Below are 115343 nucleotides of genomic sequence, written 5' to 3'. Positions count from 1 at the left end.
CGCCTACGCGGTCTGCGCCTCCCAACTCGCTGCCCAGGTCATCGCGGGGGAGCCGGTGACCGAAGCCGAGTGCCCTGCAGGCAGGTTGAAACCCTCGGACGTCATCACCGCGGCCGGTCTGTATCTGCCTCGGCTGATTTTCATACCGCGGCACCAGGACGAGCAACAACAGGTCGCCGACCTCAACGCCGACGTCCGGCGTTCCTACGCCGGATTGAACAACGCCATCACGCATCAGCTGCGCGGAATCGATGTCGCCATCTACGACGACCTGACCGCTGCTGCCGCGCTAGCCCCGACTGTCGATGTCCCTGAGGTCTTCCCGGGGGCGATCTACGACTACGCGGCCACGGTGTCGTGGACGGTCGGCATGCTTACCGGGGTGGCGGAGGACGTCTGACTGGGCCCGGTCCCTACTGCGTGGAGTCGCTATTGTCGCCTACGCGACGACTCGCAGGTCGCGTCGGAGATACCGAACGGCTCTTACGCCACACGAAGTCGGGATCCACCGGCACGCCGAGAGCGGCAACGGTCGTCTCCAGCGTCTCTGCCAGCAAGTGGGCGTTCTCCTGCGAGACGCCCTTCTTGCCGCGTTCCCACTTGCTGAGCATGCCTTTGAGAGCTTCGACGGTCGCTGATCCGCCGTAGTCGGCTGCAACGACGAACATCCGCTGCGCCAGGGCCAGCTGTGACCACCCTCGCGCCATACGGGCTCGGCGCAGGCGACGGGAGAAAGGCAATCCATCGGATGGTGTTGCAGGCTCCGAGCTCGGCCGCTTAGTCATCGTCGATCGGTCATCCCCCGTCTGCGACGTCCCAGGGCGGACGTCGAATATTGTCGAATCAATGGCGTGATGGACTCTCTTAGCAGCTCACGACCGCAAGACCCGTTGTGCCCACACATGGCTCGAGCGCCGTGTCATCCCGGCGGGACACGCCGCGGCTCGCAGTGCACACCTGCCGATCAATGGCCCATCCCAGCTCCGCCATCGACCGGCAGAACCGCGCCGGTCACATAACCGGCAGCCTCGTTGCCGAGAAAGCGAATCGCAGCCGCCACCTCAGCGGGATCGGCCGCTCGAGCCAGCGGGATGTGTTCCAGCATCCGAGCCCTTTGCTCGGTGCTCAGCACGGCAGTCATGTCAGTCTCGGTGAAGCCCGGCGCGACGACGTTCGCCGTGATCCCCCGACTGCCATACTCGCGGGCCAGCGAGCGGGCCAGCCCGATCAGGCCGGCCTTGGACGCCGCATAGTTCGCCTGACCGGCCTCACCGCGTAGCCCCACGACCGACGAAACAAAGATCAACCTGCCCCACCGCGCCCGCATCATCCTTGGCACAGCCCGCTTCGCTGCCCGGTACGCGCCAGCGAGGTTCACATCCAACACCGCCGCGAAGTCATCCTCGGTCATCCGCAACAGCAGCCCATCCCGGGTGATGCCGGCGCTGACCACGAGGATCTCCACCGAACCAAATGCCTGCTCGACGCCCGTGAACGCACGATCGATCGCATCTTGATCCCGAACGTCGCAGGCGACGGTCATCCAGGGCTCCGCCGACGAGTCGTCGCGCCCCGATGCCGCCACCCGGTAGCCGTCCGCGGCGAATGCCGCGGCAGCGGCACGCCCGATACCCCGGCTGCCCCCCAAAACCAGAACCGTGCGCGTCATCGGCTCGACCCCCTCCCCAAACTCAGGAGAGCGCAGCATGGCCTACGGAAAGGCCTACGCACCAAGGCCATGACTCCCCCGATCACGACGAAGCCAACAGCTTGCACCCCGTGACCGCCGGTGACCACAGTGTGTTAAATCCCCAAGTGGCACTTAGGGCAGCAGCACTGTAGAGACGCATGTCACTTCGTAAGATCATGCCGAGCTGTTGATCTACAAGCGTGTCTGAGAGTTACCTCGGAAACCTGAAAGGGGTACACGTTCATAGATCATCGCTGTTACGTTGAACGCTTCGTTTCGGCCGACCCGACTCATCCTGCTGGGACTTGAGGCAGAGGACGACATGGACGCCAGCCCCCCACACGCCCCAGCCCACATGCCGGATCCCGACCCGAGTCGCGAACTTGCCAGGCATGTGCGCGCTTGGCGCACCCGCCTGAATCCCGATGAGATTCCTGGCTTTCAGCAAGCGTGGCCAGGTAGCCGCCGGCGCCACCATGTCAGTCAGGAGCAGGCCGCAGCGCTCATCGGCTGCAGCACGCACTGGTACTCCCGCCTGGAGGTCGGTGACCAGCAGAACTACAGCGAGGACTTCCTCCAGCGGGTAGCCCACGTCCTACGGCTCGACCACGACGAAACACGCCTGCTGTTCCTGCTCGTCGGCAAGGAACCACCCATTCCCGTTCACCGCACCACCCCGGACGGCCTTGAACCCGTGCTGGAGGCCCAGCCCTGGCCCGCATACCTCAGCGACGAAGCATGGGACCTCGTCGGCCACAACGAGCAGATGCGCTCGTGGTTTCCCTGGGTAGTGCAGGACGAAGCCAACGTCATGCGCTGGGTCTTCACCTACCCCGAAGCACGCCAGCAGCTCTACAACTGGGAAACCGAATGGGCGCCGCAGATGCTCGCCCAGACGCGCGCCGCGCAGCTGCGCTACCCCGACAACCAGCGGTTGCACGACATCATCAGCGAGATCCTCAACGTCAACGCTGTCGCCCGGCGACTGTGGGAGAAGCCGATTGCCTACTTCCATCCCGACGGCGATCGTCGCTCGCTCTACCTGCCCCGACACGAGAAACCGCACCCGATACAGGTAGTAGCACTCGAACCACTTCGATCTCCCGGGCACCGTTTGATCATGCTGGTGCCCACCGACGCGAAGGCCTGACCGCTCCGCACCCATGCCCACCCGCCGCGGCGGATCTGGACCGGTCACCCCCACTCCTGGCTAGCAGCAGAGATCGGCGCCCCCATCGACCGGCCAGCAACAGGCGGCCGGCACGTTCAGCCAAATGTTCCGCGTCAAGCTATGCCTCCTGTACCGGCGTGAAGGCCTCCGCGTGGCGGTGTAGAACTAGCCGTCCGGGTGTAAGCCTCGGGCCTAGGGTCCTCGTATCGTCACGGGGAGGTGATGGCATGGGCCAACAGCTCGACCAACTGTCCATCGACGTCCACCGACGAGCGGGAAGCTATCGCATACAGGCACGTGGCGACATCGATCAGGCAAGCGTGACCGAACTGCGTGAGGCTCTGGCGGAAGGCGTCGCCCGAACACGGGGCGCTATCGAGCTGGACCTCAGCGGTGCAACATTCTTCTGCTGCGGCGCCGTGGCAGCCCTGATGAGTGCCCGGGAGACATCCGCGGGTCGGCTTACGCTTGTCGGCGCCGCACCGGTGGTGAACGAGGTCCTTCGTCTGGTCGGCCTCGCCGAGACCTTCGGCATCACGGGCAACGACGCCCACACCCCGACTACGACCACCGTTGTCTCGCTGTGACAAATACCGGGGACGGTCGCAGGACCAAGCTTTCACGAACCGTGACGGCGCCCGTCGCGCTGGCGTGGCCTCACACAACGGCGACTACAGTCAGCGGCCGTCTCGCTGTTCCTGAGCAGCAGCATGCGCCAGGACGTCCAGTACCTCGGCCCGGGGCATCCCCAGATAGGTGTAGATCGCTGCCATCGAAATGACCAGGCGTTCGCGGCGGCCCCACACGCCGAACCGCTCGGGTAGTTCCGTGCGGGCCGCGGCTTCCCAGTAGGAGCGTCCGGCGGCGTGGTGTGTGGCGCCGGCCAAGGCGATCAACTCAAGGTAGTCGCGAAACTGGCGGACCCCGGAGGGGCTGGCGACCGGTCCGTGACCGGGAACGATGGTCTCGGCGCCGGTGTCCAGAATGAGGTCGCAGGCCGTGACCCAGTTCTCCACCGGGCCGGTCCAGACGATCGGGTGGTCGCCGATGAACAGGATGTCGCCGGCATACACGACCCCGGCGTCCGGCACGTGGGCGATGACGTCGCCGCTGGTGTGTGCCGGCCCAACTTCGATCAGCTCCACAGTGCGATGGCCCAGCGTGACGTCCAGACGGCCGGAGAACGTGCGCGTTGCAGGCGTGACGTCGACACCGGCGAAGTCGAAGTGCCCGAAGTGCCGCCGCATATAGTCACCCAACACGGTGTCCGGCGACTGCGGCCCACTCAACGCCGCCAACGCCGTGGGCGGCACTTCTTCGCTCAGGCCGTGCGCGCACGCGGCCGAGCTGATGATCTCCACGTTCTCGAAGAGCTGATTGCCCCAGCAGTGATCACCGTTGGCATGGGTGTTGACCACCGTTCGCACGGTGACGCCCGGCGCCGTAGCGCTGATCGCGGTCTTGAGCTCTGCGGTCATGGGCAGGTCGAACTGGGTGTCCACCAGCAGCGCGGTCTCACCGGCGGTGACCAGGCCGCAGTTGCTGTAACCCCACGTGCCCGGTGGCCGTAGATAGGCGTACGTGCCAGGCCGGAGCTCGTGTAAACCCGCGGTGTACGAGACGGTCATGCCGGACATCTTCATCGTTGCCATGCCAGAGGCACAATGCACCACGCCGGTCCATGGTGGATGAACCGGACCGCGCAGCCACAGGTCGCGGGTGACAGGTGACGGATGCCTGCCCATTCCCGGTTCTATCAGCCCCGTGCGCACACCACGTACACGCGCGCCCGCGCGTGTAGAGCCGTCAAGCGGGAAGTCCCGTCACATCTGTCACCCGTCACCCCGGGCATGTCCGTGGTCGACCAACGCCGGCTGCTCGATCTCGCTGTCGCTGAGCACGATCCCGGTATAGAAGCGGCGGCCCTTGCCGCCCCGGGCCTCCCCAACGCCGAGCCGCCGCAGGTCCTGCGTCAGCCGTTTCGCCGACACCGGTCGTTCGCCCTCCTGCTCACACCATTGCTCGTAGGCGTCACGCAGTACCGTCGTCGCGACCCGTCCGGCATCGCCAGGGATCCGGCGGCATACGTCCTCGGCGAAGCGCCCTACGGTGTCCGACTCCCGCGCATACGCCTCGGTCGCCGACGTGACAGCATCCGGCTGCAGCAGGCCAGACTCCGCGTAGTCGGCGGCGCCGGCGATCAACCACGCCAGGATCGCCGGCGCGTCGGCCGCGAGGTGCTCACCCAGGCGACGATCCTGTCGGCTGTCGGGAACCACCCGCGTGAACGGCAGCACCCTCATCCGCCGCCAGAACGCCGGCCCGCCCGCCCGAGCAGCGGGCAGATGATTACCCAGCAGCCACAACGTGTGACTGGGTAGATAGGTGAACGGGTTGCCGCGCATGAACCGGGCATTGATCGAATCCCGGCCGGTCAGCTGCTTCACGCGGGCTTCGGCGAACTTCTGTCCCTCGTCGAGCTCCGCGCACACCACCAGCCGCACACCGGCGAGCTGGGCCAGTTCCGCCGGATGCTCCGCGTGCTGGCGGACCATCAGCATCTCCGACGACGCTGCGATCGCGTAGCCGCCGTCGTCGCGGCCCAGCGCATGCATGGCAGCCTCCAGCAGCGTGCTCTTGCCGTTCGCGCCCGGCCCCACGGCGAATGGCAAGACTTGCTCCAGCACAGCACCGATCGCCGACACCCCCAACAGCTGCTGCACATAGGCCACTAGGGCGAGATCGTCGCCGAACGTGTCCGCCAGGAACCGCTCGAACGCCTCCGACCGACGCTCGAAGTCCGGCGCCGCCCCCGCACAACGGGTATGCAACAGCACCGGATCCGAACGATGAACCGCCCCCGTGCGCAAGTCGACTACGCCGCCGGGGGTGTTCAGCTGATACGGCTGAGCGTCCAGCGCGGTCACCGCCACGGTGACCGCCGGATCCGACCGGGCCAACCGCACCACCCCGGATACCCCGCCCGCCGACAGCGCCATCCCGCGGAACCTGCGCCACACGCCGGTCTGCGGGAGAACCCGGGCCAACGCTCGGACAAACTCACGATGCCGCTCGGCGTCGTCCCACGCCCACCGGCAACCGTCCCAGACCAGCCACTTGCCGCGCTGCGGGCAATAGCGCAACTCGTGACCGTGATACGCAACCAGCGCCCGGGCCAGGCCGTCTTCGGTCGGCCCCCAGGCAGCCACCGGAGGCAACGCCTCCTGCACGATCGGCGCCATTCGGCCCGAGTCGGCACCCCCCGTCACATCGGACTCATCACCGCGCACATCGTCGGCCTGCTTTCCCGCAGGAACAGAAATGGATCCCCCGACTCGCTGGCCGAACCCCGTTCGCCCCAGCGCTCGCGCGGCGGTCACATGATCGCCGCCATGATGCAAGACCGCAAAGGCGTGGAACTTCGTGATCGGCGATTCCGGCGCGAACACTGTGCTTGAGCTGAACACGAACAGACGGTCGCGCTCCGCCGCTCGGCCCGTGGTCGCCGACACCCCGACAGCCTTTCCTGGACGTCGCCAATAGCGTGTCCGTCCCACTTGGTGCACCAGCACCCAGCCGGCTGGCTCCAAAAGATCCGCCCAGTCGGTACGGCGCTCGAAATCATCACCAGGCGACAAGCCCGGGCCAGTCGGCCGTGATGACGGTCCCGGCTGCTGCAGCGACGGAGGCATGGCGTCCAACGACTGAACGAGGGAGAACAAAGCCGCCCGCTCGGACGCCGTGATCGCCGGGATGCCCGCGGGCACCGAGCTGCCGAGGGCCTCCCACGGCCGGCGGGACTCATGCACCGTGCCATGCGACGGCGCCACGATCGTGTAGCCTCCCTCGCCCCGCGTCTCCGCCAGAACCTTGACCTTGTCCTGCGGATCGGCCACGAGTTCAGCCTCGTTCGCAGAACGACGCGCCAGCTTCTGATTGCGTCCCACCGGGGCATCCAACACCCGATAGAGCAGATGCACCCCGCCCGACGGTGTGCGCTCGGCGTACCCATCAGCGGCGACCCGCTGCCACAGCTCATGCAATCCAGCCGCAGTGGCGAGGTCCACCAGCTGGCGGGCAAGCCCTTCCTTTACCGCGCGTCCCTCCAGCTCCAGCATCTCCAGCCCACCGGAGACGGCGCCGCACAGCACCGCCAAACCCGGCGGGCTGCCGGTGAACCAATTCCGCACCTGCTCACGACTGGGCCGCTCGGTCTGGTACCGGCGCCACGGCACTCGCGGCGCCTTGCTCCCATCAGCGCGGATGGGTACGACACTGCAACCGGCGTCATACCAGGCGAGAGCAGCATCCTGCATATCGATGTGCGGATTCAATTGGTCCCCACCATGGCCAGCAAAAGGAACCCGGCTCTCAGTCTTTTCACCTAACGCCAAGCCGGATTCTGCAGTGCGTGCAGTCCAAGCCTGATGGAGGCGTCCTATGGCGACCAGAACGTAATGCCAGCTCCTATCGAACGACAACGACCCTTCACGCACTCGTGCCGCGCCGCTAGTGGTCCCCGGTGGTCCCTTGTAGTTCCTTGGAAGGCGCCCGTGCGAGGCCGACGCTGAATCTTCGCGGAAGTTACTGACCGGAAGTTCCCTCGCGACGGCCTGGGCGCAGGACTACCGAAGACTACCGGGGACTACCAGAGACCACTTATCGTTGTCGCTTCCTCATGGCACGGTTAAGGCAGTGCCTTCATCGCCGGATTCCGTAAGGCATCTGTTCCTCGGCGGTATACCGCTCAGACCGAACGAGATTGTGGCCAGCAATGCGATCCGAGAGACTGAGCAAGGCCGACGACGAACTCCTCACGATCGAGGAAGTCGCCGCCATCTTCAAGGTGCCGGTGGCGACAGTCCGGAAATGGCGCAATAACCGCGAGGGCCCAGATGGGTTCCGCGTGGGGAAATACGTGCGCTATCGACGTTCGGTGGTAGATGAATTCATCGCCAAACGAGAGCGTCTACAGCACGAGTCGGACGGCTTCATCTAGGCATTTCGCCGCTCACGCAACTTGATCCCTCGGGCTTCTTCGCGCACACCGACACCTGACCTACCCGCAAAGACCGGGAAGGCCGCCGTCGCGGAGAGGCCCGACCCGTGTGTGAAACCGGCGCGCCTGGCCTCAACATGATCCAAGAATCTGGCCGGCCGCGGCGGCCTGCCTTTCTCGCGCTCGGTGTAGCTGCAGCGAGTCACCCGCTGCTTGTGGTGGCCCAGGCGCGATTCGAACGCGCGACACCCGCTTTAGGAGAGCGGTGCTCTATCCCCTGAGCTACTAGGCCGTTAGAGGCAGGCTACCAGTGCGCGAGTCAAGGCTGCGAAGCCGAGGCAGGGACCGCTGCGCCGTGCCACGACCGTGCCACACACGTGCCATTCGCGACTAGCGACAGTGATCCACGACGAGTAACGATGGCAATCGACGATAGGCTATATCTCCAGCTCAACGCCCCGATGGTGCGTCTGGCCAGCATCAACGTGACTAACGACACAGGGTTTAGGAAACCGATGCTCTATCCCCTGAGCTACGAGGGCCTACGGCCCACATCGTACCGACCTGGGGATATCCACGAGTGCCGGGGCGTCCCACCGGGGTGCCAATCGGTGCCGTCGGGTACGTCGGCGGCCGTTCCGTCGCTGGTCGGAGGACACGCGGAGCAAATTCGCGCAGACGCGACCGGCCTTCACTTTCTAGGCGCGTCCGAGCGCCGGGACCGGGATGTGCCGCCGAACGGGCGTAGCGGCGCCCAAGCGCATGCCGTAGTTGTCGCCCCAGCACCAGAGGCTGTGGTCGCGCTGGATGCCGCACGTGTTTGAACTGCCGGCGCTCACACTGAGCCACCCGGCAGTCGAACGGACCCGGATCGGGGTGTGCTGGTCGCGGGTCACGGAGTTACCGAGCAGGCCTGTCCCGCCCTTGCCCCAGCACCACAGGCTCGTGTCGGTGCGGATGCCGCAGAGGTGGTCGCGACCGACGGAGACGTCCGCCCAGTCGTGGGCGGTGCCGACGCGTACGGGTACAGCGCTGGCCTGCGTGGTTCCGTTGCCGAGCTGGCCGTGATCGTTGGGGCCCCAGCACCAGAGACTGTGGTCAGTGGTGACAGCGCACACAGTGCCCCACCCGGCGTCGAACCTGGTGGCGGCGGGCAGGTCAACCGGCCCTTTCGACTGTTCGTCCGCCCAGCACCACACCTTGCCCTCGGTGTCCAGCGCGCAACTCGCCGCGACGCTCGCCCAGGTGCGGCCGAACTCGGCGAGCACGGGCCGGGGTGTGAAGTCGTACACCGGGGTCATCTGGGTTCGCCCTGGCGGGACGCCCCAGCACCAAAGGGTCGCGTTCGCCTTCAGACCACACGCGTTGTCGCCGCCGACGGTGACGCCGGACCAGGTGGAAGGGGCCCCGACCTTCTGGGCGGGAATGGTGTACATGCGGCCGGTGTAGCTGGAGCACCACAGCGAGACATCCGCCAGGACACCGCAGATGGAGTAGCCGCCGACCGCGACCGACTTCCACCTCCCCGGCGCCTTGAACTTCGCCCCATCGCCGGGGATCCTCGTTACTCCGTCGCCGAGCCGCTCCTCCGCATCCGATCCCCAACACCAGAGAGATTTGTCGGTACGAACGGCGCACGTGTACTCGTCCGTGTCGACCTGCGCCCAGCCCGTGTCGGTGCCGACGCGCAGGGGTTCCGCCCTGATCAGCGTGCCGATGTCGGATCCCCAGCACCACAGTGCGCCGGAGTCGGTCAGCCCGCACGTCCGTTCTCCGGCGGCGGCGACCGCCTTCCATTTCAGGTCGGCGTTGACCGCCACCGGAACTTTCCGTTCTTCCGTGGTGTTGTCGCCGAGCTGCCCGTATCCGTTAAATCCCCAGCACCACATGTCACCGCCGGTGGTGAGCGCACAGGTGTGCGAAGCGCCGACCGCGGCGGTCGCCCAGGACCTCGTCGATGCCGGCCTGGCGAGAACATGGTCGTCCGTGGTGCTGCCGTTGCCGAGTTGGCCATGGTCGTTAGCTCCCCAGCACCACAACGCGTGGTCATTGTTCACGGCGCAGGTGTGGCCGCCCATCTCGATGCCGCCCCAGGAGGCCCGGGTGAAGTCGGAGTTCTCGCCGAGCAGGCCGCTCGGAAAGCCGGACCCCCAGCAACGGATGGCACCCGTGGTGGGGATACCGCAGACCTGGTCCTTACCGACCGACACCGACGACCATTGGGTGCCGGCTTGCACCCGTACCGGCGCGTTGCGGTCCTCGGTGGTGCCGTCGTCGAACTGTTCGCCGAGGTTGTCCCCCCAGCACCACAGGCTGCCATCCGTGCGAGTAGCGCAGGTGGTCTGATCGTCGGAGCTCACCGTCGCCCAGTTAGTGGCCGTGCCGACGCGCACCGCAGTGGTGCGATGAGGATCGTCCGAGCCGACCCCGAGCTGCCCCTGCCCGTTGTCGCCCCAGCACCACAGCGTGCTGTCGGTACGCAGCCCGCAGGCGTGCCGGAGCCCTGGAGCCACCGCCGACCAGAACCCACCGCCGCTGACGAGCACCGGATGGGCCCGGTCCGCGGTGGTGCCGTCCCCGAGCTCGCCGTAACTGTTATTCCCCCAGCACCACAATGAGCGGTCACTGCGGATGGCACAGATGAACTCGTCGGCCCCGATTGCGACGGCCGACCAACGCGCGGCGGGCGCCGACGAGCCCTGCGCCGGCGCACCGGAAAGACACACCAGAATCGCCAGTACGGCGCCCAGCCGCACCCCCGTCCACGAAGCACACACGCCTCGACCTCCCGGTTTCCGCATTCAAGCATGCGACGCGGCAAACCTTCCGGGTGGACGAACTCCGTAATTCCCGCCGCCAGCAGGCACCGTTCGCGTTACGACCCGGGCCCAGACACAGGCGCGGGTAAGCCCTGCATCAGCGTCTACTTCCACCTGGTCACCGACGAGCCACGCGACGAGTGGAAGCACGTCATGGTCGGCGACGACGACGCGTGGGACACCGGCCTGGTCGTCAGCTGCCGGTTCGTCTCGTTCACCGAGGCCGACAATCTTCTATCCAGCAGCGGGTACCGGCAGGGGGAGTTTCCCCACTTCCTCGGGGAGGAGCCAACCTGACCGCGCGGTGAGGCCGAGAGCATGGTTGTCCAGCCACGCTGCCGACGTGCCCACGATCGCCCGTCCTGCCTGGGTGACCGGCCTCGGCCACTACCTGCTCGACCCTGCTGACCGCTATCCGACCGGAATTGGGTTCTGAGGTTCCGAATCGGTGGGGCAATCTAAGGGGCAAGACCGACTACGCGTACTCGACCGCGGGCGAACTGGCGGCGGCGATGGACGGCGGCGAGGTGTCGGCGGTCGAGCTCACCACGGCCGCGATCGCCCGGATCGAGCGGCTCGACGGCGACATCAACGCGATCTGCGTGCGCGACTTCGACCGGGCCCTCGCTGCGGCGGGTGCGGCCGACGCGGCGCGGGCCAGCGGCGAGGCCGGGCCGGTGCTCGGCGTCCCGGTGACCATCAAGGACTCGATCGACGTCGCCGGGCTGCCCACGACTTGGGGGTTTCCGCAGTTCAAAGACTCCGTGGCGGTCGCCGACGCGGTCGCGGTCGCCCGGCTCAAGGCGGCCGGGGCGGTGATTCTCGGCAAGACGAATGTGTCGGTTGCGCTTGGCGACTTCCAGTCCTACAACGCGATCTACGGCGTCACGAACAATCCGTGGGACCTCGGGCGTACGCCTGGTGGTTCGTCCGGTGGCTCGGCTGCCGCCGTCGCTGCCGGCTTCGGCGCGGTGTCGATGGGTTCGGACATCGGCGGCTCGCTGCGCGTGCCGGCCCACTTCTCCGGGGTGTACGCGCACAAGCCCTCCGTCGGCCTGCTTCCGTTGCGCGGGCACACGTTTCCGGGCACCCGGCCGCTACCCGAGTTCGGCGGCGACCTGGGCGTCATCGGGCCGATAGCCCGCAGCGCGGCCGACCTCGCGATGATGGTCCGCCTGCTCTCCGACCCCGACGAGGCCGGCCTCGGCGTCGGCTACCGGACCGCCTTGCGGCCGGCCCGCCACGACGACCTGGGCGCGTTCCGGGTCCTGATCCTTCAGGCGCACCCGCTCGTCCCGGTCTCGTCCGAGGTGCGCGCCGCGATCGATGACCTGGCCACGCGGCTGGAGGCGGCCGGGGCGACTGTCCGGCGGCACAGCCCGAACCTGCCCGATCTGGCCGAGGGCGCCCGCTCCTACATGCGCCTGCTCCAGTCGAGCATCGCGGCCGGCTTCCCGCCCGAGGTCTACGCGGCCGTTCGCACGGCCGCGGACGCCCTGCAACCATCCGATACCTCGCTGTCCGCCGAGCGGGCCCGGGGTGTCGTCCTGAGCCACCGCGACTGGGTCGCGGCCGACACCGTGCGCGCCGTCCAGCGGGCTCAGTGGGCCGAGCTGTTCACCGATGTCGACATCGTGGTCGCGCCGGTGTCCTCGACCCCGGCCTTCCCGCACGACCACAGCGAGCCGATGTGGATGCGCACGATCCTGATCGACGGTGAGGAGCACGACTACTTCGACCAACTGGCGTGGGCCGGCATCGCGACGGCGCCCGGCCTCCCGTCGACCGCCGTGCCGGTCACCCGTTCGGCGCAGGGGCTGCCCATCGGCGTACAGCTGATCGGTCCGCTCTTCGAGGACCACACCCCGCTCCGCTTCGCCGAACTGCTCGACCGCGAATTCGGCGGCTTCACCCGGCCACGCTCGCTGTGACCAGGGATGCGCGGCGCGCAGCCGGGCTCGGATCGTCGGCTGTCTGGCCCGCTCAACGACGTACTTAAAAGCCTCGAATTTTCGATTACCATGTGGCCGCTGATCGTGATCGATCGGTCGCGCGCCCCGCCCTGGGCGCGAGTCACGGGGGAAGGGGCTGCTTGATGCTGTCCGGAGAACGTTGGAGAGCGCGCTGGCGCCGAGTGGCGGTGGCCGCCGTGGTCGTCGTCGCCGCGCCGGCACTGACCAGCATGGTCGTGGGCGAGCCCGCTGCCGCTGCGCCGAAGGTGCCCGAGCCGGCCAAGATCGAACGGGTCGAGCTGGGCAAGAAGAAGGTCTCCACCAAGCCGAAGGCCCGTGGGAAGACCGCGCAGTTCGATGTCACCGCGCGTAAGACGCTGCCCGGTGCGTCGAGCACGTCGGTCGCGCTGCCGGCGGGAGCGAAAGGGCGGGCCGGAGCAATCTCCGTCGCTCGGGCGTCGAAGGGTGCCACTCCTGACCGCGTACAGGTAAAAACCGCTGACCAGAAGGTGGCGCAGGCGGCCGGCATTCGCGGGGTTCTGTTCTCGGTCGCCGGAGGCGCTGGGAATGTCCGCGTGGATGTCGATCCGTCGACCTTCGCCAATGCCTACGGCGGCGGGTTCGGCTCCCGGCTGCACCTGGTCAAGCTGCCTGCCTGTGCGCTGACCACTCCTGAGCTGGCGCAGTGCCGGACGCAGACGCCGGTGGCCGCGGCTTTGTCGGCGGACGTGTCGGTGAACTCGGTGCTGGCCGCGACGTCCGGTACCAGCGGCGGTGGCGGCGACTACGCCGCGACCAGCCTGTCGCCGGGTGGTAGTTGGTCGGCCGGTGGGAACACCGGCGCTTTCACCTACAGCTACCCGATCTCGGTGCCCCCGGGCATCGGCGCGGTCAAGCCCAACATCGACCTGTCCTACAGCTCGGCCACTCAGGACGCGCGGACGGCCGGCACGAACAGCCAGTCGACGTGGGTCGGTGACGGCTGGTCGATGGGGGACAACTTCGTCGAGCGCACCTACCGCTCGTGCGACGACATCGACGCCGAGGGCGCGCCCGATCACTCCGGTGACCTGTGCTGGGCGGGCCAGATCCTGACGCTGTCGCTGAACGGCGAGTCGACCTCGATCGTCTACGACGACAAGACGAAGACGTTCCGATCGTCGAACGACAACGCGACCACCCAGATCGACAACCTGTCCGACGCCACCAACGGCACCAAGAACGGCGAGTACTTCCGGGTCACCCAGAACGGGACGCAGTACTACTTCGGCCTCAGCCGGCTGCCTGGTTGGAGTGCCGGCGCGGAGGAGACCAAGTCGGTGCAGACCGTCCCGGTCTACCAGAGCCACGAGGGCGTCGGAGAATGCCCGAGCGGATCGTTCAAAGACACCGCCTGCACGCTCGGCTACCGGTTCAACCTCGACTACGTGGTCGACCGCAACAGCAACGCGATGGCCTACTACTACAACGATCCCGAGATCGGTTACTACGGCGCCAACCTCAAGGACACCGCGGTGTCCTATATGCGGGCCAGCACGATCAAGCGGATCGACTACGGCATGACCGCGTCCACGATCTACTCGGCGACCGCCCCCGAGCAGGTCATCTTCGGCACCGCCGAGCGCTGCGTCGGCGACTGCACGTTCAGCGAGTCGACCCCGGAGCTGTACCCGGACGTGCCGGTCGACCTGAACTGCTCCAGCGGCAAGGACTGCACGAACCACTCGCCGAGTTTCTGGACCCGCCGGATGCTGACGTCGATCGTCACGCAGGTGCAGGTTGCCGGCGCGACCAAGCTGGTCGACCGGTTCGATTTGGCGCACTCGTTCCCGGACAACGCCGACCACTCACCGACCCTGTGGCTTGCCTCGATCAAGCGGACCGGCCTCGACCGGCTCGGCGGCGCGTCCGCCGACGCCGACGGCGGCACCGTGTCGTTCGAGGGCGAGCAGCTGGCGAACCGGGTCGGTGTGCTGCCCGGCCTGCCGAAGATGTACTACAACCGCATCCACACGATCTGGTCGGAGACCGGCGCGGAGACGGTCGTCGAGTACGCCACGCCGACCTGCGCCGGCCTGCCGCCGGCGAACCCGTCCGGTGACGACGACGTGGACAAGGCTGCGCAGGCGTTCGCGTCCACCAACACGACCGGTTGTTTCCCGGTCTACTGGGCGCCGGACTACCAGCCCGAGCCGTTGATGGACTGGTTCTACACCCACCCGGTCACGTCGGTCACGACGTACGACAGCGCCGGCAACCATTACCAGGACGGCTCGCAGCCGAAACTGGTGACGCGGTACAGCTACCAGGGCGACCCCGGCTGGCACTACGACGACAACGAGGTGGTCAAGGAGGAGAACCGCACCTGGGGCCAGTTCCGCGGTTACCCCGAGGTCGACACCACCACCGGCGATCCGTCGGTCTTCCACTACACCAACGGCACCCGGGTGTACGACCAGAAGACGCTCTCCAAGAGCTACTACTTCCTCGGCATGGACGGCGACACCCTGCCCGGCGACAAGACGCGCTCGGTGCCGGCCCTGAAGAGTAGCGACGGCACGGTCACCGTCGCCGACAAGGCGCAGTACTCCGGCCAGCTCTTCGAGTTGGTCAATTACAGCGGCGACACCATCTTCAACGCGCAGGTCACCGTCCCGACCCTGATCGGGCCGACTGCGTCGCGGGCTCGAACGGGCCTGACCGCGCTGACCGCGTACATGTCGGGGACGGCCAAGACCGTGACCCGGCAGAAGGTCTCCTACGGCTGGCGCAAGGTCGAGACCAACACCTTCTACGACGCCACCACCGGCCGCCCGGTCCAGATCGCCGACCGGGGTGAGATCGGCGCGACCGGCAACAGCCCCAAGTGCTCGTTCAACAAGTACCTGAGCACGACGGTGTCCCTGCCCGGGGGGAAGACCGCGCCGGTCATCCTCCCGTCCGAGGTCATCATCACCGAGCAGGACTGCGCGACCGCAGGCGCGAGTCAGTCGGGAACGCTGATCTCCGACGTGAAGACGGCCTACGACACCAGGGGCAACCCGACCCTGCTGCAGACCGCGTCCGAGCCGGGCGTGTTCCTCGATTCCTCGAAGACGGCCTACGACAGCTACGGCCGGGTCACGTCCACGATCCGTACTCCGAACTCGAAGGCCGCCGACGGAACGACCAGCCTCGCGCAGACCGTCTACACCAAGATCACGCCCGCGTCCGGTGCGTTGCCGACCGCGATCACCACGATCGCCCAGGTCACGTCGGGCGCGAGCTGCTCGGCGGTGACGAAGTCGAGCAAGGACTGCCAGCTCACCACGGCCACGTTCGACGCGGCCCGTCAGCTGAAGATCGCCACCACGAACATCGCGGGCGGGCTGAGCTCGATCACCTACGACGCGCTCGGCCGCACCACCGCGGTCTGGATGCCGAACAAGAGCAAGGCCGCGAACGCCCCCGCCAACATGGTGTACGGCTACCAGCTGTCCAGCTCCGGTCCGAGCATGGTCTCCATCCGGAACCTGCTCGACAACGACACCGCGAGCACGACACCCAACTACGGCATCAGTCTCACGCTGTACGACGCCACGCTGCGCCCGCTCGAGACACAGGCGACCGGGGCCAACGGCAGCACGATCGTCTCCGACACGCAGTACGACTCCAACGGCTGGGTGGTCATCACCAACAACTCGTACGCCGTCGCCGGCGACCCGCGAGCCTCGCTGATCTCCGATCATCTGTCCCAGGTCACCATCCCGTCGACCACGGTCACCGACCACGACTCGATGGGCCGGATCACCCAGACGACCACGGAGCACAACGCCGTGGAGATCTGGCACGCCCGGACCGTGTACACCGGTGACAAGGTCATCGCGATCCCGCCGGCCGGGGACATCGCCACGTCGACCACCACCGACGCCCGCGGCCAGTTGACCGAGCTGCTGCAGTACACCACCCCGCCAACGCTGACCGGCAGCCTCACCGGCGGCTTCACCGCCACCGGCGGCACCGGCAACGCCGTCACCTACACGTACGCCCCGGCCGGTCAGCAAGCCACCGTAACCGGCCCCGACCAGGCGGTCTGGAAGAACACGTACGACCTGCTCGGTCGCCCGACCACGCACGTCGACCCGGATACCGGCACCAGTTACAGCAGCTACGACGACGCCGGGAACGTGGCGTCCACGAAGGACGCCCGCGGCAACCAGATCACGTACACGTACGACCTGCTCGGCCGGAAGCTGACCGCGTTCGACAAGGCTGCCAACCTCAAGTTCGGATCATGGGTCTACGACACGCTCCAGGTCGGCAAGCCGACGTCGTCGACCCGGTACGTCTCCGGCGTCACCGGCGGTTACACCGTCGCCTTCACCGGTTACTCGGGGATGGGCAACCCGCTCGGACAGACGATCACGCTGCCCGGCGTCGAACGGCCGCTGCCGACGTCGTACACCACGAAGTACACCTACACGCCCAACACCGAGAAGCTGTCCACCCAGGAGGACCCCGACGTTGCCGGCCTGCCCGGCGAGAGGATCACCTACGGGCACAACCTGCTCGGCTCGCCGACCCGGACGTCCGGCATCGACCTGTATGTCTCCGACACCATCTACACCGACTTCGGTCAGCCGTCGAAGATGGCCATGGGCGACTCCACCAACGAGGTGCAGAGCCTCTACACGTACGACGAGTACACGCTGCGCCTCGCGTCCCGTTCCGTCTACCGCAACCACGGCATCGGCCCGCTGATCGACCAGGCCAGCTTCACCTACGACGATGCCGGCAACCCGCTGTCCACGGTGAACAAGCAGTCGGAGTCCGGGAACACCGTCACCGATACCCAGTGCTTCCGGTACGACAGCCTGGCGCGCCTGGTCAACGCCTGGACCGCGGCCACCGAGTGCCCGGGGGCGGCCACCACCGCGCCTACGGCCGCCGACGTCTCGAGCGGTTCCGGCGCCTACTGGCAGACGTTCGCCTACAACGCGATCGGCAACCGCACCCAGGGGGTGGACCACGCGGGTTCGTCCGGCGTCACCACCAACTACGTCAACGGCTGCAGCACCGCCTGCAACCCCACCGGCGCCCAGCCGCACACCCTGACCGAGACGAAAGACGGCAACGACCCCACCAAGTTCGTCTACGACGCCGCCGGCCACCTGCTCATCCGCACCGCCAACAGCGGCAACAACCAGACACTGAAGTGGGACAGCGAGGGCCGGCTGGCCCAGGTCACCACGACCGGCACCAACGCCGGCACCACCAAATATCTGTACGACGCCGACGGCAACCAGCTGATCCGCCGCGATCCCGGCCGGACCAGCCTGTTCGTTGGTGACGCCGAGATCGTGGCCGACACCGCGGCGACGCCGGCCGCTCTGCTCGGCGCGGTCCGGACGTACAACCACGGTGGTTCCGGGGCGGTCGCCATCCGTTCGAGCCTGCCGGGCGGTGGTGCCCACTACCTGTTCGGCGACCGGCACGGGACGGGGACCCTGGCGATCGACACCACCAGCCTGGAGGTGTCACGCCAGCAGAACAAGCCGTACGGCGAGGACCGGGCCACCGCGAACACCACGGCGTGGCCGAACCTGACGCGTGGCTATCTGAACGCGCCGAGGGATCTCAAGACCGGCTACACCGACGTCGGCGCCCGCAAGTACGACGCCGCGCTCGGCCGGTTCATCAGCGCCGACCCGCTGCTGCAGACCGCCGACCCGGCACAGCTCGGCGGCTACACCTACGCCGGCGACAACCCGATCACCGGTTCGGACCCGTCCGGGCTCGGCCGGATCGACGGCGACCGTCCCGGCTGTGCTCGCGGCAACGGCGGTACCTGCGGCGGATACGTCCTGCCCGACGACGACGATGACGACAACGGCGGTGACGACGGAGGCAACACGGACCCCGCCGAGGTCGAAACCGACGGCTACGGCAACGGCAGCGTCGGCGGGGCGACCGTCACCACCGACCAGGTCGACGACATCTATGCGTACGGCAACCAGGTCAACTATGCCTACTTCATGTTCCGCGACAGCTGGGGCAAGAAGTGGGACGCCCTCGACGACAACGCCAAGCTCCTCTACATGATGGACTGGGCGTGTCAGCAGATGAACACGCACTGCACGACCGTCTACGCCAACGCGGTGCACGACGCCAACTCGGCCCGGGCCGCCGCCGCCCGGGGCGAGGACCCCGAGTTCGGGGCCATGATGAAGATGGCGGTCACCGAGGAGGGCGGCGCCAGCGCGTCGATGGTGGGCCGGGTGGTCGCCTCGTCCCGCATCTCGATGCGCAGCTTCGACGTCCTCGACGACCTGTCCAAGGGCAAGACCAAGGGCATCTGCCTCAGCAAGAACAGTTTCGCGGCCGGGACTCGTGTCCTGATGGCCGACCGGACGACCAAGCCGATCGACGAGGTGAAGGTCGGCGACGAAGTGGTCGCCACCGATCCGCGGACCGGCGAGACCAGCGCCCAGAAGGTCACCGACCGGCTGGTCAACACCGACACCGAACTCGTCGACCTCACCGTGGACGTCGGCGGTCGCTCCACCACGGTGCACACCACCAAGGATCACCCGTTCTGGGACCCGGAGCGGATGAAGTGGACCGGTGCCGGCAACCTCGAGGCCGGTGTCGCGCTCGCCGGGTCGGCGGCCACGGTCGATGGTTCGCGGGGGTTCGCCGGGCGGCAGACGATGTACAACCTCACGGTCGAGAACGTCCACACGTATTACGTGCTGGCGGTCGACTCGCCGATCCTCGTGCACAACGCGTGCGGTGACCCCACTCACGCCGACGAGTGCTACTGCAACTGGGACGACAACGTCATCCTGCGCCCCACGGTCGAGGCGGCCGAGGACGAGGCCGAGGACTTCACCAAGCACGCCATGCAGCGACTGGAAGACCGTGGCGTGTCGAAGGAGGACGCCGAGGCCGTTCTCTCGAAAGAGCCGTTCTCGTACGAACACGAGGGTCAGATCAAGTCCGGCTATTACGATCCCAAGACCAAAATCTTCGTCGCCAAGACGATCGACGGGAACGTGAACACTGTGATGACAGATGTCGACAAGAAGTACGTCAACCGCCTGCGAGCGACGAAGTGACCATCCGGGTCACATACGACGCGAAGGCCAACGCGGCGTACCTCTACCTCACCGATCCGCAGGCGGCACGGACGGTGGCGCGCATGTACCCGTGTGACCCGATCGACGTCGACGGCATGATCAATCTCGACTTCGACGCCGACGGCCGGCTGATCGGCCTCGAGGTGCTGGGGGCCAGCACGAAGCTGCCCCAGTACGTGCTCGATCAGGCGGAGAGGATCGACTGATCGGTGACCGCCCCGGCCTCGGCCGGGGCGGTCTTTCCCGCCGGGAGCGGGCGATGTCCCGCCTCCGGCTGGCGGCTCAGGGCAGGATCTGGTCGCCGATTGCGGTGGCGACGGCTTCGACCTGGGCCAGGCTGAGCGGGGTCTCGGGCTGCGCGACCGAGTTCTCGGGGTCGGTGCCGGGCACGATGAACTCGTTGTCGACGAAGACCAGCAACGTGCGCTTGTCGGCCAGTTCGACGGTTGCCTCGTGGCCCACGAACCCGGCCTGGCTCGTCGTGGTTCGCACCCGCTGCCGCCGCCCGTCCGTGCCCTTGCTCTCGGTGCACTTCTCCGGTGACGGGTAGCACTTGAAGTAGGTGTCCGGATCGAGGATCTTCGGGTCCGTCCCGCACTTGCTGAGGGTGCCGCCGTTGCACGGGTTGGCCGCGATGATGCTGAGCCTGATCGTGCCGCGCCGGCCGTCGAGGCCGATGCCCGTGCCGCCGAAGAACATCTGGTCCTGCGTGCGCTGCACCCCGTCTCCGGTGATCAGCGGCGGCTGGCCGTCCGGGGTCGAGTACGCGGGGTCGCCCTGCGCCAGCCAGTTCGCGTCCGGCGCCGTCTTGTGGACCGCGCCGTCGAATGCTTTCCGCAGCGACGCGGCGGTGGCTGTCTTCGCCTCCCGGTTGCTCGCGACGAGCCGGAAGCCCGGAGCCGGAGCCGGAGCCGGGGTCGTGGCCGTGGCCGGAGCCGTCGGCTCGGCGACCACCGGTGGTGCGGGCGCCGACGGGCTGATCACCGCGAACGCGGTAGCCGCGACGGCGACCGCGGCCAGCGGCGTACCGACGCGCACGAGAGTTCGCCGGCGCTTCTCACGCCGTACGATGCCCGGAATGTCGATTGTGCTGGGCGGAGCGTCCTCGGTCAGGTCCTCGAAGAGCTGCTGGGTCATGATGTTGTCCTTTCCGCGCGGCCTCAGCCGCGCAGTGCCTGTTCGTTGACGCGCAGGGTCTGTAGCCCGCGCGCCGTCTGGCTCTTCACGGTGCCGACCGTGACCTGCAGGATCTCGGCGGTCTGCTCCGCGGAGTAGTCGAAGTAGAACCGCAGGATCAGTACCGCCCGCTGGCGTGGACCGAGCTCCCGCAGGAGACCGGCCAGCGAGTCGCGGTCGGTGATCCGGTGGCCCGGGTCGACCGGCTGGTCCGGCAGGTGCTGCGCCGAGCGTTCGCGGCGCCACGGGCGGCGGCGTTCGCTGAGCCAGACGCGGGTGAGGATCCGCTGGGCGTACGCCTCGGGGTTGTCGGCCCCGCGCACGTCGCGCCAGTGGCGGTAGATCTTGGCGATCGCGATGGAGACGAGATCGTCGGCGGTGTGCCAGTCCTGGCACATGAGGTACGCCGAGCGACGCCATCGCTCCATCCGCTGCGCCACGAAGTCGTGGAACTCCTGGTCATCCACCCGGTTCGAACCCGCCTTCCGGGAGTCGGCTGCGTGCTGACAGGCGTACGACGCAGCAGCTCGACCGGAGGGTTGCACGACACGGCAAAGGCGGCGGCTGGTTAACCGAGTGTGATCATGGCCATGATGAGGAAGCTTCGTGGGGGTCCGGGTGCTGCCGCCTTCATGACCAGTTCTGCTCTCAAACCGGACAGCCCGCTGCTGCAGCCCGTCACCGCCGGTGCTCTGCAAGCGCCCAACCGGATCTGGATGGCCCCGCTGACTCGCAATCGGGCCGACGCGGACGGCACCCCCAATGCCCTGCAGGCCGAGTACTACGGCCAGCGGGCCGGTGCTGGTGTGATCATCACGGAGGGCAGTCAACCGTCCGCCGTGGGTCAGGGCTATCCGCGAACCCCGGGTGTGCACACCGACGCGCAGCAGCAGGGATGGCAGCGGATCGCCGAGGCCGTGCACGCCGGCGGCGGCCGGGTCGTGCTGCAGCTGATGCACGTGGGCCGGATCTCGCACACCAGCACCATCGGTGGCGAGACGCCGGTGGCGCCCTCGGCCGTGCGCGCCGCCGGTGAGGTCTACACCCCGGCCGGCCCGCAGGCCTTCTCCGAGCCGCGCGAGCTGGCCACCGACGAGCTGCCCGGCGTGGTCGCCGAATATGTCGACGCCGCCCAGCGGGCGGTGGCGGCGGGCCTTGACGGGGTGGAGCTGCATGCCGCGAACGGCTATCTGCTGCACCAGTTCCTCGCCGACGGGGTGAACCGGCGCACCGACCAGTACGGCGGTTCGGCGGAGAACCGCGCCCGCTTCGTCGTCGACGTCGCGACCGCGGTCAGTGCCGCGATCGGCGCCGACCGGGTCGGGATCCGGATCTCCCCGGCGCACCCGTTCAACGACATCTCCGAGATTGACGTTTCCGTGTACGAGGCGCTCACCACCCAGCTCGCCGAGCTGAACCTGGCGTACCTGCACGTACTGGCCGCCCCGGGCGACCCGATCATCGCCAAGCTGCGGGCGATCTGGCCGGGGACGTTCGTGCTCAACACCGGCTTCGGGGTGGAATCGGACCGCGACCAGCTCGAGCGCCTGGTCGCCGACGGCGTGGCCGACGCGGTGACCGTGGGCCGTCCGTTCCTCGCCAACCCGGACCTGGTGCGCCGGTGGACGGAGGGCACCGAGCTGAACGAGCCCGACCAGGACACGTTCTATGCCGGTGACGCCAAGGGCTACACGGACTACCCCGCGTTGCCCTGAGGGCGGGGCCGAGAGGGCCGCAGCCCTCTCGGCCCGAACTCAGACGATTCCGTACGCGCGGTAGATGGTTACCTCGGTGTAGGCACCGGTTGTGGTCGTTGCGCGGGCTCGCAGGGACACAGCCCCGGCGGCCGGGTTGGGGACCACGGCTGTCCAGGCTCCGTTGATCTTCTTGACCGGTACGGACTTCCAGGTCTTGCCGTCCGTCGACATCGTTGCGGTCACCGACTTGACCGTGGGGTTCTTGCCGGCCTTGATGTCCGACCACGACTTGCGGGTCAGCTTCAGCGTCACCTTTGTGGTGCTGCTCGGCTTTGCCTTGTTGTAGTAGTTCAGGTCGGCCGGGATCATCTGGAGCGCGTAGACCGGGGCGATCACGGTGGCCTTGGGCTTGACGTTGAAGCGGTACGTGGCGGTCGACGCGGTCGACAGCATGCCGGCCGGGTATTTGATCTCCGGGTAATACCTGGTCGACGCGTTGGTGAGGGTGTACCAGCCGGCCTTCTTCACCTTGTACGACAGGTAGGTCATCTCCGGCATCCAGCCGGTGTCCTTCTTCGTCTTGACCGTCTTGCCGCCGAACTTCAGCGTCGCGGTGGCCTTGTCGCCGCCCTCCACGCTCGAGCCGCGGCCGGGATAGTCCGGGTCCTCGAAACCATCATTCAGGTTGTACGAGAGGTAACCGTTCGACATGCTCGGCAGCAGCGAACCCGGGCCCCAGGCCGCGCCGTAGAACCGGAGGGCGTACGACTTGCCGGCGGCAACCGTACGGGTGGTCATGTAGCCGCCGATGTCCCAGCTCTCGCCGGTTTTCGTCACGGTCGCGAACTCGTCGGAGCGGATGTCCCAGCTGGTCGGCGAGAGGTGAATCTTCGAGGTGGTCGGCACCTCGCTGCTGACCAGTTCGGCGAAGAGATCCTGGCCGCAGCCCTTGGCGACCGGCTGGACGGCCACGTCGCTGAAGTTGGAGCCGCTCGGTCCGCGCCGGGATGCGACCGTGACGTGCGCCAACCCGGATCGGGCGAACGTGCGGGTGGGGCTGGCCGGCACGCCGGTGGTCTGGTTGAGCACGGCGTAGGCATCCGTCGTGCCGGAGAGGTCGGTCCACGAGCCGAGCGCGGCGAAACCGACCTTCTTCGAGGTGGTCGGTACGACGTACACCTGGTCGCCGCCGGCGTCGATGTTGTAGCTGGCGCCGGTCAGTGAGCAGATCCGGACGGAGATCTGTGAGAAGAGGCCGGTGGTGGCGGCCGGGCTCAACGCCAGGCTGACCCGCTTGCCCTTGCGGGCGTCGACGGTCAGTTTCGTCGAGCCGGAAACCTTCACGGCCGTGCCCGCGAGCGTGGTGGTGCCGCCGGTCGCGATCTGGCTCAGGACGGCGTACGTACCCTTGGGCAGCTTTTTGGCTTTGCCGGTTTTGGCGGTGTATTGGGCGCTGGTGTCGACGTTGACCACCGTCGCCGAGATGGTGGCCTTGGCGCCGGAGCGGTTCAGCGCGGTCAGCGTGAGGGTGTTGGTGGCGGCCAGCGCGACGCCGCCGGTGCTCAGCAGCAGGGCCGGCACCATGGCGGACAGGGCAAGCACCCGCCCGGTACGAGAAGGCATGAGGTTCCCCGTGAAAGTTCGAAAGATGTGCGTCGATCATTCACTGGCGACGGGTCGGCTCCGTATCGTCCTTTCGGACAGAAGCGGTGTGCCGGGATCTAAGACGGCCGATGTGCCTCGGCGATCTCCCGCAGTTCCCGGCCCTCTCGGATCCCGGCTTGCTGAACGCCGGTGACAACCTCGGCGGCGCGCCACCAGTTGGACGGAACGATGCGGCCCGAGGTGATTGCCAGCCGGGCCTCCGCGGCGGCCTCGTCGGGCTTGGCCGCGGCCAGCAGTGCCAGGCCAAGATCCAGTTGGGCCGAGGCGATTCGCCGTGGCCGGGCGGCCTCGGCCTGCAACTCGGTGATCACATCGCGCGCCACTGACTCGGCTGCCGGGTCGCCTGCCCAGGCCAGCGTCGTCGCCGCGTACGAATGGGCCTTGGCCGGGTCGTACTGATAGTGGTGCTCCGGATGATCTGGTGGGGTTCGCCCCTGGGCCAGGCGCTCCACGCGGGCGAGCATGCGGGCCGTCTCACGGCGATCGCCCAGGCGTGCCCACGCGCGCCCTTCCTGCGCGCAGGCCTGGATCAGGACCGACCCACCGGCAGGGGCGACAGCCTGAGCATGCTGGGAGAGCTGCAATGCCTGGCGGAAATCGCCGGAGGTCAGCACGTCCCACGCCTTTGTCTCCAGGCACCAAGCGGCGATCTCCCGCTGCCCGGTTTGCTCGGCCAGTTGCGCCGCGGTCTGGAGATAGGCGTCGGCGGCCGCGGTCTGCTGCAGGTCGATGTGCAAAGTGGCGCGCAGCAGCGCGAACCAACCGCCGATGACCAGCAGTCGCTGGTGCTGGGCGAGTGTTTTGCGGGCATCGATCAGTGTCGTGACGTAGACGAGGTGCCGGCGCACTCGCGGCAACAACAGGTCGGGCGGAACTCGCGCGTACGCCATGGCCATCGCGTCGGCAGCCCGCTCCAGTCGATCGAGCGTCTCGCTGCTCACGTCCGTCGCGCTCACCCGGCGGGCAAGTTCGAGTGCTTCCAGTTCGCCGTCATCGTCGATCGGCGCGTGGAGGGTTGCGGCCAGTCTGCCGCCGGCGCCGAGGAGTCTGTCCAGGTTGGCGGCGACGGCCGCGTTCGGTGGCTTGCGCCCCTTCTCCAGCTCCTCGATGTAGCTCTTGCCCTGGTTGGCGAGCTCGGCGAGGCCTCGGTAGGACAGGCCGCGCTCGGTGCGCAGGCGGCGGAGTTCGGCGGCAAATTGCTCGGTCATCGGCAGGTTTCCCGCTAGCGGTCATGGGCGGCAGGCGCGCTGGCATCGCCACCCACGACGCTACCCGCGCTGTCGTCGGCGAAGAAGACGAGCAGATGTTGCCCGATCTACTTAAGTTTCTTTACAGATATTGACGAAGGTTGTTCGCATTTGGTTTGGTCTATGCGTCGCGCGCGGTCCGAACGTTCCCTCGGCGCACGGAAGGTCCGCCATGAAGAAGAAACCCCTGCTCGCCCTGCTTGCCACCGTCACGCTGGGGCTGCTTGGCGTGGTGCTGCCGGTGACCATGTCCGAAGCCGCCGTCTCCTGCGTGACCGGCTACAGCAGCAGCCAGGTGTACACCGGAGGTATGACCGCCTCCTACAACAGCCACAACTGGACCGCCAAGTGGTGGACCCAGGGGGAAGCGCCCAGCACCGGCGGCTCCGGTGTCTGGCAGGACAACGGCGGCTGCGACGGCGGCAGCACCGGCGGCGGTGGAGGAGGGACCGCCTGCAGCTACCCGAACTGGGTCGCCGGGCAGTACTACGCGGTCGGCGCCATCGTGAAATACACGAACGGGCAGTTCTACCAGGCCACCCACGAGAACCCGGGCTACGACCCGACGATCAGCACCTGGTTCTGGTCCCCATATTCATGCACCGGTGGGGGAAATTCAGGGGGCACCAGCGGGTTCGTCGTCAGTGAAGCCCAGTTCAACCAGATGTTCCCGGGGCGGAACGGCTTCTACACGTACGCCGGCCTGACCGACGCCATGAAGAAGTACCCGGCGTTCGCCACCACCGGCAGTGACACCGTCAGGAAGCAGGAGGCGGCCGCCTTCCTCGCCAATGTCAGCCACGAGACCGGCGGGCTCGTCTACATCGACGAGATCAACACGGCCAACTGGCCGCATTACTGCGACACCTCCCAGCCGTACGGGTGTCCGGCCGGCCAGTCCGCCTATCACGGGCGTGGGCCGATCCAGCTGAGCTGGAACTTCAACTACTACGCCGCCGGCAACGCGCTCGGCGTCGACCTGCTCAACAACCCGGGCCTGGTCGGCACGAACTCGTCGATCTCCTGGCAGACCGGCCTCTGGTACTGGATGACCGGCACCGGCGCGGCCGGCACCACTTCGCACAACGCGATGGTCAACGGCCAGGGCTTCGGCACCACGATCCGGGCGATCAACAGCATCGAGTGCAACGGTGGCAACCCGGCGCAGGTGCAGAGCCGGATCAACCTCTACACGCAGTACGCCGGCGTCCTCGGCGTCTCCACCGGCGGCAACCTGAGCTGCTGACCGATCGGGCGGTGTTGCCGGTCGGCGACACCGCCCGCATCCGCCGAACCGATGATGGCGCCGTCCCGCATGATCAACCAGGTTGCTCAGGGTGGGACTGCTCGAAACGGATTTGGCGGCGGCGGATCGGCTGGCCGCCCATTTCATCGCCTCGCTCGGCAGCGATCTGCGGCTGCGCGAGGCGTCGTACGCCATCTCCCAGGCCGGTGGCGCCCCGCGGGATTTCGATGCGGCGCTGAAGAACACCCTGCGCGGCGGGGAAACCGGCCTCGACCGGCCGTGGTTCTGGCTGGCGGAGATCCTTGACCACCCGGCGGCGGCCGAGCGTCCCGAGCTCGTCGCCCGGATCGCTGTGGTGGTGCTGGTCTGGCACAACGACATGCGCGGCCGGGTCGGCATGGCTGACGTCAGCGACATGATGCTCGAGCCGCCGCCGATCGGGCTGGTCACCCGGATGCTGTCGGTCGCGGTCCGGCTTCTGCGCCACGCCGACGCGAGCCTGGTCCTCCAGGACGACATCACGGTGGGCTCGACGCTGTCGAGCTGCTGCCGCTACATCGCCGGGGCGACAACGGCATCCGACGACGTACGGCAGATAGCTCGTCATTTTCTGTCGTAGCCTCAGCGGCATGACCGAAAAGCAGACGCACACGCTCGCCCTTCCCGGGGTTGACCTGGTCTACGACGTCCGCGAGGCGGACGCGAACGACGGCCGCCCGGCGCTGCTCATGATCGGGCAGCCGATGACGGCGGACGGGTTCGGCGCGCTCGCTGAGCATTTCCCGGACCGGACGGTCGTCACCTACGACCCGCGCGGGCTGGGTCGCAGCGTTCGCAAGGACGGGCGCGACGACCTCAACCCGCAGGACCAGGCCGAGGACCTGCACGCGCTGATCGCGGTGCTCGGGCCGGTCGATCTGTTCGGCAGCAGCGGCGGCGCGGTGACCGCCCTCGAACTGGTCGCGAAATATCCGGACGACGTGCGCACGCTGGTGGCGCACGAGCCGCCGATCAACGCGGTGCTGCCCGACGCCGCGGCGGCCGAGCGGGCCCGGGCCGGCTTCCACGAGGCCTATCAGGCCAAGGGCAACGGCGCGGGGATGGCCACGTTCATCGCGATGACCGCGTGGCAGGGCGAGTTCACCGACGCGTTCTTCGCGCAGCCGGCGCCCGATCCGGCGATGTTCGGCATGCCGGCCGAGGACGACGGCGGCCGCGACGATCCGCTGCTGTCGAAGCGGTCGTGGGCGGTCACCGATTATCAGCCCGACGCGGCGGCGCTCACGGCCGCGCCGACCCGGGTCGTGATCGCGGTGGGCGAGGAATCGGCGGGCACCTACACCGCGCGTACCGCTGAAGGCCTGGCCAAACTTCTCGGCCAGGAGCCGACCGTCTTTCCGAGTCACCACGGCGGTTTTCTGGGCGGCGAGTTCGGCTACGCCGGCAAACCGGCGGAGTTCGCGGCCAAGCTGCGCGAGGTGCTTGCGGTCACCGCGTGAGGCGGCCGGATTGCAGGTGTACGACGTGGTCAGCGGCCTCGATGACGCGTTGGTCGTGGGTCGCCACGATGACCAGCGTGCCCGATTGAACGGCGGCGCGGAGGGCATCGAGCACCAGGCCGACGTTCTCGTCGTCCTGATGGGCGGTGGGCTCGTCGAGCACGGCCACGCGGGGCTCGAGAACGAGGGCTCGGCCCAGCGCCGTCCGCTGCTGCTCGCCGAGCGACGTGTCCTGGGCCGGCCGCCCGGCAATGCCGGCCAGGCCGAGCCGTTCGAGCAGTTCGTCCGGCCGGTGGGCGGAGCGCGGCGCGTTCTTCGCCCCGGCGGACCGCAGCGCGGCCGGAAGCAGCACGTTCTCGGCCACCGTCAGCGACGGCTCGAGCGCAAGCCGCTGCGGCAGGAGGGACACGGTGGCCCAATCCTGCGAAGGGACCAGCACCTCTCCGCTGGTGGGCTGCATAACCCCGGCGATCAGGTGGCAGAGGGTCGACTTGCCGGAGCCGGAGCGTCCGGCCAGGACGGTCAGCGTCGCCGGCTCCAGTGACAGGTCGATGTCCCGTAGGACGGATTCTCCGCCACGGACGTGGCTGACGTTGCGGACCTCGACGAGCGCCATGATCACTCCGGCCGGTGCAGTTCGACGTGGCCGTCGACGACCGTGACGACGACGTGGCCGTCGGGGAACAGCGGCAGCGCCTCCTCGGGCAGTTGCAGCCGGCCCTGCCCGTCGATCGTCGTGGTGTGTTCGCGGCCGTCCGACGCCATGCCGGTCAGCACCCCGTGGCGCAGGCGCAGCACGGTGTCGGAGGCCGCGGTGGCCCGCGCGTCGTGGGTGGCGAGCACGACGGCGCTGCCCTGTTCGGCGCGGGCCCGCAGCAGCCGCAGCACGAGCGCCGCCGAGTCGTCGTCGAGCTCTGCGGTCGGCTCGTCCGCCACCAGCAGCGCGGGAGCGCCGACGGCGGCCGCCGCCACCGCGAGCCGCTGCTGCTCGCCGCCGGACATGACGGCCGGGCGGGCGGTGGCGCGACGGCCCAGCTCGACCTCCTCCAGCGCGGCGAGGGCGTCGCAGCGCACCCCGCGCAGCCGGGCCATCTGCTCGATCTGGCCGCGCGCGTCCAGTTGCGGGAACAGGCTGTGCGTCGGTCGTTGCGCCACCCAGCCGATCTCCCGGCGGCGCAGCCGTTGCAGCCGCCGGCGGGACAGGCCGGCGACCAGCGTGCCCCGGTGTCGCAGCTCGCCGCCGGCCGGCCGTTCGCGCAGCGCCAGCAGGGCGAGCAGGGTGGACTTGCCGCTGCCGGACGGGCCGGTGATCGCGCTGATCCGGCCGCCGATCACGGTGACGTCGACGCCGCGCAGCGCCTGGGTCGGCCCGGTCGGGGCGGCGTAGAGCTGCAGGAGCTCGCGTCCGTGCAGGAGGGGCTCAGTCGTCACGGTAGGCGTCCTCCTCCGCGCTCCGCGAGCGCACCGTGGTCAGCGCCACGGCCAGGGCGGCGGCCACTCCCGCAGCGCCAAAGGTGATCACGAGGCCGAGTGCGGAGAGCTGGAAGGCGTAACGGGGGAGGAGGCCGGGCTGGTCGTCGAGCAGCCGCCCGCCGAGCGGGGCCAGCGCGGCCACCCCGGCGACCGCGGCGGCGAACCCGACCACCGCCAGCAGCACGAACTCCAGCGCCCGCGCCCGCTGGACCCGGTTGCGGCCGAGACCGACACGGGCCAGCATCAGGTCGGTGGGCCGGCGCAGCACCGCGGTGCGCTGGGCGTAGACGCAGAGGGTCAGGATCGCTAGCAGCGCCAGGTAACCGGCGATCGCGAGCTGGTAGCCACGGGTCCGCTCGGTCGCGATGTAGGTGGCGTCCTGGCGCAGCAGCGTCGCGCTGCTTGCCGACTCGGGCACCACCCCCTTCGCCGCCAGCACCGGTCCCACCGCCGTGCCGCTCCACAGGAAGGTGCGGAAGAGTTGCACGCCGACCGGCAGCCTGGTGCGGGGCCGCAGCCGGGGATCGTCCGGGCCGAGCTTGGCGAACATCGGCGTGGCGGCGACCACGTACATCGGGCGGCCCTGCATGCCGGGGAAGGCGTTGACCCGGGCGGCCACCTCCAGGTCCTTGGTGGCGTCGCCGACCGTCACCCGGATCGTGTCGACGTAGTTGGACGAGGAATCGCCGACCACGATCGCGCGGGCCGAGCCGCTGCCGTCCGTCTCGTCCGCGGTGCCCGGGTCGGCGGCCAGCGCGGCCACCGCCGCGCGGGCCGCGGCCAGGTCGGGGCCGTGCCCCCACATCGCCACGTCGAGGAATCGGGCCGGGTCGATGACCAGCAGATCCTTGCGGAATTCGTCGAGCGGGGTCAGCACGTCGCCGCGCCAGACCACAGTGTTGCCGGCCGGTAGCGGGGGAGTGCGCGCCCCGGGAACCGGCTCGTCCGGCGGCGCCCCGCGCAGCGGGTCGTCGGGCGGCACCGTCACCGCCGCGTCGTCGAGCTCCGGCGAACCGCCGCCCAGGACCGCGACGCTCTCGGCACCGGCGGCCACCGCGATCCGGTCGTCGGCGGAAATCGCGGTGGAGTCCATCGCGGACAGACCGAACAGCAGCATGCCGAGACCCGCGGTCACCACCGTGACGGCGAGCCGGCGTTCGGCGCCCCCCGCGCCCAGCCGGCGGCGAGCCAGCCAGACCACCGCCCGGCCCGGCGCGGACGGCAGCCGGGAACCGCCGGCGAGGCGCCCCGGCAGCCATCCGGCGAGCACCCCGACGGCCGCCAGGACCAGCAGCGGAACCAGCAGATCGACGCCCTTGGCACTGCGCCCGGCGCTGATCAGGCTGCCCGCGGCGACCAGGGCGACGACCACGACCATCGGGGCCCAGGGCAGCGGCCGCCGTGCGGTTGCCGGGGGCGACGGCCGTACCCGCCGAAGTGCCGCCAGCGCACCCACGCACCCAACCGTGAGCAGACCCGCCAGCGCAACCATGGCGCCGGTGGTCGCCGCAGGCCCGAGCGATTCGGCCAGAGCGCCCGGCGGACCCAGCCGGAGCACCAGTTGCCAGGCGGCCAGCCAGCCCAGAGCGGCGCCGAGGGCGGCCGGCAGCAGATGCTCGAGCAGCCAGAGCCCGCCGACCCGCAGCGGCGACATCCCGGCGGCGATCTCGTGCCGGATCTCCCGATCGCGGCGGCGGGCCGACAGCAACGCCACGGCCAGCACCGATGCGAGGCCGACCCCGTTCGCCGCCCACTCCACCGGCCGGGTCCGCTGCCGCACCGTCTCGGTGGTGGCCTGGGCGGTCGCGACGATCCGGCCGATGCCGCTGGCGAACCGCAACGCGAGCAGATCGTCACCGTTGGCCGGCGGCCGAGTCGCGTACTTGCGGCGGACCTCCTCCAGGCCGTCGGCGGTGCGTTTCGCCTCGGCGAGGGTCGCGCCGGGCGCGAGCGCCGCCTCGACCGACCAGAAGATCTGGTCATGCGTCGCCTGCGCCAGGCGTTCTACCGTCGGCACATCACCGACCAGGAGGTACGCCGGAAGCGTGCGGTACTCGGTGTCGTCGGGCAGGTCGCTGCGCCGGAGCCCCCACTTGGGGCCGGTCGGCAGTCGCCCGGCGCCGTCGACCGCGTAGACCCCGCCGACCGGCACCGACACCTGCACCGGCTTGGCCCGGTTGCCGACCTGCAGGGCGAGCACGATCTGGTCGCCGGGACGCACGCCCAGCTCGGTGGCCATCGGCTGGGGGAGCCAGAGCCCATCCTGCCCGGCCGGGGTGCCGACCAACTCCTCGGCAGGCGTTCCGACCGCGAACAACCGGCCGCGCTCGTGCTTGCCGCCGGCGTTGACCGTGAAGCTCCAGAACTTGGGCGCGGCCAGCTCCGCGCCGATCGACCCGCCGGTCATGTCCGGCTCGGTCAGGCCCGGCACCCGGCGCAGGTCGGCGACGACCGACTGCTGGTCGAAGCTCTTCGGACCGACGTCGGCCGACATGCGCACGACCGCCGCATCGCTCTGCCGGGCCGCCGCGACCTCGCCGAGGCGCACCCGGAAGGCGGCGTTGTCGGAGGCCTCGGCGAACATCTGGCCCGCCGCACCGGCCGCGGCCAGCACTCCGAAGGCGGCGACGATCAGCAGGGACCAGGCCCGCTGACGTAGTCCGCCCAGAACCGCGGCCGAGGTGAGGCGGTCGACGAGCATGATCCCCCGAAGCTAATACATCGTCGCTCGCCGTGCTGGCCCGGTCGCTTATGGGCACTTAGTCCGCAAAGCCTTCTGCGCTATCGTTACCGCCGCTCTGTCAGCCTGTCGCGAGGAGAGCTGCGGTGTTGCGGATCGAGGGCCTCGGATCGTTCCGCGCCTACGTCGACGGCGACGAGATCGACCTCGGGCCGCCCAAGCAGCGGGCCGTCTTCGCGGTGCTCGCGCTGTGCGCCGGGTCGACCGTTTCCCGGAGTCAGCTCGTCGACGCGATCTGGGGCGAGGCGCCGCCGGCCACGGCGGCGGGCAGCCTGCACACCTATCTCTCCGGGCTGCGCCGCGCGCTCGGGCCGGCCCAGGACCGGTTGGTCAGCAGCCGGGCCGGTTACTGCCTGCGGCTGGAGCGGGACGAGTTCGACGTCACCGCCGCCACCGAGAGCGAGACCTGGCCCGCGGGCACGCCCTTCGTCGGAGTTCCCGGGCCGTACGTGGCGCAGGCCCGCGACCGGCTGATCGGGTTGCGGCTGCAGGCGTTGATCGGGCACGCCGAGGGAGCCACTTCGGGCACTCTTCCGGGCGTGATCGACCGGCTGCTCGCCGAAATCCCGGCGCACCCGTTCGACGAGCGGCTCCGCGGCGTGCTGATGACCGCGCTGCACCGGGGCGGCCGCACCGCCGACGCCCTGGCCCAGTTCGAGGAGCTGCGCCGCACGCTCGCCGCCGAGCTGGGCATCGGCCCGTCCCCGGCCACCCAGGCGATCCACGCCGAGATCCTGGCCGACGACCGCCTGGCTTCGCCGCCACTGCCCGCGCAGCTCCCGCACGACAACGACGCCTTCGTCGGGCGGACCGAGGAGTTGCTGACCCTGCTGGCGCCCCGCCGGCGGATCGTCATGATCGTCGGGGTCGGCGGGATCGGGAAGACCACCCTCGCCGTCCGGGCCGGGCACCTGCTGCGGGACAGCTATCCCGGCGGTCAGGTCTACATCAACCTGCGCGGATTCGACCCGTCGCACGCCGCGCTCACCCCCGAGGCCGCCCTGCACCAGTTGCTGACCTCGATCGGCGCGAAGAACGTGCCGAGCGGCCGCGAGCAGCGGGCCGCGCTGTGGCGCAGCATGCTCGCCGACCAGCGGATGCTGCTGGTCCTCGATAACGCCGCCTCCACCGAGCAGGTCGAGGACCTGCTGCCCGGCAGCGGCGACTGCTTCGTCGTGGTGACCAGCCGCAACCGGCTCTCCGGGCTGGCCGTGCGGCACTCGGCGCATCGGATCCTGCTCGGCCGGCTCAGCGACGACGAGTCGGTGAGCCTGCTCAGCACCCTGATCGGGGCCGACCGGGTGCGCGCCGAGCCGGACTCCGCCCGTCGTCTTTCGCAATTGTGTGATCGTTCACCGTTCGCCCTGCAGATCGCGGCCGAGCAGGTCGTGTCGACCGCGGGAGTGGCCATCACCGACGTGGCCCAGCAGTTGGCCGACGTGCAGCACCGGCTGGACGCGCTGCAGTTGGCCGACGACGCGCTCTACTCCGTACGCGGCGTCCTGTCCTGGTCGTTCGCGGCGCTCGGCGCTGATGAAGCCCGTGCGTTCCGCCTCCTCGGCGTCTTTCCCGGGCCGAGCGTGACCGGCCCGAGCGCGGCGGCGCTGTTCGGCTCGGACGTCGAACGGGCCGAGACCCTGCTCGACAAGCTGTGCGCGCTCTGCCTGCTGGAACAGGACGACGATCGGTACACCATGCACGACCTGGTCCGGGCGTACGCCGCGGAACTCGCCGGCGAGCTCACGCCGGACGACCGTGGGGCCGCGCTGGCCCGGGCCCTCTCCTGGTACCGCGCCAGCCTGTCCAAGATCGGCGATCGCGAGGTGGGCCGCGGCGCGCCGACCGAGCCGCCGCAGACCGACGTCCCGCCGGTTCTCTTCGCCGGGCAGAGCGAATCCCTGCGCTGGTGCGGCATCGAATGGCAGAACATCGCCGCGCTGGTCCGGCGGGCCGGCCGCAACGGGCAGTACGGCGCGGCCTGGCACCTGACGCTCCTGCTGTTCGACTACTTCTACGCGGCCGGTCGCCCCCTCGAATGGCTGGAGCTGCTGCGGGTCGGCATGCGCGCCGCCGAGAACGACGACAACCAGGTGGCCCGCGCGATGATGTTCAACCACCGCAGCGTCGCCTATTCGCGGCTCGGGCAGAACGACACCGCGGTCGAGCAGTTGCGCCTCGGTCTCGAACTGCTCGACCGGCCGGCCGACTGGCAGCACCGGATCAGCCTGCTCGGCAATCTCGCGTCGACGCTGCGCGAGGCCAAGGAGTACGACGCGGCCCGGCAACCGGCCCAGGAGGCCCTCGAACTCGCCCGCCGGGAGGGCATCGACTACTACCTGGCCGCCACCCACGACGTGCTCTGCGAGCTCAACGCGGAGACCGGGCGGTGGGCCGAGGCGATCGAGGAGGGCCTGCCCGGCCTCGACTACGCCCGCAAGTCACGCAGCCAGCTCGTCGAGGCGAACCTGCTGATCAACATCGCGCTGGCCCAGCACGGTCTCGGCCGGCAGGAGCTGGCCGAGGAGACATTCGCCCAGGCGCTGCGGATCAGCGAGGAGGCCGGCGACCGCTACCACGAGGGGCTGGCCCTGTTCGGCCTGGCCCGGCTGGGTGCGGGCGCCGGCCTGGCCCGCCGCGCGCTGGCCCGCTTCGAGGAGCTGGACGCCGAGGAGGCGGGCGAGGTCCGCGCCTATCTGGCGGCTTTAACTTAAGCCGTACGCTGCCAGATCAGCACCGCCTCGACGCGGTTGCGGGCGCCCAGCTTCGTGAAGATCCGGTTGACGTGGTTCTTCACCGTCTTCGGCTGCACCCGGAGCAGGCCGGCGATGTCGGTATTGGACCGGCCGCGGCTGATCCAGTCCATCACCTCGGCCTCCCGCGGCGACAGCGGGCGACGTTTCCTCTCCACCGTCTTGCGACCACTCGGCACCAGCGCGAGCCGATATCGAGCGGTGGCCGGGTCCCGGCGCCGCGTGTGCGGACCGGCCAGCCCGTTGAGGGCCTCGGCGAGGGCGCCGCTGGCGGGCGCGACACCGCTGCCGGGGGTGACGACGACGTCGACCGAGGGCAGGCCCTCGATCTCGACGTCCAGGCCTTTGCTGGCGAACTCGTGGCGGATGTGCGCGAGGATCTCCGGACTGGAGATCGCGATGCGCACCTTGCCACCCGGTTTGGGGGGAACCGTGATCACGACGCAAGTTTGAAGCGCCGTTCTTCACGAATCCTTCATGCGTCCAATTCGGGCAAACTGAGCAGGCCCGTTTCGAGCGTGCTGTCGGCGTTCACGGTGAAACGCCACGTCGCGTCCTCGACACCGACAGCGACCACCGCCCACCGTCGCAACGGCTCGCTGAGCAGCCGTTCGACGTGATAGGTGTCGCGCCCCAGCGGCCGGTCGGCGAACAGCAGGATTCCGGTCGCCTGGTCCAGCACCGCCGAGACCTCGACGAGGCGGGACACGTCCCAGCCACCGAAGTCGGTGTCCGGCGGAAAGCCCACCCGGATCACCTGCGCGCCGGCCGACCACGGACTGGTGGTGAGCCGCCGCGACCACGAGCGGACCAGGTTGCGGGCCCGATCGGGATCGCCCTCGACGCTGATCAGGCCGTCCGCCTGGGCGAGGTTGAGCAAAAGCCGGCCAGTGCCGGTGTCGCCGGCCGAGACCAGCAAGGGATAGGGCTCCGGGATCCGGTCGTCCACCACCGCCGTCTCCAGCCACGGCAGCGCCGCCAGCCAGGTGCGGCCGAAGTCGGCGACCTCCCAGCCCGGCGGTGGCATCTCGTCCGGTGTGGTCAGCCGCAGCGTCACCGACTCCGGGCCCAGAATCACCGCGCCGACCGGTGGGACCGGGCGGAACTCCGCGCATCCGGCCGCCAGGACGCGCAGCGCATGGTCGACGATCCAGGCTCCACTTCTCACGCCGGAATCGTCAGCGGCGTGGTCCCGGCTGTCAACGCGGGACCTGGGCCCATGGGCCCACATTCGCGCACTTCGATCTGGACCGCGCCCGGGAAGGGTTCCTACGTTGGGCAGCGTTGATCGAACTTCTCGAAGGGACCACCCGATGGCGAACCTCAACATCACCTACACGGAGATGTCGGACAGCGCGACCCGGATGCGCAACAACAAGAACGAGATCGACTCCCGGCTCACCGAGTGCAAGGGGATCGTGGACAACCTGACCGGCTCCGGGTTCGTCACCGACCAGGCGTCCGGCAAGTTCGACGAGGTCCACACCGAGTTCGTGAACGCCGCGAACGAGCTGATGGAGAACCTCGACCTGCTCTCCGAGTGGCTGGACAAGGCGGTCGAGGCGCTGCGCGACATGGACACGCAGCTGGCCGGCTCGCTGAACAAGTAAGACTGCCGTGCGCATGCTGATCACGCTCGCGGCGCCGGCAACGTCGCCCGAGACGTGGTCGGCCGACGTGGTCGTGGACGCCGACCCCGCCACCCCGGTGCGGGACATCGTCAAGAACCTGCTCGACAGCCTCGACGTGTCCCATGCGCAGGGCCGGATCCACCTCGACGACCGGCCGCTCGACCTCGACCTGCCGTTGTCCGCCAGTGGCGTGCACGACGGTTCGGTGCTGTGGGTCGGCGGGCCGGGCCCGGCGCCGTACGCGACCGGCGGTCTGGTCACCATCCGGGCCGTGACCGGCGCCGGCGCCGGGCGGATCTGGTCGCTCGGCCCGGGCGAACACCGGGTCGGCTCGGCCGCGAACTGCACCGTCCGGCTGGATGATCTGCCGCCGGTGGCGGTGGTCGTCCGGGTCACCTTCGACGCCGACGTGCACGTCCGCGGCGTCGCCGGCGGCTTGCTGCTGGACCGCGAAGAGTTGGCCGCGGACGAGGCCGACTGGCGGCAGACCGCGCAGCTGATCGCGGGCGCCACCGCTCTGGAAGCGCACCCGGTGCTGGTCCCGGACGCGATGATCGAGCCGTCGCCGGACAGCGAGTACCTCGACTACAACCGCCCGCCGCGGCTGCTGCCGCCGGTCCGCCCGGACCGGTTCAAGATCCCGCAGGAGCCGAAGGCGCCGAACCCGAACGCCCTGCCGTGGCTGGCCGCCGCGCTGCCGGCCGCGTTCGGCATCGTCATGTCCACCGTGCTGCGCAACCCGATGTACCTGATGTTCGCGGCGATGTCGCCGGTCATGGTGCTCGGCAACTGGTGGCAGTCGCGCCGTCAGGGCGGTCGCACTTATCGCACCCAGGTCGCCGAGCACAAGGCGCGGGTGGCCGCGATCGAGGCCGACATCGCCGAGACGATCGTGCTGGAACGCCACGACCGCCGGGTGGCCAGCCCCGACCCGGCCGAGCTGCTGATCGTGGCCACCGGCCCGCGGTCCCGGCTGTGGGAGCGGCGCCGCACCGACCCCGACCACCTGATGGTCCGGATCGGCGTGGCCGACCTGCCCAGCATGATCAAAGTGGACGAGGCCGGCCAGGACCGGCGGCAGGACCGGCAGCTGTACGACGTACCCGTCGCGTTCTCGATCGTGCAGGCCGGCGTCGTCGGCGTAGCCGGCCGCGCCGAGTGGCCGCGCCGCCTCGCCCGCTGGCTGGTCGGCCAGCTCGCGGTCGCGCAGAGCCCCCGTGACCTGCAGCTCTACGTGCTCACCGACCCGTCCGGCGGCGAGGTGTGGGAGTGGGCCGCCTGGCTGCCGCACACCCGCCCGCTGCTCGGCCAGCAGACCCTGACCCTGCTCGGCACCGACGCCGAGACGATCGCCCGCCGCATCGCCGAGCTGAGCGAGCTGATCGAGGCCCGCCGCCAGGCCCGCCTGACCGCCGGCTCGCAGGTCGCGTTCGGCGACCCGGACGTGGTCGTGGTGCTGGACGGCGCCCGCCGGCTGCGCTCGCTGCCCGGCGTGGTCTCGATCCTGCTCGGCGGCCCGGCCGTCGGTGTCTACTTCATCTGCGTCGACAGCGACGAGCGCACCCTGCCGGAGGAGTGCACGACCGTGGTGGTCGGCGGCGACGGCCTGCCCACCACCCTGCGCCAGCAGCGGGCCGCGATGATCGAGGGCATCCGGGTCGACGAGGTGGTCGACGACTGGTTCCCGACCACCGGCCGGCGGCTCGCCCCGGTCCGCGACGTCAGCGACACCCACGCCGACGCGGCGCTGCCACCGGCCGCGCGCCTGCTCGAGGTGATCGGCCTGGAGGATCCGTCGCCCGCCGTGATCAGCGGCCGGTGGACCGCCGCGCCGCGCAGCACCCGGGCGGTGGTCGGCTACAGCCTGGACGGCCCGTTCGCGCTCGACCTGGTGCAGCACGGCCCGCACGGCCTGGTCGCCGGCACCACCGGCTCCGGCAAGTCGGAGTTCCTGCAGACCGTGGTCGCGTCGCTGGCCGTGGCGAACCGCCCGGACTCGATGAACTTCGTGCTCGTCGACTACAAGGGCGGCGCCGCGTTCAAGGACTGCGTCGACCTGCCGCATACCGTCGGCATGGTCACCGACCTCGACACCCACCTGGTCGAGCGGGCGCTGACCTCGCTCGGCGCCGAGCTGACCCACCGGGAGCACCTGCTCGCCGCGGTCGGCGCCAAGGACCTCGAGGACTACCTCGACTACTCGACCCGGCGGGCGGTTCCCGAGGCCATCCCGCGGCTGCTGATCGTCATCGACGAGTTCGCGTCGATGGCCCGCGAGCTGCCCGACTTCGTCACCGGCCTGGTCAACATCGCGCAGCGGGGCCGGTCGCTCGGCATCCACCTGATCCTGGCCACCCAGCGCCCCAACGGCGTGGTGAACGCGGAGATCCGCGCCAACACCAACCTGCGGATCGCGCTGCGGGTGACCGACGCGGGGGAGAGCGCCGACGTGATCGACGCCCGCGAGGCGGCCAGCATCTCGGCGGCGACGCCGGGCCGCGCGTACGCCCGGCTCGGGCACAGCTCGCTGATCCCGTTCCAGACCGGCCGGGTCGGCGGCCGCCGGCCACAACAGAACGCGGCCGAGGTCGTGGTCGCGCCGTTCCTGCACCAGGTGGGCTGGCAGGACCTGGGCCGTCCGGTGCCGCAGCGGCCCCGGGTCGCCGGCGAGGCCGACGAGGCCACCGACCTGTCGGTGCTGGTCGGGGTGATCCGCCAGACCAGCGACATGCTCGGCCTGCGCCCGCAGCGCCGCCCGTGGCTGCCGGCGCTGCCGCTGGTGACGGTGGCCGACCTGGAGTCCTTCACCTGGGGCGTGCAGGACCTGCCGCGCACGCAGCAGCAGGTGCCGCTGACGATCGACCTGGACACCTTCGACCACCTGCACATCGTCGGCGCGCCCCGGACCGGCCGGTCGCAGGCGCTGCGCACCATCGCCACCGCCGCGGCCTCCGTCTTCAGCGTCGCCGACCTGCACCTGTATGGCCTGGACTGCGGCAACGGCGCGCTGCTGCCGATGACGAGGTTCCCGCACACCGGCGCGGTCGCCCAGCGCACCGACGTGGAGCGGTCCAGCCGCCTGCTGCGCCGCCTGCACGAGGAGGTGCAGCGCCGGCAGCGGCTGCTCGGCGAGGGCGGTTTCGCCGACGTGACCGAGCAGCGCGCGGCCAGCCCGGCTGCCGAGCGGCTGCCGCACATCCTGCTGCTGCTCGACCGCTGGGAGGGGTTCATGGGAACCCTCAGCGAGCACGACAGCGGCAGCCTGCTCGACCTCGTCTACATCCTGATGCGCGAGGGCGCCAGCGCCGGCGTGCACCTGATCGTGGCGGGTGACCACAGCCTGCTCAGCGGCCGGATGAGCTCGCTCTGCGAGGAGAAGCTGGTGCTGCGGCTCTCCGACCGCAGCGACGCCACGATGGCCGGGCTCAACCCGCGCAAGATCCCGGAGAACCTGCCGCCCGGCCGCGGCTACCGCGCGAACAGCGCGACCGAGGTGCAGGTGTCGCTGATCGCCGCGGACCCGAGCGGCCCGGCGCAGGTCGCCGCGATGCACGCGATCGCGCTCCGGCTCGCCGAGCGCGAGGAGGCCGTGCCGCGCGAGCTGCGGCCGAACAAGATCGCCGTGATGCCCACCGGGCTCACCTTCGAGCAGGCCTGGACCCAGGTGCGGCCGCGGCCCGGCTTCGCGCTGATCGGCGTCGGTGGCGACGAGCTCGCGCCGGTCGGCATGGACCTGCTCACCGACCAGCCGACGTTCCTGATCGCCGGCCCGTCCCGCTCCGGCCGCAGCACCGCGCTGCGCGTCATGGCCGAGTCGCTGCTGCGCTCCGGCAGCGAGTTGGTCATCGGCGCGCCGATGCGGACCCCATTGACCGAGCTGGCCGGTCGCCCCGGCGTGCGCGGCGTCATCAGCGGGGACAGCCCCACCGAGGACGAGTTCGCCGCGCTGCTCGATCCCGGCGAAGGGACCGGCGAAGGGCCGGGCGACGGCCACGTCGTGCTTCTCATCGACGACGCCGAGGCGTGGCGCGACGTGCCCTGCCGGGACTGGCTGCGCACCTTCGTCCGCAGCGCCTCCGGCCGGCAGCGGGCGATAGTCATCGCCGGTGAGATCAACTCGGTGGCGATGGGCTTCTCCGGCTGGCAGGTGGAGGTCAAGAAGAACCGGCGCGGCGCGTTGCTCTCCCCGCCGACCCTCAGCGCCGGCGACCTGGTCGGCGTCCGCCTGTCCCGGGCTCACCTGGCCGAGCGGGTGGTGCCCGGAAGCGCCCGCGTGCACCTGGGCGACGGCAGCCTGCAGACCATTCAGATTCCGAGCGTAGAAGCGGTGATGTGATGGCCGACATCGTGGTCAAGGACCTGGCCGACCTGGCCCGGGACCTCAGCGAGCTGATCGGGCAGTTCGAGGGCGCGCTGGACTTCCAGGACGAGTTCAAGGGGCACTGGGGCCAGCTCAACGCGAACCTGTCGATGGGCGACTTCGCCGACAACTGGACCGGCAGCCGCGACAAGATGGTCGAGGCGATGAAGAAGTTCCGCGACTCGGTCGAGGGCGCCGACCAGGCCTGGGCCGAGGCCGAGGCGAAGATGTCGGCCAGCCTCGACGAGGGCCAGAAGTGAGCCGGCTCAGCACGCTCAAGTCGGCCGACCCCGCCGAGATCGACGCGGCGCAGAAGCGCTACGAGCACATCTCGATGACCATCGACGACGCGGTGGCGAAGCTGCAGAAGATCGTCGACGCCGGCGACGAGGGCCTGCGCGGTCAGTGGGTGGAGCCGCTCAAGGAAGACGCGCAGTCCCTCAAGGACAGCCTCAGCAAGGCCGCGGTGCGCTACCGCGACGTGGCGAACGAGGCCAAGAAGTACGAGCCGGACCTGCAGCACGCGATCGACGAGGTGGGCGCGGCCGAACGGGACGAGTCGACCGGCACGGATTCGCTCTCCAAGGCCAACATGCTGCCCGATCCGCAGAAGGACGAGCACGGCAACATCCCGCCCGAGGAGCAGCAGAAGGGCGCCGACAAGACCCGCGCGCAGGACGAGGCGAACGCCGACATCACCGCGGCGAAGAACCGGCTGAACTCCGCGCTGGACGCTCTCGACGTGGCCGGCAAGCGCTTCGGCGATGCGGTGAACGAGAAGCGGTACAACGACGGCCTGACCGACAAGATCAACTGGCGGGTGATGGCCATCTTCAAGAAGATCAGCGAGATCTTCGGGATCATCGCGATGGTCCTGACCGCGCTGGCCTTCCTGATACCCGGGCTCAACGTGCTCGCGATAGCCGGGTTCGCGGCCGGCGCCGTACTCCTGGTGGCCGACAGCATTCTGCTGGCCGGCGGCGACGGCAGCGTGCTCAGCGTCGTTCTCGACGCGGTCGGGCTCGGCTTCGCCGGCCTCGGCGCGGCGTTCGGCGCGTTCGGCAAGTCGATCGAGGGCTTCACCAAGTTCCTCAAGGGCCTGCCCTACCTGAAGTTCAAGCCGGTCCTCGGCCCGAACGGCCAGATCATCGAGCTGTTCGACTTCACCAAGCCGCTCATGATCGGGGCCGGCAAGCCCGGCTTCTTCGACATCGCGAAGAGCTGGCTGAACGGCCTGTTCGACCTGAGCTCGCTGAAGAACCTCGGCTTCCTCAGCAGTCTCGGCAGCTTCGGCAGCCTGTTCAGCGGGCTGGCCGGCGGTCTCAAGTGGATCTTCGCCTCGTGGGGCGGCTTCAACCAGATCTTCAACCTCGCGGCCGGCCTGATCATCGCGGGCCTGCAGGCCACCTCCAACCCCGCCTTCGAGAACGCCTGATGACCGCGCCACGGATCGACCTCGACATCTCCTGGTACTGGGATTACGTGCCGCCCGCCGCCGACGAGGTGTGGACCGCCACGGTGCACGACCTGCTCTCCGAATGGGTGGGCGCCAAGGTGGCCGCCGCCCGGGCGGCCTGGCCGGCCGACGCCGACGAGGAATTCCCGTTCACCGCCGAGGACATGGGTGCGGCGGTGGCCCGCGACCTGGTGGAGCGGGCCGGCTCGCTGGAGACGAACTGCCGGCTGATCTGGGGCGCCGGGTTCGTCGGCGACGACCCGCGCTGGCTGCCGCTGCTCGTCCTGGCGGAGTTCCGCGAGGCCCGGCCGGAAGACCCGGCCTATCTCATGGCCACGGTGGGTGCGGACGGTTTTCCCGATGACGTACGGGCGCCGCAGGTCGACTACGTGACGACCGAAAAAGGCGATGGCGTACGGGTTTTCGCGCTCGCCCGATCCGAGGGCGAGGGCCTGCACGGCCGGGTCAACGCCGCCCTGCGCCTTCAGATCGCGGCCGGCGAGGTCGACGTCCTGCTGAGCACCCGGGTCAGCGGCCTGGACAAGCTCGCGGTGATCGGTCCCGGAGTGGAATCGATCATGCACATGATCGCCGCCGACCCGCCACAGTTCCGTTCGCCGGAGGTCTCATGATCGACTTCGAGCTCATCGTGCCCGAGGGCTGGGTGCACGTGCCCACCACGCCGGGACTGAGCAAGGTCCGGGAACGCACCATCGAGGCGATCGTCCGGCACGCCCTGCCCGACACGCTGCCCCGCGACAAGGCCGGCCCGTGGCGGCGCATGCTCCGCCAGGAGCTCACCGTCGCCACCGACGAGGCGGAGCGCCAGGGTGCCCGCGCGGTCGTGCTGCCGGTGACCGAGATGCACGGCATGCGGATGCCCGGCACGCTCCTGCTGTCGGTCATCGAGGACACCGACACCCCGGCCGGCCCGCGGTCGGTGCTGGACGCGATGCTCGCCGACGCCGGCCCGGACGGGATGGCGCTGGAGATCGACGGCAACCCGGCGGTCCGGATCCGCCAGGTCGTCGACAGCGGTCCGATCAAACGCAAGGCCCCAGCCGTACGCGTCAATTATTTCGTTGCCGCTCCCGGCGCACCCGGCGTCTGGGGAGTCCTGACCTTCACCGTCCTGAGCGACGGTGACGTCGACGCCGAGCCGGTGCGGGCGATCGTCCTGCTCTTCGACGCGGTCGTCGGCACCCTGCGCTGGGCCGACGACGTGGCCGTCCCGACCGAGGAGGAGTTGCTCGCACATGGTCCGGTTGCCTAGGCCGAGCCGTCCGGTGGTGCTGGGCGTCGTTCTGGGACTGGTCGTCCTGACCGCGGCCGGCGGTTTCGCCGCCCGGCAGGCGGCCAACGCCGCCGCGCCGCTCGCCGGCAACCAGCTCTCCGCCCCGGACGTGCGGATTCTGGTCAGCGCCGCGTCCTCGTGCAGCGCGCTGACCCCGGCCCGGCTGGCCGGTCAGGTCATGGTCGCCTCGCACTTCGGCAGCCGGCCGGTCGACGAGATGAGCGACGGCGGCGCGACCGGCGTGGCCGCGCTGACCCCGGCGCAGTGGCAGGAGAACGTGCCGTGGTCCGGCGCCGACCCGGCCGACCGCTCGGCCGCCATCACCGCCCTCGCCCACCTCACGTGCCGGCTCGTCGGGCAGGCCCGCACGGTCAAGCTGACCGAGGACCCGTGGCGAGTCGCGCTGGCCGCGCACAAGGTCGGCATGGAGAAGGTGGTGGCCGCCGGCGGCATCCCTGACGACGCCAAGGACTACGTGGACAAGGTGGAGCGGTACGCCGCCTGGTACACCCTGCAGCCCGCCCTCGCGGTGGCGCCGACCGCCGGCTCCTCGACCGGGGCGGTGCCCGACGCGTACGTGAAGGTCGTCGCCGACGCCGGGAAGATCTGCACCGACATGCCGCCCGCCCGGATCGCCGCCCAGATCATGCTGACCTCCGGCTTCAACCCGGCCAAGGTCGGCGCGACCGGCGAGCAGGGCATCGCGCAGTTCCTGCCGCACGTCTGGTCGTACACCGTCCAGGACGCCGCCACCAAGTCGCCGTGGGACCCGTCGGTGGCCATCCCGGAGCTCGCCCGCACCATGTGCAAGCTGCTCGAACGCGCCGGCGGTCAATACCCGGCCGCGCTGACCGCGTTCAACCCCGGTGCCACCACGTCGGCCGAGGCGATGACCAAGGCGCAGACCGAGTACGCCAAGGACACCCGCCTGCAGCTGCCGAAAGCGGGGCCCACCACCACGGCGCCGTCCTCCGCCGCCGCCCCCTCGTCCGCAAAACCCAAGCCGAGCAAGACCTCGCCGACCCCGTCCCGGGACCAGCCGGCGATCAAGGCCGCCGACGTCGGCGGGCACAACAGCTACGGCCCGTACTTCATCCTGAACTTCGCCACCAAGATGTGCATCGACCTGCCCGGCTACGGCGCGGGCACCCGGGACGGCCCGGTCGCCCAGTTCACCTGCGCCAAGACCGGCGACGACAACCAGGAGTGGACGTTCGAGCCGCGCGGGGTCGACGGCGACGGCTTCGAGCTCTACTGGATCCGCAACCCCGAAGACGGCTTCTGCATCGATCCGCCCACCGCCGAGGCGGTCGCCTCGGGCACCGAGCTGAACGAGTCGGGCTGTTTCGACCAGGACAACCAGTACTTCCGCCTGGAGCCGAAGCGCTCCGCGAACGGCTTCACCTACTACTGGCTGCGCAACACCGTCGCCGGCATGTGCATCGACGTGCCCGGCTCCGGCGACGGCGGTGCCAACGCCCGGCTCGCGCTGGTGCCCTGCCTGGCCAACGACGACCACGACTGGGCCCTCGTGCAGAAGTCGGAGTGGTGACGATGAAGCTTCCTTTCTTTCTTCTGGCCGTCATGCCGATCTTCCTGGCGACCCCGGCTCAGGCCGCACCGTCCGCGAACCAGATCTATTACACGGTGGCCGCTTCCCGGCAGGGTTCGCCGGAAGACCTGTGGGAGATCGCCACCCGCTTCCTGGGCAGCCCGTCGCGGGCGAGCGAGATCCTTGAGCTGAACTCGGGCCGGCTGCAGCCCGACGGCGACCGCCTCGCCGACGCCAGCCGCCTGCACGAGGGCTGGCAGTTGATCCTGCCGTGGGACGCGGTCGGCAACGAACTGCACCACGGCCCGCTGCCCGCGACCGCCGGCTCGTCCTCGGGCTGCAACTCGGGCGACCAGACCGCGTCCTCCTGGGCACAGGCTCTGCTCACGCCGAAGAAGGCGTGGACGGTGGCGAACGGCGCCGGCGTCCAGGTCGCGATCATCGGCTCCGGTGTGGACGGCGCCGTCCCCGCCCTGGCCGGCCGGGTGACCGCGGGCGCCGACGTGGCCACCGGAACCGCCCGCGGCGACACCGCCTGCGACGGCACCGGCACCCCTCTGGCCGGCCTGGTCGCCGGCGACGACGACCTGGGCGTGGCCCCCGGCGCACAGATCTTCCCGGTGAAGGTCGGCACCGACCCGAGCCAGGCGGCCACCGGCATCCGGGTCGCCGCCGCCGCGGGCGCCCGGGTCATCCTGGTCAGCGCCGACGTTGCTGCCGCCGACCCGCAGGTCCGCGGCGCCATCAGCGACGCGATCTCACAGGACGCGGTGGTGGTCGTGCCCGCCTCGGCCGGCGCCACCAAGGCCGACGGCATGCTGCGAACCGGCGCGATCGGCCAGGACCGCAAGCCGGCCACGGACTACCCGGCGGACGCGGTGGACCTGCTGGCCCCCGGCCTCGACGTGGCAAGCATCGGCGGCACGGTGAGCGGCCCCGAGTACGCCGCCGCCTTCGTAGCCGGCACCACGGCCCTGGTCCGCGCGGCTCACCCGGAACTCCACGCCGCCGAAGCAGCCGCCCGGGTGCTGGCGACGGTCGCCGACGGCGTGGTCAGCCCGGTAGCCGCGGTGACGACCCCGCTGCCGACCGGCGTCGGCGCGAACGCCGCCGCGAAGGCCCCGTCCAGCGGCCTGGGCACGCTGAGCCAGGTGCTGCTGTGGACCGCGGTGGCCCTGGCCGTACTCCTGCTGGTGCCGTTCCTGCTCCAGCGCCCGGCCCGCCAGGCGGCCCGCTTCTGGTCCGCCCGCCAGGCCCGCCGAAACCGCCCCCGCCCGACCGACGACAACGAAGACCCCTTCTGGGACCCACCCACGAGCGTAGGCGCCGGCGATCCACCCACCCAGGTGAACGCAAGATAGCCTCCGGGTCTTCAACCAAGCCGGAGGACCCGATGGCGGCCCTCCGGCTTGGTTCAGATCTGTCCGTCGAGGGTCCGGGACAGCTACCTGTTCCTCCGGCGTTCCCGGCGGGTGGCAGCAAGGTTGATCACGGCGGCGGCGAGGCCGGCCAGGGCGCCGAGTGCGGTGGCAATGCTGGTCAGGGTGTGCATCTGTCGGTGTCCCATCACTGGTGGTGGTCCCGGGGCGGCCGCTCCGTGCTGACTCCACTAAGCCTTGTGGCCCGCACGCTGACGGGACTGTGCGCCGCCGTACGCAGCTTCGCTGCCGAGCGGCGATACGGTGGGTGCGCAGGCTGGTCGTTGGTGGCAGCGGACACGCTGAACGCACACCGATCGCACAGCAAGGACTTCGTGACAGAAGGGCTGTCAGGACCGGATGGCGGCAGGGCGGAGCGGGCGGGGAAGGCCGATCGACCAGCAGGCGTGGCCGGTCTCCGGATCAAAGCGTGACTGGCTCGCCTGCTGCGACAAGGTCCACCAGACCAACGGCTTACCCAGCCTCCGCACGATTGCCACGAGTATGGGCCTGACTTCCCCTACCCGAGTCAATGACATGTTGCGGGGTCTGGCGTTCCCGGCCGACGTCGCCCAGGCCCGCGCACTGCTGGAAGCGCTGGGAGCGCTGAGCGCGGAGGCCGACCGGGGTATTCGCCTGTACAAGGCCGCCCGCGCCGAGCACGACCAGGCCACGCGTCGGCAGGATGCGCGAGAAGCTGACCGGCCGGACTGGTGGCTACAGTCCGGATATGTCGAGCAGGTCGCCGATATCGCTCCCCTGCGGCTGCTGGATCGCGAGGCCGAACTGGCCGAGCTGGCCGACTGGTGCACCGGAGGGGACGAGGCGTACGTGTGGTGGCAGGCGGAGCCGCGGGCCGGCAAGTCCGCGCTGATGGCCTGGTTCGTTCTTCATCCCCCGCCCGGGGTTTGGGTGATCTCGTTCTTCGTCACCGCCCGCTACGCGGGTCAGGCCGACAGCACCGCGTTCACCGACGGCCTGCTCGACCAGCTGTCCGCGATCACCGGCGCCAAGGTCCCGCCGTCCAGCTCCGGCCCGGAGCGGGACCGGATGAGACGCCGGCTGCTCGGCGAGGCCGCCGCCCGGGCTGTGAAAGCGGGCCGGCGTCTGGTGCTGCTCGTCGACGGCCTGGACGAGGACTGCGGTTCTGGGCCCGGTTCCGGGCTGCCCAGTATCGCGGCGAGTCTGCCGAAGCGTCCGCCGGACGGGCTGCGGCTCATCGTGGCCGGCCGACCGGACCCGCCACTGCCCGCTGATGTCCACACCGCTGCCGATCATCCCCTGCACGGCTGCCAAGTCCGATGGCTGAACGTCTCCCCGCATGCCCAACGGGTCACCGAGCTGGCCAAGCAGGAACTCGACGAGGTTCTGGCCACCGACCAGGACCGCCACGAGGGCCTGGGCTATCAGGTTCTCGGCCTGGTCACGGCCTGCGGCGGCGGCCTCGACCGCCGAGACCTGCAGCAACTGATCGGACGGCCCGCCTTCGAAATCGACCGGCTCATGTGCGGCGTGTTCGGGCGTACCGTTGCCGGCCGCGCTGATCCACACACCACCAAACGGGTGTTCCTGTTCACCCACGAAACCCTGCGCCAAGAAGCCCACGATCGGCTCGGCCCGGACACCCTCGCCGGCTTCGCCGCCCGCCTGCACACCTGGGCAGACAGCTACCAGCAATTGGCGTGGCCCGACGACACCCCGACGTACCTGCTGCGTGGCTACCCCCGCATGCTCGCCGATGCTCACGACCTTGACCGGCTGATAGCCCTGGCCACCGACCCCGCCCGCCACGACCGAATGCTTGACGCTTCCGGCGGCGACGCCGCTGCCCTGGCTGAGATCACCATGGCCTGCACCCTCACCCGGTCCCAATCATCCCCTGACCTGTCCGCCGCTCTACGTCTGGCCTGGTACCGAGACCAACTCACCGACCGCAACACCAACATCCCCACCCAACTCCCCGCGGTCTGGGCCGCCCTCGGACAAGCCATCCGCGGCGAAGCCCTCGCCCGGTCGATCACCAACCCGGACCGCCAGGGGCTGGCGTTGGCCGCTCTGGTCGCGCCGCTGGTCGTCGCCGGTGAGCATGATCGCGCGGAGCAGATCGCCCGGTCGATCACCGACACGCAGGTGCAGGAGCAGGCGTTGGCCGCTCTCGTCGCGCCCCGTGCGGTCGCCGGTGAGCATGATCGCGCGGAGCAGATTGCCCGGTCGATCACCGACCCGCAGGTGCAGGGGCTGGCGTTGGCCGCTCTGGTCGCGCCGCTGGTCGTCGCCGGTGAGCATGATCGCGCGGAAGAGATCGCTCGGTCGATCACCCGCCCGGACCGGCAGGGGCAGGCGTTGGTCGGCCTGGTCGAGCAGCTGGCCGTTGCGGGTGAGCATGATCGCGCGGAAGAGATCGCTCGGTCGATCACCCGCCCGGACCGGCAGGGGCAGGCGTTGGTCGGCCTGGTCGAGCAGCTGGTTGTCGCCGGCGAGCACGACCGCGCGGAGCAGATCGTCCGGTCCATCACCGACTCGCAGGTGCAGGGGCTGGCGTTGGTCGGCCAGGTCGAGCAACTGGCCGTTGCCGGCGAGCATTACCGCGCGGAGCAGATTGCCCGGTCCATCACCCGCCCGGATCTGCGAGGGGAAGCGTTGGCCGCCCTGGCCACGCAGTTGGCCGTTGTCGGCAAGCATTACCGCGCGGAGCAGATCGTCCGGTCCATCACCGACCCGCAGGTACAGGGGCAAGCGCTGGTCGGTCTGGTTGAGCGGCTGGCCGCTGCCGGCGAGCATGACCGCGCGGAGCAGATCGCCCGGTCCATCACCCGCCCGGACCCGCGCGGGGAGGCGTGGGCCGTCCTGGCCAAGCAGCTGGTCGTCGCCGATGATGATGATGACCGCGCGGAGCAGATCGTCCGGTCCATCACCGACCCGCAGGTGCAGGGGCAAGCGTTGGCGGACCTCGTCGAGCGGCTGGCCGCCGGTGGCGAGCATGTCCGCGCCGAGCAGATCACCCGGTCGATCACCGATCCGCAGGTGCAGGCGCAGGCGTTGGTCGGCCTGGCCAAGCAGCTCGCCGTCAGCGGCGAGCATGACCGCGCCGCCGCGGTGGCCGCGGCCGCCGAGCAGATTGCCCGGTCGATCACCAACCCGAAGGTGCGGGAGTGGGCGTTGGTCGGCCTAGCCGAGCAGCTCGCCGCCGCCGGCGAGCATGACCGTGCTGAACGGATCGCCCGGTCCGTTACCCACCCGTACCGGCAGGGGCAGGCGTCGGCCGCCCTGGTCGCGTCGCTGGCCGTCGCCGGCGAGCGTGACCGCGCGGAGCAGATTGCCCGGTCGATCACCGACCCGCAAGCGCAGGGGCAGGCGTTGGCCGCTCTGATCGCGCCGCTGGCCGTCGCCGGCGAGCACGACCGTGCCGAGCAGATCGTCCGATCCTTCAACTACCGCCCGGACCCGCGGGAGGAGGCTTGGGCTGGCCTGGTCGCATCGCTGGCCGTCGCCGGCGAGTATGACCGTGCGGAGCAGATTGCCCGGTCGATCACGGACCCGCAGGCACAGGGACAGGCGTTGGCCGCCCTGGTCACGCCGCTGGCCGTCGCCGGCGAGCATGACCGCGCGGAACAGATCGCCTGGTCCATCACCCGCCCGGACCGGCAGGGGCAGGCGTTGGCCGCCCTGGCCAGGCAGCTGGCCGTCGCTGGTGAACATGACCATGCCGAGCAGATCGCCCGGTCCATCACCGACCCGCAGATGCAGGGGCAGGCCTTGGTCGCTCTGGTCGCGCCTCTGGCCGTTGCCGGCGAACCTGACCGCGCTGAGCAGGTCGCCCGGTCCATCACCTGGCCGGACCCGCAGGGGCAGGCGTTGGCCGGTTTGGCCAAGCAGTTGGCTGCCGGCGGCGAGTATGACCGCGCCGAGCAGGTCGCCCGGTCCATCACCCGGCCGGACCGACAGGGGCAGGCGTTAGCCGGGCTGGTCGAGCAGCTGGTCATCGCCGGCCAACCTGACCGCGCGGCGGCGGTGGCCGCCACGGCAGAGCAGATCACCCGGTCCATCACCCACCCGCGCTGGCAGGCAGAGGCGTTGGCCGACCTGGCCAAGCAGTTGGCCGCCGGCGGCGAGTATGACCGCGCCGAGCGGATCGCCCGGTCCATCAGCCGCCCGGACCGGCAGGGTCGGGCGTTGGCCGGCCTGGCCAAGCAGCTGGCTGCCGGCGGCGAGCATGATCGCGCCGAGCGGATCGCCCGGTCCATCATCGTCCCGGATTGGCAGGGGCAGGCGTTGGCCGACCTGGCCGGCGTGGCTAGACCGGATCGGGCCCGATCGTTGATCGCGGACGCGCTGACTATCGGACGATGGACGATTCCGTTGCAGGCGCTGGCCCGCATCGACGCGACGGCCCTAGCGGCCTTCACAGACGAATGCGCGCCACACCGCATGCACCACCCGGACGCCGCTGGGGCGTAGGTCAGGACCCGGATTCGGCGAACCAGGGCACTCGCCGAACCAGCGCCGCTCCGAGTCGTAGAGGTGGGTCCAGTTCGTTCGGACCAGGTCGATCACGCGTTCGCGTCGTCCCGGCGCTGCGAGGTGTCTGCCCAGCTAGCACGCCATCGGTCTTCGCCAGCTCGTAGACGGCGGCGCATCTGGTTGCCACCGGCAGGCGGACATTGCGCACCTGGTCCCGGAGCCGGCGGATCTCCGGGAAGTCCGTCACTTGGCGAATGTGAAGTATCGGTAGGTGCCGTACGTCGTGTAGTTGACGTTGTCGCCGGAGCTGGTGTCGAGGTAGGCCGCGCGGACCCGGAAGTGGGTGCCGACCGGGTGGGAGCCGGTCAGTTCGGCATATGACTTGCCGGCCGAGCTCAGCGTCAGGTAGGCCGAGGTCCACGTGCGCCACTTGCCGCCCGCGTAGTACTCGACCTGCAGTTGCTGCTTGCGCTTCGGGTAGGCGGTCATCGAGGTCGTGAAGTACGGGTTGGTCTTCTTGTGGAAGTAGTAATAGCTGGTCCCACCAATTTTGGCGGTCTTGTAGTACTTCGTGACCGCGGTGCTGACCGACACCTTCGTGTAGACCGTCGAGGCGGTCGAGCGCGGCGCGTAGTGGCTGTCGCCGGCGTACTTCGCGGTCAGCGTCGTGTCCCGGGTCAGCTTGAGGCTCGCGGTCACGTTGCCGCCCGAGTTGACGACCGCCTTGGTGAGCAGGCGGGACGGGTCGGCGCCGTACGGGTCGGCCCAGATCTCGATCGTCTTGTTCTGGTACCAGTTGCCGAGGTGGGCGGTGAACGTGACGGTCGTGCCGTACGCGTAGACCGACTTGCTGGGGGTCAAGGTCAGCGGCGGGGTGACCCGGCTGACGGCCACGTTCGCAGTGGCAGAGGTGGCACCGAAGGTCTCGTCACCGGCGTACCCGACGCTGTAGGTGACCGTGCCGCCGGCCGGCGGCGTGTCGGTGACGGAGAAGCGGCCCTGCGCGTCGACCGTCGTGGCGGCGAGTGCCGTGCCGCTCGGTGAGTCGAGGTCGGTGCGGGTGACGCTGAGCTTGGTGCCGCTCGGCAGCGCCTGCGCAGCGGTGATCGTGCCGGAGACGGTGAGCGGCACGGCCCGGCCGGCGGAGGCCGGCGCGCTCAGCTTGATCGCCGGGATGACGGCCTCGGGCTCGTCGAGCACCCAGAGCCGGTATTCCAGCTTGCCGTTGTAGGTGATCCCGAACAGTCGCGAGCCGTCCGGCGCCCAGAAGACGTTGTTGTTGCCGTCCGTGATCGGCGCGTCGTAGGTGGACGGCACGGCGTAGGTCGCGCTCGCCGTCTGCGAGCCGGCCGGGTAGACGTAGTAGTCGGGTTGGTCGTCGAAGTTCCGGTAACCGACCGCCACCCGCCCGTCCCGGGCCGCAGCGACCGTCACCGCGTTGCATTCCTGGTTGTAGACCGCGGCGTGCTGGCTGATGTCGGTGACCGACGAGCGGTAGACGCTGCAGATGCCGTTGGCCAGGATCTGCTTGCCGTCCGGCGTGAGGTCGACGGCGAGTGTCCAGTCCGGCACCACCTTGCCGCTGCTGAGCCCCTCTTCGGTCCCACCCGACACGTCATAGGTGTACGCGTATCCCCGCGAGGTGGAGTTGGCGTCGCCGTCGGCGACCAGCAGAACGCCGGGAGCGCCGGGCGCGGACACCACATAGGGGGCCTGAAAGAAGGAGGTGTTGTCGGTGGTGGAGTCGTGCAGGTGCACCACCGGCTGGTCGCCGGAGATGTCGAGCGAGCCGAAGTTGCCCGCGTAATCGTAGTGCTCGTAATCACCCTCGTAGCCGAACCACAGCTTGCCGGCGGTCAGCGTGAGGTGCTCCGGATTGATGGCCGCATCGAGCTGATAGCGGGCCGTTTCGGTGAGGGTGGCAGCGTCGAGAGCGACGATCGCGTGCGCGCTGAACAGCGTCGCGTAGAGCGTTTTCGAGTCGGCCGAGAGCGCGAGACCGGAAACCCCGGGCAGCCCCTCGCGCACGGTGGCGACCGTGCCGGCGTACGTCGTCGCGACCAGCTTGCCCTTCTCCTGATCGCTGACCAGCACGTGCCGGTGCACCGGGTCGACCAGCACGCTGGAGACGTAGCCGATCGGCAGCAGGTGACCGGCGCTCACCGGGAGTGTCTCGGCGGCGAGGGCGGGGGCGATGGAGCCGCCGATGATCGCCACGGCCGGAACAGTGAGAACCGCAGCCGTGATCGCGGCGCGAAGCTTGCGCATGCCTGGACTCCCCGTGAACCAACGCCCCGACCACCGGTGCGGGCACAGATTACGCGTACGGAAAATGGAAGTGGATCATCCGGTTGGCTGGGCTTCTTAGCCGGGCCTTAACGGTCGCACAGCGTGCGCATAGCCCTCTTCCAGAGATCGTTTGCTGGTCCGAACGACTGGGAGGTCGAAGTTATGAACAAGAAGCGTATGGCGGCGATGGTGGCCGGCGGAACTCTGGCCGCGCTGGGGATCGCGGGGACGGCGCTCGCGGCCGGGTCCGACGATTCGGCGCCGCGGAAGCAGTCGACGCCGGCGGTTTCCGCGTCCGCGACCACCGGGCTGTCGGTGAGCGTGGCGGCGGCCAAGGAGATCGCGGTGCGGGCGACCGGCGGCGGGCTGGTGGAGTCGGTCGAGCGCGAGGTCGAGCACGGCCGCGCCGTCTGGGATGTCGACGTCCTCGTCAACGGCGTCGAGCACGACATCGACGTGGACGCGGCCACCGGCGTGGTGCTGCGGCACCGGGTCCAGGGCGCCTCGGCTACCCGGCACAGCGGCACCGACGACCGCACCCGCACGGCCGAGCCGGGCGACGACCACGGCGGCCGCGCCACGACAAAGGCCGCCGAAAAGGGCGACGACCACGGCGGCCGAGTAACCGCAAAGGCCACCGAGAAAGGCGACGACCACGGCGGCTCCGGGAAGAGCGGAAAAGGCGGGTCGGAGAAGGGCGACGACCACGGCAGCGGTGGCCACGGTTCCGACGACTGAGTGATGACGACTGAGTGATAGCGGATGCGCCGGACCTCCAGGGCTCGGCGCATCGCTGTGGGTGGACTCAGGAGATCTCGAGCCGGACCATCGCTCCGCCGGAGACGGAAGTGCCCACCTCGAAGCTGCTGGCCACCTGCCGGGCGATGTCCAGGCCCAGCCCGGTGGATCCGCCTCCGGAAGCGCCACGAACGGCGGCCTCCCCGGCGAACCCGGGCCCATCATCGGAGACCTCGAGCACCGCCCCACCCCCGGGCCGCGCACGTAGCGCCACCGCGAGCCCCGTCTCGTCGGGCGTATGGGCGAAAACGTTGCCGAGCAGCGCATCCAGCGCCGCCGCCAGATCATCGGCCGCAACGGCAACCGGCAACGGACCGACCGGCAGATCCTGAGCGAGGACCCGCCCGGTGTCCTCGGCCAGCACCGCCCAGAAGGCAACCCGGTCCGTGACCACAGCGGCCGCGTCGCAACTGGCCGCAACCGGTGCAACGTCACGGCGGCGGGCCTGCTGGATCACCGCGGTCACCGCCCGTGCCACCCCGTCGGCCGCGGCGGCCACCCGGGCGGCCTCGTCCGGGTCGCGCAACGACTCGGCCTCCAGGCGCAGCGCCGTCAGCGGTGTGCGCACCCGGTGCGACAGGTCGGCGAGCCGCTCCCGCTCGGCGGCGAGAAGATCCTGAATACGGCCGGCGAGCTGGTTCAGCGCCCCGGCGACCTCGCGCAGCTCGGGCGGCCCGGCCGGATCGGCGCGGGCGGTCAGCTCGGCGTTGGCGAGGCGATGGGAGACCGAGGAGAGCTCGGTGATGGGCGCGATGATGGTGCGCGCGAGCCGGTCGGCCACCAGCAGGCCCAGCAGCACCAGCGTGAGGCCGAGCGCGGCCAGCACGAGCCAGGCCCGGCCGACGCCCCTGGTCAGCTCGGCTTTCGTGACCATCGCGCGGACGACCGTGACGCCGGCGCTGCCGACCACCGGCACCACGAGTTCCTGGCCGGCGGCCGTGACGACGGTCAGTGCCTGGTTGCGGGCCGCGGCCAGCCGGACCGCCGGGGTGGTTGCGGCCGGCGCGCCGAGCACGGTTCCGTCGGGGAGAAAAACGGTTACCGGTACGGGCTGGACCGGCACCGCCAAGCGCAGCGCCTCCGGGTCACCGACCAGCGGAACGATCGTCTGCACCACGTCGTCGGCGCGGCTCAGCGCGCGGTCGGCGGCCACCTGCCGCACCAGCAGAGCCATCGGTACGAGGAATGCGAGCAGCACCAGCACCGTGGTCGCGGCGACCAGCAGGGTCAGCCGGGCCCTCACGCCGACGGCTCGCTGAGCTTGATCCCGACGCCGCGCACGGTGTGCAGCTAACGCGGCTCCAATGCGGTCTCGCCGAGCTTGCGGCGCAGCCAGGACAGGTGCACGTCGACCGTCTTGTCGGTGCTGCCGTACGGCACCTGCCACACCTCGCTCAGCAGCTCCCGCTTCGTGACCACCTGGCCGGCCCGCAGGGCGAGATGGTGCAGCAGGTCGAACTCGCGCGGGGTCAACTCCACCGCGACACCGCGCAGGAAGACGGAGCGTGCCCGCGGATCGATCTGCAACTCACCGACGGTGATGACCGAGGACTGCGTGTTGCCGGGGCCGCGGCGCAGCACGGCGCGGATGCGAGCGTCCAGCTGGGCGGCCGTGAACGGCTTGACCACGTAGTCGTCGGCGCCGGTGTCGAGCAGCCGCACCATCTCGGTCTCCTCGTCGCGCGCGGTGGCGATGATCACCGGCACCCGGGAGACGGCGCGGAGCATGCGCAACAGCTCGCGCCCGTCGAGGTCGGGCAGGCCCAGATCCAGCACGATCAGGTCGGGCTTCTCGGCCAGGGCGGTCTGCAGGCCCTCCATCGCCCCGGACGACGCGGCCACCGCATGACCTCGCTCGCGCAGGGCGCGCAGCAGGGTGGCCCGGATCGCCGGGTCGTCCTCGATCAGAAGCAGTCTCGCCACGGCTGCACGCTAACCGCTGCGACCTGCCGACCGGTGTCTTCTTAACCTTCCTTTATCCGTGCCGCGTGCCCGCCTTAGCACCGCACGGAGCAGAGTGGCGTTATGCGTTTGCTGGATCGGCTGGGCCGCCGCCCGATGGTCATCGTCGCCGGATGGATCGTGGCCGCGGTGCTGGCCGTGTTGGTCGGTGTCGTCGGCATCGGCGTGGTCGGCGCGGGCCTGACGTCTCGACAGGGCGTGGCGATCAGCGAGCACGACGTCGAGATCGCGCTGGGTTCGTCGGATTCCCCGTCGCCGGAGCCGTCCGCCCCGCCCTCCGTCGAAGTGAGCGAGGGAGCGGGCAGCCCCGCCTCGGCCGTGCAGTCCTTCGTCACGGACGGCGGGACGGTGACCGCCTCCTGCACGGAGATCAAGACCATGTCGCCCGCCCAGGGCTACTCGGTGCACGAGCAGGACGACCACGAAGGCGAATTCCGCGGAATTCGCGACAACCACGACCGGGTCAAGGTCGAGCTTTCCTGCGCCGGCGGGGTGCCGAATTTGCGGGTACGGGCGGAGAACGACTGACCCGGCCCCCACGCATCGATGGCCGTGCCGCACCATGGTCCTGCTCGAGGATCAGCCACGGGGGCCCATCATGAAGTTCACTCGAGGCCGGATCGCCGTCGTCGGCGCCGGCCTGCTCACGCTCGCCGGTGCGGCGGTGTTCGCGGTGACGTCCGCCGCCGCCGATCCGGCCGGCTGGACCAGCACGATCAGCGCCCTTCCGGCCGCGCCGCTGAGCGCCCGCCGTGACGTCGCCGCGGTCTGGACCGGCGCCGAGATGCTCGTCTGGGGCGGCTTCGCCGGAAACCAGGCGGCGGAGCGCTATTTCGCGGACGGCGCCGCCTACGACCCGGGCAAGAGCCGATGGCGTACGCTCCCGGCCGCCCCGTTGGCCGCCCGCTCCGAGGCGCAGGCCGTCTGGACCGGCACCGAAATGATCGTCTGGGGCGGCGCGGATGCCCGGCACAGCCCGAAGGGCGTCACCGACGGGGCCGCCTACAACCCGAAGACCAACCGGTGGCGGCGCATCGCCGCGGCGCCGGGCACCGGCCGCACCGGCGGGCAGACACTGATGACCGCCGGCCGGATGGTGGTCTTCGGCGGATCGGGGGTGACCGGCGCCGACGCCGCGAAGACGATCCTGACCTACGACCCGCGAGCCGACCGATGGACGTCGTTCGCGCGGCCGCAGCGGGTCGTGGCCGCGGCCGCCACCGGGTCGACGCTGTTCCTCGCCGAGTTCGACGACCACAGCCGCGTCTCGGTCGCGCAGGTCGGGCTGGACGGGTCGGAGCTCGTGCGCGGGCCGGCCATCGAACAGGTCGCCGACCGGGTCGGGCTGACCGTCGACTCGGGCACGGCCTACCTCATCGTCACCGACTCCGAGCAGAAGACCCGGGTGCACGCCGGGGCGATCACCGACGGAATGGCGCCGGCCGCCTGGACGGAGAAGAAGACGTCGGCGGAGGCGGAGGCGCCGTATCAGATCTACACCGGCTACTCCGGACTGATCACCGCGCTGTCGCCCGAGCTGCTGCTGATGTCGGCCCGGCCGGAGATCACCGTGCTGAACTCGCGAACCGGCCGCGTGCTGCTCACCGAGTCGACGTGGGAGGCGGCCAAGTTCTGCGGGGAGAGCGGTGCCCTCATCTGGACCGGTTCGCAGCTGCTGAACTGGGGTGGCCAGACCTGCCGTCCCAACGGGCCGGCGCTGACTGCTGAGGGCATTGCTGTCGCCGTACACCCGTGACCGGTTTTGAATATGGCGAAGCCGAGAGGCACGGTGGATGCCTCTCGGCTTCGCTCGGGGGACGGAGAATTTAGATCTTGCCGGTGCCCGCGCTGGCCGTGACGATCGACTTGACGCTGCTGTTCGCGTCGACCGTGTAGGAATACGGGATCGCGGCGACGCTCGCGCCGTTGAGAACCTGTTCCGCGCCGGAGTTCACCAGATAGTTGTTGAGCACCTTGACGTTGCCGGAGGGCGAGTCGCCGGTCTGCGTGACCACGCTGTGGGGCGTGTTCTCGAAGTAGTTGCGCTCGACGTAGACGCCCGCGTTGCAGGTGCTGGCGATGCCGTACGTGCCGCTGTTGTAGTAATAGTTGTTGTAGACGTGCACCGGGTTGCCGAAGCGCACGCGCGGTCCGCGCTGGTCACAGTTGCGGAAGTAGTTGTGATGGTAGGTGACCCGCAGGTGACCGGTGTCCTCGGACGCGTTGCTGTCGCTGTGGCCGAGCAGGTTGCACTTGATGTGGTCGTGCTCGTAGTTCCAGGACACCGTGATGTAGTCGGCGGCGTGCGTGATGTCGACCAGGCCGTCGTAGTAGTCGGTGCCGCTGGTGGTGTCGCTGGACAGATCGAGGTGGTCGATCCAGACGTGCGTGGCGCCGTCGATGTGGATTGCGTCGCCGTTGCCGGTGCCGGCCTTGACCTTGGCGATCTTCAGGTTCCGGATGATGACATTGTTGACATCATTGATCTTGAACCCGCAGCCGGTGAGCCCCGAGCTGGACCCGACCCCGACGATGGTCTTGTTGGCGGCCACCGTCACGTCGGCCGAGCAGCTGAAGTTGCCGTTGACGGTGATCGTCTGCGAGGTGCTCGACTTCGCCGCGGTGGTCAGCGCCGACAGGCTGGTCACGGTGACGGTGGTGCTGGTGGAGCCGCCGCTGGTGCCACCGCCCTGGGTGGACCACCCCTCCTGGTTGAAGGTGGCGGCCGAGGCCTGCGGAACGTACGCGAGAAACGCGACGGCGGCAGCCGCGACGGTGACTGTCGCGGCGAGGGGGGCACGCCAGGAGCGCAGGGAAGCGTGGGTGGACATCAGAGCCTCCGATGTGTGGTTTTCACCCAGACCGAGGGAGCGGCCCGCTGAGGACGAGGAGCAGGTAAGCGCTTTCCTGAACCGGGACCGTATCCACTTGTTACGAATGAGTCAAGGATCGGTGTCCATCTATGTCCCCCGATGCAAGACTTGCCCCACTCCCGCCCTCCCGGCCACCAGGTTGACCGAAACCGGTCAGGCTCCCGAAGTCCGCTGGCTTCCGGCTGATGCGGGAATGGGGTGTCATGCGACTAGACCTGCGGGGTGACCCCAGATCCGGCGCGCCGTCGCCGCAAGGGAATCAATCCAGGCGTCCTCCGCGTGTTCCACCTTGCCGCCGGGAGGGTCCAGTGCGTTTCGTCCGTCGCCGAGGAGGCGAAGCGGGTCAGCAGCACCCGTTCGTCCGCGATGCACACGGCGTAGGCCGCCAGCCGAAAGCTCACCCGGCGGAATCTATCGGGCCGGGCAAGAAGGCACGGCCGCACCCCAGGGGGAGGGTGCGGCCGTGGCCTTGGAGGGGGGTCAGGTCAGTTGGGGTTGCCCACCCCGGTGAGGATGCGGCTCCGCAGGTAACGGCCCGCCTCGGTCAGGACTCCGGCGCCGGCGAAGCTCGTGCCGGCGCAGGTGCCCTGCTTGAAGGCGGAGTTGGTCTCGCGGCCGTCGGAGAGGCTCCACATGCCGTACGAGATCTTGTTGGCCTTCAGCAGGTCGAGCCAGGCCGTGGTGCTGGTGAAGTCGTTGGTGCCATCGCCGGTGAAGGTCTGGGTGCCGAACTCGCTCACGAACAGCGGGAGTTCCTTCGCCGCCCGGGCCACCACGGCTCGGCGGTCGGCGCCGTGTGACGCGGCGTAGAAGTGGAACGTGTACATCACGTTCTTGAAGTCGACCGGGTCGGCCAGGATCTCCTTCTCGTCGCTGCCGTCGGTGAGGCCCAGCGAGGAGAAGCCGCGGGTGCCGACGAGCACCACGCTGTCCGGCGCGTTCTTGCGGATCACCGGGATGACCTGATCGGCGTACGTCTTGATCGCGTCCCAGCTGACGCCGTTCGGCTCGTTGGCGATCTCGTACAGCACGTTGTTGTTGTTCGCGTGCTTGGCCGTCACGTTCTGGAAGAAGGTCTTGGCCAGGCCCAGGTTGAAGTTGGGGTCACCCGGCGTGAGGATGTGGAAGTCGACGACCACGTAGAGACCCAGCTCCGTCGCGTTGTCGACCAGGCCGTTGACCTTGTTGGTGAAGCCGGTCGGGTCGGTCTCCAGGCCGCCCTCCTGCACGTACATGGACAGCCGGATGAAGTCGGCCTTCCAGTCGTTGCGCAGCGCGTCGAGCGAGTTGGCGTTCACGCAGTTCGGGAAGAACTGCAGGCCGTGGCTGCTCATGCCGCGCAGCTGGATGGCCTTGCCGGCCGCGTTGCACAGGTTCACGCCGCAGACGCTGAGCTGGCCGTTGACCGCCACCGGCGAGCCGGTGGGACTGTCCTCATCGGGGGCGGCCGTCGCTGAGGGCGCGACGGTGGCCTCCTCGGTCGGGGTTGCCGAAGCCGAATCCGAGGGGGCAGGCGCGGCCGCCGAGGCGAGGGTGCATGCCGACAGACCCTCGGCGTTCAGGTCGGGCTTGGCCGCGTTGCGTCCGATCGCGGTTTCGATCCGGTTGATGGTGGCGAACCGCTTGTCCTTCAGCGGGCCGAGGATGGCGTTCTGGATGAAGTTGGCGCCACCCTGGCCGACCGTGGTGCGCAGCCGCTCGTTGGCCTCGGCGATCTGCGTCTTGAGCAGTGCCAGGTTCCGGTCCACATCGGCCTGCTGCTGCGCCGGGATCGCGACGCCGATCTTCACGTCGGGGCAGCTGACGGTCGGCACGGCGGCGGCCGCGGCCGAGGCGTCCGCCGACGGCAGCGCGGTGTTCTGCTGCTGCGACGTCCCGCCACCCTGGTTGAGGGTGCACGCCGACAGGCCTTCGGCGTTCAGGTCGGGCTTGGCCGCGTTGCGTCCGATCGCGGTTTCGATCCGGTTGATGGTGGCGAACCGTTTGTCCTTCAGCGGGCCGAGGATGGCGTTCTGGATGAAGTTGGCGCCACCCTGGCCGACGGTGGTGCGCAGCCGCTGGTTCGCCTCGTTGATCTGCGTGTTGAGCAGTTCGAGGTTGCGCTGCACGTCAGCTTGCTGTTGCGCGGGCACCGCGTTGACGGCGACCGGCGGGCAGTTGACCGTGGGCACTGCCGCGTCCGCGGAGGCGACGCCCAACCCGACGCCGACGACGACAACGGCGACACCGGCGACCGCGCCGATCTGCCACCGGCGCATCTTCAGCCGGCCGAAGGTAGAGCCGGAACCGGACCTGGATCTGTACATTGGAACCGCGCCTCCCGAGAGATGCCTACGGCCGGCAATACGGGAGCGCTCCCATGAGCGGATCAAGCCTTAAGGTTTATTTCATACGCGCACGTCAATCTGCGGCTCGCTCCACGCTCGAGCGATAGTTCTCACAACTCTCAATGGATGAGACCGCGGGGGCGCGCAAGTCCGCCTGATCACGGCATCCACCAGCGCAGATGGCTGTGGCACGCGACGATCAATGATTGATAAACGCCGTTTTCGCGGTGCCGGGATCCAGGCGAACGGCCGGTACGGTGCCGTCGTGTCCGAGGTGATCGCCGAACGTTACCGCCTGGTAGAGGCGCTGGGCGAGGGCGGCATGGGCCGGGTCTGGCAGGCGCGCGATGAGCTGCTCGGCCGGGACGTCGCGCTCAAGGAGCTGGTGCTGCCCCGCAGCCTCTCCGCCGCCGAGGTCCGTGACCTGCGGGAACGGGCCATCCGGGAGGCGCGGGCGATCGCCCGCATCGACCACCCCAATGTGGTACGCATCTACGACGTGCTCCACGACGGCGGTTCGCCCTGGATCGTGATGGAACTCGTGGTCGGCCGCTCGCTGTTCGAGGTGGTCCGCGAGGACGGGCCGATGACCCCGGAGCGCGCCGCCCGCGTCGGTCTCGATGTGCTGGCCGGACTGCGGGCCGCGCACCGCTCCGGCGTGCTGCACCGGGACGTGAAGCCGGCCAACGTGCTGATCGGCGACGACGGCCGGGTGGTGCTCACCGACTTCGGGCTCGCGGCGGCCAGCGGCGACTCCGGCATGACGAGTACGGGCATCGTGCTCGGCTCCCCGTCGTACCTGGCGCCGGAGCGGGCCCTCGACGACGAGATCACCGCGGCCAGCGATCTCTGGTCGCTCGGCGCGACGCTGTACGCGGCGGTCGAGGGGCGCCCGCCGTACGACAAGTCGACGCCGGTGGCGACGCTGGCGGCGCTGGCCACCCAGCCGCCCCGCCCGGCCGAGCAGGCCGGCGTGCTGCTGCCGCTGTTGCAGGGCCTGCTTCGCAAGGACCCGGTGGAGCGGATCGGCGCCGACGAGGCCGAGCAACTGCTGCGAGCGGCCGCCGACGGCGAATTCAAGGCAGTGAGCGTCCCGGACAAGGAGGAGGACGGGGAGACCGTCGAGCTTCCCGTCAAGGCCGGGCGGAAGAAGACCGCCCTCTGGTGGGCGGGCATCGCCGCGGTGCTGCTCCTGGCCGCCGTGACGGCCGGCCGCCCGATTCTCGACGCCAGCGCCAGTGCCGAGGAACGCCCGGCGGCCGTTCCGGGGACGGTGGAGTCGCCTTCGGCGGCGCCGCGATCGGCGGGGACGGTCCCGCCCGTACCCGCCAAATCCGCGCCGCGAGTGTCGCGCAGCGCAACAAAGGCGCCGACCGCGCCCGCCACCAAGCCCGCGCCCAGCAGTGCCACCACGGCGCACACCACCGCTGTGGTGGGCAGCCCGATGCAGAACATGCAGACCGGCACCTGCCTGCAGCTCGACACCGGCAGCGGCGCGATCGTGCTGTGGACCTGCAACGGCGGCGACAAGCAGAAGTTCGACCTCCCCGGCGACGGCAGCCTGCGGGTTCTCGGCCGCTGCGTGCGGATCCTCGGCAACGGCGACGGCGGACGCATCGGCACCGGCGCCTGCGACGGCTCGGCGGCGGCGCAGTGGGACCTGAACAGCTCCTTCGACCTGGTGAACCAGGAAGCCGTCAAATGCGCCGACGTGCCGGACAGCAGCAGCGCCGACGGGATGGCCGCGCAGATCTGGGAGTGCACCGGCTCCGGTAACCAGAAGTGGCGGCACTGACCGCCGCTCAGTTGAGGCGGATATCGGCCGATCAGTGCGAGCATGCAGCACGCACGAATCCTGGACGCCGAGAGGCTGAGTGTTCTGCAGGCCACGAGCCTGCTCGACTCCGCCGTCCCGGTCCCGTCCCTGGACCGGTTGACCGGGCTCGCCGCCCGGCTGGTCGGTGCGCGTGTGGCCATGGTGACGCTGATCGATTCCGACCGGCAGAAGTTCGTCAGCGCCTGCGGCCTGCCCCCGGCCCTGGACGAGAAGCGGGAATCCCCGCTGACCTACTCGATCTGCCGGTACGTGGTCGAGGACGACGCCCCGCTGATCGTGCCGGACACCAGCCGAAGCGACCGGTTGCGCGACAATCCCGCCGTCACCGTGCTCGGCGCGGCCGCCTACGCGGGATTTCCGCTGCGCGCCCCGAACGGCCGGGTGCTGGGCTCGTTCTGTGTGGTCGACTCGAAGGTCCGCGACTGGAGCGCCGACGACCTCGCCACCATCGGTGACCTCGCCCATGCGGCGGAATCGGAGATCGCGCTGCGTCTCACGCACGGCGATCAGGTGCTGGCCGCGGCCCGGATGCAGGCGGTGCTGGAGAGCGCCCACGACGCGTACGTCTCGATCGACCACGACAGCAGAGTGGTCGCCTGGAACGGCGCCGCCGAGCGTCTGTTCGGCTGGAGCATCAGCGAGGCGGTCGGCCGGTCGATCACCGAGCTGATCATCCCGGAGCGGTTCCACGAGGCGCATCTGGCCGGCATGGCCCGGGTGCGGGCCACCCTGCAGTCCCAGCTCTCCGGCACCCGCCTGCAGCTCTCCGCGGTCGACCGGCACGGCCGCGAGTTTCCGGCCGAGATGAGCCTGCAGGTGTGTTTCGAGCGGGACGTCCCGTTTTTTCACGCGTTCCTGCATGACATCAGCGACCGGATCGACGCGCTGATCGAGCTGGAGCGGCAGCGTCAGGAAGTGGACGACGACCACACGTTCCTGCACTCGCTGCTGGACAGCCTCGACACCGGCGTCGCCGCCTGCGACCGCGACGGCAACCTGACCTTCTTCAACCGCGCGCTGCGTGAGGTGCACGGCCGCGACGCGGCCTCGGGTGAGCCCGGGGAGACCTGGGCCGAGCAGTACGACCTGTACGCCCCGGACGGCGTCACTCCGCTGGGCGCCGACGAGGTTCCGCTGGCCCGCGCGCACGCCGGTGAGACCGTGCGCGGCCAGCACCTGATGGTGCGGTCCGATGCCGGTGAACAGCGCCGGTTCGTCTGCAACGCCCGGCCGATCGACAGCCAGGACGGCCGCCGGCTCGGGGCCGTCGTCGCCATGCACGACATCACCGACGCCTACCGTGCCGAGGAACTGCGCCGCGCCCGCAACAAGGTGATCCAGGTGCTGTCCGAGGCCACCAACGCCGAGCAGGCGGCCATCGACGCGGTCCGGGTGATCACCGACCGGCTGAGCCTGGCCTGCGGTGAGTACTGGCAGGTGAGCGAGGACCGGGAGCGGATCGAGCGGCTCAGCTCGCACGTCACCGGCGGCCTCGACCTGTCCGCGTTCACCGGCGACCAGCCGGTCGCCTTCGACCGCGGCGAGGGCGTGCCCGGCCTGGTCTGGAAGCGCGGCGCCGAGGTGTGGGGCAGCGAGGCGCCGCCCGACATTGTGCACAGCCGGTCCGACAGCGCGAGCAGATCCGGGCTGCGCACCGCGATCGGAGTCCCGGTCCGCTCCGGCCGGCGGGTGCTCGGCGTGCTCGCGTTCTATACGTCCGAGGAGCTGCCGCACGACCCGGACATCGCGGCGATGCTGGACGCGGTCGCGGCGCACCTCGGCCGGTTCGTGGAGCGCCGCCGCAACGAGGACCTGACCCTTGCGCTGGCCGAGTCCCGCCGCGAGCAGGTCGAGCAGTTGCGCGAGCTGGACCGGTTGAAGGAGGAGCTGTCCGCGGTGGTCATCCACGAGCTGCGCAATCCGCTCGGGGTCATCCGCGGTTACACCGAGATGCTGCTGGACAACCCGCGGCTGGACGACCTCGGCCGCCGGCACGCGTCGGTGGTCGAGCGCACCACCACGCACGTGCAGCGGCTGGTCGACGACCTGCTCGACCTGGCCCGCATCGACGCGGGCCACCTCGAGATCGATCCGCTGCCGCTGCCGATCGGCCGCCTTGTCCACGACGTCGTGGACAATCACCGGCCCACCGCGTACGGCAGGAAGCTGACCATCAGCGAGCGGCTGGACACCCAGCTTCCGGTGCTCGGTGACCCGCAGCGGCTCCGGCAGGCGCTCGACAACCTGATGTCCAACGCGATCAAGTACACCCCCGAGGGCGGAACCGTCACGGTGCTCGCCCAGGAGACCGGCGGGCGGGTGGTCATCGAGATCAGCGACACCGGCATCGGCATCCCGGCTGAGCAGTACCCGCACCTGTTCAGCCGCTTCTTCCGGGCGAGCAACGCGACCGCGAAGGGGATCAAGGGCACCGGCCTCGGCCTGGCCGTGACCAAGGCCATTGTGGAGGCCCACCACGGAACGCTGGTGGCCTGCCCGGCGCCGACCGGCGGCACCACCTTCGCGGTGAGCTTGCCGCCGGCCGGCCATGACTTTCAGACGAGCGCGGGCTCGGCCTCGGCCGGCGGGGCCTCGACGACCGGCTGACGCACCGCGCGCAGCGACCAGAGCGCCACCGGGATGCCGAGCGCGACCAGGATCGCCGCCACCACCAGCGAGAACTGGTAGCCGGCCAGGTAGCGGTGCAGCTCGGTGCCGGTCGCGGCGTTCGAGCGGTTGGTCAGGATCGCGCCGAGGATGGTGATGCCGAGCAGGCCGAACACCTCGCGGGAGACGTTGAGCATGCCCGAGGCGATCCCGGCCCGGCCGGCCGGCATGGCGCCGATGATCACGTTGTTCAGCGGGACGAGCGCGCCGCCGCCGACGCCGTAGAGCGCGAACCAGGGGAGCAACTGGAGGTAGCTGGTGCCCTCGCCGTAGCTGGCGATGCCGCCGATCGCCACGGCCATCAGCAGCAGCCCGGCCGCGACCGTGCCGGCCGCGCCGAACCGGGCCTCGATCCGCGGTGCGAGGACCGCCATCACCGCCATGATCAGCGCCATCGGGATGAACGCGGAACCCGCCTCGATCGGCGAGAAGCCGAGCACGTTCTGCAGGTAGATCGCCATGTAGAAGTAGATGCCGAAGACACCGAACGCCCACAGGCCCATCACCAGCAGGCCGCCGGTGAACACCCGCTCGCGCAGGAAGCTCAGATCCATCATCGGGTTGGCGGACCGTAGCTCGATGACCACGAACGCGATCGCCGCCGCCGCGGCGACACCGAAGGAGGCCAGGATGGTGCCGGAGGTCCAGCCGTGCGACTCGCCCTCGATGAGGGCGTAGGTAAGGGCGAACAGCGCCAGTGACGAGGTGGCGACGCCGGGGAGGTCGAATCCTTTGGCCGAGCCGCGGCGACTGGCCGGAAAGGTCGCCAGGGCGAGCGCGGCGGTGGCCACCCCGATCGGCGCGTTGATCAGGAAGATCCAGCCCCACGAGGCGTTCTCGCTGAGCACGCCGCCGGTGAACGGGCCGAACGCGAGGGCGAGCGCGCCGACGCCACCCCAGATGCCGATCGCGGTGGCGCGCTCCCGGGCGTCCGGGAAGAGCTGGGTGATCAGGGCCAGCGCGGCCGGCGTCAGCATCGCGGCGCCGACGCCCTGGACCGCGCGGGCGGCGATCAGGAGCTCCTGGTTCTGCGCGAGGCCGGCCCCGATCGAGGCGAGCGTGAAGACCGCCAGGCCGCCGAAGAACACGTTGCGGGTGCCGATCACGTCGGCGATCCGGCCGCCGGCCAGCAGCAGGCCGGCGAAGACCAGGACGTACGCGCTGGTGATCCACTCCAGGCCGGAGATGCTCAGCCCCAGGTCGCGCTGGATCGACGGCAGGGCCACGTTGACCACGTTGTTGTCGAGGTAGGTCATGAAGGTGCCGAGCGCCACCGCGACGAGCGCCCACCACCGCCTGTTGTTCTCCATCGGAGGCTCCTCCTGTACGGCGTCCCTGTACGACGTCAATGTACAACGTACATGTACCTCGTACATGACACCTATACGTTGTATGGTTGTCAAGTGGCAGCGGAGAAATTGACTCGAGCGGCGGTCGCGGAGCGCGCGTTGAGCCTCGGCGACCAGGAGGGCGTGGAGGCCGTCACGATCCGCCGGCTCGCGCAGGAGCTGGGCGTGACGCCCATGGCGCTGTACTGGCATTTCAAGAACAAGGACGAGCTGCTGGCCGGCATCGTCGACCACGCGCTGGCGACTGTCCGGGCCGACCGTTCCGCCGCCGATCCGTGGCAGAAGCAGCTGCGGGCCATGGTTGAGGCGCTCGTCACGGTCATGCGCGAACACCCGTCGCTGCCCGAGCTCATGCACGCCGTCGCCAAGGACGAGGGGGAGAGCTTCCAGCGCGCCTCCGACGATGCGCTCGCCCTGCTGACCGCGGGTGGTTACGGCATCCAGGAAGCGTGGTGGGTCGCGACCTACATCCTGCACGCGTCGATCGGGATGGTGCAGGCGCAGCCCGACTGCCCGGCCAGCGTGCCGGTCACCGAGGCCCCGGAGTGGCGGCGCAAGAAACGCCTGATGCTGGAGAGCCTGCCGGCGGACAAGTTTCCGATGATGGTGGCGTTCGGCGCCACCTACTCACGGGCGCCGGACACCGAGCGTTACTACGCGTTCTGCATCGATCTGGTGATGGCCGCCGTGGAAGCGACGGCGCCGGGCGCGGCGTAACGTCGGGGGTGTGACACGAGTCGACTTCTATTTCGACCCCGCCTGCCCCTTCGCCTGGATCACCTCCCGCTGGATTCTCGAAGTGGAGAAACAGCGCGAGATCGATCTCCGTTTCCATGTGATGAGCCTCTATGTGCTCAATGAGGGCCGCGATCTGCCCGAGAGCTATCGCGAGATCATCAATCGATCGCTCGGCACCGTGCGGGTGGTGACCGCGGCCTCCGTCAAGCACGGCGAGAAGGTTCTCGGCGACCTCTACACGGCCCTCGGCACCCGCATCCACAACCAGGGCAACAAAGATCGCGACGTGTTCCTCCCGGAGGCGCTGGCCGAGGTCGGCCTGCCCGCCGAGTTGCTGTCCGCGGTCGACAGCACCGAGTTCGACGAGGAGTTGCGGCGCAGTCACCACGAGGGCATGGACCCGGTCGGTGACGATGTCGGAACTCCTACCATGCACATCGATGGAGTCGCGTTCTTCGGTCCGGTGCTGTCCAGCATCCCGCGCGGCGAGGCGGCCGTGAAGGTCTTCGACGGCGCGGTGGCGCTCGCGTCGTACCCGGACTTCTTCGAGCTGAAGCGCACCCGTACCGGTGGCCTCAACTTCGACTAATCGGGACAAATAGTCCAGCGGGCTGCCCGTTTTCGGCCCGCTGGACTCCCTTTTATGATCATTTGCGGCACTCGATACCGACGGCGGATGTCGCGGGACACGTGGCCGAGCGGGTGGTTCAAACGGCTGGTCAGCAAGGGGAAAACCGGTCGAAGGCCGCTCCGCAGGTACCGGCGAGTGGAACGGTCAGGCCTTTCTGGGGCACGAGTCGGCACAGCTGCCGTTCCCATTCATGAATGATTATCGCGAGGTCGTATCGTGACTCGCGGTCGTTCGTGTTTGGACGTGCGGAGAGGACCCGGACAGCAGATGGATCGCACTATCAGCGTCGTGATCTGTAGTTACGCGGATTGGCGCTGGGATGACTTCCGGCGTGCGTGTCTTTCCGTGCAGGAACAGATTGCGGACAGTGATGAGCTGGTGGTCGTGATCGACCACAACGACGCTCTCCTCGAGCGCGCGCGGTCGGAATTCCCCAGCGCCCGGGTGGTTCCCAACGCGGGCCGCAAGGGCCTCTCCGACGCCCGCAACACCGGCGTCGAGACGAGCCGCGGTGACGTGGTCGCCTTCCTCGACGACGACGCGGTTGCCCGCCCCGGGTGGGTGGCCGGTCTGCGCACGGCGTTCGCGCCCGACGACGTGGCCGTGGCCGGCACGACCGTCCGGCCCAACTGGGAGGGCGGCAGCGCCCCCCGCTGGTTCCCCGACGAGTTCGGCTGGGTCGTCGGCTGCAGCTACCGCGGCCTGCCCGAGATCAAGACGACCGTCCGCAACCCGATCGGCGCGTCCATGGCGGTGCGGCGCACCATCTTCGGGAAGGTGGGCGGTTTCTCCGACGCGATCGGCCGGGTCGGCACGAAGCCGGTCGGCTGCGAGGAGACCGAGTTCTGCATCCGGGTCTCCGCGCAGGATCCGGACAACAAGGTGGTGTTCGACCCGTTCTCGGCGGTCGACCACTACGTGCCCGCTGCTCGCCAGACGATGAAGTATTTCGTCAGCCGCTGCTACCACGAGGGCCGCTCGAAGCGCATCGTCTCGATCCTGCAGGGGACGCAGGCCGGCCTGTCGTCGGAGCGCCACTACGTCCGTGTGACTCTTCCGTCCGCGGTCGTCAAAGGCGTCACCGGATCGCTCCGGCGTCCAGCAGGCCTTCTCCGCGCCGGCGTCGTGGTGATAGGCCTGAGCAGCACCGTCCTGGGCTACGTGGTCGAGTCCCTCCAGCGAGGGCAGGTCACCGTTTCCACCGCAACCTGAGTCGTGCCCGCTGATGAGAGCTCGAACACGAGGCATTTCTCCGGCCGTCCGCCGTCGCGTCCGCGACGGGCGGCCGGGGGCACCGGAGAAATGCCACGGGGCCTCTCATCCAACTAGCCGAAGCTGGAGCAAGGTAACCGTGGACGCAACACCCTTCCGGTTCAGCATCATCATTCCCACCTATAACCGACGAGAAATTCTGCTGGACACCGTGAACTCGATCGCGGGCACGCAGCGGCCATGGCCGTGCGAGCTGATCGTGGTGATCGACGGATCCCAGGACGGGAGCGCGGAGGCGCTGCGGGAGCTCGACCTCCCGCTGCCGCTCACGGTGGTGGAGCAGACGAACCAGGGCGCCGCGGCGGCGCGCAACACGGGTGCGGCGGCAGCTCGCGGGGAGCTTCTTCTCTTCCTCGACGACGACATGGCGGTCGAGAAAGACCTGATCATCGAGCACGAGAAGACCCTGATGGCGGGGGCCGACGCGTCCGTCGGTCACATGCACGTCGACCAGCGCTCGCCGCACAACCTGATGACCCGCGGCGTCGAGCGGTGGGCCGCGCAGCGCCACGACCGGCTGGAGAAGTCCGGCGGCAAGCTCGGCATGACCGACTTCCTCACCGGCCAGCTGTCGGTGCGCGCCGACTACTTCCGCAAGGTGGCCGGCTTCGACGGCGGGATTACCGCCGACGGCGCCTTCGGCGGCGAGGACACCGACCTGGTCTACCGCCTGCTGCAGAACGGCGCCCAGCTGCGCTTCAGCGCCAAGGCGATCTCCCACCAGCGATACGTCGTCTCGGCCGGCAAGAGCATCCGGCAGTGGGAGCAGGCCGCGCACGCCGATGTCGCGCTCTCCCGCAAGCACCCCGGCATGGGCGCGATGCTGAACGCCGGATACGGCGGCGACTCGATCGTCGGCCGGCTCACCCGCGCGGTCGCGGCACTGCCGGCCGCCGTCCTGCGGCCGTTCGAGCAGCAGGTGTCGCGCCGGGTCGACAACGGCAGGATGGACACCGCCACCGACGGCATGTTCACCATGCTGCGCCGCATCGCCTACTGGCGCGGCGTCCGGTCCCGCGGGGGTTACGACCTCAGCACCGACCCGGGCGTGCGGATCCTCGCCTACCACCAGATCGAGGACGTCGACGACCCGAACCTCGCGGCGTACAGCGTCCGGCCCGAGCTGTTCGAGCAGCAGCTGGAGGCGCTGATCGCCGCCGGGTGGTCGTTCATCACCGGTGACGACCTGCTCGAGCACCTCGCCGGCCGGCCGCTCAAGCCGCGCAGCGTCCTGCTCACCTTCGACGACGCCTACGAGAGCCTGCTCATCAACGCCACGCCGATCATGACCCGGCTCGGCGTGCGCGGCATGACCCTGGTGGTCAGCGACGAGCTCGGCGGCTACAACTCGTGGGACGCGGCCGAGGGCCACACCAAGCTGCCGCTGCTCGACGCCGACCAGCTCGACCACATGCGGCCGAGCGGCTGGGAGATCGACTCGCACACCCGCCGGCACGCGCACCTCACCCAGCTGCGCAGCACCGAGCTGGCCGCCGACCTGGCCGGGTCGCGAGAGGCCATCGCCCGGGCCGGCCTGGGCACGCCGCGCTTCCTGGCCTACCCCTTCGGCGAGCACGATCGCCGAGTGCGCGCCCACGCGCGCAAGGCCGGCTACTCCGCCGCCTTCGCGCTCCGGACCGAGAACACCCACCCCGGGAACGGGAACCGCTATGCGCTTCCCCGCATCGAGGTCGGTAACCAAAGCACGCCGGACAAGCTGCTGCGGCAGCTGGCCAACCCGGCGGTGATCGCCCGCGGCGACGTCCTCCGACGTGAGCTTCGCGGTCTGGCCAGCGGGGTGCTCTCCCGCGTACGGCACACCTCCGAGCAGCACAACTGGAACCACGACGGAGCCGCGTTGACTCTCCCCTCTGTTCGCACCGGCGTCTGGTGCTGTGACTTCGAACTTGCCGGCGAGGGCCGGTTCACGTCGATGGTCCCGCCCCGCGACGAAACCGCGATGCGCGTGCTGGTGCGCCTGCACGGCGAGCCGCTCGGCTACCTGACGGTCAACCGCACCGGCACCGAGCAGGACAACGCCGAGGTCCGCCGGGCCACCTGGGCCGAGTTCAGCGACCTGCTGGTCGAGCACCTGAAGGCGGAGGGAACGCCGGTCCCGGCGCTGGCCGAGCGGGCCGCCTGGCGCGCGCCGGAGCGGCCGGCGAGCTGCCCCAACCGGGTCGAGGCCGACGACCTCGTCTCGGTCGTGGTCTGCACCCGCAACCGCAGCGAGTCGCTGCCCGACTGCCTCGACCGGCTGGCCGCGGTGACCTACGCGAACGTCGAGTTCATCATCGTCGACAACGCGCCCAGCGACGACTCCACCGAGCGGGTGGTCCAGCGGTACGCGTCCGCCGACGAGCGGTTCCGCTACGTGCGCGAGTCGCGGCCGGGCCTGTCCCGCGCCCGCAACGCCGGTCTCGCCGCCGCTCGCGGCCGCTACCTGGCCTACACCGACGACGACGTGGCGGTGGACAGCGGCTGGATCCACGGCTTGGTCCGCGGATTCCAGCGCCGGTCGGACGTGGCCTGCGTGACCGGCCTGGTCTGCACGGCCGCGATCAGCAACGGCTCGGAGGCGTACTTCGACGCCCGGCTGGCATCCTGGTCGACCCGGTGCCGGCCGCAGTTCTTCGACATGTCGATGCGCAGCGAGCACGGAGTGCTCTACCCGTTCTCGCCCGGCATCTTCGGCACCGGCGCCAGCTTCGCCTTCGACCGCGAGCGGCTGGTCCGGCTCGGCGGCTTCGACGAGGCCCTCGGCGCCGGCACGCTGACCCGCGGCGGGGAAGACCTCGACATCTTCGTCCGGGTGATGCTCGACCACGGCGCGATCGCGTACGAGCCGTCGGCGGTCGTGTGGCACCACCACCGCGCCGACGAAGAGGCTCTGCTGCGCCAGATGTACGGCTACGGCACGGGTTTCACGGCGTACGTCACCAAGCTTCTGATGTCCCGTTCCACCCGAGGCGAGGTTCTTCGCCGCGTTCCGGCCGGTCTTGCCAAGATCGTCCGGATCAAGCGGCAGACCGATCAGCGCCTCACCGAGACGGTGCCGACGCCGGCCGGCGCCATGCGCCGCGAGTTCACCGGATACCTCACCGGACCGGTCCTCTATGTGCGGGCTCGTCGGGCGGTTCGCCGCGAACTGATCGCTTCGTGACGACGATCGCTAACCGGTTCTACCGAAACAAATCCCAAGTAAGGTCAGCCCGAAAGCCGGTGGTCGAGAAGTCCGGCGCAGTGCGCGGAAAGGGCGCGTGATGACGGACGCGGCGGTCGAAAAAGAGGCGAAGAGTCATGTCGCCCAGCTTTTCGGCCGGGACTCGATCTACCTCGTGGTGTGGGCGGTGCAGCTGCTGTGCTCCGCCCTGTTCACCCCGGTTCTGACCCGCATCCTCTCGGCCGGTGACTACGGCACGGTTCAGTCCGGCATCGCGATCATGCAGGTGCTGTTCATTTTCGCGGCGCTCGGCCTGCAGGCGGCGGTGCAGCGGGAGGACGCCGGCAACGACAACCTGCTCGGTGCGCGGCGGCTGATCGGTTTCGGTGTGCTCGCGGCCGGGGCCATCACGTTCACCGCGTGGTCGACGGTCGACCTGTGGAGTGGTCCGCTCGGCCTGACCGGCAGCCAGTACGAACTGAAGATGTCGGTGATCTGGGCCGGCGCGTCCGCGGTCACCAACACCTCGCTCGGCCTGCTGCGCAGCCGGGACAAGCTGGCCGCGTTCGTCGCGGTCGGCCTGACCCAGTCGGTGGGCGGTCAGCTGGTCGCCCTCGGGCTGTGCAAGTTCGTCGCGCCGACCTCCGAGAACTATCTGCTGGGGCAGACGCTCTGCCAGGTCTTCGCGATGGTGATCGCGCTCGGCATCTTCCCGCCGGCCTTCTTCTGGGTCCGGCATTTCGACTTCCTCGGCCGGGCGCTGCTGTTCGCGCTCCCGCTGGTTCCGTCGACGCTCTCCACCTTCGTGATCGAGAGCTCCGACCGGCTGGTGATCGGCGCCCATCTGGGCAGCGAGGAGGTCGCGCGATATCAGATCGCCTACAACATCGCGAGCATGCCGATGCTGCTCCTGGCCGTGCTCAGTTCGGCCTGGATGCCACGGTTCTTCAGCCTCAACGAGCCGGGGGAGCGGGCCCAGGTTCTGCGCGACAGCCGCGACGCGCTCAACCGGCTGATGGTCCCGGTGATCCTCGGCTTCGCGTTCGGGTCGCCACTGATCCTGAAGTTGTGGGTGCCACCTTCGTACCGGCCGGATGATCTTCAATTTGTCGTTGCCGTCGTTCTGATCACCGTGGTGCCCTACTCGGCGCAGTTGTCGGTGACTCGCACGCTGCTGACCTATGGCCGGACCGGGTCGATCGCGCTCGTCAACTTCGTCGGCGCGGCGGTCAACCTGGGCGTCAACCTGGTGCTGGTCCGGCATTTCGGGCTGATCGGGCCGGCCGCCGCCACGCTGATCGCATTCCTGTTGCTGTGGTTGATCTTCGCCTGGGTCGGCCGGGACATATCGCCCGGCCGGGCGCCGATAAGTCTGATGATGCAGCTCCTGGCCGCCTGCGGGCTCGCGCTGGTCGCCGCCGCCGTGCCGGAGAGCGTTCCGGTGATGATCGGCCGGGTCCTGCTCAGCGTCGGCGCGGTGGTCTGGTTCGTGCGGGTGTTCCTGCAGATCCGGGCGTCCGAGGTGCCGGAGTCGGAGCTGGACGGCTTCGACGAGCACGTGACGACCCTGATGCCGGCGGTCGCCGAGATCACCACGTTCTCGGCGCAGGTGCCGGTGCGGATGCCGGCGATCGGGCGGGCAACGGTCCGTCGGCCGTCGAACATCGAGCAGACCGCCAAGATCTACTACGGCGGCCGGTACGTGACTCGGCTCTAAGGCGGCGGGCTGCGCGCGTACAGGTAGGCGGAGCACACTGACCCCCATGACTTTCGTGGTTGTGGGTGGCGGTCTGGCCGGTGCCAAAGCGGTGGAAACCCTGCGGGCCGAGGGCTATGCGGGGGCGATCACGCTGATCGGCGCCGAGAGCGATTTGCCGTACGAGCGGCCACCGCTCTCCAAGGGCCTGCTGCTCGGCAAGGACGCCCCGGACAGCGTCTTCGTGCACACCGCGGAGTGGTACGCGGAGCACACCGTCACGCTGCGCACCGGCACCACGGTCACCGGCCTCGACCCGGCCGCCAAGGTCGTGCGGCTGGCCGACGGCGAGGAGATCGGCTACGAGAAGCTGCTGCTCGCCACCGGTTCCAGCGCGCGGCCGCTGCCGGGCGCGCTGACCCTGCGCACCCTCGCAGACTCCCACCGTCTCGCCGACGTGGTGGTTGCCGATGCCCGGGTCGTGATCATCGGGGCCGGCTGGATCGGGCTCGAGGTCGCGGCATTCGCGCGCAGCCGCGGCGCATCGGTCACGGTGGTCGGCTCGCCGCTGGCCTTCCTGGGCGACGAGATCGCCGGAGTGTTCGCCGACCTGCACCGGGCCAACGGCGTCACCCTGCACCCGGGCGCGCATGCCGTCGCGGTCGAGGGCGACACGGTCCGTCTCGCCGACGGCACCTCGCTCCCGGCCGACTTGGTGATCGCCGGCATCGGCGTGACGCCCAACGTGTCGCTCGCGGCCGAGGCCGGCCTGGCCGTCGACGACGGCGTGCTGGTCGACCACCGGCTGGCCACCAGCGATCCGGACATCTTCGCGGCCGGCGACATCGCCAACGTCGACCACCCGCTGCTGAAGCACCGCATCCGGGTCGAGCACTGGGCGACCGCGCTCAACTCGGGCCCGGCCGCCGCCAAGGCGATGCTCGGTCAGGACGTCTCCTACGACAAACTGCCGTACTTCTTCACCGACCAGTACGACCTCGGCATGGAGTACATCGGCTGGGTCCGGCCCGGCACGACGCCGTCGATCGTCGTGCGCGGCGATCTCACCGCTCGGGAGTTCATCGCGTTCTGGCTGGTCGACGGCAGGGTCGTGGCCGGCATGAATGTCAACATCTGGGACGTGCAAGAGCCGATCGAGGCGCTGATCAGGTCGGGAGCCGTCGTCGATCCGGCCCGCCTGGCCGACCCCGCGGTCGAGCTTTCCGACCTTACGGGCTGATCGCACTCCCGGTGCGACCGCGCACTGGCAGATCGACGACCCTGGGCTCATGGACGGCTGGCACGCCCAGGTGCTAACGCACGAACGACGTGGTCCCGACGTCGCCGTGTTCACGTGTCGCGCGGGCGTGCCGCTGCCCTACCACCCCGGGCAGTACGTGACGATCGAATGCCCGTATAGGCCGTGGCAGAGCCGGGCGTATGCGATCGCGAACGCGCCGCGCCGCGATCAGGTGCTCGAGTTCCACGTGCGCGCCGGCGGCCCGGCCGGGGTCTCGTCCGCGCTGGTCCACCGGCTCAAGATCGGCGACATGCTGCGGCTGAGCGAGGCGCACGGCACCCTGGCCCTCGACCCGTTCTCCCGCCGCGACGTCGTCTTCGTCACCGGCGGCACCGGCCTCGCGCCGGCCAAGGCGCTCATCGAGGAGCTGGCCCGGGTCAACCGCACCCGCTGGATCCACCTGTTCCGCGGCGAGCGCCGGCGCGCCGACTTCTACGACCGGGTGAGCGTGGACCAGCTGTCCCAGCGGCACCCGTGGCTCACCGTGATCAGGGCGACCAGCGAGGAGCCCGACGAGAACGGCGAGCAGGTCACCGTCGCCGACCTGGTCGCTCGCGAAGGCCCCTGGCCCGACCACGACTTCTACGTCTTCGGATCGGCCCCGATGGTCGAGTCGACGCTGCGCCGGCTCGACCAGATGGGGGTGACCGACGACCGGATCCGGCACGGCGCCTACGACTTCAATCCGGCGGTCCGGCCAGCATGGTCACCTTGAGCACGCCGTCGCGCAACGGCACTGCATGCCGCTGACGCGTCATCCACGATGCGGCTCCGGCCATCCGCGCGAGGCGCTGCGTGGTCCGGCGGCGATTTTTGTCGTACGCCGTGAGCCCACCGCTTTCCAGGCAGGCCGCCAGTGAAACCGCGTCGATCATCGCCTCGCAGGCGCCCCGGCCCAGGTCAGGAGTCATTGCGTGGGCGGCGTCGCCGATCAGCGCGACGTTGCCTTTGACGTACGACGGAAGCTTCGGCGTCACGTAGATGTCGTGCCGGAGGATGCCCTCCTCGGTGATCCGCTCGAGGAGGTCGTGGACCGGGCCGGGCCAGTTCCCAAACAGTTTCCGCAGCTCATCCCGCTCGACGCCGGGGTGGAAGTCGCCCTCGCCGGCGGCGGCCGAGGCGAACCAGTTCGCGCGGCGGCCCTCCTGCGGGGTGATGCCGAACTTGACGCCGGCGCCCCAGAACTCGGTGAACGTGCTGGTGGGCGCGTCGTCGAGGGTGCCGCGCCAGGCGGCCGTGCCGGCGAACCGGGCTTTGACGCCGAAGAGCTCCTCGCGCGTACGGCTGAAGACGCCGTCGGCCGCGACCACTACGTCGTACCTCTCGCTCAGGGTTCTGGTCTCGGTGATCGTTTCGCCGAAGCGCAGGTCGGCGACTTTCCCGGCCGCCGCCTTCTCGGCCGCCCTACGGAGGATGGCCAGGAGGGCCGGCCGGGACAGCAGGTGGACGCGGTCGCCGGATTTGCCGGTGCCGATCCGGGCGATGATGCTGCCGTCCGGGCGGCGGAGCGCGCCCGACGTCTGCGGGCAGCCGCGCTCGCGGACCTCGTCGCCGAGGCCGAGGGTGTCGAGGGCGCGGAGGGCGGACGGCCAGATGCCCAGCGCGGTGCCGGTGGACGGAGTGGTGGTCTGTCGCTCGTGGACGGTGACCCGCCAGCCCATCCGGTGCAGGGCGACGGCCGTGGTCAGGCCACCGATGCCGCCGCCGATGATCGCTGCGTTTCTCCCCATGGATCGGAAGCTACCACGGGCGTAGTTCTGAAACTACTGATGTAGTATTGCCGACATGCCGTCACGTCAAGAGGTGCTGCTCGATGCCGCCATCGCGGTGCTGGGCAGCGAAGGGTCCCGCCGGCTCACGCATCGCGCGGTCGACGCCTTCGCCGGTTTGCCGTCCGGCTCCACGTCGAACTACTTCAAGACCCGCGAGGCGCTGATCAACGCGATGGCGGCCCGGTTCGTGGAGCGCGAGCAGGCGATCTGGGCGACGCTGACCGAGCTGATGGCACCGCGCACCCCGGCCGAGCTGGCGGTCGCGCTCGCCGCGTTCGTCCGGCGGGCGATCGGGCCGGACCGGGTCATGACGCTCGCCCGTTACGGGTTGTTCGTCGAGGCGGCGTTGCATCCGGACGCCTACCCGCAGTTGGCCGAGTCGGCGCGGGAGATCCGGCGGTTCGGGGCACAGTGGCTGCGCGCGGTCGGCGTGCCCGACCCGGAGGCGGCCTGCGAGCAGCTCCTCGACCAGTTGGACGGCCTGATCCTGCACCAGTTGGCCTATCCGGATCCGGCCCTCGACCTGGAGCACCGGATCACGCGTTTCCTATGTGTAGAGTCTGATCATGGATCGCTTTGACACGTCGGTGGCCCACCCGGCGCGGCGGTACAACTACTGGCTCGGCGGCAAGGACCACTTCGCCGCCGACCGAGAGTCGGGCGACCTGCTGGCAAAGGCGTTCCCGACCGCGCTGATCGCCGCCCGGGAAAACCGTGACTTCCTCCGGCGCAGCGTGCGATTCCTTGCCTCGCAAGGGGTGCAGCAGTTCCTCGACATCGGCACCGGGCTGCCGGTCCCGGACAACACGCACGAAATCGCGCAGCGCATCGATCCCACGGCTCGGGTGCTTTACGCCGACAACGACCCGATTGTCATGACCCACTCGCGGGCGCTCACCATCGGCAGCCCCGAGGGCCGCACCGGCTACGTCGAAGCCGACGTGCGGGCGCCGGAGGTCATCCTCGGTCACCCCGAGTTGAAGGCCGTGCTCGATCTGTCCGAGCCAGTGGCGTTGCTGCTGGTCGCGGTCCTGCACTTCGTCCACGACGACGACGAGGCCACGCGGGTCGTCGGCGAGCTGCTCGCCGCGCTGCCGCCAGGCAGCTATCTGGTCGCCAGCAACTTGACGCTCGACTATGCGCCGCCCGCCCAGGTGGCCAAGCACGAGGAACTGCTGGCGTCCGGCCGCACCGATGCCCGCGCCCGCAACCGGGCCGAGTTCGGCCGCTTCTTCGAAGGGCTGGAGTTGGTGGACCCCGGGATCGTTGCGGTCAGCGACTGGCGCCCCGCCGCCGAAGAGAGACCGAGCGCACAGGACGTCGCCATCTACGGCGCGGTCGGCCGACTCCCCAGCTGAAACCGTCGTGTGGGCGGTGCCCCGCGTGCGGTGCGGCAACTCCGCAATGTTCTACGCCACCGCCGGGGCCACGGTGATCGTTTGCGGCGCGGGCCGGGCGCCGGGTGCGGACCAGATGGCAGCGTTCAGCGCCGCCCAGGCCGCGCCGATCAGGAGCGCGGCCACCGTCTCGCTGCTGCGGCTCCACCCCAGGTAGACCCAGGACCCGGCGCACGTCACCACATAGATGGCCGCCACGGTCCACACCGTGACCCGCCACTTCCAGGCCAGGTGACCGGCGAGCATCCAGGCCAGCAGGCCGACCGCGCCGGCCAGCTGAGCGGTGTGCCCGACCGCCATCGACGCCATCGGTCCGGCCACGTCGAACGGGATGTACCCGTCGAACTCGGCCACCGAGGGAAAGACCACCGAGGTCGGCGTCTGCCAGGCTTGCCAGGCGGGCGGCGACGCCAACGAGTAGGCCGCCGCAAGCACCACGGTCGGCAGTACCGGCCCGAGGGCGGTGAGCAGCCCACCTTCGACTCCCCGCCGGCGACGAACCCACCACCGCACGACCGACACCACCGCCGCGACCGCGAACAACACTCCCGGATCCGCAAAGGTCGCCGCATCAAGCGCGAACAGATACCCGTCCGAGGTCCACTGCGACCGCGCCCAGTTGGTGATCGCCACATCAGCGTCCCCGAGCCCGCTGAACCGCACCACCACCGGAATCACCAGAACAAGCACCGCACCCAGCGAAAACAGCGCCAAGCCCCCAAGCCCGAGATCAACAACCGCCCCCGCACCCCGCCGCCGCAGCCGCACCCCCGGCCCGCTCTGCGAACCGGCCTGCGCACCGGATCCGCTCTGCGTGCCCGACCCGCTCCGCGACCCGGCCCGCGCACCGGATCCGCTCTGCGTGCCCGACCCGGCCTGCGCACCGGATCCGCTCTGCGTGCCCGACCCGGCCTGCGCACCGGATCCGCTCTGCGTGCCCGACCCGGCCTGCGCACCGGATCCGCTCCGCGTGCCCGAACCGGCCTGCGCACCCGATCCGCTCCGCGTGCCCGACCCGGCCTGCGCACCCCACCCGCTCCGCGCACCCAACCCGACCAGGCGTCCCACCCCAACGCGACCCGAACCGGCCCATGCCACGCTCGCCTGGTAACCGGGCGCGCCGTCGTGGAACCGCGCCTCATCGGGGCGGGCGAACCGATGCGTCATGCCGGCCGCGCGGGATGCGCTGAGCGCGTCGGCCAGGGCGTGGAACGGGCGTGGGTGCCGGCCCAGCCAGCGGCCGGCCAGGATCAGGGCGACGACGATCGTGGTGAGCGCGGCGAGCGCGCCTCCAGCGCGGCCGGCCCGGGCGGCGAGCAAGTCATAGGAGGCACCGGCCAGGTAGCTGGCCCCGACCATCCACAGTGACCAGAGCACCGCCGCGGGAGTGTGCCACACCGCGAACCGCTTGTAGCGCACACCATTCACCCCCGCCAGCCGGGGAATCAGCGTGCGAGCCCCGACGATCCACTGACCGAGGAAGATCGCCCGCCCACCGTGCCTGGTGAAGAGCCGCTCGGCCCGATCCCACCGCCTGTCCCCGATCCAGCGGCCCAGCCGGGTGACTCGTACCCGAGCCCCGCGCCGACGGCCGGAAAAGAAGGCGGCCGTACCGCCGAGCATCGCGGCACCCACCGCCACGAGCAGCGCCGGCACGATCTGCACGGTGCCGGCATTGGCAAGCAGGCCGAGCGCAATCAGGGCGGTGGCGGCCGGCAGCACCAGCCCGGCAACGACCGCCGACTCCGCAGCAACCAGCGCAGCGACCACGGCATAGACCAGAACCGGAGGAAGCCCACCAAGCAGGTCGTCGAGCACAGGCATGCTGGTGACGCTAGGCATCCGATCCGCCCCCCTCAATCGGTGGTTGCCCCTAGGGCAACCCGCCACCACCAATCAACGCCATCCCCAGAGCCTTCCCGCCCGCAGTCGCCTTCCCGCCCGCAGTCGCCTCCCCCGCATGCAGTCGCCTTCTCGTCCTGGGCCGCTTTCCCGTTGGGGTGACCTCGGCGATTTCGACGCGGGCGCTGTCCATCGCCTTCCTCGCTCAGAGGTGGTGTCGCAGAGCGCAACTCGTTCCGGCGTGATCGAGGGAACAGGGCCGTGGGTCGTGCTGCCGTCGGGGTATGACTGGGTGATGGACATCCTCGTAGTCGGCGGACACGGCAAAGTCGCACTCCGCCTGTTGAAGCTGCTCGCCACCGACGGGCACACCGCTCGCGGCCTGATCCGCAAGCCCGAGCAGGCCGAGGACCTGACGGCCGTAGGCGCCGTGCCGGTGATCGGCGACCTGGAGAACGATCCGTCCCTGGCCCCCTACGTCAAGGGCGCCGACGCCGTGGTCTTCGCCGCCGGCGCAGGTCCAGGCAGCGGACCGGACCGTAAGCGAACCGTGGACCTCGGCGGCGCGATCAAGCTGGCCGACGCCGCCATGGCCGAGCACGTCACCCGCTACGTGATGGTCTCCTCGATCGGAGCCCACGACCCGTCGAGCGGCGGCCCCACCATGCAGCCCTACCTGGAGGCGAAGGCCGAGGCCGACGCCTACGTGGTCGCCGGCGGCCTGGACTACACGATCGTCCGCCCCGGCAGCCTGACCGACGACCCCGGCACCGGCTTGGTGACCGTCACCCGGGAGCTGGGCAACCGAGGCCCCATCCCACGCGACGACGTAGCCGCCGTCCTTGCCGCCTGCCTGGTCACCCCGGCGACCATCGGTGTCACCTTCGAGCTGTTCGCCGGCGACACCCCGATTCCACAGGCCCTGGACCTGTAACCCGCGGCCCCGAGCCGCGCCCTGCGATTCCGCGCCGCCGCGCCGGGCGTCTCCGCGCCGCCGCGCCGGGCGTCTCCGCGCCGCCGCGCCGGGCGTCTCCGCGCCGTGGCTTGCCAGCCGAGGTCAGGCCCCGGCGGAGGCCGCCTACAGGTGGGCGGCCAGGGCGCGGGCCTCGGTGCGCAGTTGCTCCGCGCGGTCGGGATGGCCGACCCGGTCATACTCGTCGGCGGCCGTCTCCCGTTCGGCCACCTCGGCTCGCACGATCTGCTCGACCTCGTGCTCGGTCAGTGCGCGGCGGGCCACCTCGGTGGCACCCGCACCGATCGGAACCTGCTCGATCGCCAGGCTCCCGGGCGAGCCATCCGCGGGTGCGACCGCCTCGGCATTGTCGATCGCCGCCAAGGTGGCGCGCAGCACCGACGTGGCGACCCGATCGCGGGCTTTCATCGCGGTCGGTAGTGCCTTCCGGAGCCGTTCCCGCAGCGAGCTGTCTGTCATGCCCGCGACGGTAGCGATCACGCCGCGCCGGCGGCATCGGTTTTCGCGGACATGATCCCGGTCCGCCGCGTCGGTCTCCCGGCCGTGCGGCATCCCGGCCCCACGGTCGGTGATTGGTCTTCTCTGTTCAGTTGTCGCCGAACTCTCGTCGGAAATGCGGCAGCAATGCGGCCAGAGCCGGGCTCGACCGCCGCCGCCAGACCAGGGCAAGCAGGGCCGGAACGTCCACTCCGGTGATCGGCACGGCCACCAGACCAGGGTGAACCGAAGCCATCGACTCGCTCAACACGGCAAATCCCATGCCGCGCGCGGCCAGTTCGGCAACAGCGCCAGGTGCCGACGCGACCAGCACGACATCAGGAATCAGGCCCGCGGTCACACACGCCTCGTCGAACGAGGCCCGGATCCCGGTCCCCTCGGGCAACGTGACCAGAGGATAGGACATCAGCTCCATGAGCGGTAAGCCTTTTGATCCGGCGAGCGGTGAATCGGCCGGGACCAGGGCGATCAGGCCCTCGTCGGCGACCACGTATGCGCTGAGGTGTTCGGGAGGGGCGCCGGCTATGCCGACCAGGGCGACGTCGGCGGTCCCGGCGATCACCGAGGCGATCAGATGGCTGGAGTTGCCCTCCGCGAGCTCGAGCTCGATCGCCGGATGTTCTCGGTGGAAGGCGGCCAGCGCTGCGAACAGCGGGGTGACCTCGCAGCCGGTGACCATCCCGACCGTCAGGTGCCCCCGGACGAGGCCCTTGACCTCGTCGATCGCCTCGCGCAGGTCCGCCGCCGCGTCGAGCGCCGCCCGAGCGTAGGGCACCGCGGCCGTGCCGGCCGCGGTGAGCCGGGCGACCCGGCCGGAGCGGTCGAGAAGTTCCGCGCCCAGCTCGATTTCCAAGGCCTTGACCTGGGCACTTACGCCGGATTGGCTGATGTGCACGCGCTCGGCGGCGCGGGTGAAGTTGGCCTCTTCGGCCACCGCCAGGAAGTACTCGAGCTGCCGCAGTTCCATAACCAGAAATTCTAGCTGCTACAAAAACCATGCGTTGGACTTCTTAAACCCAGCGGAGCAGGGTGGAGGCATGACCGAATACGAGAAGGCACTCAAGCCGGAAGATCTGACCCGTCTGTTCGTCGAGCGGGCCAACGCCAAAGATGCGGAAGGCCTCGCGCTGCTCTACGAGGAGGACGCGGTGATGGCCTACCCGCCCGGTCAGCAGACCGTGGGCCGGGCCGCGATCCAGAAGCTGTGGGAGGAGTCGCTGCCGCACATGCCGGCGTTCGAGCCGGAAGAGCCGCTGCCCACACTGATCAGCGGTGACCTGGCGCTGACCTCGACCCCGCCGAAGGACGGCTCCGGTGCCCGCGCCCAGGTGGTGCGCCGCCAGTCCGACGGCTCCTGGCTACGCGTGCTGGATCAACCGGAGTTCCAGAAAGCGGCCGGCTGACCGCGAGCGACGGCCGGCCCGAGCGAGTCGCCGCCGCCGGGTCAGGGGGTCAGGGGTCAGGGCGCAGGGCTGACTGCCTCGGCGGTGGTGCAGAGCGTCGTGCCCAAGCCGGCGATCTCGCGAAATCCTTGCTCGCTGGCCTGCGACACGGCGTCGGTGACCAACACGACGCGGTAATCGCGCTCATGGGCCTCGATGATGCTCGCTCGTGGACAGTTGGGCAGGTTGCATCCGGCGAAGACGACCGTGTCGACGCCGTGGCCGGTCAGCAGTTCGTCGAGGCGGGTGCGATAAAAGGCGCCCCAGCGCGGCTTGTACAGCGCGTATTCGGCGGGGCCGAGCAGCTGCGGCTCGCCGCGCAGCAGAGCGTCGTCGTCGAGTTCGTCGATGGGAGCCAGGCCTTCGGCGAGGAGCCGGCCGGGGGAGCCCGGCCGGACGAATTGGCCGCCATCCTGCACGAGCGTGCGGCGGACGCGATCGACGTCCAGCCCGTCGGCCGGGTAGAGCCGGACGATGTGGACGATCGGCCGGCCGGCCGATCGGAACGCCGCGGTGAGTTTCCCGAGGTTGGGCAGCACCTCGGTGGTGCCGGCCAGCCCGAAGGCTCCGTCGGAGAGAAAGTCGCGCTGCATGTCGATGGTGATCAGCGCCGCGCTGTCCCAGTGCGGTTCGAGGTGGGGGTCGAGGGCCATGGCGACACCTTTGCACAGAGCCGCCGCACGTGATGTCGGCGCAATGAAGCCGAGAACGACGGGTGCGGCCAGAAGGGGTGCGGCCCGGTCGCCGCGGGGGAACGACGGCCGGACCGCGAGTGATGCACTAGAGCGCGATGCGCTGACCGGGGAAGATCAGGTTGGGGTTGGTGATGGTGCCGCGGTTCAGCTGGTAGAGGGTGCGCCAGCCGCCGTTCACGTGGTTCTTGGTGGCAATGGCCGCGAGCGTGTCGCCGGAGCGGACGACGTAGTTCTTACCGGTGGCCTTAACGGTCGTCGACCGGGTGACCTTCGGCGTGGTGCTGGTCGAAGACTTCTTGGCCGCCTTGTGGGCGGTCGACTTCGAGGAAGACTTCGACTTCGTGGCCGACTTCGACGCCGACTTGGAGCCGCTGGTGTTCGTGCTGGAGTAGTGCTTCGACGAGCCGGCCTTCTTGCCGCACACCGGCCACGCGCCGATGCCCTGGCCGGAGAGCACCTTCTCGGCGATCCGGATCTGCTCCGACTTGCTCGCCTTGTTGGCCGTCCCGGCATACTTCGCGCCGCCGTAGGACCGCCACGTGCTCCGGCTGAACTGCAAGCCACCGTAGAAGCCGTTGCCGGTGTTGATGCTCCAGTTGCCGCCCGATTCGCACTGCGCGACCGCGTCCCAGTTCACGCTGGACGCCTGCGCCGGCGAGGCCGGTCCCAGGAGAGCGGCCGTTCCCGCGACGCCGGCGGCGGTGAGGCCGAGGGCCAGGCGGGCATGCTTGCGAGCCCGCGAAATGCGGGCATGCTTGTGGATCTGTGCCATGACAGAAAAACCTCCACGCCTACGAGGTCAGCTGTCGGGTTCGGGCTGAGGTGCCCGGCCGCACGTAGCGGCTTCACCCCGAGGCGCGCGAATTGCGCGCCGAGGAACTTGGGTCCCCCGCTCCCTGCCACGAGTTTGAGATCCGGTGAGCGGCGGCAGGGACTCGGCGATCCGCCCACGGTGCCCGCGATGCGGACCGGCCGACGGTAACCACGGCCCCCGAGCATCGACCAAGTCTCAAGCGTGAATAGTGACGCTCTTCTCACTATTGCCCGGTTCGATCTTGCTTTATGACGAGAATGACCGATTGGCGAGGATCCTGAATTACTGATCGGTAACTTGTCGCGCCGTAGGAGGCGACCTGATGGAGAATCGGCAACCATGAGCGAGCTCGACCGCGATCACGACATCGTCGTCTACGGCGCATCCGGCTTCGTCGGGGTGCTGGTGGCGAAATACCTGGCTGAGCACGCGCCGGCCGCCACCCGGGTCGCCCTGGCGGGCCGTTCCGAGACCAAACTCACCGAGGTCAAGCAGCGCCTCGGGGTCGATTGGCCGATCGTGGTGGCCGACGCTTCTGACACTCCGGCCCTGGAGAAGCTCGCCGCCGGCACCCGGGTGGTCATCACGACGGTCGGGCCCTACGCGAAGTACGGCCGAGCCATCGTGCGCGCGTGCGCGGCGGCCGGCACCGACTACGTCGACCTGACCGGCGAGGTGCTCTTCGCCCGGCAGAGCATCGACGACAACCATGAGCTGGCTCGTTCGACCGGCGCGCGGATCGTGCATTCGTGCGGGTTCGACTCGATTCCGTCGGACATCGGGGTGCATGTCCTCGACCAGGCGGTCAAGGCCGACAACGCCGGCGAGCTCACCGACACCACTCTGGTGGTCACCAGCATGCGGGGCGGGCTCAGCGGCGGCACGATCGACTCGATGCGCCACCAGCTCGACACGGTCAAGAGCGACCGCAAGCTGCGCCGGATCGCCGCCAGCCCGTACTCCTTGAGCCCTGACCGGGCCGCCGAGCCTGACCTGGGTCGTCAGGAGGACGTTGTCGTCCTGCGCGGGGAAGAAATCAACCCGCGGTTGCGGGGCAGGCTGGCGCCGTTCGTGATGGCGTCCTACAACACCCGGGTGGTCCGGCGCAGCAACGCGCTGCGGGAGTGGGCCTACGGGCGGCAGTTCCGCTACCGCGAGGCAATGAGCGTGGGCGCGTCGCCGCTGTCGCCGGTGATGGCGTTCGCGACCAAGCTGGGTCTGGGCGCACTGATCGTCGGCCTGTCGCTGCCGCCCACCCGGTTCGTGCTCGACCGGGTGCTGCCGAAACCGGGGGAGGGGCCGGACGAGCAGTCCCGCAACTCGGGTCACTTCACCATGGACCTGTTCACCACGACCACGACCGGCGAGCGTTACACGGCGCGGGTCAAGGCCAAGGGCGACCCCGGTTACGCGGCCACCGCGATCATGCTCGGCGAGTCCGCCCTTGCCCTGGCGCACGACCGCGATGATCTGCCGCGGTCCGAGGGCGGCGTGCTCACCCCGGCCACCGCCATCGGCGACGCCCTGGTCACTCGCCTGCGCGCGGCCGGCATGGAGATCACCGCCCGTAAATGCTGATCAGGAGAGGGCGATGAGCGAGTTGAGGATGGCCAGGCAGTAATCGGTGAGGTGGTCGGCGAGAACGGCCGGGTCCTCGGTCATGTCCCGGGACAGCCAGTCGATGATGACCTCGCTCAGCCCGGCCACCAGCGCGAGCAGCATGCGTTCCTGCCGCAGGGGAGCGATGGGGTGGTTGCTCACCCGGCGCATCAGGCCGGCCAGGAACTGGGCGTCCTCGCGGAGCACCCCGCGCCGCCGTGTCTCCATGCGCGGAGCGTTGATGTAGATGACGCGCGCCCGCTCGGGGTTTGCGCGCAGCATCGCGAGGAGCATGTGGACCGCCGGGCGCAGCATCTCGTCGAGGGTTTCCGGCGACTTCGGTGCGGCCGCGGCAACCCCGGTGAGCAGCCACATGTTCTGTTCGCGGTGCAGGGCTCGCACCAGGTCCGGCCGATCCGCGAAATGCTCGTAGAAATACCTTTTGGAGACTCGGGCGTCGGCGCAGACGTCGGCGACCGTCACATCGTCGTAGTCGCGCGTGCCGAACAGGTGCAGTGCCGCCGTGAGGATGCGCTCACGGCGGTCGGTCGCTCGTTCCAGACGGGATCGGCCGCCGTAGTTCTCGCCCCGGCGCGTCACCAACACAGTCCGCTCCTCCACGGGACCAAGGTATGCCCTGGAAGGCATTCCTATCGCGTGGACCCTCCGTCCACGTTGATCACGTCTGGGCTGGGGGAATGCCCGACATGACGAATCACTCATGAGCTTCACATCGATCGTTACTGGCCGGAACCGGGTCCATACGGGCAGGATCAAGTTGTGGCCACCCGTCTTCCTTACCCACTCACGCTGACGGGAGACGGCCTCGTCCTGCGCGATTGGCGACCGGACGACCTCGACGACCTGGTCGCGCTCCTCGACGAGCCGGACATCGCCCGGTGGACGCCGATGCCGTCGCCGTTCGACCAGGAGGCCGGCCTCGCCTACCTCAGACGCGCTCACCAGGGCCGGATCAGCGGTCAGCGGATCCAGCTCGCGGTCACCGAGGACGGTGAGCGGCCGCTCGGCGAGGTCCTGCTCTTCGGCCTCGACGCCGGCCTCAAAGAGGCCGAGCTGGGCTACCTGGTGGGCGCTCAGCATCGCCGGCGCGGACTCGCGTCGGGCTCACTCTCACTGCTTTCGACGTACGCGCGGAGCACCCTGAAACTGGGTCGCCTGCTCCTGCGGATCGATCCGGCCAACGCGGCGAGCATCGCCGTGGCCCGCCGGTGCGGCTACCGGCTTACCGGCGAGCCGCCGATCCTGCAGGTCGGACCGTACGGTCCGAGCAGCCTGGACACCTGGGAACTGCCGGGCGACCGGACCGAGACCCGGCTGGAACGACTGAAAAATGTCGCAGCCCGGCGGTACGGTCGTCGCACCTAGCAACCGAGGAGGTGTCATGGTCAGCGTCGACCGTGCGCAGGTGATGGCCTACCGGGTGGCGGCCCAGGGTCTCGGGGTCCGCAGCCGGAAACGCCCGGCCGATCTGCCCCTCCTCGATCTCGGCGTGCAGGAATACACCCCCGGCTCGCAGGATGTCGCGCTGGCCGCACGCACGAGCGCGGCCCTCGACGACGATCGCCTGATCACCGTGTGGGCCGCTCGGGGCGCTCCCCACCTGCATCGCCGCGCCGACCTGGCCGCCCTGGTCAAACAGCTCTGGCCGGTGAGCGACGCCGACGCGACCGCCCGCATCAAGAGCGGCCAGATCCCCGAGGGCATGAAGCTCGGGCTGGCCGCCTTCACCGCCACCGCGGCCGCGTTCCGCGAGGTGGTGACGACCTCGATGCCGCGCGGCGAGGCGAGCGCCGAGGTGAGCCGGCGAGTGCCGGCGGAGCTGACCTATTACTGCCGGGGCTGCGAGGCGCAGCACATCGCCGGCAACGTCTGGCAGCACTCGGGCCTGGCCGGCGGGGTGCAGGTCGAGTCGCGCGGGCGGGAGGCGACGCTGGGCCCGCTCCCGGACGCGCCGCCGCAGCCCACCGAGAACGAGGGCGTCGGCGATCTGATCGCGACCTACCTGCGGTTCCTCGGTCCGGCGACGCCGGCCGAGGTGGCGAAATATCTGGGCAGCAGCGCCGCCGAGATGAAACGGGTGTGGCCGGCCGGCCTGGCCGAGGTGACGGTCGACGGGCGGAAGCGATGGCTGCCGGAATCCGACGTGACCGCACTCGCCAAGGCGTCACGGCCGTCGGGTGTCCGGCTGATCCCGGGGATGGACCCGTTGCTGCAGGCCCGCGACCGCGATCTGGTGGTGCCCGACCGTGCTCAGCAGAAAGAGGTGTGGCGGACCCTCGGCAATCCCGGTGCGTTGCTGCTCGACGGCGAGGTCGCCGGAGTGTGGCGAGCCAAGATCGTCGGTCGCAAGCGGGTCGATCTGACCGTCACCTCGTTCGGTTCGCTCCCCGCCACCCGCCGTAAGCAGGTCGAGGATGAAGCCGCCGAGGTGGCTCGCGGGCGCGGGGTGCCGGAGGCGACGGTCGCGTTCGAGTGACCTTCCTCAGTGGAGGGCCGCCAGCCGGGGAGCGGAAACGGACGAATGACGAGAACTGGCATACCTGGAGGTATCACTAAGGCAACGCGCGAGTAACAATGACTTCGATCGAGTCGGTTGATCCTCGATCGAACGCCGGAGGTGACGACATGCTGAGCAGGGAAGACAGCCGCCGTCTTGCGGAGCTCGAACGCCATTTGTGGCGCGATGATCCCGAGTTCTGCGCCCGAATGTCCGGTGCCGAAGAAAGTCCGCCACCTCGTCGAAGCCATTCCCTCTCGCTGATCTTCACCGCCGCGGTGATCTGGCTGGCCGCGATCGCTCTCGGCGTTCTCGGCTGGTGGCCGGCCGCGATCCTGGCCGCGCTGTGCGGCACCGCCGTCGTGGCCACCCTGATCTACCGGCGAGTCCGCCGAGGCCGCGCCACCCGCAAATAGGGAAAGGCAGCGCCGAATGGGGTAGTTCGGCGCCGCCTTTCCAGTGGGACTGAGTGCCGGGGATGTCCTCGTGATGCGCGCTCCCGCATCACGGGCGGCGGTCAGTCCCGAGTGTTGACTCGGCGGGCGCGGAAGACCCAGATGCGGAGCATCAGGAAACGGACCGCGGTGGCAAGCAGGTTGGCCAGGATCAGGACGATCAGCTCGACGACCTTGGACGGCTTGGTCGACAGGTGGTCGAGTAGGGCGAGCGAGCCGCTGGTCAGGCCGAGGCCCACGGCGAAGACGATCAGTCCCTGGGCTTGGTGACGCCAAGCGCCGTCGTTACCCCGTACACCGAAAGTGATTCGGCGGTTGACCGCGGTGTTGGCGACGGCGGTGACCAGCAGGGCGATCAGGTTGGCCCACTGCGGGCTCACGCCGGTGCGGAGCAGCGCATACAGGGCGAGGTAGGCCAGTGTGCTGGCGGCCCCGACCGCGGCGAAGCGGATCAGCTGGCCGGTCAGACCGGCCGGGACGCCGGCCACCGGCAGCGGGTTGCGGCCCAGCTGCTCGCGGAGGGTGCCGAGCGGCAGGCTGCCCGATCCGAAGGCGCGCAGCAGCCGGACGATTCCCTTGAGGTCGGCGATCGCGGTCGCCTTGATGTCGACGCGGCTGTCCGGGTCGTCGACCCAGTCGACCGGCACCTCGTGGATGCGCAGCCCGGCCCGCTCGGCCAGCACCAGCATCTCGGTGTCGAAGAACCAGCCGGTGTCCTCGACCATCGGCAGGAGCCGCTCGGCGACGTCCGACCGGATCGCCTTGAAGCCGCACTGCGCGTCGGAGAACCGCGCCGACAGGGTGCCGCGCAGGATCAGGTTGTAGGTGCGGGAGATGAACTCGCGCTTCGCGCCGCGGACCACCCGGGAGCCGCGGGCGAGCCGGGAGCCGATGGCCAGGTCCGAGTGGCCCGAGATCAGCGGGGCGACCAGCGGGAGCAGGGCGCCGAGGTCGGTGGAGAGGTCCACGTCCATGTAGGCCAGGACGGCCGCGTCGGAGTGGGTCCAGACGTACTTCAGCGCGCGGCCGCGGCCCTTCTCCGGCAGGTGCACCGAGGCCACACCGGGAAGTTCGGCGGTGAGCCGGCGGGCCACCTCGGCGGTCGAATCGGTGCTCGCGTTGTCGGCGACCGTGATCCGGAAGCGGTACGGGAAATGCGCCGAGAGGTACGCGTGCAGACGGCGTACGCACGGCTCGAGGTCGATCTCCTCGTTGTAGACGGGAACGACCACGTCGAGCACCGGAGCGTCGAATCGGGTCGAGTCGGCCGCGTGCGATGGCATCGTCGTAAGGCTCATGTCGTCAAATTTCTGCCTCACAACTGGGCAATACGTAAGGCAACACTGTGCGGGCCCTGTGAGTCCGTTTTCGCCTTTGTGAACGTTTCCCCAACGGGTGAATGCCAGTTGGGGTGGCACCCGGTCGGATGCCACCCCAACGATGAAGGTAAATGCCTGGTCAGCTCGTCGGCGAGGTCAGGTCGTAGACCGTGGTGCTGCCGACGGTCTTCGCGGTGAAGTTCGCGGTCACCCACGCGGCGATCTGCGAGCTGTCGTTGCTGCCGCTGCTGTTCGAGCCGCCCACACTGCCGCTGCCGATGAAGTAGTGGATCTTTCCGTCGGCGACGTACTGCTTGAATTGGGCGAGCGTCGGGGACGGGTCGGTCCCGTTGAAGCCGCCGACCGCCATCACCGGGTCACTGGTGGCCAGTTGGTAGCCGGACGCGTTCTGCGAGCCGACCGTGGCCGCCACCCAGGTGTACTTGCCGGCCTCGGCCTGGAGCAGCGCCTTCATCTCGGAGCTGACCGAGACGGCGTCGAGAAGACCGCCCATGCCGCCACCACCGCCGCCGCGCATGCCACCACCGCCGTTGGTCTGGCCCCCGTTGGTCTGGCCCCCGTTGGTCTGGCCGCCGCCACCGGGGAAGCCGCCGCCGCCAGGCCCGCCGCCGCCACGGTTGCCGCCGCCGCCACCACCGCCGGGACGACCGCCACCGCCGCCGAATCCACCGCCGGTCGACGGCCCCGCGGTCGGGATCGACCCGGTGTGTCCCTCGGACGCGGTCTGAACGGCGTACGCAGCAGGTCCGGCAAGAACCGCGACCAATGCCGCCCCGGCCGACACCACCCCGAGCCGTGCCGCAAGGCGCGGCGAAGCCATCAGCGCCGAGGCGAGCACCCCCGCCGCCGCGACCAGGCCGCCGAGCAGCACGACCCACCGCAGCCAGGGCAGGAAGTCCGAGCTGCGGGTCAGCAGGTGGTAGCACCACCAGGCGGTGGTCGCGATGGCCGCCGCCAGCGTGGCCGCCGCGATGATGTTGCGCCGGTTGCGCCACAGCAGGACCGATCCCATGCCGACGACCGCGCCGATCCCGGGGGCCAGGGCGACGGTGTAGTAGGCGTGGAAGATGCCCTGCATGAAGCTGAAGACGAGGCCGGTGATCATGAGCCAGCCGCCCCAGATCACGAAGCCGGCCCGTTGCCGGTCGGTGCGGATCCGCGGTGCGGTCAGCACCAGGCCGGCCACCAGCACGATCAATGCGCCGGGGAGGAGCCAGGAGATCTGGCCGCCCTGCGAGCTGTCGAACATGCGCAGCAGACCGGTCTCACCCCAGCCGCTGCCGCCTCCGCCGCCGCCGACGCTGCCGGTCTCGTCGCCGGAGAGCCGGCCGAGCCCGTTGTAGCCGAGGGCGAGCTCGAGGATGCTGTTGTTCTGCGAGCCGCCGATGAAGGGCCGCGCCGAGGCCGGCACCAGTTCGACGATCGCGATGTACCAGCCGGCCGAGACCACGATGGCGACGAAAGCAAGAAGAAGCTGAATGAATCGTTTGCCCAGCTTGGGCGGCCCGGCGATCAGGTAGGCCAGGCCGAAGGCCGGTACCACCAACAGGGCTTGGAGCATCTTGGCGAGGAACGCGAAGCCGATGAACGTGCCGGCCAGCAGGAGCCACTTGGTCTTGCCGTTCTCGATCGCCCGCGAGGTCGCCCAGGCGCCCGCGATCATCAGCAGGACCAGCATCGCGTCCGGGTTGTTGAAGCGGAACATCAGCACCGCGATCGGGGTGAGCGCCAGCGTGGCGCCGGCGATCAGGCCGGCCGCCGGGCCGAACCAGCGTTTCACCGAGCTGTAGAGCAGCCCGACGCTGGCCACGCCCATCAGCGCCTGGGGCACCAGGATGCTCCACGAGTTGACCCCGAAGATCCGGGCAGAGAGCGACATCACCCACAGGAAAGCGGGCGTTTTGTCCACTGTGATCGAGTTGGCCGCGTCGGAGGAGCCGTAGAAGAACGCCTTCCAGCTCACCGACCCAGCCTGGGCGGCGGCCGAGTAGAACGCGTTGGCCCAGCCCGATTTGTCGAGTCCCCAGATGTAGAGGACGCCGGTGAGCAGGAGGAGTGCGTAGAGCGAGGGCCGCACCCAGGTCGGATCGCTACCGAGAAGCAGACGGCGGAGCCGAGATGGGGGAGCCGACGGCGGTGGCGAAGGAGGCGCCAAGGGCAAAGCGGGCAACGTCGAGGTCATCGAGGCTCCACAGGCTGGTGGATCATTTACTCGACAACTCTCGACGCGTGCCCTGTCCGACCTTTGTGGCCTTCCTGTTTGCTCGCTGTGAGCGCGAGGAGTGAGCCGGTTTTGCGAGCCCCGCAGTCGCGAACGAAAGGTGGCTCTGTGAGTTACCGAGCGCGACGCTTCGCCGACGCCGCGGCGAGGTTTTCGAGCACCTCGACGGTCGGCTCCCAGCCCATGCAGGCGTCGGTGACCGACTGCCCGTAGGTCAGGTCGCCGCCGAGATCCTGCCGCCCCGGAACGAGGAAGCTCTCCAGCATGACGCCGCTGATGCCGCGCTGGCCGTCGGCAACCTGACCGGCCACGTCGTCGGCGACCAGCGGCTGGCGCAGGTGGCTCTTGCCGCTGTTGCCGTGCGAGCAGTCGATCACCAGGCGCTCGGGCAGACCGGCCTTGCGCAGCAGCTGAAGTGCGCCCTCGACGTCCTCAGCGCTGTAGTTCGGGCGGCCGCCGCCACCGCGCAGCACCAGGTGGGTGTCGGGGTTGCCGGTGGTGTGCAGGATCGCCGGCGTGCCGGAGTAGTCGATGCCGGGGAAGACGTGCTGCGCGGCGGCGGCCTGGATGGCGTCGATCGCGGTGCTGATGCTTCCGTCGGGGCGGTTCTTCATGCCGATCGGCATCGAAAGACCGGAGGCGAGCTGCCGGTGGACCTGCGATTCGACGGTACGGGCGCCGATCGCGCCCCAGGCCACGGTGTCGGCGATGTACTGCGGGGTGATCGGGTCGAGGAACTCGACGGCCGTGGGCAGGCCGCGGCCGACGATCTCGAGGAGCAGCTTGCGCGCGATGCGCAGGCCAGTGCCGACGTCGCCGGTGCCGTCCAGCGCCGGGTCGTTGATCAGACCCTTCCAGCCGACCGTGGAGCGCGGCTTCTCGAAGTAGACCCGCATCACGATGAGCAGATCGTCGCTGAGCCGGTCGGCCTGCTCGCGCAGCAGCCCGGCGTACTCGCCGGCGGCGATCGGGTCGTGCACGGAGCACGGGCCGACGACGACCAGCAATCGTGGATCTCGCGCGTTCAGCACGTCCTCGGCCTGCCGGCGGCCGTCCAGCACGGTGTCGTGCAACTCGGCCGTGAGCGGCAGTTCGTGGTGTAGGAGAGCGGGGCTCATCAGCGGTACGACGGTGGCGATGCGCTGGTCACGGACGCGCTGGACCTCGGGGATGGTCACGGTGTTTCATCTCCTTAGCCGGCGCCCGTGGCGAGAGCCGGCATGCTCGTGGGCAAAACAAAAGGCAGCGACGACGTCGCTGCCTTTGCCGGCTCTTGCTGGGGTGTCTCAGGTCATGCGGTGACGACCGAGGCACCGGCGAGAGCCGGCCCGGTAAACCACAGATACGCACGAGACACGTCGGAGAGCATAGCGCGTCAGCGGGTCCGGGGCGCTGCCTGGGACAACTGACCAGCTGATGGGACGAGCCCGGGCGGCACGACCGGCAGGACCACGGTGAAGACGGTCTGGCCCGGGACGCTCTGCACGGAGACGTTTCCCCGATGCGAGGTGACCACGGCGTGCACGATCGACAGGCCGAGGCCGGTGCTGCCGGCCGCACGGGACCGGGAGCTGTCGCCGCGGGCGAACCGTTCGAAGATGTGTGGCTGGAGCTCGGGCTGGATGCCCGGTCCGCTGTCGATGACGTGCACGACCGCGGACTGCTCGTCGGAGCGGACCGAGACGGTGACGGTGGTGCCCTCCGGCGTGTGGGTGCGCGCGTTGGCGAGCAGGTTGGCCAGCACCTGATGCAGGCGGGAGCCGTCTCCGATCACGGTGACCGGTTCCTCGGGCAGGTCGAGCTGCCAGTAGTGCCGCGGGCCGGCGGCGTGCGCGTCGCTGACCGCGTCGACGACCAGCATGGTCAGGTCGACCGGGTCGTGCGCGAGCGGGCGGCCGGCGTCGAGCCGGGCGAGCAGCAGCAGGTCTTCGACCAGGCCGGTCATCCGCTTGGCCTCGGACTCGACCCGGCTCAGCACGTGCGCGATCTCTTCGGAGATGGGCGCCCGGCTGCGACGGCTCAGCTCGGCGTAGCCGCGGATGGCCGCGAGCGGGGTGCGCAGCTCGTGGCTGGCGTCGGCGACGAACTGGCGCACCTGCATCTCGCTGGCGTGGCGAGCCTCGAGGGCGCCGCCGACGTGGTCGAGCATCCGGTTGAGGGCGGCGCCGACCTGGCCGACCTCGGTGCGGGGATCGGTGTCGGCTTCCGGCACCCGCTGGGCCAGCTGCACCTCACCGTGATCGAGCCGCAGCTCGGAGACGCGGCTGGCGGTGTTGGCGACCCGGGCCAGCGGCCGGAGCGTGCCGCGGACGATGAGCGCGGCCGCCCAACCGGCGATGACCAGGGCGATGAGCACGGCGCCGCCGGTCACGAGAGCGACCTTCAGGAGAACCTGATGCAGGTCGCTCAGAGTGAGCGCGACGATCCTGATGGTGCCGTCTCCGTTGTCCTCAGCGACGACCCGGAATTCCCCGATTGAGCCGAGGTTGACGTCCGTCGGAGTGCCGTCCGTCTTGACCGCGATCAATGTCACCTGCTGTGCGGCGTTGAGGTCGGAGGTCCAGCCGAGATCCAGTTGACTGGTGCTGGAGGTGGAGTCGGTAGAGGGAACGAATCCGACCACGCCGCCTTTGAAGTCGCTGGCGTCGGCCGAGTCGTAGGTGGCAGTGACCGAGCCTGGCTCCGAACCGGGCGTCGGTTTATCTCGGTAGTCGGTGTTGTTGAACTGACGGCCCCCGGGCGGCTGACTTCCGTTGTTGCCCCGGGCCGGGTGCATCGACTGGGCGAGCTTCTCGTCGAGCTGGGTGTACAACTGCTGGCGGAGAATGACCTCGGCGGTGCCGCCGACGGCGACACCGATCACGGCCAGCAGGGCGATCATGATCGCCACGATGCGGGTACGCAGCGACCAGCCCCCTGGGCTGCGCCAGCGGGCGGGACGGCGAACCGAGATCTCAGTCGGCCGGCTTGAGGACATAACCAGCCCCGCGCATCGTGTGGATCATCGGCGCGCGACCCGCGTCGATCTTCTTACGAAGGTACGAGATGTAGAGCTCGACCACGTTGGCCTGGCCACCGAAGTCGTAGTTCCACACCCGGTCCAGGATCTGGCTCTTGCTCAGCACCCGCCGCGGGTTGCGCATGAGATAGCGCAGCAGCTCGAACTCGGTCGCGGTGAGCGTGACCAGGTCGCTGCCCCGGCGCACCTCGTGGCTGTCCTCGTCCAGCGACAGGTCGCCGACGACCAGCAGCGACTCGGTGCGCATCGGGGAGTGACCCATCCGGCGCATCAGTCCACGCAGCCGGGCCACCACCTCTTCCAGGCTGAACGGCTTGGTGACGTAGTCGTCGCCGCCGGCGGTGAGGCCGGTGATCCGGTCTTCCACCGAGTCCTTGGCGGTGAGGAACAGCACCGGCACCTCGGGCGATTCGCCGCGCAGCCGGCGCAGCACCTCGAGCCCGTCGATGTCCGGCAGCATCATGTCGAGAACGACGGCGTCCGGGCGGAAGTCCCGGGCGGTGCGAACGGCGCTCTGGCCGTCGCCGGCGCTCTTCACGTCCCAGCCCTCGTAACGCAGGGCCATGGAGAGGAGCTCGGCCAGCGTCGGCTCGTCGTCGACCACGAGGACTCGAACCGGGCCACCGTCAGGGCGGCGGAGCTCGGTGCCGGATTCTTGGTTCGCCATCGTCATGCCCCTACTTTCACGGGCCCCGCTTTGTGCTGCCTTTCCGCTTCCTGTGTAGCACCTGTGACCCGCACGCACAGGAAGCGCAAGGATTTCGCACAGCAGGCTGACACCGTACGCGCTGATCGTGGTGGTCATGACAAACCCGATGAAGCACCAGACGACCGGTTGGACGCGCCGCACCCGACTCGTGGCGCTGGGCGCCGTGGTCGCGGTGGCCGCCGTCCTGGGCCCGGGAACGGTCGCGACGACGCGGCTCGGCGCGGCCAGCGAGGTGGCCGGCTATTCGACCGTCTCGGTCGCGGACACGATCCGGAGCCAGGCCATGCTGGCCGAGGTTGCGGCGGGCCGCGGGCGCGTGTCGAAAACTCTCGAAAGCGTATAAAACGCCCATAATGGTTGCATGCGGATCATGCGTCGGGTATTGGCGATCTTGGCGCTGGTCGGGGTGGTCGGCCTCGTTGGGCCGGCCTCGATGGCGCGAGCGGACCAGTGCGCCGGCGAGTGCCGGGCGCGTCTCGTCCAGGTCGGGCTCCGAGGCCGAGTCGTGCAGCTCGTCGCCGACGGGGACAGCACCTGTGCGCTGACCGAGGCCGGCGACGTCTACTGCTGGGGCGCCGGCTACCCGGAGCCGTATCGCTCGGGACGTAACCCCCTGCTGCTCGTCATGATCGGCGTACTGCTGCTGGCCGGCGGCGCGACGATGGTGATGCTCAGTCGCTCGTCACTGCCAGAGCCGCATCCCGGAACGCATCCGCCCCCTGCTTGATCCGCTCAGTGGCCCTCGGCTGGTTCCAGTCGTCCCAGGTCACGTTGCCGATCACCTGATCGGTGCCGGATGCCGAGGCGGTGACGGTCACCCCGGGGCTGCGCTGAGTGGTCAGCTTGCCGGACTTGGGCACGCCGACCGCGTGCGACGACGGGTCGGCGAACGCCATCATGGCCCACGGCACCCGTACGGTCAGGGTGTCGCCGTCCAGGTGCCACAGCGCCCGGCTGTCGGCGTTGCTGTTGTCCGGGTCCCATACGCCGTACTGAAGAAGCCCGGCATTTTGCATTTCGATCGGCATTTTCGCGCCGGTGGTCGGCACCGTCTGCGCCCGGTTCACCAGCAGCTCGTAGGGTCGCCAGCCGTCCGGCGCCTGGGCCCGCGCCGAATCCGGGATGTCCCCGTCCAGCTGCAGCGGATCGAGTTGTTCCCGCACGTACGCCTGACCGGTGTGACCCACCAGGTTGAGCGCGAAGATCGCGTCCGGCCGCCGGTCGGCGCTGCCGGCCATCGGCGCCCCGGTGAGGCTGGGCAGCGGGTCGAAGCCGAGCAGCAGCGATCCCGGCCGGGAGTCACCGAGCTTGACGGTCAGATGCAGGTAGGACTCGTCGACGTGGGCATCGACCCGGCGAGCCGGCCAGCCGCCGTCCGCGTCCATCAGCTTGGCCGAGTCGGTGTCGCCCGACGCGTCCATCGCCAGCAGCCCGAAGCCCTGCTCGTTGGTGAGCGGGTCGTGCCACAGCTGGCGCCGGTTCGCGACCTGGTGCGAGACGGTGTTCCAGGTGTAGCGGAACCACTCGTCGGCCCACTCGAACAGGAATCCGCCGGCCAGCCCCGCCGACCGCATGTCGCGTAGCAGCCCGGCGGTCATCCGGGTGGCTTCGACCTCGGTGTGATTGCCCTGGTCACGATCGAGCGGACCGTTGTGCGCCGAGCCGATCGACGACGGCACGCCGAATTCGGTGATGATCGTCGGCATCGTGCTGTGGTGATCGCGCAGCGCCTTGAGATAGGCGAGATAGGGGTCACCCTGCGCCTGAAGCTTGGGCTCATAACGCAAAAAATCCGGATAGTACGGGTACGCGTGATAGCTCGCGAACGTCCCGGCCGGCCAATCCGCCGTGGGCAGCACGTGGTTGGCGTCCAGCTGGAGCTGATCCTCCTGGCGCAGCGGCTCCTCGGGGTGGCGCAGCGGATCGGTGGTCGCCCAGTTCACGAACGCGATCGGCTGGGACAGCTTCGTCGCCGCTTCGTACCCGGCCAGGTCGTTCATCCGGTTCGCCAGCCAGCGCTCGGTCGGCGACGCGTCCGACGTGCTGTGGAAATACCTACCGGTCACCGCCTTGGCGTTGGCGTTCTTCCGGTCCGAGGCCATCGCGGCGGCCGGGTCGAGTTCGGAGCCGATGAGCCAGCCGGCCAGCCAGGGGGTGATGTCGGCGGACCACTCGCCGCCGACCCGGCCGGGCAGGCTGGTGCGGGCCAACTTCCCGGACACCGCCTGGGCGGCGTCCTTCAACTCCTGCCGAAAGGCGTCGGTGACCTGCGGATCAAAAAGATTTCCCTTCTTGATGTACGCGTCACCGACGAGCGAAACACCCTGCATCACGTAGAGCGGCCGGTCCGGATTGGCCTGGTTGTACGCCGCCAACTGTTGATAGAACGCCGGCGGGTGGATGTCGTAGATCCGCACCACCCGAATGCCCAGCCAGCTCATCGCCGCGAACCAGGCCCGATATTGGGCCGCCGAGATCGACACGTCGGCCGGCACGTGCCCGGGCGTGGTGTTCCCGAGATCCACCCCGGGCAGGAAGGTGCGCGGGCCGGCCGCGGTGTGCAGGACGAACTGCTGCCCGTCGGCGCTCGCGACCATGCTCAGGCCGCTCGCCGCGACCGGGGCCGGCCGCCACGGAGTCCCGGTCGGTGGCGACGGTATCTCCCGCATCCCGGCGATCAGCAGAGCCGGCGAACGCAACGCCGGCGACGAGGTGGCGCCCGACAACGTCAGGCACAACGCGAAGGCGAACACCGCGAAGGCGGTCGCCCGGGCGCGCCCGAATCGTGGACGGGCCGGCATGGACACGACATGGCTCGGAAAGTCCCCCACGCAGGCATTGTCCGACTAAAAAGTTGCTGTATGCGGCGAATTGTCGGGAACCTGGAAGGGTTGGAACACTCGCCGTTGGGCCGATGTTGTGCCAGCGTTGACCAAGTCGAGGCGGCGCGAACGTGTGGGGAGCGTGCACGTGGATCTTCTCGAGGAGTACCGCAGAGCCACCTTCTTCTTCGAGTCCGGCGACCCGCTCGGCGCGTCCAAGCTGCTCGAGCCGATCGTCGAGGCCGAGCCGCACAATGCCGCCGTCCGCCAGTTGCTGGCTCGCGCATACTTCAACTCGGCCCAGCTCGGCCGGGCGGAGGCCCAGCTCAGGGCCTTGATCGAGCATGATCCGTCGGACCACTATGCGCACCACGTGCTCGGCCGGACCCTGGAACGGGACGGCCGTTTCCGTGAGGCGTTACCGCACCTGCGGCTGGCCGCGGCGATGAAACAGCACAGCGACTACGAGGACGCCGTCCGCCGGGTCGAGGAATGGTTGGGGAAACAGTGAAGCTCAAGCTCGACCTGCACGACATCTTCAACCGGGGCCAGGAAATCGACCGTGCCCTGCGCGGCATCATCGACGAGGCCATCGAGAAGAAGGCCGCGATGGTCGAGATCATCCCGGGCAAGGGCAGCGGCGCACTGAAGAAGAAGGTGCTCCGCTTCCTCGACCAGCGCGAGATCAAGCAGCTCTACCACCGGGTGGAGAAGGACGGCGACAACTGGGGCCGTCTCTTCGTCCACTTCCGCCACGACGCCCCGACCGGCCGCCGGGGCCGCGGCCGTTAGAAGTCGTAGGTGGCCGCCACCGCCAGCATCTCGCTGCTGTGCGAGCCGACGATCCCGACGCCGGCCGGCCGCGCCGTGAAACCGGGCAGGGCGGTCAGGCCGTCGCTGCCGTCCATCGCCCGGAACTTGACCTGGCCGGCGGTCTGCACGGTCAGGGTGACCTCGACGCCGTCGGCCGGCGGCGCATGGAAGACGAAGCCGAAGCCCCACGGACCGTCGTCGGCCACCTTGCCGATGGTCATCGCCCGCCCGCCGATGGTCGCCGCGGTGACCTTGACCCCGGCCGCGACGTGCAGCGTGGTGAGCCGGACCGTCCGCTGCGGCTGGAGGCGGAGCCTCAGCACGCGACTGTCGCCCGACCGGGTGTCGGACAGCAGCGTGAGCTTCGGCGCCGGCAGTGAGGCGGACTGAGCCGGCCCGGTGCGCAACTCCTCCGGCCCGAAGGCGGGCAGCGTCGTGTTGACCTTGTGCAGGTCGCCGGAGACGTAGTGCGACGTCCACTTCTGCACGACCGGCTCGTCGCTGAGCCACTGCGCGGTGTTGTTGTCGGCGTCCAGCGCGTACATCAGGTGGGTCAGGGCCGGATGTTCGGTGTCGAACCGGTCGACGCTGAGCCCGGCGACGGTGCAGACCACCACGGCCAGCAGGGCGGCGAAGGTGGGCAGCATCCCGCGGCGGCGGCCTCGCAGCGCGTCCAGCCCGTGCTGACTCTCGGCCCGGGGGTGGATCAGATCGACGACCGGTAGCAGGGCCAGGCCGAGCAGCACCGTGAGGAACGCGCCGGTGGCGCCGAGCTTCAGGCCGAGCGCCGGGAACAGCATGATCACCGTCGGCAGCAGGATGAGGACGGCGATCGCGCCGCCGATCGTCACCGCGAGCACCGACCACCAGCCACGGGTCAGCACCGCGACGATGCCGGCGAGCGCGCCGGCCAGCGCGGGCAGCGCGGCCAGGTAGGAGCCGCCGGGGGTGACCGCGGCCAGCACCACACCCAGCACGGCCAGCCAGCCCAGTCCGGCGATGGCGAGCGTGGCCGGGCCGGCCACGCGGCGTAGCCAGACGAACCAGGCCAGCACGACCAGCGCGGCGATCGCGACCACGGCCAGGCGGTACCACTCCGGGCGGTAGGGATCGATGGGCATTTCCGCGTAGCCAGGGCGGATCAGCTTCAGCAGAGCCCAATAGAGCTGGGCCAGCACCGGCGCCACGATGATCGGCACCACGGCGAGGGCGGACGCCTTGACCAGGCGCTTGCTGTCGGTCAGGGTGCGCCGCCGGGCCAGCCAGGCCAGCGCGATCACCGCGAGCAGGGCGAGAACGGCCAGCGGCCAGACGAGTTCGCCGGGATAGCGGACGAGCAGGCCGGGCGCCGGGAAATAGGTGGCGTCGTCGCCGCTCTTCAGGCCGGCCAGGTCGCGATCGCCCAGTGCCCGAGTGACGGCCAGGGCGTTGTCGCCATGATGTTGCAGGCTGTCCTTATCCATCGCGGTCGGCGTGTCGGTCGGCGCGTGATAAACCGCCGCGCCGTCGATGTAGGCGGAATTGAGCCCGGTGAAGCCCGCCTCGCGGAACGCGGTGAAGTCGGTGTCGTTGGGCAGCAACCGGTAGATCTCGACGGCGAAGGACGTGCCGACCGGCTTGGGCGCCTGGCCGTAGATGTCGACCAGGCGGCGGTTGTTCTTCGCGGTCTCGAACATGATCGCCGGGCCGCTGCTGCCGCGCGCCTCCAGGTTGATGACGATGCCGCCACCCTTGGCCAGCGGATTCTGATCGACGAACGCCTTGGCCCCGCAGAGGCAGGCCTCCTCACCGTCGGTGAGCACCAGCACCACGTCGTTGCGCAGGCGGGGACCGCTGGTCAGGGCTCGGGCGGTCTCGAGGATCGCGGCGGTGCCGGCCGCATCGTCGTTGCCGCCCGGCCCGACCTGAACCGAGTCGGTGTGGGCGACCAGGAAGATCCGGCCGGTGGAGGCAGTGCCGGGAATCGTGGCGATCACGTTGCGAACGCGCGCGAAGCCGGCGCCCCCGGCGCTGGACGAGAGATCGGCCCCCTGCACCGACACCGTGTCCTGCACCTCGGGCGTCAAGCCGAGCCCGCGCAGCGTGCTGAGCAGGTAGTCACGCACCCGGTCCTGCGCCGCGCTGCCGACCGGATGCGGTTCCGTCGCGATCGCTTTGACCTGGTCGAATGCGCGGGCGGCGCTGAACTCGGTGGCCGGTACCGACGCGTTGCGCGCGGCCGGCGGCTGCACCGACCAGATCGCGGCGGCGCCGATTGCCAGGAGAGCGGCGACGGCGGCAAGCGCGGCCGGCACCCGGTGGGTAGCGCCGGCGAGGGCGGGGGCACTCATGGGTGACATCTAAGCGGGTAGCTATGACGCCGGGTAGGCATAAGATCATTTAATGCGTGGCCTAGCGTTGACACCGTGAGTGCACCGATCGACCCGGCCGCCGTCCTCGCCGCATTCATCGACGCGGTTGACCCTTATGACCCGAATCCCGGGGCCGACCCGGTCGCCGTCGTCGGTGTCCGCACCGCGCTCGGCGAGGGTGTATTCGCCATGAGCGACCACGTCGTCCGCGCCATGTGCAGGGCGTTGGCCTCCTATCGCGACCCGGAGGACCGCGGCACCTGCAACGGCTGCGGCAGCCGCCGGCTCGACGAGAACCTGCACTGCCAGGACTGTGGGCGGTTGCACGGCATCCTCGGCCAGGTGATCGCCGAGCACGCCCGGCGGGTCGCGGCAGAGGGCCAAACGTGACCTACTCGGAGTTGTGCGCCCGGCGGCGTTGGTACACGATCGTCCGGTCTGGTCCGGTCACAGCGAGTGGGGTAAAGGGATGACTGATAGATCGGTCGCCCCCCGTGTCCGCATCGGGTCGGCGCCCCCGCGGGAGCGCCTGCGCGTCCTGTTGGTGGAGGACGACGAGGGCGATGCCTTTCTGGTGCGTGAGCTGCTGAGCGAGGCGGATGCGCCGTTCGAGCTCGCGGTGGCGACCACCCTGCGTGAGGCCACGTCGATGATGCGCGGCGTGCAGTGCGTGCTGCTCGACCTGGGCCTGCCCGACGCCGAGGGCATCGATGGCCTGCGCCAGTTGCTCGCGGTGGCCGGCAGTGCCGCGGTGTGTGTGCTGACCGGCCGTTCCGACGAGCACCTGGGCGTGGACGCGGTTGCCGAGGGTGCGCAGGACTACCTGGTCAAGGGTCAGGTCGACGGGGTTCTGCTGACCCGCGCTCTGCGCTACGCGGTGGAACGCAAGCGCGCCGACGAGAACGCCCAGCGGCTGCGTGAGGTGGAGCTGCGGCAGGCCGAGTCGGCCCGGCTGGAGCGTGGTCTGCTGCCACAACCGCTGATGTCGACCGAAGCTGTGCAGGTGCACACGTTCTACCGCTCCGGGCGGGCGCTGGGCCTGCTCGGCGGCGACTTCTTCGACGTCGTGCAGATCGGCGCCGACAAGCTGCATGTGATCGTCGGCGACGTGTGCGGGCACGGCGTCGACGAAGCGGCGCTCGGCGTCGAGTTGCGGGTGGCCTGGCGGGCGCTGGTGCTGGCCGGGGTGCCGGAGGAGCAGGTGCTCAGCTCGCTGGAGCAGGTGCTGATGAGCGAGCGGCGGGCCCGCGAGGTGTTCGCGACCGTCGCGTCGGTGGTGCTTGATATTCCGCACAATCGGGCGACGGTGCGGCTGGCCGGGCATCCGACGCCGGTGCTGCTGTCCGGGGGCCGGGCCGAACCGGTGGCGGCCAAGCCCGGCATCGTGCTCGGCGTGCGTCCCAAGCCGGCGCCGCCCACCGTGCTGCAGTTGCCGGACGACGACTGGTCGCTGCTGATGTACACGGACGGTTTGATCGAGGGGCATACCGGTAACGGCTCGGAGCGGCTCGACGTGGACGGCCTGTGCGGGCTGCTCGACGAGCCGGCCGCGCAGGGAGTGCCGTTGCCGGCGCTGCCCGCCTGGCTGGTCGGCCGGGCCGAGCAGGCCAACGGCGGCCCGCTCGCCGACGACGTGGCGATGTTGTTGATCTCTCGTGGGGGTGGCCGGTGAGAGCGAGGAGTGAGCCGGTTTTGCGAGCCCCGCAGCGCGAACGAAAGGTGGCTCTGTGAGCTTCTTCGAACTGCGCCGGTGGACGCTGCGCCGGCGGGTCGCGGCGCTGTGCGTCACCATCGGCGTGCTGCTGAGCGCCCTGGCGGTCTACGCGGTGATCACCGCCGCTCAGCACAACCGTCAGCTTGACGACGCGCTCAACCGGGCCAGCCCGATGCGGGCCGCCGGCGAGTCGCTGAACACGGCCCTCGTCGACCAGGAGACCGGCATCCGTGGGTACGCCATCACCGGGCGGGAGGCCAGCCTCGGGCCTTACACCGCCGGCGTGGCCGACGAAAAACGGCTGGTGGCCCGGATCGAGGAGCTGCTCAAACCGGAGGATACGAAGATCCGGGCCGCCCTCGACGTGGTCACGCAGCGCGCTCAGGCCTGGCATGACGAGGTCGCTCAGCCGGTGATCGATGCCATTCGCACCCAGGGCCCTCTGGCCGGCCAAGCCAAGATCACGGCCGGCTCGACTGACGCCTTCGACTCGCTGCGGGTCGCGATCAACCAGATGCAGACCGAGATCCAGGTGCTGCGCGCCTCGGCGGCGGACGCGGCCAAGCACAGCAGCCAGACCATGGTGTCGATCATGATTGCCGCGGCCGCGATCATCATCCTCGCCGGGGCCGCTCTGCTTCTGCTGATGGATCGCCTGGTCAGTCGCCCGGTGGTGGAACTCGCCTCCCAGGTTCGGGAGGTGGCCGCGGGCGATTACGAGAGGGACATCGATCGGGTCGGCTCGCCGGAGCTGGCCAGCCTCGCCGCCGATGTCGACGGCATGCGGCAGAAGATCGCCAATGACCTGGCCGAGGTACGCGAGGCACGCAGCCAGGTCGAGTGGGTGAACGATCAGCTCAAGGCTCAGGCCGAGGAGCTGACCCGGTCCAACCGCGATCTCGAGCAGTTCGCCTACGTCGCCTCGCACGACCTGCAGGAGCCGCTGCGCAAGGTGGCCAGTTTCTGCCAGCTGCTGCAGCGGCGGTACTCCGGCCAGCTGGACGAGCGCGCCGACCAGTACATCGCGTTCGCGGTCGACGGCGCCCAGCGGATGCAGCGCCTGATCAACGACCTGCTGGCGTTCTCCCGGATCGGGCGGATCACCGCCGGGTTCACCGACGTCGACCTCGGCCGGGTGCTCACCGAGGTGAAGTCCCAGCTCGAGGCGCGGGCCGGTGACGACGCCGAGATCAGCTGGGCCGGACTGCCCACCGTGGAGGGTGAGGAGCCGCTGCTCACCACGCTCTTCGTCAACCTGATCGGCAATGCGCTGAAGTTCCACCGGCCGGACGTGCCGCCGGTGGTGCACATCACCGCGAAGCGCGACGGCGACGAGTGGGCGATCAACGTACGGGACAACGGCATCGGCATCGAGGCCGAGTTCGCCGACAAGGTTTTTGTGATCTTCCAGCGGCTGCACGCCCGGGACGCCTATGAGGGAACCGGAATCGGACTGGCCATCGTGAAGAAGATCGTCGAATATCATGGCGGACGGATCTGGCTGGACCTCGAGGTCGAGGAAGGCACGTCGATCAACTTCACACTCCCGGTGGCTCCCGGCACGCCGGACGTTGAAGTGTCGACGGACAAGAAAGAGGAAGAGGTCGCTGCGTGACATCTCCGACACGTGCTGACGGCACGCCGATCGAGGTTCTCCTGGTCGAGGACGACCCGGGCGACGTGCTGATGACGCAGGAAGCGTTCGAGGAGCACAAGGTCCGTAACCGGCTCAACGTCGTCTCCGACGGCGCCGAGGCGCTGGCCTACCTGCGGCGCGAGGGCGAGTACGCGGACGCCGTCCGCCCTGACCTGATCCTGCTCGACCTCAACCTGCCCCGGCGCGACGGCCGCGAGGTCCTTGAGGAGATCAAGAAGGACGAGGAGTTGGGCCGCATCCCGGTCGTCGTCCTCACCACCTCGGCCGCCGACCAGGACATCCTGCGCAGCTACGAACTGCACGCGAACGCGTACGTGACGAAGCCGGTCGACTTCGAGCGGTTCATCGCGGTGATCCGCCAGATCGACGAGTTCTTCGTCAGCGTCGTGAAGTTGCCGCCGCGTGCTTGATCAGGTCGCCGATCTCATCCGGGAGGTCGCGGCGACGATCGTCCTGCCGCGCTTCCGGCACCTGGCCGCGAGCGACATCCAGCAGAAGTCGCCCGGTGACCTGGTCACTGTCGCCGACAAGGAGTCGGAGAAGGCGCTGACCGCCGGTCTCACCGCGCTGCTGCCGGGCTCGACGGTGGTCGGCGAGGAAGGGGTCGCGGCCGATCCGCGGCTGCTGGCACGAGTCGGCGACCCGGGCGCGGTGTGGATCGTCGACCCGGTCGACGGCACCAACAACTTCGCGGCCGGCAAGGCGCCGTTCGCCATCATGGTGGCGCTGCTGCGGGACGGCGAGGTCACGGCGTCCTGGATCCTCGACGTGCCCGGCGACCACCTGACGGTGGCCGAGGTGGGCGCGGGGGCTTATCGCGACGGCGTACGCGTCAAGACCCGCACCGATGATCCGGGCGCGGCCGCCCTGCGTGGCGTCGTCGCCACCCATTACCTGCCACAGCACCTTCGGGAGATCGCCACCGCGAACGCGCCGGCGCTCGGCCAGGTCACCAACGGTCACCACTGCGCGGGATATGAATATCCGGCCGTGGCCACCGACGAGCAGCAGTTCGCGCTGTTCTGGCGCATCCTGCCGTGGGATCACGCGCCCGGCTCGCTGATCATCCGGGAGGCGGGCGGCACGGTCCGTCATCTCGACGGCTCGTCCTACCGCCCGACCGACAGCGAGCGCGGCATGCTCGTGGCATCGAACGACGATGTCTGGAACACGGTCCGCGACACGCTTTTTCCGGATATCTCGGTGCTGTGAACGCGTACCTCGAAGAGATTTTCGGTCTCAAGGACCGCCTGGCGCTGGTGACCGGCGGAAGCTCGGGCATCGGCCGGGCGATGGCCGTCGCACTCGGTCGCGCGGGCGCGAAGGTGCTGCTGGTGGCCCGGCGCGAGGCGCCGATGGCCGAGGTGGTGGGCGAGCTGCGCGGTTACGGCGCGGTGGGCCACTCGATCTCCGCGGACCTCGCCGACCGGACGGCCGTCACGCAGGTCATCGACAAGATCATTGAGGGGTACGGCGAACCCGACGTGCTCGTCAACGCGGCCGGGGTGAATCGCCGCCCGCCGATGGACGAGCTCACCGTGGACGACTGGGATGTGACTCTCGCCGCCAACCTGACCGCGCCGTTCCTGCTCGGGCAGGCGTTCGGGCCGCGGATGGCCGACCGCGGCTGGGGACGAATCATCAATGTGGTCTCACAGCAGGCGTTCCGGGCATACGGGAACTCCGGCGCTTACGGCGCCTCCAAGGCCGGCCTCGTCGGACTCACCCGTTCGCAGGCCGAAGCGTGGTCCCGGCACGGCGTCTGCTGCAACGCGGTCGCGCCCGGCGTGGTGCACACCCCACTGACCGAGGCCGTCTTCGCGGATGAGAACAAAGTGGCCGCACATGCCGCCCGGACGATGATCGGCAGAAATGGCGTACCCGGCGATTTTGGGTCTTGTGCGGTCTTTCTGGCCAGCGAAGCAGCCGTTGCGGTGACCGGTCAGACACTCTTCGTCGACGGTGGTTACTCCGCCACTTGAACGATCCGCTGATCCCTTGCGTAGCACGGTAAAGTACCCCGCGCTGACTCTTGGGAGGTTCCGTGGCGGCGGTTGTCCTTCGGCGGATCAGCGCTGTCCTGGCGCTGCTCGTCGCGTTCGTGTTCATGGTGAGCACGCCGGCTCTGGCCGACCCCGATGAGGGGGACAGCAAGACTCTGCGCAACGCGCTCGAGTCCGCGGCCAAGGGTCAGGCCGACGCGATCCAGAAACTCAACGCCTCCAAGAAGCGACAGACCCAGCTGCTCGCGACCGTCCAGACCTCGACGGCGTCGGCGAAGGCCCTCGAGTCGCAGGTGGGCACGATCGCCAACCGGTCCTATCGGATGGGCCGCACCAGCACGATGAGCATGCTGCTCAACTCCAGCTCACCCGACTCGTTCCTGGAGCGGGTGCAAAACCTTGACATGATCGCCCAGCTCGACGGTCAGATCCTGACGCAGTACCGGGACGACGTGGCCCGGGCGCAGGCCGCGAAGGCCGCCGTCGACAAGGAGATCAAGGAGCAGGAGAAGCAGGTCGCGGCGCTGACCAAGAAGAAGAAAGAGGCCGAGCTGGCCCTCGGCAGCGTCGGTGGCGGAGGCGCGGCCGGTGGTTTCGTCAACGTCAACTCGCCGCTCGCCAAGCCGGCGCCGCGCAACTCGGACGGGTCCTGGCCCAAGGAGTCCTGCACGGTCGACGACCCGACCACGTCCGGGTGCATCACGCCGCGCACGCTGCACGCCTATCAGGAAGCGCGGGCGGCCGGCTTCACCCACTACACCTCCTGCTTCTCGGAACGCTCCTCCGGCGAGCACCCCAAGGGCCGGGCCTGCGACTTCTCTGCCAACGCGTCCGGGTTCCAGAACGTGGCGGCCTCCGGCAGCGACAAGACGTACGGCAGCAACCTGGCCGCCTTCTTCGTGAAGAACGCCGATAGGCTCGGGATCATGTACGTGATCTGGTACCGGCAGATCTGGATGCCGGGCAGCGGCTGGAAGGCATACAGCGCCAGCGGTGGCCCGTCCGTGGTGCACACCAACCACGTCCACCTGTCGATGCTGTGACGGCTGGCTCTCCACGCGCTCTCCCGTCCGGGCTGGCCACCGCTCTCGTCTTCACCGCCAGCGGTGCCGTGCTCGTCCTGGAGATCGTCGCGTTGCGCCTCGTCGGCCCGTACGTCGGCGTCACCCTGCAGGTGAGCAGCTCGGTCATCGGGATCTCGCTGGCCGCCATCGCGTACGGGACGTGGCTCGGCGGTCGTCTCGCCGACCGGTTCGACCCGCGCGCGTTGCTGGCCCCGGCATTCCTGCTGGCCGCCATCGGCACCGCGGTCACCCTGCCGTTCGTCCGCTACGGCGGTGAGATCCTGCGCGGCGGGGCCGCCGGGGCCGTGCTGCTGCTCGCCGCCCTGGCCGTCTTCCTGCCCGCGTTCCTGCTCTCCACGATCACGCCGATGGTCGTGAAGCTGCAGCTCAGCGACCTGGAACGGACGGGTTCGGTGGTCGGGCGGCTCTCCAGCGTGGGAACCCTCGGCGCGATCACCGCGACCCTCGCCACCGGCTTCATCTTCGTGGCCGCCCTGCCCACCAACTGGATCATCCTGTGCCTGGCCGCGCTGCTCGCCCTCGGCGGCCTCGTGCTGGCCTGGTGGCTGCGCCGCGACCTGCCCGGACAACCGCGCACTCGGGCCGTGCTCGTCTCGGTCGGGCTGGTCGGCGCCGGGCTGGGCGCGGTCGGGCCGACCCCGTGCGACGTCGAGACCGCCTATCACTGTGCGCGGGTGGACCGTGATCCCGCGGTGCCCGGCGGGCGCACGCTGATCCTCAACTCGGCGCGGCACTCGTACGTCGATCTGAACGACCCGACCCACCTCGAGTTCGCGTACGTGCAGTGGATCGCGGCCGTCGCCGACGTGCTCGCGCCCCGCGACGCGCTGCACCTCGGCGGCGGCGGGTTCACCCTGCCGGCCTATCTGCGGCACACCCGGCCCGGCATCCAGCAGCAGGTCATCGAGCTCGACGGTGGGCTGGTCGACCTCGACAAACGGGAGTTGGGACTGGTCACCGGGCCCGACCTGCGGGTGCGGGTGGGCGACGCCCGGGTCGGGCTGGCCGCGCAGCCGTCCGCCGCGTACGACCTGGTCGTCGGGGACGCGTTCGGCTACCTCGTGGTTCCCTGGCACCTCTCGACCCGCGAGATGATTTCGGATGTCTCCCGCGTCATGCGTCCCGCCGGCATCTACGCCCAGAACGTGATCGACTACCCGCCCGACCGCTTCATCAAGTCCGAGCTGGCCACCGTCGCGGCGGTGTTTCCGCACGTGGCACTGATCGCCCCGCCGGGGGCCCTGGCCGGCGACCACGGCGCCAACTTCGTGATCGTGGCGTCGAAGAGCCCGCTGCCGCTCGACGCGATCCGGGCCGGGCTGTCTCGTCTCGAGGAGGCGGCCACGCTGCAGGACGGGGCCGGTTTCGCCGGCGGCGCCCGGGTGCTGACCGACAACTACGCTCCGGTGGACCAGCTCCTGACGTACTGAATCCGCTCGTTTCCCGTCCTGGGTTTTCCCGTGCGGTGCCGAGTGGGCCGCGCGGCGGGTCACAATCGGCATATGGGGCGAAAAGGTCAGGCTGCCCCGCGTCGTATCGCCGGCCGGTACCGGCTCCTCGAGAAGCTCGGCACCGGCGGCATGTCGGAGATCTGGCGCGGTTACGACGAGACTCTCGGCCGGCCGGTCGCCGTCAAGGTGCTGTCGCCGCGACTCGCCGACGACCAGAGCTTCCGCGACCGGCTGCGGCAGGAGGCGCTGGCCGCGGCCCGGCTCAGTCACCCACACATCACCGGCATCTTCGATTTCGGCGAATCACCGCTGTACGTCGTGATGGAGCTGAACGACGGCGAGTCGGTCGCGGCCAGGCTCAACCGGCGGGGCGCGATGCCGTGGCGGGAAGCGGTCACGGTTGCCGTCGAAGTCGCCTCCGCCCTGGCCACCGCACATGCGCGCGGAATCGTGCACCGCGACGTCACCCCGGCAAACGTGATGCTGACCGGCGCCGGGGCCAAGGTCGTCGACTTCGGCATCTCCGCCATCGTCGGCGAACGTGATGCCGCCCCCGACGGCAGCCTCCTCGGCACCCCCGCCTACCTCGCGCCCGAGCGGCTCGGCGGCGCCCAGGTCTCCGCCGCCGCCGACGTCTACGCCCTCGGCCTGCTCCTCTACCGCTCGCTGACCGGTCGCCTGCCGTGGCCCGCCGAGACCACCGCGGAGGCCCTCCGGGCGCATCTGTACGCCGACCCCGAACCGCTGCCCGCCCTGCCCGACATGCCGCCTGAGGTCGGCACGCTCTGCCTGAGTTTTCTGGCCAAGACGCCGGGCGACCGTCCCGACGCGGTCGGAGCGGCCCGCGCCCTGGCCGCCACGGTGGGCATCAAGCCGAGCCTTCCGCCCCTGCGTGAGCGTCTCGACGACGCCCCACCGCCGGTTCGCGCCGTCGCCTCCGCCGGGTCGGCTCCGGTCGGCGCTTCTGGTTTTGGGGTTCGGCGGCTGCGGGAGTCGGTCAGCCTGCTGCGTCTGCGAGTTGGCCTCAAGGTCGGCAGCCGGCTGCGCGTGGGTGCGGTCCGGCCGCTGGGCGGAGGGCTCTTCGCGGGCGGCGGGGCCACCCGCTCCGTGCTGACCGGGCGCGCCCTGTTCGCCGGCCGGCACCGCGTGCAGGCCGCGCTGGTCACGGCCTCGTTGCTGGGCGCGGCGGGGGTCGGCTGGGCGGCGACGCGCGAGTCACCCAAGGTCGAACAGGCCCAGGCGGCGGGTGCCGTACCGGCCGCGGTCGCTCCGAAGGACGACGCCTGCGCGGTCCGCTACCAGCTCAAACGCGACTCAGGCCGAGAGTACGAGGCGCTGCTGACCGTCGCCACGACCGACGAGGTGGGTCGCGGCCAGTGGCGGGTGGTCTTCGCCTATCCCGGTTCGCAGCGCCTGACCGGCTCTCCGAAGGCGGTCGTGCAGAAGGGCCGCAAGGTGACCGCCAAGGGCCGCGGCGCCCTGCGCACGTTCACTCTGCGTGGCGACTATCGCGGCTACAACCCACTGCCGCTGACTTTCACGATGGACGGCCGCCGCTGCCGGGCCGAGGTGCTGGGCGGCACGACGCAGGAGGTCAGCGAGGCCTCCGGCGCTGCTGCTTCGGCCACTACTAAGCGCAACCGACCGCCCAGCAAGAGCGGCACCCCGCGTAAGCGAGTGAACCGACCGCAACCCTCCACGCCGTCACCCGCTTCGTCCACTCCGTCGCTGCCGCCGCCGATGACCCGCAAGGGGTCGGGCTTCTCCCTGGCGCTGTGAGCCCGCGGACTAAGGTCTGAGGAATGTCGAGACTTGCGGTGGTGACCGGAGGCGGAACCGGAATCGGCCGGGCGACCGCCGGAATGCTGGCGGGCGAGGGGTACGACGTCATCATCGTCGGCCGCCGCGCCGAAGTGCTGACCGACGCCGTGAAGTGGATCGGCCCGCAAGCCACCGCCGTGCAGGCGGACGTCTCGGACCCCGCGCAGATCCCCCAGGTCGTGGCGGCGGTCGGCGACCGTGCGCTGGACGTGCTGGTCAACAACGCCGGCGCCTACATCCCCGGCGAGGATTCCACTCTCGACGAGGTCGCCGCCCAATGGCACGCCACCTTCGACTCGAACGTCCTCTCCGCCGTGCTGACGACCACCGCACTGCTGCCGTCGCTGCGCCGACCCGGCGGCCGCATCATCCTGACCAGCTCGATCGCCGCCCAGCGTGGTGGCGGCGGCCCGTACTCGGCGGCCAAGGCGGCCCTGCACGGCTACGTCCTCGACCTGGCGACCCAGCTGGGCGAGTCCGGCATCACCGCCAACGTCATCTCGCCCGGCTACATCACCGACAGCGAGTTCTTCGACGGCCGGATGACCCCCGAGGGCCACGAGCGCCGCATCAACCAGAGCCTGCTGAAGCGCGCCGGCGCCCCCGACGAGATAGCCGAGGCGGTCCGCTGGCTGGCCGGCCCCGGCGGCAGCTTCGTGACGGCCCAGATCATCAACGTCAACGGCGGCACAGTCCTAGGCCGCTGACCGCCTCGACGCGTTGCGGGGCTTGGGGTTACTTCGCGCCGCCCGTGAATCGGCCTTCGCCTTCGCGATTGGCCCGGAAGCGGAGGCCGGACCAGCGGTCGTCGATGGCGACCTGGCCGCACGGGCGCATGTCGAAGTCCGCAACGATCGGCCACAGACTGTCGCGGTTGATGTCGGCCTTGTTGCCCTTGGGATAGGCCACCCAGAGCACACCCGGCTTAGTCAGGTCAGCGCTGTGCTCCTCGAGAAGCTTGCGCGCGCCCGCCGCGTCATCGGCGAAGAGCACCGCCGTGCTCGCGGTCGCCAATGTGTCAACCTCGCGCACTCCCTCAGGCATGGGAGTGAGCAGCGGCAGTCGCGCCGGATCGGACAGCCAGACAGTCGTGTTCGGCTTGATCAGCAGCTTCTCGGCAATTGTCTTGGACATACCCCGAGCCTTCCACCGACAATTTTTCTTGTCAACACTTTCCGCCAGTCCGCAGTGACCCCATCACGACGCCGATGTCCGATACGGTCGCCGCATGGCAAGGATCCTGGTGACGTCGATGCCCTTCGCCGGTCACGTCGGCCCGATGAGCGCGCTGACCGCCGAGCTGGTGCGCCGCGGCCACGAGGTGGTCGCCTACACCGGAGCGAAATACCGCGACCGCTTCATCTCCGCCGGCGCCAGCTGGCTCCCGTGGATCAAAGCAACGGACTACGACGACGCCGACCTGGCAGCCACCTTCCCCGAGGTAGGGGACGGCAAGGGCTTCAAAGGCACCCAGGCCAACGGCGAATACGTCATCTTCGGCACCACCGCCGGCCAGATCGCCGACATCATGGCCGGCGCGCCATACGACCTGCTGGTAACCGACCAGGTCTCGCTCGGCGGCGCCATCGCCGGCCAGGCCCTGGGCATCCCATGGGCCACGGTCGCGGTCACGCCGCTTTCCCTGACCAGCCGCTATCTGCCTCCGCTGGGCCTCCCGTGGACCCCGGCAACCGGCCCACTGGGCCGAGCCCGCGACGCCGCCTTCCGAGGCCTGCTCAGCCTGGGCTACCGCCGCATAACCGATCCAAAGCTGAACCGCCTCCGCGCCGACGTAGGCCTACCCCCAGTCGCACCGGGCCGCCTGTTCGACGGCGTCTACTCCACCGACCTGATCCTGGCCCAGGGCGTCCCCGGCCTGGAATACCCACGCCCTGACCTCCCTCCCTACGCCCACTTCCTAGGACGCCTGGCCCCAGCAACCCCGCCACCCGCCCCCGGCACCCAACCAAGTACGCCCAACCAGGTAGACCCAGCCGCCGCGCCTGCCGCGCCTGG

The 115343-nt window shown here is 69.7% G+C and carries 92 protein-coding genes, 1 tRNA gene and 1 riboswitch (1 of these 94 running past the window's edge); of the genes, 57 read left to right on the top strand and 36 right to left on the bottom strand.

Annotated features, from left to right (window positions below; translation table 11 throughout):
- A protein-coding gene (locus AB0E90_RS20345; protein ID WP_360407439.1) for a hypothetical protein crosses the window boundary here: on the top strand, nt 1–400 show its 3' portion. It extends 275 nt beyond the left edge of the window; 400 of the gene's 675 nt are visible here — the last part of the coding sequence; its start codon lies beyond the left edge, outside the window; it ends in the stop codon at nt 398–400.
- 13 nt (nt 401–413) lie between these two features.
- On the opposite strand, the gene AB0E90_RS20340 is transcribed toward AB0E90_RS20345, so the two are convergent.
- Both AB0E90_RS20340 and fabG read right to left on the bottom strand, forming a co-directional pair.
- Nucleotides 414–668, bottom strand: a complete 255-nt coding sequence (locus tag AB0E90_RS20340; RefSeq protein ID WP_360407436.1) for a helix-turn-helix transcriptional regulator — start codon at nt 666–668, stop codon at nt 414–416.
- A 296-nt stretch (nt 669–964) separates the two neighbouring features.
- Entirely contained in the window at nt 965–1669 is a 705-nt protein-coding gene (gene fabG, locus AB0E90_RS20335) for a 3-oxoacyl-ACP reductase FabG (protein ID WP_360407433.1), read from the bottom strand.
- 376 nt (nt 1670–2045) lie between these two features.
- Between fabG and AB0E90_RS20330 the strand changes: the two genes are divergently transcribed.
- Both AB0E90_RS20330 and AB0E90_RS20325 read left to right on the top strand, forming a co-directional pair.
- Nucleotides 2046–2840 carry a helix-turn-helix transcriptional regulator gene (locus tag AB0E90_RS20330; RefSeq protein ID WP_360407430.1) on the top strand — a complete coding sequence of 265 codons (795 nt, stop codon included), beginning with the start codon at nt 2046–2048 and terminating at the stop codon, nt 2838–2840.
- Between the two features lie 248 nt (nt 2841–3088).
- Nucleotides 3089–3448, top strand: coding sequence for an STAS domain-containing protein (locus tag AB0E90_RS20325; protein ID WP_360407427.1), 360 nt, complete (start codon nt 3089–3091; stop codon nt 3446–3448).
- Nucleotides 3449–3538: 90 nt separating this feature from the next.
- Here the strand turns inward: AB0E90_RS20325 and AB0E90_RS20320 are convergent, their stop codons facing one another.
- Both AB0E90_RS20320 and AB0E90_RS20315 read right to left on the bottom strand, forming a co-directional pair.
- Nucleotides 3539–4513 (bottom strand): MBL fold metallo-hydrolase, encoded by a 975-nt coding sequence (locus tag AB0E90_RS20320; RefSeq protein WP_360407424.1) that lies wholly within the window; start codon nt 4511–4513, stop codon nt 3539–3541.
- Between the two features lie 180 nt (nt 4514–4693).
- Complete coding sequence (locus AB0E90_RS20315) at nt 4694–7195, bottom strand: phage/plasmid primase, P4 family (RefSeq protein ID WP_360407421.1); 2502 nt, start codon at nt 7193–7195, stop codon at nt 4694–4696.
- Nucleotides 7196–7635: 440 nt separating this feature from the next.
- Between AB0E90_RS20315 and AB0E90_RS20310 the strand changes: the two genes are divergently transcribed.
- Nucleotides 7636–7860: a helix-turn-helix domain-containing protein gene (locus AB0E90_RS20310; protein ID WP_360407418.1), complete on the top strand. Its 225-nt coding sequence runs from the start codon at nt 7636–7638 to the stop codon at nt 7858–7860.
- Between the two features lie 216 nt (nt 7861–8076).
- On the opposite strand, the gene AB0E90_RS20305 is transcribed toward AB0E90_RS20310, so the two are convergent.
- Nucleotides 8077–8152, bottom strand: a tRNA-Arg gene (locus tag AB0E90_RS20305).
- A gap of 406 nt (nt 8153–8558) precedes the next feature.
- A complete protein-coding gene (locus AB0E90_RS20300; RefSeq protein ID WP_360407415.1) occupies nt 8559–10637 on the bottom strand; it encodes a hypothetical protein in 2079 nt (692 codons plus the stop codon).
- 30 nt (nt 10638–10667) lie between these two features.
- On the opposite strand from AB0E90_RS20300, the gene AB0E90_RS20295 reads away from it, so the two are divergent.
- The 4 genes from AB0E90_RS20295 to AB0E90_RS20280 all read left to right on the top strand — a co-directional run bounded on the left by AB0E90_RS20295 (nt 10668) and on the right by AB0E90_RS20280 (nt 19955).
- Nucleotides 10668–10976, top strand: a complete 309-nt coding sequence (locus tag AB0E90_RS20295; RefSeq protein WP_360407412.1) for a hypothetical protein — start codon at nt 10668–10670, stop codon at nt 10974–10976.
- 128 nt (nt 10977–11104) lie between these two features.
- Complete coding sequence (locus tag AB0E90_RS20290; protein ID WP_360407409.1) at nt 11105–12610, top strand: amidase; 1506 nt, start codon at nt 11105–11107, stop codon at nt 12608–12610.
- 209 nt (nt 12611–12819) lie between these two features.
- Nucleotides 12820–19728 (top strand): polymorphic toxin-type HINT domain-containing protein, encoded by a 6909-nt coding sequence (locus AB0E90_RS20285; protein WP_360407407.1) that lies wholly within the window; start codon nt 12820–12822, stop codon nt 19726–19728.
- Nucleotides 19725–19955 carry a DUF2283 domain-containing protein gene (locus AB0E90_RS20280; protein ID WP_360407405.1) on the top strand — a complete coding sequence of 77 codons (231 nt, stop codon included), beginning with the start codon at nt 19725–19727 and terminating at the stop codon, nt 19953–19955. Before AB0E90_RS20285 ends, AB0E90_RS20280 begins: the two co-directional genes overlap by 4 nt.
- Before the next feature lie 76 nt (nt 19956–20031).
- Here AB0E90_RS20280 and AB0E90_RS20275 read toward each other — a convergent pair whose 3' ends face one another.
- On the bottom strand, nt 20032–20886 hold the full coding sequence (locus AB0E90_RS20275; protein ID WP_360407403.1) for a hypothetical protein: 855 nt from the start codon (nt 20884–20886) through the stop codon (nt 20032–20034).
- Between the two features lie 23 nt (nt 20887–20909).
- On the bottom strand, nt 20910–21392 hold the full coding sequence (locus tag AB0E90_RS20270) for a SigE family RNA polymerase sigma factor (protein ID WP_360407400.1): 483 nt from the start codon (nt 21390–21392) through the stop codon (nt 20910–20912).
- A 165-nt stretch (nt 21393–21557) separates the two neighbouring features.
- Here AB0E90_RS20270 and AB0E90_RS20265 point away from each other — a divergent pair, with 165 nt between their 5' ends.
- On the top strand, nt 21558–22640 hold the full coding sequence (locus tag AB0E90_RS20265) for an alkene reductase (RefSeq protein ID WP_360407397.1): 1083 nt from the start codon (nt 21558–21560) through the stop codon (nt 22638–22640).
- 39 nt (nt 22641–22679) lie between these two features.
- Here AB0E90_RS20265 and AB0E90_RS20260 read toward each other — a convergent pair whose 3' ends face one another.
- Together AB0E90_RS20260 and AB0E90_RS20255 are read right to left on the bottom strand one after the other, a co-directional pair.
- Nucleotides 22680–24245, bottom strand: coding sequence for a hypothetical protein (locus tag AB0E90_RS20260; protein ID WP_360407394.1), 1566 nt, complete (start codon nt 24243–24245; stop codon nt 22680–22682).
- A 98-nt stretch (nt 24246–24343) separates the two neighbouring features.
- Nucleotides 24344–25495: a helix-turn-helix transcriptional regulator gene (locus AB0E90_RS20255; RefSeq protein ID WP_360407391.1), complete on the bottom strand. Its 1152-nt coding sequence runs from the start codon at nt 25493–25495 to the stop codon at nt 24344–24346.
- 211 nt (nt 25496–25706) lie between these two features.
- On the opposite strand from AB0E90_RS20255, the gene AB0E90_RS20250 reads away from it, so the two are divergent.
- The 3 genes from AB0E90_RS20250 (at nt 25707) to AB0E90_RS20240 (ending at nt 28279) form a co-directional block, all read left to right on the top strand.
- Nucleotides 25707–26780: a glycoside hydrolase family 19 protein gene (locus tag AB0E90_RS20250; protein WP_360407388.1), complete on the top strand. Its 1074-nt coding sequence runs from the start codon at nt 25707–25709 to the stop codon at nt 26778–26780.
- 91 nt (nt 26781–26871) lie between these two features.
- Complete coding sequence (locus AB0E90_RS20245; RefSeq protein ID WP_360407385.1) at nt 26872–27399, top strand: hypothetical protein; 528 nt, start codon at nt 26872–26874, stop codon at nt 27397–27399.
- Between the two features lie 10 nt (nt 27400–27409).
- Nucleotides 27410–28279 (top strand): alpha/beta hydrolase, encoded by an 870-nt coding sequence (locus tag AB0E90_RS20240; RefSeq protein WP_360407382.1) that lies wholly within the window; start codon nt 27410–27412, stop codon nt 28277–28279.
- Here the strand turns inward: AB0E90_RS20240 and AB0E90_RS20235 are convergent.
- The 3 genes from AB0E90_RS20235 to AB0E90_RS20225 are packed head-to-tail and all read right to left on the bottom strand — an operon-like array spanning nt 28269 to nt 32453.
- Nucleotides 28269–28895, bottom strand: a complete 627-nt coding sequence (locus tag AB0E90_RS20235) for an ATP-binding cassette domain-containing protein (protein WP_360407379.1) — start codon at nt 28893–28895, stop codon at nt 28269–28271. The two genes, AB0E90_RS20240 and AB0E90_RS20235, sit on opposite strands and share 11 nt — an antisense overlap.
- Before the next feature lie 2 nt (nt 28896–28897).
- Nucleotides 28898–29710: an ATP-binding cassette domain-containing protein gene (locus AB0E90_RS20230; protein WP_360407376.1), complete on the bottom strand. Its 813-nt coding sequence runs from the start codon at nt 29708–29710 to the stop codon at nt 28898–28900.
- Nucleotides 29700–32453, bottom strand: coding sequence for a hypothetical protein (locus AB0E90_RS20225; protein ID WP_360407373.1), 2754 nt, complete (start codon nt 32451–32453; stop codon nt 29700–29702). The genes AB0E90_RS20230 and AB0E90_RS20225 overlap by 11 nt, the downstream gene beginning before the upstream one ends.
- Nucleotides 32454–32578: 125 nt before the next feature.
- Here AB0E90_RS20225 and AB0E90_RS20220 point away from each other — a divergent pair, with 125 nt between their 5' ends.
- Complete coding sequence (locus tag AB0E90_RS20220) at nt 32579–35203, top strand: BTAD domain-containing putative transcriptional regulator (protein ID WP_360407370.1); 2625 nt, start codon at nt 32579–32581, stop codon at nt 35201–35203.
- Here AB0E90_RS20220 and AB0E90_RS20215 read toward each other — a convergent pair.
- Complete coding sequence (locus tag AB0E90_RS20215; protein WP_360407367.1) at nt 35200–35682, bottom strand: helix-turn-helix transcriptional regulator; 483 nt, start codon at nt 35680–35682, stop codon at nt 35200–35202. The genes AB0E90_RS20220 and AB0E90_RS20215 overlap by 4 nt on opposite strands.
- Nucleotides 35683–35717: 35 nt before the next feature.
- Entirely contained in the window at nt 35718–36410 is a 693-nt protein-coding gene (locus AB0E90_RS20210) for a hypothetical protein (protein WP_360407364.1), read from the bottom strand.
- 145 nt (nt 36411–36555) lie between these two features.
- Here AB0E90_RS20210 and AB0E90_RS20205 point away from each other — a divergent pair, with 145 nt between their 5' ends.
- From AB0E90_RS20205 to AB0E90_RS20165, 9 genes are all read left to right on the top strand, one after another.
- A complete protein-coding gene (locus tag AB0E90_RS20205) occupies nt 36556–36852 on the top strand; it encodes a WXG100 family type VII secretion target (RefSeq protein WP_360407361.1) in 297 nt (98 codons plus the stop codon).
- A 13-nt stretch (nt 36853–36865) separates the two neighbouring features.
- On the top strand, nt 36866–41209 hold the full coding sequence (locus tag AB0E90_RS20200) for an FtsK/SpoIIIE domain-containing protein (protein WP_360407573.1): 4344 nt from the start codon (nt 36866–36868) through the stop codon (nt 41207–41209).
- Nucleotides 41209–41493: a hypothetical protein gene (locus tag AB0E90_RS20195; protein WP_360407358.1), complete on the top strand. Its 285-nt coding sequence runs from the start codon at nt 41209–41211 to the stop codon at nt 41491–41493. Before AB0E90_RS20200 ends, AB0E90_RS20195 begins: the two co-directional genes overlap by 1 nt.
- Entirely contained in the window at nt 41490–42668 is a 1179-nt protein-coding gene (locus AB0E90_RS20190) for a hypothetical protein (RefSeq protein WP_360407355.1), read from the top strand. The genes AB0E90_RS20195 and AB0E90_RS20190 overlap by 4 nt, the downstream gene beginning before the upstream one ends.
- On the top strand, nt 42668–43321 hold the full coding sequence (locus AB0E90_RS20185) for a hypothetical protein (RefSeq protein WP_360407352.1): 654 nt from the start codon (nt 42668–42670) through the stop codon (nt 43319–43321). The genes AB0E90_RS20190 and AB0E90_RS20185 overlap by 1 nt, the downstream gene beginning before the upstream one ends.
- Entirely contained in the window at nt 43318–43962 is a 645-nt protein-coding gene (locus AB0E90_RS20180; protein ID WP_360407349.1) for a hypothetical protein, read from the top strand. The genes AB0E90_RS20185 and AB0E90_RS20180 overlap by 4 nt, the downstream gene beginning before the upstream one ends.
- Complete coding sequence (locus AB0E90_RS20175; RefSeq protein WP_360407346.1) at nt 43946–45535, top strand: RICIN domain-containing protein; 1590 nt, start codon at nt 43946–43948, stop codon at nt 45533–45535. The genes AB0E90_RS20180 and AB0E90_RS20175 overlap by 17 nt, the downstream gene beginning before the upstream one ends.
- A gap of 2 nt (nt 45536–45537) precedes the next feature.
- Nucleotides 45538–46896 carry a S8 family serine peptidase gene (locus AB0E90_RS20170; RefSeq protein ID WP_360407343.1) on the top strand — a complete coding sequence of 453 codons (1359 nt, stop codon included), beginning with the start codon at nt 45538–45540 and terminating at the stop codon, nt 46894–46896.
- A 594-nt stretch (nt 46897–47490) separates the two neighbouring features.
- The gene (locus AB0E90_RS20165) at nt 47491–51411 is read left to right on the top strand and encodes a hypothetical protein (protein ID WP_360407340.1); all 3921 of its coding nucleotides are present in this window, start codon (nt 47491–47493) and stop codon (nt 51409–51411) included.
- A gap of 246 nt (nt 51412–51657) precedes the next feature.
- On the opposite strand, the gene AB0E90_RS20160 is transcribed toward AB0E90_RS20165, so the two are convergent.
- Nucleotides 51658–53682, bottom strand: a complete 2025-nt coding sequence (locus tag AB0E90_RS20160; RefSeq protein ID WP_360407337.1) for a hypothetical protein — start codon at nt 53680–53682, stop codon at nt 51658–51660.
- A 183-nt stretch (nt 53683–53865) separates the two neighbouring features.
- Here AB0E90_RS20160 and AB0E90_RS20155 point away from each other — a divergent pair, with 183 nt between their 5' ends.
- The gene (locus tag AB0E90_RS20155; RefSeq protein WP_360407334.1) at nt 53866–54441 is read left to right on the top strand and encodes a PepSY domain-containing protein; all 576 of its coding nucleotides are present in this window, start codon (nt 53866–53868) and stop codon (nt 54439–54441) included.
- 67 nt (nt 54442–54508) lie between these two features.
- Here the strand turns inward: AB0E90_RS20155 and AB0E90_RS20150 are convergent, their stop codons facing one another.
- Both AB0E90_RS20150 and AB0E90_RS20145 read right to left on the bottom strand, forming a co-directional pair.
- A complete protein-coding gene (locus tag AB0E90_RS20150) occupies nt 54509–55744 on the bottom strand; it encodes a HAMP domain-containing protein (RefSeq protein WP_360407331.1) in 1236 nt (411 codons plus the stop codon).
- Nucleotides 55745–55791: 47 nt separating this feature from the next.
- On the bottom strand, nt 55792–56424 hold the full coding sequence (locus AB0E90_RS20145; RefSeq protein WP_360407328.1) for a response regulator transcription factor: 633 nt from the start codon (nt 56422–56424) through the stop codon (nt 55792–55794).
- Nucleotides 56425–56526: 102 nt separating this feature from the next.
- Here AB0E90_RS20145 and AB0E90_RS20140 point away from each other — a divergent pair, with 102 nt between their 5' ends.
- Together AB0E90_RS20140 and AB0E90_RS20135 are read left to right on the top strand one after the other, a co-directional pair.
- Nucleotides 56527–56991: a hypothetical protein gene (locus AB0E90_RS20140; RefSeq protein ID WP_360407325.1), complete on the top strand. Its 465-nt coding sequence runs from the start codon at nt 56527–56529 to the stop codon at nt 56989–56991.
- A 70-nt stretch (nt 56992–57061) separates the two neighbouring features.
- Nucleotides 57062–58219 (top strand): hypothetical protein, encoded by a 1158-nt coding sequence (locus AB0E90_RS20135; protein ID WP_360407322.1) that lies wholly within the window; start codon nt 57062–57064, stop codon nt 58217–58219.
- A gap of 70 nt (nt 58220–58289) precedes the next feature.
- On the opposite strand, the gene AB0E90_RS20130 is transcribed toward AB0E90_RS20135, so the two are convergent.
- Both AB0E90_RS20130 and AB0E90_RS20125 read right to left on the bottom strand, forming a co-directional pair.
- On the bottom strand, nt 58290–59294 hold the full coding sequence (locus AB0E90_RS20130) for a right-handed parallel beta-helix repeat-containing protein (protein ID WP_360407319.1): 1005 nt from the start codon (nt 59292–59294) through the stop codon (nt 58290–58292).
- A gap of 527 nt (nt 59295–59821) precedes the next feature.
- Nucleotides 59822–61642 carry a glycoside hydrolase family 5 protein gene (locus tag AB0E90_RS20125; RefSeq protein WP_360407316.1) on the bottom strand — a complete coding sequence of 607 codons (1821 nt, stop codon included), beginning with the start codon at nt 61640–61642 and terminating at the stop codon, nt 59822–59824.
- A 286-nt stretch (nt 61643–61928) separates the two neighbouring features.
- Here AB0E90_RS20125 and AB0E90_RS20120 point away from each other — a divergent pair, with 286 nt between their 5' ends.
- A complete protein-coding gene (locus AB0E90_RS20120; RefSeq protein ID WP_360407313.1) occupies nt 61929–63458 on the top strand; it encodes a protein kinase in 1530 nt (509 codons plus the stop codon).
- A gap of 42 nt (nt 63459–63500) precedes the next feature.
- The gene (locus tag AB0E90_RS20115; RefSeq protein ID WP_360407310.1) at nt 63501–66107 is read left to right on the top strand and encodes an ATP-binding protein; all 2607 of its coding nucleotides are present in this window, start codon (nt 63501–63503) and stop codon (nt 66105–66107) included.
- On the opposite strand, the gene AB0E90_RS20110 is transcribed toward AB0E90_RS20115, so the two are convergent.
- Nucleotides 66056–67477, bottom strand: coding sequence for an MFS transporter (locus AB0E90_RS20110; RefSeq protein ID WP_360407307.1), 1422 nt, complete (start codon nt 67475–67477; stop codon nt 66056–66058). The genes AB0E90_RS20115 and AB0E90_RS20110 overlap by 52 nt on opposite strands.
- A gap of 93 nt (nt 67478–67570) precedes the next feature.
- Here AB0E90_RS20110 and AB0E90_RS20105 point away from each other — a divergent pair, with 93 nt between their 5' ends.
- From AB0E90_RS20105 to AB0E90_RS20075, 7 genes are all read left to right on the top strand, one after another.
- Entirely contained in the window at nt 67571–68233 is a 663-nt protein-coding gene (locus AB0E90_RS20105) for a TetR family transcriptional regulator (protein ID WP_360407304.1), read from the top strand.
- 10 nt (nt 68234–68243) lie between these two features.
- Nucleotides 68244–68843, top strand: coding sequence for a DsbA family protein (locus AB0E90_RS20100; protein ID WP_360407301.1), 600 nt, complete (start codon nt 68244–68246; stop codon nt 68841–68843).
- A 309-nt stretch (nt 68844–69152) separates the two neighbouring features.
- A complete protein-coding gene (locus AB0E90_RS20095; protein WP_360407297.1) occupies nt 69153–70097 on the top strand; it encodes a glycosyltransferase family 2 protein in 945 nt (314 codons plus the stop codon).
- 139 nt (nt 70098–70236) lie between these two features.
- On the top strand, nt 70237–73320 hold the full coding sequence (locus AB0E90_RS20090; RefSeq protein ID WP_360407294.1) for a glycosyltransferase: 3084 nt from the start codon (nt 70237–70239) through the stop codon (nt 73318–73320).
- Nucleotides 73321–73420: 100 nt separating this feature from the next.
- On the top strand, nt 73421–75037 hold the full coding sequence (locus AB0E90_RS20085) for an oligosaccharide flippase family protein (RefSeq protein WP_360407291.1): 1617 nt from the start codon (nt 73421–73423) through the stop codon (nt 75035–75037).
- Between the two features lie 46 nt (nt 75038–75083).
- A complete protein-coding gene (locus AB0E90_RS20080; protein WP_360407288.1) occupies nt 75084–76256 on the top strand; it encodes an FAD-dependent oxidoreductase in 1173 nt (390 codons plus the stop codon).
- Nucleotides 76257–76305: 49 nt separating this feature from the next.
- On the top strand, nt 76306–77031 hold the full coding sequence (locus tag AB0E90_RS20075) for an FAD-binding oxidoreductase (protein ID WP_360407285.1): 726 nt from the start codon (nt 76306–76308) through the stop codon (nt 77029–77031).
- On the opposite strand, the gene AB0E90_RS20070 is transcribed toward AB0E90_RS20075, so the two are convergent.
- Nucleotides 76997–78046: an FAD-dependent oxidoreductase gene (locus AB0E90_RS20070; protein ID WP_360407282.1), complete on the bottom strand. Its 1050-nt coding sequence runs from the start codon at nt 78044–78046 to the stop codon at nt 76997–76999. The two genes, AB0E90_RS20075 and AB0E90_RS20070, sit on opposite strands and share 35 nt — an antisense overlap.
- 55 nt (nt 78047–78101) lie before the next feature.
- Between AB0E90_RS20070 and AB0E90_RS20065 the strand changes: the two genes are divergently transcribed.
- A complete protein-coding gene (locus AB0E90_RS20065; RefSeq protein ID WP_360407279.1) occupies nt 78102–78668 on the top strand; it encodes a TetR/AcrR family transcriptional regulator in 567 nt (188 codons plus the stop codon).
- The gene (locus AB0E90_RS20060; protein ID WP_360407276.1) at nt 78655–79446 is read left to right on the top strand and encodes an SAM-dependent methyltransferase; all 792 of its coding nucleotides are present in this window, start codon (nt 78655–78657) and stop codon (nt 79444–79446) included. The genes AB0E90_RS20065 and AB0E90_RS20060 overlap by 14 nt, the downstream gene beginning before the upstream one ends.
- A 51-nt stretch (nt 79447–79497) precedes the next feature.
- On the opposite strand, the gene AB0E90_RS20055 is transcribed toward AB0E90_RS20060, so the two are convergent.
- Nucleotides 79498–81309, bottom strand: coding sequence for a VTT domain-containing protein (locus AB0E90_RS20055; RefSeq protein ID WP_360407274.1), 1812 nt, complete (start codon nt 81307–81309; stop codon nt 79498–79500).
- 259 nt (nt 81310–81568) lie between these two features.
- On the opposite strand from AB0E90_RS20055, the gene AB0E90_RS20050 reads away from it, so the two are divergent.
- On the top strand, nt 81569–82261 hold the full coding sequence (locus tag AB0E90_RS20050; RefSeq protein WP_360407271.1) for an SDR family oxidoreductase: 693 nt from the start codon (nt 81569–81571) through the stop codon (nt 82259–82261).
- Between the two features lie 144 nt (nt 82262–82405).
- On the opposite strand, the gene AB0E90_RS20045 is transcribed toward AB0E90_RS20050, so the two are convergent.
- On the bottom strand, nt 82406–82759 hold the full coding sequence (locus AB0E90_RS20045; RefSeq protein WP_360407268.1) for a hypothetical protein: 354 nt from the start codon (nt 82757–82759) through the stop codon (nt 82406–82408).
- A gap of 127 nt (nt 82760–82886) precedes the next feature.
- Entirely contained in the window at nt 82887–83765 is an 879-nt protein-coding gene (locus tag AB0E90_RS20040; RefSeq protein WP_360407265.1) for a LysR substrate-binding domain-containing protein, read from the bottom strand.
- Nucleotides 83766–83835: 70 nt separating this feature from the next.
- Here AB0E90_RS20040 and AB0E90_RS20035 point away from each other — a divergent pair, with 70 nt between their 5' ends.
- Nucleotides 83836–84201 carry a nuclear transport factor 2 family protein gene (locus AB0E90_RS20035; RefSeq protein ID WP_360407262.1) on the top strand — a complete coding sequence of 122 codons (366 nt, stop codon included), beginning with the start codon at nt 83836–83838 and terminating at the stop codon, nt 84199–84201.
- A gap of 56 nt (nt 84202–84257) precedes the next feature.
- On the opposite strand, the gene AB0E90_RS20030 is transcribed toward AB0E90_RS20035, so the two are convergent.
- Nucleotides 84258–84893 (bottom strand): isochorismatase family cysteine hydrolase, encoded by a 636-nt coding sequence (locus tag AB0E90_RS20030; RefSeq protein ID WP_360407259.1) that lies wholly within the window; start codon nt 84891–84893, stop codon nt 84258–84260.
- Nucleotides 84894–85020: 127 nt separating this feature from the next.
- Nucleotides 85021–85707, bottom strand: a complete 687-nt coding sequence (locus tag AB0E90_RS20025; RefSeq protein ID WP_360407256.1) for a transglycosylase family protein — start codon at nt 85705–85707, stop codon at nt 85021–85023.
- A 6-nt stretch (nt 85708–85713) separates the two neighbouring features.
- A riboswitch (cyclic di-AMP (ydaO/yuaA leader) is annotated at nt 85714–85865 on the bottom strand.
- A 223-nt stretch (nt 85866–86088) separates the two neighbouring features.
- On the opposite strand from AB0E90_RS20025, the gene AB0E90_RS20020 reads away from it, so the two are divergent.
- A complete protein-coding gene (locus AB0E90_RS20020; RefSeq protein ID WP_360407253.1) occupies nt 86089–87327 on the top strand; it encodes a saccharopine dehydrogenase NADP-binding domain-containing protein in 1239 nt (412 codons plus the stop codon).
- On the opposite strand, the gene AB0E90_RS20015 is transcribed toward AB0E90_RS20020, so the two are convergent.
- Nucleotides 87328–87969, bottom strand: coding sequence for a TetR/AcrR family transcriptional regulator (locus AB0E90_RS20015; protein ID WP_360407250.1), 642 nt, complete (start codon nt 87967–87969; stop codon nt 87328–87330).
- A gap of 159 nt (nt 87970–88128) precedes the next feature.
- On the opposite strand from AB0E90_RS20015, the gene AB0E90_RS20010 reads away from it, so the two are divergent.
- The 3 genes from AB0E90_RS20010 (at nt 88129) to AB0E90_RS20000 (ending at nt 90282) form a co-directional block, all read left to right on the top strand.
- Complete coding sequence (locus AB0E90_RS20010; protein ID WP_360407247.1) at nt 88129–88734, top strand: GNAT family N-acetyltransferase; 606 nt, start codon at nt 88129–88131, stop codon at nt 88732–88734.
- 16 nt (nt 88735–88750) lie between these two features.
- Nucleotides 88751–89845 carry a crosslink repair DNA glycosylase YcaQ family protein gene (locus AB0E90_RS20005; RefSeq protein ID WP_360407245.1) on the top strand — a complete coding sequence of 365 codons (1095 nt, stop codon included), beginning with the start codon at nt 88751–88753 and terminating at the stop codon, nt 89843–89845.
- Nucleotides 89846–89994: 149 nt separating this feature from the next.
- A complete protein-coding gene (locus tag AB0E90_RS20000) occupies nt 89995–90282 on the top strand; it encodes a DUF3040 domain-containing protein (RefSeq protein ID WP_360407242.1) in 288 nt (95 codons plus the stop codon).
- A gap of 101 nt (nt 90283–90383) precedes the next feature.
- Here the strand turns inward: AB0E90_RS20000 and AB0E90_RS19995 are convergent, their stop codons facing one another.
- From AB0E90_RS19995 to AB0E90_RS19975, 5 genes are all read right to left on the bottom strand, one after another.
- Nucleotides 90384–91619, bottom strand: a complete 1236-nt coding sequence (locus AB0E90_RS19995; RefSeq protein ID WP_360407239.1) for a bifunctional glycosyltransferase family 2/GtrA family protein — start codon at nt 91617–91619, stop codon at nt 90384–90386.
- A 160-nt stretch (nt 91620–91779) separates the two neighbouring features.
- Nucleotides 91780–93843 (bottom strand): glycosyltransferase family 39 protein, encoded by a 2064-nt coding sequence (locus tag AB0E90_RS19990; protein WP_360407236.1) that lies wholly within the window; start codon nt 93841–93843, stop codon nt 91780–91782.
- A 152-nt stretch (nt 93844–93995) separates the two neighbouring features.
- Entirely contained in the window at nt 93996–95060 is a 1065-nt protein-coding gene (locus AB0E90_RS19985) for a 3-deoxy-7-phosphoheptulonate synthase (protein WP_360407233.1), read from the bottom strand.
- 197 nt (nt 95061–95257) lie between these two features.
- Nucleotides 95258–96859: a HAMP domain-containing sensor histidine kinase gene (locus AB0E90_RS19980; RefSeq protein WP_360407230.1), complete on the bottom strand. Its 1602-nt coding sequence runs from the start codon at nt 96857–96859 to the stop codon at nt 95258–95260.
- Nucleotides 96837–97574 carry a response regulator transcription factor gene (locus AB0E90_RS19975; protein ID WP_360407227.1) on the bottom strand — a complete coding sequence of 246 codons (738 nt, stop codon included), beginning with the start codon at nt 97572–97574 and terminating at the stop codon, nt 96837–96839. Before AB0E90_RS19975 ends, AB0E90_RS19980 begins: the two co-directional genes overlap by 23 nt.
- A gap of 130 nt (nt 97575–97704) precedes the next feature.
- Here AB0E90_RS19975 and AB0E90_RS19970 point away from each other — a divergent pair, with 130 nt between their 5' ends.
- Both AB0E90_RS19970 and AB0E90_RS19965 read left to right on the top strand, forming a co-directional pair.
- The gene (locus AB0E90_RS19970; protein ID WP_360407224.1) at nt 97705–97953 is read left to right on the top strand and encodes a hypothetical protein; all 249 of its coding nucleotides are present in this window, start codon (nt 97705–97707) and stop codon (nt 97951–97953) included.
- 18 nt (nt 97954–97971) lie between these two features.
- Entirely contained in the window at nt 97972–98337 is a 366-nt protein-coding gene (locus AB0E90_RS19965) for an RCC1 domain-containing protein (RefSeq protein WP_360407221.1), read from the top strand.
- Here AB0E90_RS19965 and AB0E90_RS19960 read toward each other — a convergent pair.
- Nucleotides 98282–100441: a hypothetical protein gene (locus AB0E90_RS19960; RefSeq protein WP_360407218.1), complete on the bottom strand. Its 2160-nt coding sequence runs from the start codon at nt 100439–100441 to the stop codon at nt 98282–98284. The genes AB0E90_RS19965 and AB0E90_RS19960 overlap by 56 nt on opposite strands.
- A gap of 139 nt (nt 100442–100580) precedes the next feature.
- On the opposite strand from AB0E90_RS19960, the gene AB0E90_RS19955 reads away from it, so the two are divergent.
- Nucleotides 100581–100943, top strand: a complete 363-nt coding sequence (locus tag AB0E90_RS19955) for a tetratricopeptide repeat protein (RefSeq protein ID WP_360407215.1) — start codon at nt 100581–100583, stop codon at nt 100941–100943.
- The gene (locus AB0E90_RS19950) at nt 100940–101224 is read left to right on the top strand and encodes a Smr/MutS family protein (protein ID WP_213011267.1); all 285 of its coding nucleotides are present in this window, start codon (nt 100940–100942) and stop codon (nt 101222–101224) included. Before AB0E90_RS19955 ends, AB0E90_RS19950 begins: the two co-directional genes overlap by 4 nt.
- On the opposite strand, the gene AB0E90_RS19945 is transcribed toward AB0E90_RS19950, so the two are convergent.
- On the bottom strand, nt 101221–103575 hold the full coding sequence (locus tag AB0E90_RS19945; protein ID WP_360407212.1) for a M28 family peptidase: 2355 nt from the start codon (nt 103573–103575) through the stop codon (nt 101221–101223). The two genes, AB0E90_RS19950 and AB0E90_RS19945, sit on opposite strands and share 4 nt — an antisense overlap.
- Nucleotides 103576–103650: 75 nt before the next feature.
- On the opposite strand from AB0E90_RS19945, the gene AB0E90_RS19940 reads away from it, so the two are divergent.
- The 10 genes from AB0E90_RS19940 to AB0E90_RS19895 all read left to right on the top strand — a co-directional run bounded on the left by AB0E90_RS19940 (nt 103651) and on the right by AB0E90_RS19895 (nt 114034).
- Nucleotides 103651–103986 (top strand): hypothetical protein, encoded by a 336-nt coding sequence (locus AB0E90_RS19940; RefSeq protein ID WP_360407209.1) that lies wholly within the window; start codon nt 103651–103653, stop codon nt 103984–103986.
- Nucleotides 103987–104065: 79 nt separating this feature from the next.
- Nucleotides 104066–105268 carry a SpoIIE family protein phosphatase gene (locus AB0E90_RS19935; protein ID WP_360407206.1) on the top strand — a complete coding sequence of 401 codons (1203 nt, stop codon included), beginning with the start codon at nt 104066–104068 and terminating at the stop codon, nt 105266–105268.
- Between the two features lie 55 nt (nt 105269–105323).
- Nucleotides 105324–106925: an ATP-binding protein gene (locus AB0E90_RS19930; RefSeq protein WP_360407204.1), complete on the top strand. Its 1602-nt coding sequence runs from the start codon at nt 105324–105326 to the stop codon at nt 106923–106925.
- Nucleotides 106922–107377 carry a response regulator gene (locus tag AB0E90_RS19925; protein ID WP_360407201.1) on the top strand — a complete coding sequence of 152 codons (456 nt, stop codon included), beginning with the start codon at nt 106922–106924 and terminating at the stop codon, nt 107375–107377. The genes AB0E90_RS19930 and AB0E90_RS19925 overlap by 4 nt, the downstream gene beginning before the upstream one ends.
- Nucleotides 107370–108179: an inositol monophosphatase family protein gene (locus AB0E90_RS19920; RefSeq protein ID WP_360407198.1), complete on the top strand. Its 810-nt coding sequence runs from the start codon at nt 107370–107372 to the stop codon at nt 108177–108179. Before AB0E90_RS19925 ends, AB0E90_RS19920 begins: the two co-directional genes overlap by 8 nt.
- Entirely contained in the window at nt 108176–108949 is a 774-nt protein-coding gene (locus tag AB0E90_RS19915; RefSeq protein ID WP_360407195.1) for an SDR family oxidoreductase, read from the top strand. Before AB0E90_RS19920 ends, AB0E90_RS19915 begins: the two co-directional genes overlap by 4 nt.
- Nucleotides 108950–109011: 62 nt before the next feature.
- The gene (locus AB0E90_RS19910) at nt 109012–110013 is read left to right on the top strand and encodes a hypothetical protein (RefSeq protein WP_360407192.1); all 1002 of its coding nucleotides are present in this window, start codon (nt 109012–109014) and stop codon (nt 110011–110013) included.
- Nucleotides 110010–111485 (top strand): fused MFS/spermidine synthase, encoded by a 1476-nt coding sequence (locus AB0E90_RS19905; protein ID WP_360407189.1) that lies wholly within the window; start codon nt 110010–110012, stop codon nt 111483–111485. The genes AB0E90_RS19910 and AB0E90_RS19905 overlap by 4 nt, the downstream gene beginning before the upstream one ends.
- Nucleotides 111486–111557: 72 nt before the next feature.
- Complete coding sequence (locus tag AB0E90_RS19900) at nt 111558–113285, top strand: serine/threonine-protein kinase (RefSeq protein WP_360407186.1); 1728 nt, start codon at nt 111558–111560, stop codon at nt 113283–113285.
- A gap of 23 nt (nt 113286–113308) precedes the next feature.
- Nucleotides 113309–114034 carry an SDR family oxidoreductase gene (locus AB0E90_RS19895; protein ID WP_360407183.1) on the top strand — a complete coding sequence of 242 codons (726 nt, stop codon included), beginning with the start codon at nt 113309–113311 and terminating at the stop codon, nt 114032–114034.
- Nucleotides 114035–114062: 28 nt separating this feature from the next.
- Here AB0E90_RS19895 and AB0E90_RS19890 read toward each other — a convergent pair whose 3' ends face one another.
- Nucleotides 114063–114461 carry a hypothetical protein gene (locus AB0E90_RS19890; RefSeq protein ID WP_360407180.1) on the bottom strand — a complete coding sequence of 133 codons (399 nt, stop codon included), beginning with the start codon at nt 114459–114461 and terminating at the stop codon, nt 114063–114065.
- 94 nt (nt 114462–114555) lie between these two features.
- Here AB0E90_RS19890 and AB0E90_RS19885 point away from each other — a divergent pair.
- On the top strand, nt 114556–115343 hold a 788-nt coding region (locus AB0E90_RS19885), incomplete at its 3' end, for a hypothetical protein (protein WP_360407177.1).

It is taken from the genome of Actinoplanes sp. NPDC026619 (assembly GCF_040638295.1).
Taxonomy (GTDB): Bacteria; Actinomycetota; Actinomycetes; order Mycobacteriales; family Micromonosporaceae; genus Actinoplanes.
The sequence above is the reverse complement of the archived record's forward strand: the minus strand, read 5'-3'. Positions and strand labels throughout refer to the sequence as shown.

What these genes read in the sequence shown, in the direction of transcription:
- AB0E90_RS20340 (WP_360407436.1), bottom strand. Translation starts at nt 668, where the DNA reads ATGTTCGTCGTTGCAGCCGACTACGGCGGATCAGCGACCGTCGAAGCT.
- fabG (WP_360407433.1), bottom strand. Translation starts at nt 1,669, where the DNA reads ATGACGCGCACGGTTCTGGTTTTGGGGGGCAGCCGGGGTATCGGGCGT.
- AB0E90_RS20330 (WP_360407430.1), top strand. Translation starts at nt 2,046, where the DNA reads ATGCCGGATCCCGACCCGAGTCGCGAACTTGCCAGGCATGTGCGCGCT.
- AB0E90_RS20325 (WP_360407427.1), top strand. Translation starts at nt 3,089, where the DNA reads ATGGGCCAACAGCTCGACCAACTGTCCATCGACGTCCACCGACGAGCG.
- AB0E90_RS20320 (WP_360407424.1), bottom strand. Translation starts at nt 4,513, where the DNA reads ATGGCAACGATGAAGATGTCCGGCATGACCGTCTCGTACACCGCGGGT.
- AB0E90_RS20310 (WP_360407418.1), top strand. Translation starts at nt 7,636, where the DNA reads ATGCGATCCGAGAGACTGAGCAAGGCCGACGACGAACTCCTCACGATC.
- AB0E90_RS20295 (WP_360407412.1), top strand. Translation starts at nt 10,668, where the DNA reads ATGCGACGCGGCAAACCTTCCGGGTGGACGAACTCCGTAATTCCCGCC.
- AB0E90_RS20275 (WP_360407403.1), bottom strand. Translation starts at nt 20,886, where the DNA reads ATGACCCAGCAGCTCTTCGAGGACCTGACCGAGGACGCTCCGCCCAGC.
- AB0E90_RS20265 (WP_360407397.1), top strand. Translation starts at nt 21,558, where the DNA reads ATGACCAGTTCTGCTCTCAAACCGGACAGCCCGCTGCTGCAGCCCGTC.
- AB0E90_RS20260 (WP_360407394.1), bottom strand. Translation starts at nt 24,245, where the DNA reads ATGCCTTCTCGTACCGGGCGGGTGCTTGCCCTGTCCGCCATGGTGCCG.
- AB0E90_RS20255 (WP_360407391.1), bottom strand. Translation starts at nt 25,495, where the DNA reads ATGACCGAGCAATTTGCCGCCGAACTCCGCCGCCTGCGCACCGAGCGC.
- AB0E90_RS20250 (WP_360407388.1), top strand. Translation starts at nt 25,707, where the DNA reads ATGAAGAAGAAACCCCTGCTCGCCCTGCTTGCCACCGTCACGCTGGGG.
- AB0E90_RS20240 (WP_360407382.1), top strand. Translation starts at nt 27,410, where the DNA reads ATGACCGAAAAGCAGACGCACACGCTCGCCCTTCCCGGGGTTGACCTG.
- AB0E90_RS20235 (WP_360407379.1), bottom strand. Translation starts at nt 28,895, where the DNA reads ATGGCGCTCGTCGAGGTCCGCAACGTCAGCCACGTCCGTGGCGGAGAA.
- AB0E90_RS20225 (WP_360407373.1), bottom strand. Translation starts at nt 32,453, where the DNA reads ATGCTCGTCGACCGCCTCACCTCGGCCGCGGTTCTGGGCGGACTACGT.
- AB0E90_RS20205 (WP_360407361.1), top strand. Translation starts at nt 36,556, where the DNA reads ATGGCGAACCTCAACATCACCTACACGGAGATGTCGGACAGCGCGACC.
- AB0E90_RS20200 (WP_360407573.1), top strand. Translation starts at nt 36,866, where the DNA reads ATGCTGATCACGCTCGCGGCGCCGGCAACGTCGCCCGAGACGTGGTCG.
- AB0E90_RS20195 (WP_360407358.1), top strand. Translation starts at nt 41,209, where the DNA reads ATGGCCGACATCGTGGTCAAGGACCTGGCCGACCTGGCCCGGGACCTC.
- AB0E90_RS20185 (WP_360407352.1), top strand. Translation starts at nt 42,668, where the DNA reads ATGACCGCGCCACGGATCGACCTCGACATCTCCTGGTACTGGGATTAC.
- AB0E90_RS20180 (WP_360407349.1), top strand. Translation starts at nt 43,318, where the DNA reads ATGATCGACTTCGAGCTCATCGTGCCCGAGGGCTGGGTGCACGTGCCC.
- AB0E90_RS20175 (WP_360407346.1), top strand. Translation starts at nt 43,946, where the DNA reads ATGGTCCGGTTGCCTAGGCCGAGCCGTCCGGTGGTGCTGGGCGTCGTT.
- AB0E90_RS20170 (WP_360407343.1), top strand. Translation starts at nt 45,538, where the DNA reads ATGAAGCTTCCTTTCTTTCTTCTGGCCGTCATGCCGATCTTCCTGGCG.
- AB0E90_RS20165 (WP_360407340.1), top strand. Translation starts at nt 47,491, where the DNA reads ATGTTGCGGGGTCTGGCGTTCCCGGCCGACGTCGCCCAGGCCCGCGCA.
- AB0E90_RS20160 (WP_360407337.1), bottom strand. Translation starts at nt 53,682, where the DNA reads ATGCGCAAGCTTCGCGCCGCGATCACGGCTGCGGTTCTCACTGTTCCG.
- AB0E90_RS20155 (WP_360407334.1), top strand. Translation starts at nt 53,866, where the DNA reads ATGAACAAGAAGCGTATGGCGGCGATGGTGGCCGGCGGAACTCTGGCC.
- AB0E90_RS20140 (WP_360407325.1), top strand. Translation starts at nt 56,527, where the DNA reads ATGCGTTTGCTGGATCGGCTGGGCCGCCGCCCGATGGTCATCGTCGCC.
- AB0E90_RS20135 (WP_360407322.1), top strand. Translation starts at nt 57,062, where the DNA reads ATGAAGTTCACTCGAGGCCGGATCGCCGTCGTCGGCGCCGGCCTGCTC.
- AB0E90_RS20130 (WP_360407319.1), bottom strand. Translation starts at nt 59,294, where the DNA reads ATGTCCACCCACGCTTCCCTGCGCTCCTGGCGTGCCCCCCTCGCCGCG.
- AB0E90_RS20125 (WP_360407316.1), bottom strand. Translation starts at nt 61,642, where the DNA reads ATGTACAGATCCAGGTCCGGTTCCGGCTCTACCTTCGGCCGGCTGAAG.
- AB0E90_RS20115 (WP_360407310.1), top strand. Translation starts at nt 63,501, where the DNA reads ATGCAGCACGCACGAATCCTGGACGCCGAGAGGCTGAGTGTTCTGCAG.
- AB0E90_RS20110 (WP_360407307.1), bottom strand. Translation starts at nt 67,477, where the DNA reads ATGGAGAACAACAGGCGGTGGTGGGCGCTCGTCGCGGTGGCGCTCGGC.
- AB0E90_RS20095 (WP_360407297.1), top strand. Translation starts at nt 69,153, where the DNA reads ATGGATCGCACTATCAGCGTCGTGATCTGTAGTTACGCGGATTGGCGC.
- AB0E90_RS20085 (WP_360407291.1), top strand. Translation starts at nt 73,421, where the DNA reads ATGACGGACGCGGCGGTCGAAAAAGAGGCGAAGAGTCATGTCGCCCAG.
- AB0E90_RS20080 (WP_360407288.1), top strand. Translation starts at nt 75,084, where the DNA reads ATGACTTTCGTGGTTGTGGGTGGCGGTCTGGCCGGTGCCAAAGCGGTG.
- AB0E90_RS20075 (WP_360407285.1), top strand. Translation starts at nt 76,306, where the DNA reads ATGGACGGCTGGCACGCCCAGGTGCTAACGCACGAACGACGTGGTCCC.
- AB0E90_RS20070 (WP_360407282.1), bottom strand. Translation starts at nt 78,046, where the DNA reads ATGGGGAGAAACGCAGCGATCATCGGCGGCGGCATCGGTGGCCTGACC.
- AB0E90_RS20065 (WP_360407279.1), top strand. Translation starts at nt 78,102, where the DNA reads ATGCCGTCACGTCAAGAGGTGCTGCTCGATGCCGCCATCGCGGTGCTG.
- AB0E90_RS20060 (WP_360407276.1), top strand. Translation starts at nt 78,655, where the DNA reads ATGGATCGCTTTGACACGTCGGTGGCCCACCCGGCGCGGCGGTACAAC.
- AB0E90_RS20055 (WP_360407274.1), bottom strand. Translation starts at nt 81,309, where the DNA reads ATGCCTGTGCTCGACGACCTGCTTGGTGGGCTTCCTCCGGTTCTGGTC.
- AB0E90_RS20045 (WP_360407268.1), bottom strand. Translation starts at nt 82,759, where the DNA reads ATGACAGACAGCTCGCTGCGGGAACGGCTCCGGAAGGCACTACCGACC.
- AB0E90_RS20040 (WP_360407265.1), bottom strand. Translation starts at nt 83,765, where the DNA reads ATGGAACTGCGGCAGCTCGAGTACTTCCTGGCGGTGGCCGAAGAGGCC.
- AB0E90_RS20035 (WP_360407262.1), top strand. Translation starts at nt 83,836, where the DNA reads ATGACCGAATACGAGAAGGCACTCAAGCCGGAAGATCTGACCCGTCTG.
- AB0E90_RS20030 (WP_360407259.1), bottom strand. Translation starts at nt 84,893, where the DNA reads ATGGCCCTCGACCCCCACCTCGAACCGCACTGGGACAGCGCGGCGCTG.
- AB0E90_RS20025 (WP_360407256.1), bottom strand. Translation starts at nt 85,707, where the DNA reads ATGGCACAGATCCACAAGCATGCCCGCATTTCGCGGGCTCGCAAGCAT.
- AB0E90_RS20020 (WP_360407253.1), top strand. Translation starts at nt 86,089, where the DNA reads ATGAGCGAGCTCGACCGCGATCACGACATCGTCGTCTACGGCGCATCC.
- AB0E90_RS20005 (WP_360407245.1), top strand. Translation starts at nt 88,751, where the DNA reads ATGGTCAGCGTCGACCGTGCGCAGGTGATGGCCTACCGGGTGGCGGCC.
- AB0E90_RS20000 (WP_360407242.1), top strand. Translation starts at nt 89,995, where the DNA reads ATGCTGAGCAGGGAAGACAGCCGCCGTCTTGCGGAGCTCGAACGCCAT.
- AB0E90_RS19995 (WP_360407239.1), bottom strand. Translation starts at nt 91,619, where the DNA reads ATGAGCCTTACGACGATGCCATCGCACGCGGCCGACTCGACCCGATTC.
- AB0E90_RS19990 (WP_360407236.1), bottom strand. Translation starts at nt 93,843, where the DNA reads ATGACCTCGACGTTGCCCGCTTTGCCCTTGGCGCCTCCTTCGCCACCG.
- AB0E90_RS19980 (WP_360407230.1), bottom strand. Translation starts at nt 96,859, where the DNA reads ATGTCCTCAAGCCGGCCGACTGAGATCTCGGTTCGCCGTCCCGCCCGC.
- AB0E90_RS19975 (WP_360407227.1), bottom strand. Translation starts at nt 97,574, where the DNA reads ATGACGATGGCGAACCAAGAATCCGGCACCGAGCTCCGCCGCCCTGAC.
- AB0E90_RS19970 (WP_360407224.1), top strand. Translation starts at nt 97,705, where the DNA reads ATGACAAACCCGATGAAGCACCAGACGACCGGTTGGACGCGCCGCACC.
- AB0E90_RS19965 (WP_360407221.1), top strand. Translation starts at nt 97,972, where the DNA reads ATGCGGATCATGCGTCGGGTATTGGCGATCTTGGCGCTGGTCGGGGTG.
- AB0E90_RS19945 (WP_360407212.1), bottom strand. Translation starts at nt 103,575, where the DNA reads ATGAGTGCCCCCGCCCTCGCCGGCGCTACCCACCGGGTGCCGGCCGCG.
- AB0E90_RS19935 (WP_360407206.1), top strand. Translation starts at nt 104,066, where the DNA reads ATGACTGATAGATCGGTCGCCCCCCGTGTCCGCATCGGGTCGGCGCCC.
- AB0E90_RS19900 (WP_360407186.1), top strand. Translation starts at nt 111,558, where the DNA reads ATGGGGCGAAAAGGTCAGGCTGCCCCGCGTCGTATCGCCGGCCGGTAC.
- AB0E90_RS19895 (WP_360407183.1), top strand. Translation starts at nt 113,309, where the DNA reads ATGTCGAGACTTGCGGTGGTGACCGGAGGCGGAACCGGAATCGGCCGG.
- AB0E90_RS19890 (WP_360407180.1), bottom strand. Translation starts at nt 114,461, where the DNA reads ATGTCCAAGACAATTGCCGAGAAGCTGCTGATCAAGCCGAACACGACT.